This is a genomic window from Methanogenium organophilum (genome assembly GCF_026684035.1).
GTDB lineage: Archaea > Halobacteriota > Methanomicrobia > Methanomicrobiales > Methanomicrobiaceae > Methanogenium > Methanogenium organophilum.
Genome location: NZ_CP113361.1, coordinates 115,343 through 230,685 on the forward strand (window position 1 = coordinate 115,343; position 115,343 = coordinate 230,685).

Annotated in this window: 123 protein-coding genes, 2 tRNA genes and 3 pseudogenes (1 of these 128 cut by a window edge); 44 read left to right on the forward strand and 84 right to left on the reverse strand. The window is 49.3% G+C overall.

The window, feature by feature from the left end; translation table 11 throughout:
* Positions 1-724: 724 nt before the first annotated feature.
* The 4 genes from OU421_RS00570 to OU421_RS00585 all read left to right on the forward strand — a co-directional run bounded on the left by OU421_RS00570 (position 725) and on the right by OU421_RS00585 (position 5,392).
* Positions 725-1,495: a winged helix-turn-helix transcriptional regulator gene (locus OU421_RS00570; protein WP_268186629.1), complete on the forward strand. Its 771-nt coding sequence runs from the start codon at positions 725-727 to the stop codon at positions 1,493-1,495.
* 261 nt (positions 1,496-1,756) lie between these two features.
* Positions 1,757-2,545, forward strand: a complete 789-nt coding sequence (locus tag OU421_RS00575) for a winged helix-turn-helix transcriptional regulator (protein WP_268186631.1) — start codon at positions 1,757-1,759, stop codon at positions 2,543-2,545.
* A gap of 194 nt (positions 2,546-2,739) precedes the next feature.
* Positions 2,740-4,230, forward strand: coding sequence for an NEW3 domain-containing protein (locus OU421_RS00580; protein ID WP_268186632.1), 1,491 nt, complete (start codon positions 2,740-2,742; stop codon positions 4,228-4,230).
* A 229-nt stretch (positions 4,231-4,459) separates the two neighbouring features.
* Positions 4,460-5,392, forward strand: a complete 933-nt coding sequence (locus tag OU421_RS00585; RefSeq protein ID WP_268186633.1) for a hypothetical protein — start codon at positions 4,460-4,462, stop codon at positions 5,390-5,392.
* A 682-nt stretch (positions 5,393-6,074) separates the two neighbouring features.
* Here OU421_RS00585 and OU421_RS00590 read toward each other — a convergent pair.
* The 4 genes from OU421_RS00590 to carA all read right to left on the reverse strand — a co-directional run bounded on the left by OU421_RS00590 (position 6,075) and on the right by carA (position 12,602).
* Positions 6,075-7,406 (reverse strand): PEGA domain-containing protein, encoded by a 1,332-nt coding sequence (locus OU421_RS00590; protein WP_268186634.1) that lies wholly within the window; start codon positions 7,404-7,406, stop codon positions 6,075-6,077.
* A gap of 87 nt (positions 7,407-7,493) precedes the next feature.
* Entirely contained in the window at positions 7,494-8,390 is an 897-nt protein-coding gene (locus OU421_RS00595) for an HhH-GPD family protein (RefSeq protein ID WP_268186635.1), read from the reverse strand.
* Positions 8,383-11,547 carry a carbamoyl-phosphate synthase large subunit gene (gene carB, locus OU421_RS00600; RefSeq protein WP_268186636.1) on the reverse strand — a complete coding sequence of 1,055 codons (3,165 nt, stop codon included), beginning with the start codon at positions 11,545-11,547 and terminating at the stop codon, positions 8,383-8,385. The genes OU421_RS00595 and carB overlap by 8 nt, the downstream gene beginning before the upstream one ends.
* Positions 11,547-12,602, reverse strand: coding sequence for a glutamine-hydrolyzing carbamoyl-phosphate synthase small subunit (gene carA, locus OU421_RS00605; protein WP_268186637.1), 1,056 nt, complete (start codon positions 12,600-12,602; stop codon positions 11,547-11,549). Before carA ends, carB begins: the two co-directional genes overlap by 1 nt.
* 112 nt (positions 12,603-12,714) lie before the next feature.
* Here carA and OU421_RS00610 point away from each other — a divergent pair, with 112 nt between their 5' ends.
* Positions 12,715-13,128, forward strand: coding sequence for a hypothetical protein (locus OU421_RS00610; RefSeq protein WP_326493510.1), 414 nt, complete (start codon positions 12,715-12,717; stop codon positions 13,126-13,128).
* A gap of 187 nt (positions 13,129-13,315) precedes the next feature.
* On the forward strand, positions 13,316-13,627 hold the full coding sequence (locus OU421_RS00615) for a hypothetical protein (protein ID WP_268186638.1): 312 nt from the start codon (positions 13,316-13,318) through the stop codon (positions 13,625-13,627).
* 35 nt (positions 13,628-13,662) lie between these two features.
* On the opposite strand, the gene ilvD is transcribed toward OU421_RS00615, so the two are convergent.
* Complete coding sequence (ilvD, locus tag OU421_RS00620; RefSeq protein WP_268187846.1) at positions 13,663-15,312, reverse strand: dihydroxy-acid dehydratase; 1,650 nt, start codon at positions 15,310-15,312, stop codon at positions 13,663-13,665.
* Positions 15,313-15,434: 122 nt separating this feature from the next.
* Between ilvD and OU421_RS00625 the strand changes: the two genes are divergently transcribed.
* Positions 15,435-16,433, forward strand: coding sequence for an ROK family protein (locus OU421_RS00625; protein ID WP_268186639.1), 999 nt, complete (start codon positions 15,435-15,437; stop codon positions 16,431-16,433).
* A 637-nt stretch (positions 16,434-17,070) separates the two neighbouring features.
* Here the strand turns inward: OU421_RS00625 and OU421_RS00630 are convergent.
* The 3 genes from OU421_RS00630 to OU421_RS00640 form a co-directional block, all read right to left on the reverse strand.
* Positions 17,071-17,283, reverse strand: a complete 213-nt coding sequence (locus OU421_RS00630; protein ID WP_268186641.1) for a helix-turn-helix transcriptional regulator — start codon at positions 17,281-17,283, stop codon at positions 17,071-17,073.
* Positions 17,284-17,288: 5 nt separating this feature from the next.
* Positions 17,289-17,858, reverse strand: coding sequence for a DUF2178 domain-containing protein (locus OU421_RS00635; RefSeq protein ID WP_268186642.1), 570 nt, complete (start codon positions 17,856-17,858; stop codon positions 17,289-17,291).
* 195 nt (positions 17,859-18,053) lie between these two features.
* Entirely contained in the window at positions 18,054-18,248 is a 195-nt protein-coding gene (locus OU421_RS00640) for a hypothetical protein (RefSeq protein ID WP_268186643.1), read from the reverse strand.
* Positions 18,249-18,577: 329 nt separating this feature from the next.
* Here OU421_RS00640 and OU421_RS00645 point away from each other — a divergent pair, with 329 nt between their 5' ends.
* Positions 18,578-19,189 (forward strand): HD domain-containing protein, encoded by a 612-nt coding sequence (locus OU421_RS00645; RefSeq protein WP_268186644.1) that lies wholly within the window; start codon positions 18,578-18,580, stop codon positions 19,187-19,189.
* A 205-nt stretch (positions 19,190-19,394) separates the two neighbouring features.
* Here the strand turns inward: OU421_RS00645 and OU421_RS00650 are convergent, their stop codons facing one another.
* The 4 genes from OU421_RS00650 to OU421_RS00665 are packed head-to-tail and all read right to left on the reverse strand — an operon-like array spanning position 19,395 to position 21,881.
* A complete protein-coding gene (locus OU421_RS00650; protein ID WP_268186646.1) occupies positions 19,395-20,000 on the reverse strand; it encodes an iron-sulfur cluster assembly scaffold protein in 606 nt (201 codons plus the stop codon).
* Positions 20,001-20,004: 4 nt separating this feature from the next.
* Positions 20,005-21,234, reverse strand: a complete 1,230-nt coding sequence (locus OU421_RS00655; RefSeq protein WP_268186647.1) for a cysteine desulfurase family protein — start codon at positions 21,232-21,234, stop codon at positions 20,005-20,007.
* Positions 21,231-21,461, reverse strand: a complete 231-nt coding sequence (locus OU421_RS00660; RefSeq protein ID WP_268186648.1) for a sulfurtransferase TusA family protein — start codon at positions 21,459-21,461, stop codon at positions 21,231-21,233. Before OU421_RS00660 ends, OU421_RS00655 begins: the two co-directional genes overlap by 4 nt.
* Positions 21,462-21,470: 9 nt before the next feature.
* On the reverse strand, positions 21,471-21,881 hold the full coding sequence (locus OU421_RS00665) for a DsrE/DsrF/DrsH-like family protein (RefSeq protein WP_268186649.1): 411 nt from the start codon (positions 21,879-21,881) through the stop codon (positions 21,471-21,473).
* Positions 21,882-22,062: 181 nt separating this feature from the next.
* Between OU421_RS00665 and OU421_RS00670 the strand changes: the two genes are divergently transcribed.
* The gene (locus OU421_RS00670) at positions 22,063-22,422 is read left to right on the forward strand and encodes an HD domain-containing protein (RefSeq protein WP_268186650.1); all 360 of its coding nucleotides are present in this window, start codon (positions 22,063-22,065) and stop codon (positions 22,420-22,422) included.
* Between the two features lie 3 nt (positions 22,423-22,425).
* On the opposite strand, the gene OU421_RS00675 is transcribed toward OU421_RS00670, so the two are convergent.
* Positions 22,426-22,551: a hypothetical protein gene (locus tag OU421_RS00675; protein ID WP_268186651.1), complete on the reverse strand. Its 126-nt coding sequence runs from the start codon at positions 22,549-22,551 to the stop codon at positions 22,426-22,428.
* Positions 22,552-22,724: 173 nt separating this feature from the next.
* Between OU421_RS00675 and OU421_RS00680 the strand changes: the two genes are divergently transcribed.
* Positions 22,725-22,997: a hypothetical protein gene (locus OU421_RS00680; RefSeq protein WP_268186652.1), complete on the forward strand. Its 273-nt coding sequence runs from the start codon at positions 22,725-22,727 to the stop codon at positions 22,995-22,997.
* 62 nt (positions 22,998-23,059) lie between these two features.
* Positions 23,060-23,233, forward strand: coding sequence for a hypothetical protein (locus OU421_RS00685; RefSeq protein WP_268186653.1), 174 nt, complete (start codon positions 23,060-23,062; stop codon positions 23,231-23,233).
* 96 nt (positions 23,234-23,329) lie between these two features.
* On the opposite strand, the gene OU421_RS00690 is transcribed toward OU421_RS00685, so the two are convergent.
* Positions 23,330-24,106, reverse strand: coding sequence for a TrmB family transcriptional regulator (locus OU421_RS00690; RefSeq protein WP_268186654.1), 777 nt, complete (start codon positions 24,104-24,106; stop codon positions 23,330-23,332).
* A gap of 211 nt (positions 24,107-24,317) precedes the next feature.
* On the opposite strand from OU421_RS00690, the gene OU421_RS12990 reads away from it, so the two are divergent.
* The 5 genes from OU421_RS12990 to OU421_RS00710 all read left to right on the forward strand — a co-directional run bounded on the left by OU421_RS12990 (position 24,318) and on the right by OU421_RS00710 (position 28,248).
* On the forward strand, positions 24,318-24,392 hold the full coding sequence (locus OU421_RS12990) for a hypothetical protein (RefSeq protein WP_326493530.1): 75 nt from the start codon (positions 24,318-24,320) through the stop codon (positions 24,390-24,392).
* A 628-nt stretch (positions 24,393-25,020) separates the two neighbouring features.
* On the forward strand, positions 25,021-26,091 hold the full coding sequence (locus OU421_RS00695) for an NAD(P)-dependent alcohol dehydrogenase (protein WP_326493511.1): 1,071 nt from the start codon (positions 25,021-25,023) through the stop codon (positions 26,089-26,091).
* 68 nt (positions 26,092-26,159) lie between these two features.
* The gene (gene npdG / locus OU421_RS00700; protein WP_268186655.1) at positions 26,160-26,831 is read left to right on the forward strand and encodes an NADPH-dependent F420 reductase; all 672 of its coding nucleotides are present in this window, start codon (positions 26,160-26,162) and stop codon (positions 26,829-26,831) included.
* Positions 26,832-26,971: 140 nt separating this feature from the next.
* A complete protein-coding gene (gene nadX, locus OU421_RS00705) occupies positions 26,972-27,742 on the forward strand; it encodes an aspartate dehydrogenase (protein ID WP_268186656.1) in 771 nt (256 codons plus the stop codon).
* Positions 27,739-28,248, forward strand: coding sequence for a nicotinamide-nucleotide adenylyltransferase (locus OU421_RS00710; protein ID WP_268186657.1), 510 nt, complete (start codon positions 27,739-27,741; stop codon positions 28,246-28,248). The genes nadX and OU421_RS00710 overlap by 4 nt, the downstream gene beginning before the upstream one ends.
* Positions 28,249-28,826: 578 nt before the next feature.
* On the opposite strand, the pseudogene rhuM reads toward OU421_RS00710, so the two are convergent.
* Positions 28,827-28,985: pseudogene (gene rhuM, locus OU421_RS00715) on the reverse strand (RhuM family protein); the annotation flags it as partial.
* 88 nt (positions 28,986-29,073) lie between these two features.
* On the opposite strand from rhuM, the gene cynS reads away from it, so the two are divergent.
* Positions 29,074-29,517, forward strand: coding sequence for a cyanase (gene cynS / locus OU421_RS00720; RefSeq protein WP_268186658.1), 444 nt, complete (start codon positions 29,074-29,076; stop codon positions 29,515-29,517).
* Between the two features lie 253 nt (positions 29,518-29,770).
* Here cynS and OU421_RS00725 read toward each other — a convergent pair whose 3' ends face one another.
* The 7 genes from OU421_RS00725 to OU421_RS00755 form a co-directional block, all read right to left on the reverse strand.
* The gene (locus OU421_RS00725; protein ID WP_268186659.1) at positions 29,771-30,253 is read right to left on the reverse strand and encodes a hypothetical protein; all 483 of its coding nucleotides are present in this window, start codon (positions 30,251-30,253) and stop codon (positions 29,771-29,773) included.
* Positions 30,254-30,493: 240 nt separating this feature from the next.
* The gene (gene cobA, locus OU421_RS00730; RefSeq protein WP_268186660.1) at positions 30,494-31,255 is read right to left on the reverse strand and encodes a uroporphyrinogen-III C-methyltransferase; all 762 of its coding nucleotides are present in this window, start codon (positions 31,253-31,255) and stop codon (positions 30,494-30,496) included.
* Positions 31,252-32,133 (reverse strand): hydroxymethylbilane synthase, encoded by an 882-nt coding sequence (gene hemC / locus OU421_RS00735; RefSeq protein WP_268186661.1) that lies wholly within the window; start codon positions 32,131-32,133, stop codon positions 31,252-31,254. The genes cobA and hemC overlap by 4 nt, the downstream gene beginning before the upstream one ends.
* Positions 32,124-33,365: a glutamate-1-semialdehyde 2,1-aminomutase gene (hemL, locus tag OU421_RS00740; protein ID WP_268186662.1), complete on the reverse strand. Its 1,242-nt coding sequence runs from the start codon at positions 33,363-33,365 to the stop codon at positions 32,124-32,126. Before hemL ends, hemC begins: the two co-directional genes overlap by 10 nt.
* A complete protein-coding gene (hemB, locus tag OU421_RS00745; protein WP_268186663.1) occupies positions 33,362-34,336 on the reverse strand; it encodes a porphobilinogen synthase in 975 nt (324 codons plus the stop codon). The genes hemL and hemB overlap by 4 nt, the downstream gene beginning before the upstream one ends.
* Positions 34,306-35,589, reverse strand: a complete 1,284-nt coding sequence (gene hemA, locus OU421_RS00750; protein WP_268186664.1) for a glutamyl-tRNA reductase — start codon at positions 35,587-35,589, stop codon at positions 34,306-34,308. Before hemA ends, hemB begins: the two co-directional genes overlap by 31 nt.
* Positions 35,586-36,248: a precorrin-2 dehydrogenase/sirohydrochlorin ferrochelatase family protein gene (locus OU421_RS00755; RefSeq protein WP_268186666.1), complete on the reverse strand. Its 663-nt coding sequence runs from the start codon at positions 36,246-36,248 to the stop codon at positions 35,586-35,588. Before OU421_RS00755 ends, hemA begins: the two co-directional genes overlap by 4 nt.
* Before the next feature lie 202 nt (positions 36,249-36,450).
* Between OU421_RS00755 and OU421_RS00760 the strand changes: the two genes are divergently transcribed.
* Positions 36,451-36,522 (forward strand) — tRNA-Gly (locus OU421_RS00760).
* A gap of 410 nt (positions 36,523-36,932) precedes the next feature.
* Here the strand turns inward: OU421_RS00760 and OU421_RS00765 are convergent.
* The gene (locus OU421_RS00765; protein ID WP_268186667.1) at positions 36,933-37,523 is read right to left on the reverse strand and encodes a hypothetical protein; all 591 of its coding nucleotides are present in this window, start codon (positions 37,521-37,523) and stop codon (positions 36,933-36,935) included.
* A 238-nt stretch (positions 37,524-37,761) separates the two neighbouring features.
* On the opposite strand from OU421_RS00765, the pseudogene OU421_RS00770 reads away from it, so the two are divergent.
* Positions 37,762-37,923 (forward strand): annotated as a pseudogene (locus tag OU421_RS00770) (IS5/IS1182 family transposase); the annotation flags it as partial.
* Positions 37,924-37,978: 55 nt separating this feature from the next.
* Here OU421_RS00770 and OU421_RS00775 read toward each other — a convergent pair.
* The 9 genes from OU421_RS00775 to OU421_RS00815 all read right to left on the reverse strand — a co-directional run bounded on the left by OU421_RS00775 (position 37,979) and on the right by OU421_RS00815 (position 46,546).
* On the reverse strand, positions 37,979-38,416 hold the full coding sequence (locus OU421_RS00775; RefSeq protein ID WP_268186668.1) for a hypothetical protein: 438 nt from the start codon (positions 38,414-38,416) through the stop codon (positions 37,979-37,981).
* Between the two features lie 484 nt (positions 38,417-38,900).
* Entirely contained in the window at positions 38,901-39,038 is a 138-nt protein-coding gene (locus tag OU421_RS00780) for a transcriptional regulator FilR1 domain-containing protein (RefSeq protein WP_268186669.1), read from the reverse strand.
* The gene (locus OU421_RS00785) at positions 39,039-39,542 is read right to left on the reverse strand and encodes a hypothetical protein (RefSeq protein WP_268186670.1); all 504 of its coding nucleotides are present in this window, start codon (positions 39,540-39,542) and stop codon (positions 39,039-39,041) included.
* Positions 39,543-39,582: 40 nt separating this feature from the next.
* Positions 39,583-40,653 carry a hypothetical protein gene (locus tag OU421_RS00790; RefSeq protein ID WP_268186671.1) on the reverse strand — a complete coding sequence of 357 codons (1,071 nt, stop codon included), beginning with the start codon at positions 40,651-40,653 and terminating at the stop codon, positions 39,583-39,585.
* 630 nt (positions 40,654-41,283) lie between these two features.
* A complete protein-coding gene (locus OU421_RS00795; RefSeq protein ID WP_268186672.1) occupies positions 41,284-41,526 on the reverse strand; it encodes a hypothetical protein in 243 nt (80 codons plus the stop codon).
* Positions 41,527-41,921: 395 nt separating this feature from the next.
* Positions 41,922-43,592 carry a hypothetical protein gene (locus OU421_RS00800; protein ID WP_268186673.1) on the reverse strand — a complete coding sequence of 557 codons (1,671 nt, stop codon included), beginning with the start codon at positions 43,590-43,592 and terminating at the stop codon, positions 41,922-41,924.
* Between the two features lie 27 nt (positions 43,593-43,619).
* Complete coding sequence (locus OU421_RS00805) at positions 43,620-44,579, reverse strand: hypothetical protein (protein ID WP_268186674.1); 960 nt, start codon at positions 44,577-44,579, stop codon at positions 43,620-43,622.
* 626 nt (positions 44,580-45,205) lie between these two features.
* The gene (locus OU421_RS00810; RefSeq protein ID WP_268186675.1) at positions 45,206-45,796 is read right to left on the reverse strand and encodes a hypothetical protein; all 591 of its coding nucleotides are present in this window, start codon (positions 45,794-45,796) and stop codon (positions 45,206-45,208) included.
* A gap of 240 nt (positions 45,797-46,036) precedes the next feature.
* Positions 46,037-46,546 carry a hypothetical protein gene (locus tag OU421_RS00815; RefSeq protein WP_268186676.1) on the reverse strand — a complete coding sequence of 170 codons (510 nt, stop codon included), beginning with the start codon at positions 46,544-46,546 and terminating at the stop codon, positions 46,037-46,039.
* A 471-nt stretch (positions 46,547-47,017) separates the two neighbouring features.
* On the opposite strand from OU421_RS00815, the gene OU421_RS00820 reads away from it, so the two are divergent.
* Positions 47,018-47,218 (forward strand): hypothetical protein, encoded by a 201-nt coding sequence (locus OU421_RS00820; protein WP_268186677.1) that lies wholly within the window; start codon positions 47,018-47,020, stop codon positions 47,216-47,218.
* A gap of 44 nt (positions 47,219-47,262) precedes the next feature.
* On the forward strand, positions 47,263-48,111 hold the full coding sequence (locus OU421_RS00825) for a winged helix-turn-helix transcriptional regulator (RefSeq protein WP_268186678.1): 849 nt from the start codon (positions 47,263-47,265) through the stop codon (positions 48,109-48,111).
* 412 nt (positions 48,112-48,523) lie between these two features.
* On the opposite strand, the gene OU421_RS00830 is transcribed toward OU421_RS00825, so the two are convergent.
* The 6 genes from OU421_RS00830 to OU421_RS00855 all read right to left on the reverse strand — a co-directional run bounded on the left by OU421_RS00830 (position 48,524) and on the right by OU421_RS00855 (position 53,247).
* Positions 48,524-49,114 carry a hypothetical protein gene (locus OU421_RS00830; protein WP_268186679.1) on the reverse strand — a complete coding sequence of 197 codons (591 nt, stop codon included), beginning with the start codon at positions 49,112-49,114 and terminating at the stop codon, positions 48,524-48,526.
* A gap of 335 nt (positions 49,115-49,449) precedes the next feature.
* The gene (locus OU421_RS00835; protein WP_268186680.1) at positions 49,450-49,836 is read right to left on the reverse strand and encodes a hypothetical protein; all 387 of its coding nucleotides are present in this window, start codon (positions 49,834-49,836) and stop codon (positions 49,450-49,452) included.
* A 12-nt stretch (positions 49,837-49,848) separates the two neighbouring features.
* Positions 49,849-51,222, reverse strand: coding sequence for a zinc metalloprotease (locus tag OU421_RS00840; protein ID WP_268186682.1), 1,374 nt, complete (start codon positions 51,220-51,222; stop codon positions 49,849-49,851).
* Positions 51,223-51,798: 576 nt separating this feature from the next.
* The gene (locus OU421_RS00845; protein ID WP_268186683.1) at positions 51,799-52,248 is read right to left on the reverse strand and encodes a hypothetical protein; all 450 of its coding nucleotides are present in this window, start codon (positions 52,246-52,248) and stop codon (positions 51,799-51,801) included.
* Positions 52,248-52,730 carry a hypothetical protein gene (locus OU421_RS00850; RefSeq protein ID WP_268186684.1) on the reverse strand — a complete coding sequence of 161 codons (483 nt, stop codon included), beginning with the start codon at positions 52,728-52,730 and terminating at the stop codon, positions 52,248-52,250. The genes OU421_RS00845 and OU421_RS00850 overlap by 1 nt, the downstream gene beginning before the upstream one ends.
* A gap of 40 nt (positions 52,731-52,770) precedes the next feature.
* Positions 52,771-53,247, reverse strand: coding sequence for a protease inhibitor I42 family protein (locus tag OU421_RS00855; RefSeq protein WP_268186686.1), 477 nt, complete (start codon positions 53,245-53,247; stop codon positions 52,771-52,773).
* Between the two features lie 328 nt (positions 53,248-53,575).
* Here OU421_RS00855 and OU421_RS00860 point away from each other — a divergent pair.
* Positions 53,576-53,737 (forward strand): annotated as a pseudogene (locus tag OU421_RS00860) (IS5/IS1182 family transposase); the annotation flags it as partial.
* 55 nt (positions 53,738-53,792) lie between these two features.
* Here OU421_RS00860 and OU421_RS00865 read toward each other — a convergent pair.
* From OU421_RS00865 to OU421_RS00875, 3 genes are all read right to left on the reverse strand, one after another.
* Positions 53,793-54,230, reverse strand: coding sequence for a hypothetical protein (locus tag OU421_RS00865; protein ID WP_268186687.1), 438 nt, complete (start codon positions 54,228-54,230; stop codon positions 53,793-53,795).
* A gap of 862 nt (positions 54,231-55,092) precedes the next feature.
* Positions 55,093-55,962: a hypothetical protein gene (locus OU421_RS00870; RefSeq protein WP_268186688.1), complete on the reverse strand. Its 870-nt coding sequence runs from the start codon at positions 55,960-55,962 to the stop codon at positions 55,093-55,095.
* Between the two features lie 428 nt (positions 55,963-56,390).
* Positions 56,391-57,707 (reverse strand): M12 family metallo-peptidase, encoded by a 1,317-nt coding sequence (locus tag OU421_RS00875; RefSeq protein ID WP_268186689.1) that lies wholly within the window; start codon positions 57,705-57,707, stop codon positions 56,391-56,393.
* A gap of 273 nt (positions 57,708-57,980) precedes the next feature.
* Between OU421_RS00875 and OU421_RS00880 the strand changes: the two genes are divergently transcribed.
* Positions 57,981-58,427 carry a peptidase domain-containing protein gene (locus OU421_RS00880; protein ID WP_268186690.1) on the forward strand — a complete coding sequence of 149 codons (447 nt, stop codon included), beginning with the start codon at positions 57,981-57,983 and terminating at the stop codon, positions 58,425-58,427.
* A gap of 41 nt (positions 58,428-58,468) precedes the next feature.
* On the forward strand, positions 58,469-59,320 hold the full coding sequence (locus OU421_RS00885; RefSeq protein WP_268186691.1) for a winged helix-turn-helix transcriptional regulator: 852 nt from the start codon (positions 58,469-58,471) through the stop codon (positions 59,318-59,320).
* 772 nt (positions 59,321-60,092) lie between these two features.
* Here the strand turns inward: OU421_RS00885 and OU421_RS00890 are convergent.
* From OU421_RS00890 to OU421_RS00900, 3 genes are all read right to left on the reverse strand, one after another.
* Positions 60,093-60,476 (reverse strand): hypothetical protein, encoded by a 384-nt coding sequence (locus tag OU421_RS00890; protein WP_268186692.1) that lies wholly within the window; start codon positions 60,474-60,476, stop codon positions 60,093-60,095.
* Entirely contained in the window at positions 60,473-61,483 is a 1,011-nt protein-coding gene (locus OU421_RS00895) for a hypothetical protein (RefSeq protein WP_268186693.1), read from the reverse strand. Before OU421_RS00895 ends, OU421_RS00890 begins: the two co-directional genes overlap by 4 nt.
* Positions 61,484-62,014: 531 nt before the next feature.
* Positions 62,015-62,683, reverse strand: a complete 669-nt coding sequence (locus OU421_RS00900) for a tetratricopeptide repeat protein (protein WP_268186694.1) — start codon at positions 62,681-62,683, stop codon at positions 62,015-62,017.
* A 104-nt stretch (positions 62,684-62,787) separates the two neighbouring features.
* Here OU421_RS00900 and OU421_RS00905 point away from each other — a divergent pair, with 104 nt between their 5' ends.
* Together OU421_RS00905 and OU421_RS00910 are read left to right on the forward strand one after the other, a co-directional pair.
* On the forward strand, positions 62,788-63,255 hold the full coding sequence (locus tag OU421_RS00905; protein ID WP_268186695.1) for a hydrogenase 3 maturation endopeptidase HyCI: 468 nt from the start codon (positions 62,788-62,790) through the stop codon (positions 63,253-63,255).
* 23 nt (positions 63,256-63,278) lie between these two features.
* Positions 63,279-63,545 carry a hypothetical protein gene (locus OU421_RS00910; protein WP_268186696.1) on the forward strand — a complete coding sequence of 89 codons (267 nt, stop codon included), beginning with the start codon at positions 63,279-63,281 and terminating at the stop codon, positions 63,543-63,545.
* Between the two features lie 8 nt (positions 63,546-63,553).
* On the opposite strand, the gene OU421_RS00915 is transcribed toward OU421_RS00910, so the two are convergent.
* The 15 genes from OU421_RS00915 to OU421_RS00985 all read right to left on the reverse strand — a co-directional run bounded on the left by OU421_RS00915 (position 63,554) and on the right by OU421_RS00985 (position 72,629).
* The gene (locus OU421_RS00915) at positions 63,554-64,366 is read right to left on the reverse strand and encodes a sulfite exporter TauE/SafE family protein (RefSeq protein WP_268186697.1); all 813 of its coding nucleotides are present in this window, start codon (positions 64,364-64,366) and stop codon (positions 63,554-63,556) included.
* A 97-nt stretch (positions 64,367-64,463) separates the two neighbouring features.
* Positions 64,464-64,865 (reverse strand): 4Fe-4S dicluster domain-containing protein, encoded by a 402-nt coding sequence (locus OU421_RS00920; protein WP_268186698.1) that lies wholly within the window; start codon positions 64,863-64,865, stop codon positions 64,464-64,466.
* On the reverse strand, positions 64,862-65,875 hold the full coding sequence (locus OU421_RS00925) for a respiratory chain complex I subunit 1 family protein (RefSeq protein WP_268186699.1): 1,014 nt from the start codon (positions 65,873-65,875) through the stop codon (positions 64,862-64,864). Before OU421_RS00925 ends, OU421_RS00920 begins: the two co-directional genes overlap by 4 nt.
* On the reverse strand, positions 65,872-67,092 hold the full coding sequence (locus OU421_RS00930; RefSeq protein ID WP_268186701.1) for a hydrogenase large subunit: 1,221 nt from the start codon (positions 67,090-67,092) through the stop codon (positions 65,872-65,874). Before OU421_RS00930 ends, OU421_RS00925 begins: the two co-directional genes overlap by 4 nt.
* Positions 67,082-67,816, reverse strand: a complete 735-nt coding sequence (locus OU421_RS00935) for an NADH-quinone oxidoreductase subunit C (RefSeq protein WP_268186702.1) — start codon at positions 67,814-67,816, stop codon at positions 67,082-67,084. Before OU421_RS00935 ends, OU421_RS00930 begins: the two co-directional genes overlap by 11 nt.
* Positions 67,813-68,244: an NADH-quinone oxidoreductase subunit B family protein gene (locus OU421_RS00940; RefSeq protein WP_268186703.1), complete on the reverse strand. Its 432-nt coding sequence runs from the start codon at positions 68,242-68,244 to the stop codon at positions 67,813-67,815. Before OU421_RS00940 ends, OU421_RS00935 begins: the two co-directional genes overlap by 4 nt.
* 1 nt (position 68,245) lies before the next feature.
* On the reverse strand, positions 68,246-68,587 hold the full coding sequence (locus OU421_RS00945; RefSeq protein ID WP_268186704.1) for a hydrogenase: 342 nt from the start codon (positions 68,585-68,587) through the stop codon (positions 68,246-68,248).
* Positions 68,587-70,158 carry a proton-conducting transporter transmembrane domain-containing protein gene (locus OU421_RS00950; RefSeq protein ID WP_326493512.1) on the reverse strand — a complete coding sequence of 524 codons (1,572 nt, stop codon included), beginning with the start codon at positions 70,156-70,158 and terminating at the stop codon, positions 68,587-68,589. Before OU421_RS00950 ends, OU421_RS00945 begins: the two co-directional genes overlap by 1 nt.
* A complete protein-coding gene (locus OU421_RS00955; protein WP_268186705.1) occupies positions 70,155-70,499 on the reverse strand; it encodes a sodium:proton antiporter in 345 nt (114 codons plus the stop codon). The genes OU421_RS00950 and OU421_RS00955 overlap by 4 nt, the downstream gene beginning before the upstream one ends.
* A complete protein-coding gene (locus OU421_RS00960) occupies positions 70,496-70,963 on the reverse strand; it encodes an MnhB domain-containing protein (protein ID WP_268186706.1) in 468 nt (155 codons plus the stop codon). The genes OU421_RS00955 and OU421_RS00960 overlap by 4 nt, the downstream gene beginning before the upstream one ends.
* The gene (gene mbhE, locus OU421_RS00965) at positions 70,950-71,237 is read right to left on the reverse strand and encodes a hydrogen gas-evolving membrane-bound hydrogenase subunit E (RefSeq protein ID WP_268186707.1); all 288 of its coding nucleotides are present in this window, start codon (positions 71,235-71,237) and stop codon (positions 70,950-70,952) included. Before mbhE ends, OU421_RS00960 begins: the two co-directional genes overlap by 14 nt.
* Positions 71,234-71,491, reverse strand: coding sequence for a hydrogenase subunit MbhD domain-containing protein (locus OU421_RS00970; protein ID WP_268186708.1), 258 nt, complete (start codon positions 71,489-71,491; stop codon positions 71,234-71,236). Before OU421_RS00970 ends, mbhE begins: the two co-directional genes overlap by 4 nt.
* The gene (gene mnhG, locus OU421_RS00975) at positions 71,484-71,846 is read right to left on the reverse strand and encodes a monovalent cation/H(+) antiporter subunit G (RefSeq protein ID WP_268186710.1); all 363 of its coding nucleotides are present in this window, start codon (positions 71,844-71,846) and stop codon (positions 71,484-71,486) included. Before mnhG ends, OU421_RS00970 begins: the two co-directional genes overlap by 8 nt.
* 1 nt (position 71,847) lies before the next feature.
* On the reverse strand, positions 71,848-72,105 hold the full coding sequence (locus OU421_RS00980) for a cation:proton antiporter (protein ID WP_268186711.1): 258 nt from the start codon (positions 72,103-72,105) through the stop codon (positions 71,848-71,850).
* On the reverse strand, positions 72,102-72,629 hold the full coding sequence (locus OU421_RS00985) for a Na+/H+ antiporter subunit E (protein ID WP_268186712.1): 528 nt from the start codon (positions 72,627-72,629) through the stop codon (positions 72,102-72,104). The genes OU421_RS00980 and OU421_RS00985 overlap by 4 nt, the downstream gene beginning before the upstream one ends.
* A gap of 216 nt (positions 72,630-72,845) precedes the next feature.
* On the opposite strand from OU421_RS00985, the gene OU421_RS00990 reads away from it, so the two are divergent.
* Positions 72,846-74,258, forward strand: a complete 1,413-nt coding sequence (locus OU421_RS00990; protein ID WP_268186713.1) for a phosphoadenosine phosphosulfate reductase domain-containing protein — start codon at positions 72,846-72,848, stop codon at positions 74,256-74,258.
* Positions 74,233-74,838, forward strand: coding sequence for an imidazole glycerol phosphate synthase subunit HisH (gene hisH, locus OU421_RS00995; protein ID WP_268186714.1), 606 nt, complete (start codon positions 74,233-74,235; stop codon positions 74,836-74,838). The genes OU421_RS00990 and hisH overlap by 26 nt, the downstream gene beginning before the upstream one ends.
* Positions 74,839-75,175: 337 nt before the next feature.
* On the opposite strand, the gene OU421_RS01000 is transcribed toward hisH, so the two are convergent.
* From OU421_RS01000 to OU421_RS01015, 4 genes are all read right to left on the reverse strand, one after another.
* Positions 75,176-75,853 carry an ArsR/SmtB family transcription factor gene (locus tag OU421_RS01000; protein WP_268186715.1) on the reverse strand — a complete coding sequence of 226 codons (678 nt, stop codon included), beginning with the start codon at positions 75,851-75,853 and terminating at the stop codon, positions 75,176-75,178.
* Between the two features lie 21 nt (positions 75,854-75,874).
* Positions 75,875-78,625, reverse strand: a complete 2,751-nt coding sequence (gene alaS, locus OU421_RS01005) for an alanine--tRNA ligase (protein WP_268186716.1) — start codon at positions 78,623-78,625, stop codon at positions 75,875-75,877.
* Positions 78,626-78,695: 70 nt separating this feature from the next.
* On the reverse strand, positions 78,696-78,980 hold the full coding sequence (locus tag OU421_RS01010) for an SWIM zinc finger family protein (RefSeq protein ID WP_268186717.1): 285 nt from the start codon (positions 78,978-78,980) through the stop codon (positions 78,696-78,698).
* Entirely contained in the window at positions 78,980-79,684 is a 705-nt protein-coding gene (locus OU421_RS01015) for a Nif3-like dinuclear metal center hexameric protein (RefSeq protein WP_268186718.1), read from the reverse strand. Before OU421_RS01015 ends, OU421_RS01010 begins: the two co-directional genes overlap by 1 nt.
* A 143-nt stretch (positions 79,685-79,827) precedes the next feature.
* On the opposite strand from OU421_RS01015, the gene OU421_RS01020 reads away from it, so the two are divergent.
* The 3 genes from OU421_RS01020 to OU421_RS01030 are packed head-to-tail and all read left to right on the forward strand — an operon-like array spanning position 79,828 to position 82,423.
* On the forward strand, positions 79,828-81,336 hold the full coding sequence (locus OU421_RS01020) for a homocysteine biosynthesis protein (RefSeq protein WP_268186719.1): 1,509 nt from the start codon (positions 79,828-79,830) through the stop codon (positions 81,334-81,336).
* Entirely contained in the window at positions 81,333-81,719 is a 387-nt protein-coding gene (locus OU421_RS01025) for a 4Fe-4S binding protein (RefSeq protein ID WP_268186720.1), read from the forward strand. Before OU421_RS01020 ends, OU421_RS01025 begins: the two co-directional genes overlap by 4 nt.
* A complete protein-coding gene (locus OU421_RS01030; RefSeq protein WP_326493513.1) occupies positions 81,674-82,423 on the forward strand; it encodes a UPF0280 family protein in 750 nt (249 codons plus the stop codon). Before OU421_RS01025 ends, OU421_RS01030 begins: the two co-directional genes overlap by 46 nt.
* 5 nt (positions 82,424-82,428) lie before the next feature.
* Here the strand turns inward: OU421_RS01030 and OU421_RS01035 are convergent, their stop codons facing one another.
* Entirely contained in the window at positions 82,429-82,818 is a 390-nt protein-coding gene (locus OU421_RS01035; RefSeq protein ID WP_268186721.1) for a hypothetical protein, read from the reverse strand.
* Between the two features lie 95 nt (positions 82,819-82,913).
* On the opposite strand from OU421_RS01035, the gene OU421_RS01040 reads away from it, so the two are divergent.
* The 5 genes from OU421_RS01040 to OU421_RS01060 are packed head-to-tail and all read left to right on the forward strand — an operon-like array spanning position 82,914 to position 85,807.
* The gene (locus OU421_RS01040; RefSeq protein ID WP_268186722.1) at positions 82,914-83,201 is read left to right on the forward strand and encodes a hypothetical protein; all 288 of its coding nucleotides are present in this window, start codon (positions 82,914-82,916) and stop codon (positions 83,199-83,201) included.
* Positions 83,201-83,725: a tRNA (cytidine(56)-2'-O)-methyltransferase gene (locus tag OU421_RS01045; RefSeq protein ID WP_268186723.1), complete on the forward strand. Its 525-nt coding sequence runs from the start codon at positions 83,201-83,203 to the stop codon at positions 83,723-83,725. The genes OU421_RS01040 and OU421_RS01045 overlap by 1 nt, the downstream gene beginning before the upstream one ends.
* Positions 83,722-84,807 carry an ATP-grasp domain-containing protein gene (locus tag OU421_RS01050; protein WP_268186724.1) on the forward strand — a complete coding sequence of 362 codons (1,086 nt, stop codon included), beginning with the start codon at positions 83,722-83,724 and terminating at the stop codon, positions 84,805-84,807. The genes OU421_RS01045 and OU421_RS01050 overlap by 4 nt, the downstream gene beginning before the upstream one ends.
* Entirely contained in the window at positions 84,801-85,319 is a 519-nt protein-coding gene (locus OU421_RS01055; protein ID WP_268186725.1) for a transcription factor, read from the forward strand. The genes OU421_RS01050 and OU421_RS01055 overlap by 7 nt, the downstream gene beginning before the upstream one ends.
* On the forward strand, positions 85,319-85,807 hold the full coding sequence (locus OU421_RS01060) for an HDIG domain-containing metalloprotein (protein WP_268186726.1): 489 nt from the start codon (positions 85,319-85,321) through the stop codon (positions 85,805-85,807). The genes OU421_RS01055 and OU421_RS01060 overlap by 1 nt, the downstream gene beginning before the upstream one ends.
* A 1,127-nt stretch (positions 85,808-86,934) precedes the next feature.
* On the opposite strand, the gene OU421_RS01065 is transcribed toward OU421_RS01060, so the two are convergent.
* Positions 86,935-87,438 carry a regulator of amino acid metabolism, contains ACT domain protein gene (locus OU421_RS01065; protein ID WP_268186727.1) on the reverse strand — a complete coding sequence of 168 codons (504 nt, stop codon included), beginning with the start codon at positions 87,436-87,438 and terminating at the stop codon, positions 86,935-86,937.
* A 227-nt stretch (positions 87,439-87,665) separates the two neighbouring features.
* Between OU421_RS01065 and OU421_RS01070 the strand changes: the two genes are divergently transcribed.
* Positions 87,666-87,750, forward strand: a tRNA-Leu gene (locus OU421_RS01070).
* A gap of 694 nt (positions 87,751-88,444) precedes the next feature.
* Here the strand turns inward: OU421_RS01070 and OU421_RS01075 are convergent.
* Positions 88,445-90,313: a sensor histidine kinase gene (locus tag OU421_RS01075; protein WP_268186728.1), complete on the reverse strand. Its 1,869-nt coding sequence runs from the start codon at positions 90,311-90,313 to the stop codon at positions 88,445-88,447.
* Between the two features lie 195 nt (positions 90,314-90,508).
* On the opposite strand from OU421_RS01075, the gene OU421_RS01080 reads away from it, so the two are divergent.
* On the forward strand, positions 90,509-91,669 hold the full coding sequence (locus OU421_RS01080) for a TIGR04083 family peptide-modifying radical SAM enzyme (RefSeq protein ID WP_268186729.1): 1,161 nt from the start codon (positions 90,509-90,511) through the stop codon (positions 91,667-91,669).
* A 94-nt stretch (positions 91,670-91,763) separates the two neighbouring features.
* On the opposite strand, the gene OU421_RS01085 is transcribed toward OU421_RS01080, so the two are convergent.
* From OU421_RS01085 to OU421_RS01095, 3 genes are all read right to left on the reverse strand, one after another.
* Positions 91,764-92,345, reverse strand: coding sequence for a class I SAM-dependent methyltransferase (locus OU421_RS01085; RefSeq protein ID WP_268186730.1), 582 nt, complete (start codon positions 92,343-92,345; stop codon positions 91,764-91,766).
* Between the two features lie 195 nt (positions 92,346-92,540).
* On the reverse strand, positions 92,541-94,562 hold the full coding sequence (locus OU421_RS01090) for a GAF domain-containing sensor histidine kinase (protein ID WP_268186731.1): 2,022 nt from the start codon (positions 94,560-94,562) through the stop codon (positions 92,541-92,543).
* An 84-nt stretch (positions 94,563-94,646) separates the two neighbouring features.
* Positions 94,647-95,153, reverse strand: coding sequence for a TspO/MBR family protein (locus OU421_RS01095; RefSeq protein WP_268186732.1), 507 nt, complete (start codon positions 95,151-95,153; stop codon positions 94,647-94,649).
* A 116-nt stretch (positions 95,154-95,269) separates the two neighbouring features.
* Here OU421_RS01095 and OU421_RS01100 point away from each other — a divergent pair, with 116 nt between their 5' ends.
* Positions 95,270-95,956: an HAD family hydrolase gene (locus tag OU421_RS01100; RefSeq protein ID WP_268186733.1), complete on the forward strand. Its 687-nt coding sequence runs from the start codon at positions 95,270-95,272 to the stop codon at positions 95,954-95,956.
* A gap of 230 nt (positions 95,957-96,186) precedes the next feature.
* Here the strand turns inward: OU421_RS01100 and OU421_RS01105 are convergent, their stop codons facing one another.
* A complete protein-coding gene (locus tag OU421_RS01105; RefSeq protein ID WP_268186734.1) occupies positions 96,187-96,390 on the reverse strand; it encodes a hypothetical protein in 204 nt (67 codons plus the stop codon).
* 338 nt (positions 96,391-96,728) lie between these two features.
* The gene (locus OU421_RS01110; RefSeq protein ID WP_268186735.1) at positions 96,729-97,586 is read right to left on the reverse strand and encodes a methanogenesis marker 8 protein; all 858 of its coding nucleotides are present in this window, start codon (positions 97,584-97,586) and stop codon (positions 96,729-96,731) included.
* 42 nt (positions 97,587-97,628) lie between these two features.
* On the opposite strand from OU421_RS01110, the gene OU421_RS01115 reads away from it, so the two are divergent.
* Positions 97,629-98,411, forward strand: coding sequence for a DUF1624 domain-containing protein (locus OU421_RS01115; RefSeq protein ID WP_268186736.1), 783 nt, complete (start codon positions 97,629-97,631; stop codon positions 98,409-98,411).
* A gap of 265 nt (positions 98,412-98,676) precedes the next feature.
* Here OU421_RS01115 and ade read toward each other — a convergent pair whose 3' ends face one another.
* From ade to OU421_RS01130, 3 genes are all read right to left on the reverse strand, one after another.
* Complete coding sequence (gene ade, locus OU421_RS01120) at positions 98,677-100,344, reverse strand: adenine deaminase (RefSeq protein ID WP_268186737.1); 1,668 nt, start codon at positions 100,342-100,344, stop codon at positions 98,677-98,679.
* Positions 100,345-100,346: 2 nt separating this feature from the next.
* Positions 100,347-100,700, reverse strand: a complete 354-nt coding sequence (locus OU421_RS01125; protein ID WP_268186738.1) for a hypothetical protein — start codon at positions 100,698-100,700, stop codon at positions 100,347-100,349.
* Positions 100,701-100,770: 70 nt separating this feature from the next.
* Positions 100,771-101,250 carry a GTP-binding protein gene (locus tag OU421_RS01130; protein WP_268186739.1) on the reverse strand — a complete coding sequence of 160 codons (480 nt, stop codon included), beginning with the start codon at positions 101,248-101,250 and terminating at the stop codon, positions 100,771-100,773.
* 137 nt (positions 101,251-101,387) lie between these two features.
* Here OU421_RS01130 and OU421_RS01135 point away from each other — a divergent pair, with 137 nt between their 5' ends.
* The 3 genes from OU421_RS01135 to OU421_RS01145 are packed head-to-tail and all read left to right on the forward strand — an operon-like array spanning position 101,388 to position 106,212.
* Positions 101,388-102,236: a ParA family protein gene (locus OU421_RS01135; protein WP_268186740.1), complete on the forward strand. Its 849-nt coding sequence runs from the start codon at positions 101,388-101,390 to the stop codon at positions 102,234-102,236.
* Positions 102,237-102,256: 20 nt separating this feature from the next.
* Entirely contained in the window at positions 102,257-105,382 is a 3,126-nt protein-coding gene (locus OU421_RS01140) for a methyl-accepting chemotaxis protein (protein WP_268186742.1), read from the forward strand.
* A gap of 23 nt (positions 105,383-105,405) precedes the next feature.
* On the forward strand, positions 105,406-106,212 hold the full coding sequence (locus OU421_RS01145) for a CheR family methyltransferase (protein WP_268186743.1): 807 nt from the start codon (positions 105,406-105,408) through the stop codon (positions 106,210-106,212).
* 6 nt (positions 106,213-106,218) lie between these two features.
* Here the strand turns inward: OU421_RS01145 and OU421_RS01150 are convergent, their stop codons facing one another.
* Complete coding sequence (locus OU421_RS01150) at positions 106,219-106,584, reverse strand: hypothetical protein (protein WP_268186744.1); 366 nt, start codon at positions 106,582-106,584, stop codon at positions 106,219-106,221.
* Positions 106,585-106,593: 9 nt separating this feature from the next.
* On the opposite strand from OU421_RS01150, the gene OU421_RS01155 reads away from it, so the two are divergent.
* On the forward strand, positions 106,594-107,286 hold the full coding sequence (locus OU421_RS01155; protein ID WP_268186745.1) for a hypothetical protein: 693 nt from the start codon (positions 106,594-106,596) through the stop codon (positions 107,284-107,286).
* Between the two features lie 7 nt (positions 107,287-107,293).
* Here the strand turns inward: OU421_RS01155 and OU421_RS01160 are convergent, their stop codons facing one another.
* From OU421_RS01160 to OU421_RS01200, 9 genes are all read right to left on the reverse strand, one after another.
* On the reverse strand, positions 107,294-107,896 hold the full coding sequence (locus OU421_RS01160; protein WP_268186746.1) for a hypothetical protein: 603 nt from the start codon (positions 107,894-107,896) through the stop codon (positions 107,294-107,296).
* Positions 107,897-107,976: 80 nt separating this feature from the next.
* Complete coding sequence (locus OU421_RS01165) at positions 107,977-108,189, reverse strand: hypothetical protein (protein WP_268186747.1); 213 nt, start codon at positions 108,187-108,189, stop codon at positions 107,977-107,979.
* Between the two features lie 119 nt (positions 108,190-108,308).
* Positions 108,309-108,560, reverse strand: coding sequence for a DUF7123 family protein (locus OU421_RS01170; RefSeq protein ID WP_268186748.1), 252 nt, complete (start codon positions 108,558-108,560; stop codon positions 108,309-108,311).
* A 204-nt stretch (positions 108,561-108,764) separates the two neighbouring features.
* The gene (locus OU421_RS01175) at positions 108,765-110,600 is read right to left on the reverse strand and encodes a DHH family phosphoesterase (RefSeq protein ID WP_268186749.1); all 1,836 of its coding nucleotides are present in this window, start codon (positions 110,598-110,600) and stop codon (positions 108,765-108,767) included.
* 49 nt (positions 110,601-110,649) lie between these two features.
* Entirely contained in the window at positions 110,650-111,828 is a 1,179-nt protein-coding gene (locus OU421_RS01180; protein ID WP_268186750.1) for a potassium channel family protein, read from the reverse strand.
* A 55-nt stretch (positions 111,829-111,883) separates the two neighbouring features.
* A complete protein-coding gene (locus OU421_RS01185) occupies positions 111,884-113,086 on the reverse strand; it encodes a magnesium transporter (protein WP_268186751.1) in 1,203 nt (400 codons plus the stop codon).
* Positions 113,087-113,103: 17 nt separating this feature from the next.
* Positions 113,104-114,045 carry a ribonuclease Z gene (locus OU421_RS01190; protein WP_268186753.1) on the reverse strand — a complete coding sequence of 314 codons (942 nt, stop codon included), beginning with the start codon at positions 114,043-114,045 and terminating at the stop codon, positions 113,104-113,106.
* Positions 114,045-114,815, reverse strand: coding sequence for a sugar phosphate isomerase/epimerase family protein (locus OU421_RS01195; protein ID WP_268186754.1), 771 nt, complete (start codon positions 114,813-114,815; stop codon positions 114,045-114,047). The genes OU421_RS01190 and OU421_RS01195 overlap by 1 nt, the downstream gene beginning before the upstream one ends.
* Positions 114,812-115,343: the 3' portion of an AAA family ATPase gene (locus tag OU421_RS01200; RefSeq protein WP_268186755.1), read on the reverse strand. 20 nt of this gene lie beyond the right edge of the window; only the last 532 of its 552 coding nucleotides appear in the window; the start codon falls outside the window, past its right edge — the gene reads right to left on this strand; its stop codon occupies positions 114,812-114,814. The genes OU421_RS01195 and OU421_RS01200 overlap by 4 nt, the downstream gene beginning before the upstream one ends.

Sequence of the window (115,343 nt, forward strand, 5' to 3'; positions counted from 1 at the left end):
AAAACGGAAATCGTACATCACAGCGTATAGGATGAACAAACAGCATGTCCTATTCCCATCGTCCGGATAATGATACCTGATACCAATGTTGAGAAAATAAGATGAGTACAATCAATGAGGCAGTAAATATGAAGCAAAATTACCATTCTGCCGGGTAAAGAAGTTATCTTCAGGTATAGCTTGTCTTCTTCTCTTTTATGGTCTGGTTTATCTCTGAGGATTTCCACAGGGCCAAAAACAATTATTTCCCGTCCTGATTATTTGGGAAACACCATCAATAAAATTCATAAAATGGGTTGCGCTTCTGTTAACATACATAATTGTGATATGATAAATCGATACGGAAATCGGCAAGTATTCATGAAAGCAGGTGATTCTACCAAAGATTGCGACTATAATTTGGAATAAGCTAATAAGGAAATATATACACTATTCACAGAAATTTATGTGTTTATTAGACCAAATCCGGATCAGTTCGGCGTTTGTCCCAAAAATATTATATCAAATTAAATTATAAAATGAACAAATGATAATATCCGGGATCAGATTATGCGCAATCCCAGCAATCTTGCTGATTTCAGTTATTCTGGTTCAAACTGTTTCGGCAAAAAAGGATGCCGCCAATTCCATCAGCCCATTAGTCTACGGAGAACAGGTTGCCTCATCCAGGACATACCAATTTACTGTTTAAGAATATTAGAGGGACCTGATCTTGAAATTACCCGTGATTATCATCATCTTTTTGCTTTTTTTTGTCACAATAGCAGATGCGACTGAATATACCATAACACCTTCAAGAAATGTGGGCAAACCCCCGGGGACTTCATTTGATGGTGAAATAGTCCGTGAACTGCAACCGATTCCTGTATGGTTTGCAGTACTTCTGACAATATTTCCACAGCTGGCTGTTATAAATCTTGAATCATTTATCGTTTTCAAATCATCAGTATACATTTGTTATGTAAAAATAAAACAAGCAAGATCCCGTTCCAGAGAAAAAAAAGAGGCAATATACGACCTGATAAAAATGAATCCCGGGATGCACTTCAGGGAACTTCAGCGAAAAACCGGTCTGAAAAAAGGGACATTTGAATACCACATAAAAAATATGGAGCATGAAGGACAGGTAAAAGCAGTACAAAATAATAGAAAGGTCCATTATTTCATAAATAATTCAACGTATTCTCCGGAGGAAATGAAGATCATTTCTGTCATGAATAATGAATCCCTGAAAAATATTCTTTTAGAAGCCTCTACGAAACCCCTCATCACCAATAAAGAGATTGCTGAGAATTTAGAACTATCAAAGTCATCAGTAAGTGAAAAACTGAATTATTTAAACGATATTGGGATTCTGAATGCAAAAAAAGAAGGCTGGTACACGTTTTATGAAATATCAAAGGAATACGATGATGCAATTCCGAATTATATCGCCAACGATATGTATACTGAGCAAAACAGAATTGTACAGAAAGAAAGAATATCCTCATTGTAACAGATACTGGCCAAAACAGGGGCAATGAAGAACCTGTTAGGATAAACTGTTTCCATTTTGCAATGTTATTTTATTCCAAATTTTATTTGAATCTCAACATACATTCGCCATCAGTTCGGTGTTTGTCCCATAAAATATATGTTGTATCAAAATATAATTCAAATGAATGATATTGTCCGGAAATCTATCTTTGATGTTTCCGGAGAGCAGGTTGTTTAATTCAGGTGATACCAGTTTCCTGTTGAAAATCCCCAGAGAGTCATGAATTTGAAATTGCCGGTAATCATCATCATCTTTTTGCTTTTTTTTGTCACAATAGCGGATGCGACTGAATATACCATAACACCTTCAAGAAATGTGGGCAAACCTCCCGGTTCAGCAATTGATGGTAAAATAGGCCATGAAGCACAACCAATCCCTGTATGGTTTGCAGTACTTCTGACAATATTTCCACAACTGGCTGTTATAAATCTTGAATCATTTATCGTTTTCAAATCATCAATATACATTTGTTATGTAAAAATAAAACAAGCAAGATCCCGTTCCAGAGAAAAAAAAGAGGCAATATACGACCTGATAAAAATGAATCCCGGGATGCACTTCAGGGAACTTCAGCGAAAAACCGGTCTGAAAAAAGGGACATTTGAATACCACATAAAAAATATGGAGCATGAAGGACAGGTAAAAGCAGTGCAAAATAATGGAAAGGTCCATTATTTCATAAATAATTCAACGTATTCTCCGGAGGAAATGAAGATCATTTCTGTCATGAATAATGAATCCCTGAAAAATATTCTTTTAGAAGCCTCTACGAAACCCCTCATCACCAATAAAGAGATTGCTGAGAATTTAGAACTATCAAAGTCATCAGTAAGTGAAAAACTGAATTATTTAAACGATATTGGGATTCTGAATGCAAAAAAAGAAGGCTGGTACACGTTTTATGAAATATCAAAGGAATACGATGATGCAATTCCGAATTATATCGCCAACGATATGTATACTGAGCAAAACAGAATTGTACAGAAAGAAAGAATATCCTCATTGTAACAGATACTGACCAAAACAGGGGCAATGAAGAACCTGTTGGGATAAACTGTTTTCATTTTCGAACGTTTTTCGATTTTTAAATATTTATTATTATTTGAACTATTGCATGTACTTGTAATCAGTTCGGTGTTTGTCCCAGAAACATCATCAATCAAAAAACCAATACAATATTTGTGGCATTATAATCCGCGGGAGTGGATTATAAAAATAAATATGAATGGATGGATTATATGAATAAAATCAACAAAATTATGAAAATTCTCCTTGTAACCACAGTTATAATGATGTTTTTTGGGGGGATTGTAAATCCCGTCATGGGGGAGACACAGGATGCATCAAACATAAAGGTCTCATGTAAATACCCTGGAAAAGTTATAGAGGCTGGTGAAACCGTCATTTTTGATCTTGTCATTAAAAATTCGGCAACCACCAATTATCCAAAAATGCTGCGTGTTGATACATTCAAAGGTGAGGAAGACTGGAAATTCAGGTTTTTAACAGAGGGTGGGGAAATTGACCGCATTGCCTATTCAGGAGGAGAAACAGACACCATTCAGCTTGAAGTAAAAACCACAGGAGATACTCCTAAAGATACCTACCCATTTCGATTCAGCGTTGACAGTGGAAAACTCTGGCTATATATAACAATAAAAGAGTCACACGCTGGCGAAAATGGTATCTTAAAACTCGAAGTTGTTAACGAGCAGGGTGAAAAGATAGATGGTGCTACGGTATCCGTATTCCGGGGAAAAAGCACATCTGCAGATATGGTTGTTTACTCTATGGCAGACGGAAAAATCCGAACGGATCTTGATCAGGGAGAATACCGGATTTTAATTGAGAAAAACGGCTATTTAAGTAGGGAGATTGAGGATCTAAATATTCAGAGCGGATACACAGAAGACATTGATACGGTAATGCTTGAAAGAAAAAATTTTGGCCTTGATGTCGATGTAAAAACTCCGGTAACAACCTCATTGATTGGACAAAAACCCGTTTATGAGATAGATCTCATGAATGTAGGGAAAAGTGATGATCTTTTCTGTCTCTCCTCAAACAATATGCCTGAAGGATGGTATGGACGATACAAAGAGACGATTGATTCTAAAAGTGAATTGTCAGAAATTTTCATAAAAACGGGTGAAGAAAAAACCGTATTTTTTGAAATAATTCCACCGTATTCAGTAATGAAAGGAGATTATAGTTTTAATTCAGTTATCAACTCAACGGACGGTATGGAGTACATTACAGAACTTAAGGCAATAATAAAGGGGAGTTCTGATCTGCAGGTATTCTCTGAAAAATATCTCTATGAGATTACAAAAGGCAAAACTGCAGAGGTACCGGTTACAATTTTAAATGACGGAAATGGTGTGGCCCTCACAAATATAATAGTCGAAGTCTCTGCGCCTGAGGGGTGGAAAATTACCACATCTCCAGAAACAATACCAAGTATTGAACCGGGAGAGAGAAAAACGGTATTCCTTACGGTTGTACCCCCTTCAGATATCGCAGCTTCCGAGTACAAGATTACCACAAATGTGATCTCCGATCAGGAAGAAGTAACAGATAGTCTCAGGATTGTCGTAAATGAAAGCTCAATGATTGGTGTATTTGGAATTATTCTTATGATTACTGCCGCAGGGAGTGTGATTTATATGTACAGAAAATATGAACGGCGATGACTTGTTTTTACAGAAATATTCCATTCATTTTTTGAAATTCTGTCTGAATTATGACTTTAACAAAATTGTCTGCGCAGCCCTGCCCTAAAAACTGTATACCCGACAATAAACCTGGCAGGATCATATGGCATAACCACACATACACATACATATATATACACACACAAGATAAAATGTGGATCATATGACGGGGGAAAACAGCATTTTAAAACTCATCTTATTTTCAATATTGCTAATTACAGCCGCATTCATCTGTGGCTGCACTGCACCCGGTGGTTCTGATGAACAAGAGGAATGGATCATTCTTCCGGAATGGGATTATCCTGAAGGATCAACATCTGTTTTACGAAGTTCTGATTTTGCCGAAGGGGATTACAACGGACTGGCGGTTTATGCTGTTTCCCAATCTTCCGGGATGGTGCAGGGAGACAATGGTACAATAACGGTAATATTTGCAAACATTGGAAATTCACCGGTAAGTATTGAAAATTACCCTCCGAAATTTCTCATAAAAAATCCGGCGGATCTTTCTCAACCATCTATGACCGTTCAAAGATACCCACGTGGGGATGATGACATCACAATTCTTCCGGGTGAAAATATCAGTTACGATATCAAATGGGATTCGTCATTAAATGGCAACGGTGTGGGAGTCCCACCTGGTTTGTATATTCTTGAAATTACGGATGTAATGACATGGGACGGCAAAACAGAAATGGTCTATAGGGGTGAGTCCGGCAAAAAGATAGCAGAAATCGGGATACGACCTGAGGGTGAGATTCTTAGGAAAACAATTCCTGTCAATATGTCTGAAAAACGTGAAGGAGTAACAATAACGATTGACAGGATTGAAGCAACAGAAAACAGCACTGAACTCTTTTTCTCGGTTTACGTGCCCGAACCTGTTTATAATACAGAAATGGATGATGGAACCATCTGGTCATATACCCTCTCATCGGAAGACAGGCCCGGAGGCTATTACCGTATAGACAACGGAGAACAGAAATATCTCTGGGATATGAATCTTATCGGCAGCAGTAACTATACCTATACATACCGGTCCCGGATTGAACCCCTTTCATCCGGAATAGGAGAAATTTCTGTTGAAATCAATAATTTTGGACCTCTTGCAGGACAATGGGAGTTTGATGTTTCACTGTGATACCAAACCCTTTTTTTAATTTCCCCCACTACGGATCAAATCTACAGATCCGGGTAATTCCCGTATTTGACATATTTTATCTTTCTTGATACCTGGTGCTCTGTAATCTCAGCTTCCAATTGTCCTCATCTGATGGCGATTTATTGCAGAACGCACTACTCATCTGAAATATTCCATATATTTTCATTCAGTTTTCTGCCATGTGGATCAATGAGGACATACATTATCGAAAATTTCGATAAACCTCCAAATAAGGCACTACCTGATGTAAACCATATATATGGTGATGAGATTTTTATGGAGCGTATTGAGATCCAATATATGTACCTCAGCAGATCATCCATTAATAGACACAGATTTCAATGTTTTTTTAAACAGGTGTGAAATATAGGAATCAGGGCACGGGGGAGACTTGCATGGAAGGGAGCACACCATCTCCTGATCTTTGTTAAACACAAAAGACGATACCATTCCGAAGAGAGAGGGTGACTGACCTGAAAATCTCTGAAAAATAGATTCACTTGGGGGAAAACCCCATAAGAACGATGGACCTTCTGTATCCCGTGAGAACTCTCTTCTTATTCACCGGTTCTGATACACAGAGGAATTTGACCAATAACAATAGCAGGTTCCAAGAAGGGGGGGGAGAAAAACTCCCGGTTCGGGAACACCGGAACGATGTTCATTCATCCGTACGCCGCAGCAGAAAAACAGCAGCGATGAAAAGCCCTCCCAAAACCGGCAGGAATCCCACAGGAACAGGTGTGGATACAGGTGTCGCGGCAGTCATCTGTGCGACGACATTGACCGTGTCCTCCGGAAGGAGGTTAATGGTCGTTGTCCAGTCGTTATAGCCGTCAAGGCGCATGAGAACCTCATACTGTCCCGGCGGCAGCGGCAGGGTCACCGGTGTTATGCCCTTCACTTCATTATCAAGATAGACGGTCGCACCCGATGGTGCTGATGAAAACGAGAGAATACCCTCTCCATCAGGAGCGATCACCGGGGTGTCTGACGGGCAGGGTGTGGCGGTTTCAACCGGCACTTCTTCCACCGGGAGGGAATAGAGGTACAGTCTGCCGTCAGAAGAGGCCACCGCACAGAAACCGCCTGATGGCGAAAGGGAAACGTCATTTACCCCGGCAGCAGCAGACATCTGCGTGATTGGCATTCCATCCACATCATAGATCATTGTTTCACGGTCCCCGCGGCCCAGTGCAAAATATTCTCCGTTCAGCGCAGCCGAAACACCGTTGACCTGAGTTACCGTGCGCAGCTGGGTTGCAATCTTACCCGCATCATCGAAGATATAGACATACGCATCGTTGCCTCCTGCAATCAGGTAAGCCCCGTCAGGGGAGAGGTCCAGGCCAAATACCTGCCCGTTGATCTGGTAACTCCAGACCTTCTGTCCCTCACTGTCCAGAACCCGTATCAGAAATCCCTTGGTCCCTGCCCCGATGAGACTCCCGTCCGCAGTAACGGAAACAGACAGCACCGCTGAGCTCATACTCTGCCCCCAGACCTCTGAACCCAGGTTTGTGTACCGGTACACTTTTCCGTCTGCACAGGCGACAGCGATCACCGACCCGTCTGCAGAGATATCCACATCATGTATGATGCCCTTAAACCGTTTGGACCAGAGCAGATCACCTTCCTTGTCATATACCAGAAGGTCTCCGATATCGGTTCCGGCGACCACATATCCTCCCCCACGGGATACGGCCACGCCCCACACCGGAGAATACGTCTCAGCAGTCCAGAGGAGTTCTCCTTCGATGGTCAGGAGGAACACTTTCCCGTTATAGGTCCCGCCCGCCACATATGCGACATCAGGGGATATGTCACAGCCGTACATGTTTGTCGCCTGATAATAGTTCCACATCTCCGTTGCTTTCGGCGTTGCCGCCACCGCACTCCCAACCGTCATTGCACATCCAATGATGACGATAAAAAGAATCATCAATACCGGTGAATACCGGAGAGAAGGTTTCCACGCACAAGATTGTTTCATTCATACACCACCTGATACATCACTCGTATCATATACCTGAGGCTTCGTGATACGACTATTTAAGATGTATGTGGCACCCGGTGAGCTCTATGCAATCCTCAGGCGCCCCGATTCATCCGTCAGAAGAGATTCATCCATCATTTTTCGAATGATCTTTTCCGTCCGGTCGATATCATCACCACAGGCGGCAGCCACAATATCCCGCCGGGTTGGCCCCTCCTCTAAGAGATAGCGCAGGACACGCCCCCGGATTTCCCGATCAGAACCGGCAAAGGAGGGCTGCACGGTATATCCATGGCTTCTCCGGTTCGGATTTACCACAATATTCTTCAGCATCGCACCGTAGTCCATCAGGGCATAGTACCATTCCCGGGGATTTTCCCGGTACAGCGTCTGCCGGACCAGAGGACGGATACGGTCGTCATGCACCTTCTCCTCATGGGGAAAGAAGAAATGAATGAAGACCCGCCGGATATTGGTCTCAATGAAGACAACCGGTGTGTTGTATGCAAACGCAACGATGGATGCAGCTGTTGCAGGGCCGATGCCGGGGAGAGTGACAAGCTCTTCGGGAGTTTCAGGAAGTCTGCCGCCGAATGTTTCCATGACGATACGGGCGGCATCCCTAAGCATCTTTGCCCGCCTGTTATACCCCATCCCCTGCCAGACACGCAGCACCTCTTCAAGCGGTGCTTCGGCGAGAGTGGCGAAATCAGGGAAGGCGGCCAAAAATTCCGGGTATTTTGTATGCACCCGTGCCACCTGCGTCTGCTGGAGCATCACCTCTGCGACGAAGATGGCATAGGGATCTCTCGTCTCCCGCCATGCCATCTCCCGCCGGTTCGCATGGTAATACTGCCGGATAATGTCACGAAACTCTGTGACAGCCTCGGAAGAGAGAAGATTTCCGTCAGATTCTGCAGTAAACGGTGTTTTATTGTGAGCAAAAAAAGGGGATGTCAGTTTGGTTTCGGGATCAGCCATGATAATGGGATAACGGCTCAATCGTGATAACATCCGTCTTCAGGCTGCGGATGGCCTGTGCTGCGGCGTTCGCTGCCTGAATGGTGGTGATATAGGGAATATTGTAGTCCAGCGCCGCCCGCATGATACGGACATGGTCCTGCCGGGAGTATTTTCCGGAGGGTGCATTGATGATAAGCCGCAGGTCGCCCCGGCGCATCACATCGATGACATTGGGGGAACCCTCCTGCACTTTCCGGACAAGGCTCGCGGAGATGCCATTTGATTCGAGGAATTCCACGGTACCTTTTGTCCCGAAGATCTTCAGGCCCAGTTCATGCAGATTCTGGGCAGCGGGAAGGACGCCTTCCTTGTTCTCAGTCCCGACCGATATGAATACATTCCCATCAAGCGGCAGTTCATTGTCTGCAGAGAGACAGGCCTTGTAATAAGCACGGCCAAAGTCGTAATCAATACCCATCACTTCACCGGTGGACTTCATCTCCGGACCGAGGACAGTATCAACACCGGGGAGTTTGTTGAAGGGCAGGAGAACTTCCTTTACGGCGACATGTGACATCTCTGGTTCTGAAACCCCCAGATCTGCAAGTTTCTGCCCGAACATTACCTTTGCGGCAATCTTTGCAAGCGGCAGACCGGTGGCCTTTGATACAAAGGGCACCGTCCGGCTGGCACGCGGATTGGCCTCAAGGATATACACAATCTCATCTTTGACGGCAAACTGGATGTTGATGAGCCCGACCACGCCGATGCCGACGGCAAGGCTTTTGGTATACTTCCGCACCGTCTCAATCACGTCAGCCGTAAGAGACTGGGGCGGAATGACACAGGCCGAGTCACCGGAGTGTACACCGGCTTCCTCGATGTGCTCCATGATACCGCCTATCAGGACATCCGTTCCGTCACATACTGCATCAACATCGATCTCGATTGCATTCTGCAGGAATGAATCGAGGAGCACCGGGTGCTGACGGCTGACCCGCACCGCCTCGCGGATATAGGTCTGGAGTTCAATCTCGTCATGCACGAGCTCCATCGCACGCCCGCCAAGGACATACGAAGGCCGCACGAGAAGCGGGAACCCAATCTTCTCTGCGATGGCAAATGCCTCCTCTTCCGAGTAGGCAGAACCATTGGCAGGGGACGGGATCTCAAGCTCTTCTAAGAGCTGGCTGAAGCGGTCCCGGTCCTCTGCCATGTCCATTGCGTCAGGAGCAGTGCCGAAGATTTTGGTATTCAGGTTTCCGGACGCGACCGCACGCTCCAGCGGGAGGGCGAGATTGACCGAATTCTGTCCACCGAACTGCACCATCACACCGGCGTAGGTATCGGACTTCAGGATATTGGTCACGTCCTCAAGGGTCATCGGCTCAAAGAAGAGCCTGTCTGACGTATCGTAGTCCGTTGAGACAGTCTCCGGGTTGTTGTTGACAATATGCACCTCAACCCCCTCTTCCCGGAGAGCCATCACGGCATGAACCGTACAGTAATCAAACTCAATGCCCTGACCGATACGGATGGGGCCGGACCCGAGGATGAGGACCTTCTCCTTTTCGTCATGGACAATCTCGTTCTCATCCTCCCAGGTGGAGTAGAAGTACGGGGTGGTCGCCGGAAACTCAGCGGCACAGGTGTCGACCATCTTGTAGGTGGGCATGCCGCCCACGTCTCCCACCATCTGTTCCGAGATGCCGGAGAGGGTGGCAATCTCCTCAGAGGAGAAACCGGCCCGGCGCGCTTCCTTAATGGTCTCAGGTGTAGGGTTTCCTGCCGCAAGGGTTTCTTCCATCTGCACGATATTACGTATCTTTTCGAGGAAGAACGGTGCGATTAAAGTGAGCTCTGCTACTTCCTCAACAGAGAAACCGGCCCGGAACGCATCAAAGATACACCCGAAGCGTTCATCGGTCGGGTTTGCGAGGAGCATACGAATCTCCGACTCAGAGGTGTGGGAATAAATATCCGTGTCAAGAGAGCGCATCGCCTTCTTGAACGCCTCCTCGAGCGTGCGCCCGATGGACATCACTTCACCGGTGGACTTCATCGCTGTCGTCAGTGTACGGTCCGCATTCGGGAATTTATCAAACGGCCACCGCGGCACCTTCACGACCACATAGTCTATTGCCGGTTCAAACGATGCCGGGGTACATCCGGTGACGGTGTTCGTGATCTCATCAAGGTTCAGGCCAATGGCAATCTTCGACGCCACACGGGCAATCGGGTATCCGGTTGCCTTGGATGCGAGCGCTGAAGAACGTGACACACGCGGGTTCACCTCGATGACACGGTAGTCTCCGTCCTGGTATGCGAGCTGTACATTACAGCCGCCCTGGACGTCCAGTGCCCGGATGATCTTGATGGACGCCGTCCGCAGTTTCTGGAACTCATCGTCCCTGAGAGTGAGAATGGGTGCGACGACCACACTTTCACCGGTATGGATACCCATCGCATCGACGTTCTCCATCCCACAGATGATAATGCAGGTGTCAGCAGAGTCACGCATCACCTCAAACTCTATTTCTTTCCAGCCGATGACACTCTCTTCGATGAGCACCTGGTGGATACGGGAGCGCTGCAGACCCAGTTCAACGATCCGCCTGAGGTCATCTGCGGTGTATGCGACACCACCGCCCGCACCACCAAGAGTGTAGGCAGGCCGGATGATTGCCGGAAGACCAACCATCTCCAGCGCCTCGTCGAGCTGCCCCATATCGTTGAGGATCATGCTCCGGGGCACCGGTTCCCCGATTTCTTCCATCAGGTCACGGAACTGTTCACGGTCCTCACCACGATAGATGGCTTCGAGGGGCGTGCCGAGGATTTCAACTCCCTCAAGAGCGCCCATCTCAGCCAGCTCAGCGGTCATATTGAGGCCGGTCTGACCGCCCATGCCGGAGAGAATACCGTCCGGCTTCTCTTTTTTAATGATTTCTGCGATGATTTCAGCCCGGATTGGCTCCACATAGATGACATCCGCCATCCCCGGATCGGTCTGAATGGTTGCCGGATTGGAATTCACCAAAACGACCTCAATCCCTTCTTCACGGAGGGCACGGCATGCCTGTGACCCGGAGAAGTCAAACTCTGCGGCCTGTCCGATCTGAATCGGGCCGGAGCCTATCAGAAGCACTTTTTTAATTTCAGGTTTCAGCGGCATCAGGGTATCCTCCGGTACATCATATCAAAGATCAACGCTTCCGTGTCGTAGGGACCGGCATGGGCCTCCGGGTGGAACTGGACCGTGAACACATTAAGATCCTCAGAATAGAATCCCTCCACGGTCCCGTCATTGACATTGGTGAAGAGCATCTCACAGCCTTCCGGAAGGGAATCGCCGTCCACCGCAAATCCGTGATTCTGGGTGGTGATGAAAATTCTCCCATCATAGTAGCGCACCGGCTGATTTGCCCCCCGGTGTCCGAACTTCATCTTATAGGTCTTCGCCCCCAGAGCAAGAGCGGTCACCTGATTACCCATGCATATGCCAAAGACCGGGATTTTCCCAATAAAGTACTGAATTGTTTTGATTGGCTCTGTGGCCCGCATCGGGTCACCGGGGCCGTTTGTAATGAAGAGAGCCTCGGGTTTTATTGCCTCAATCACATCAGGGCGGGTATTGTGGGGGAATATATAGAGGTCAGCACCGCGCCGGTGCAGACTTGTGAGGATATTTGTCTTCACCCCAAGGTCCAGAACGGCGATACGCTTTCCTGTGCCTTCGATGCGGTATGCCTCTTTACAGGATACCTGCGGGATGAGGTCAACCTCTGTGATCGAACGCTGGTTTCTGGCACATTCGACGGCGTATTCACCATTATCGTCCCCGACGATTAGTGCCGCACCCAGTGTACCGTTCAACCGTGTCTGAATAGTCAGTTTCCGGGTATCAATACCGGAAATACCCAATAAACCATTATCTGCAAAATAATCACCCAGGGATGGCTGCGCTGCAGGCGTTTTACATAACTCGCGCACCACACACCCGAGGGCATGAACATTACTGCTCTGGAAATTATCGGGGTGCACCCCGTAATTCCCTATGAGCGGATAGGTGAACATCAGAATCTGACCCTTATAACTCGGATCAGACAGTGCCTCCATATAACCGCCCATCTGAGTGGAAAATACTAATTCGCCGGAGGAGGTGCCTTCAACGCCAAAGCCCTCACCGATATAATATTCACCATTTTCAAGACCCAGAACCGCCTTCATTGAATAACCATATGTATTGTGGAGGAATCCCTATTAAAAACTCGTAAGAATCCATGTGATTTCTGCCCCCGGGCATCATGTGCATAACGGGGATGAACCGAATGTCTGAGTCATGATAAATGAACCGTCACCGGGGCATTCCATTTCCGCAGAGAATAAAAAGGGCAATGAATATACGTTTACGGCAATGGCAGATATGACTGAAATTGAGATTATCGGGTTTTCAGACGGTGCATGTGGGCCGTTCCCCTGTGACGAAACACGCACCTGCGAACTGAGTGCATGCGCACCCTCGGAAAATCTGGTGAAGGCATTTGCAGCCCTGAAAGATGAGCTTGAGGCACGCTACCCGGATGTGACACTGAAACTGACACTTCTGGATGATGAAGTTCCGGCATATGTGGTAAAGATTGTCGAGGATCATCAGCCCCCCCTTCCGATTGTTCTGATCAACGGCACCCTCACCCCGGTCGGACGGATATCACTGCCCCTCATCACCGAACAGCTCGAACGCCTCACCCGTTAGAATTGGTGGGGACGTTTCATCTTTTTTTTGCCAAAAATATCCGAACGACTGAGGGGCAACGCACCGGAGGATAACTCGGTCTAAAAAGCAGCATATATACCTCAATCCCATGTGTCCCCTATTCTGCATGGCATCACATCCACAACCTGCCGAATTGTTTATTACGGGGGAGCCGGAGTAATAGTCCATGTCACCCAGAACGAAATTCCGGAAACCGGATGCACCACCGCTCTCTGAAAGGTCGGTCCACACCATCAGCCAGGACATGCTCAGGAAACGCGAACAAAACCGCCATCACCCATATAACCACCGGCATCCCCACCCTGCCCACCATCCGTGGAAACATCCTGATCTGCCGCCGATTCATACGCCCCATAGCCATCCCCACGAAGAGGAACTGGGCCCACACACCAACCAGCCAGGCCCGATCCGTTTCTCCAAACGGAGAACACAGACCGGCCGAAAAACGCTGATCTCAGATGAATCACGACAAAGTTAAAGCCGGAAGAAACGACAGCGAAAAAAGGAGGATAATTATTCTTTCTTCAGGACAGCACCGCGGTCTGCCTGGCAGACCGCCTCAGCATACCGGCTGAGCACACCTGACAGGGGTTTTTTGGGGATCTTCAGGTGCTTTCTGCGTTCGTCGAGCACATCCTGAGGAACGTCCAGGTCGATTTGGTTTCGGGAGAGGTTAATGGTGATGAGGTCACCTTCCTCCACGAGGGCAATCGGGCCGCCTGCCGCAGCCTCCGGTGCGACGTGGCCGAAGCACGGCCCGCGTGTCCCGCCGGAGAACCGTCCGTCGGTGATGAGAACCACACGGGTGAGCCCGCGGCCCATGATGGCCGAGGTGGGGGAGAGCATCTCCGGCATTCCCGGCGCACCGGCCGGGCCCTCATACCGGATGACGACCACATCATCTTCCACAATGGTACCGGAGAGGATGGCCTCCATCGCCGCATCTTCGGAATCAAAGACACGGGCAGGGCCGGTGTGCTGCCACATCTCTTCACTGACACCTGCCGCCTTTATGACCGCACCGTTGGGTGCGAGAGAGCCTTTTACGATCTTGAGGCCACCGCAGGCATGCACGGGGTCTGAGAGCGGGCGGATGATTGCGCTGTCGCCTGCCGGAGTGTTTTCTGCGAGTTCCTTCACCCGGTCGCCGGTGACGGTGAGGGCGTCCTCAAGGAGGGGTGCAATTTCGTGCAGGACCGCAGGAATGCCACCTGCATAGTAGAGAGTCTCCATCGAATGGGGCCCGGAGGGCTGCATATAGCAGATATGCGGGACGGCGTCACTGATCTCGTTGAAGTCGTCCAGCGTGAGGGGGACACCCGCCTCTTCTGCCACTGCCATCAGGTGCAGGACGGTGTTCGTTGAGCCGCCCAGTGCCATGTCCACCCGGATAGCATTGCGCATGCTCTCACGGGTGATGATATCACGGGGAGTTGTGCCTTCCCGGACGAGTTCGACAGCACGTTCACCGCTCATCCGGGCAATCGCGAGTTTCTCGGCATGCACGGCAGGGGTTGCGGCACAGCGGGGAAGAGACATCCCAAGGGCTTCGGTCATACATGCCATCGTATTTGCGGTATAGAGGCCCTGGCAACTGCCGCAGCCGGGCATCGCACATTTTTCGAGGGCGATGAGTTCGTCCTCATCCATGGTGCCTGCCGCCACCCTGCCAACGCCTTCAAAGACATCGATGAGCGAGAGTTCCTTCCCGCCGCATTTGCCGCCAAGCATCGGCCCGCCGGTCACAACAATCGCGGGGATATTGCACCGGGCGGCCGCCATCAGCATACCGGGAACGATTTTGTCGCAGGTGCAGATACAGACGAGGCCATCAAACCGGTGGGCCTGAATGACGAGTTCAAGAGAGTCTGCGATGGTCTCACGCGAGGGGAGGGAGTAGCGCATCCCCTCATGGCCCATCGCAATCCCGTCACAGATGCCGATAGTGTTGAATTCAAAGGGCACACCGCCGCCTGCAGCAACGCCTTCACGGACCCGCTCTGCCACCTGCCGGAGGTTGAGATGGCCCGGAACAATAGTATTCCACGAATTGGCAATGCCGATGAACGGCTTTGTCATCTCATCATCTGTTATCCCGAGAGCCCGCAGAAGAGATCTGTTCGGCGCACGGACATACCCTTGTTTCACTTCATCGCTGCGCATGAATACTCGTATTATTGATGAACCTGAAGCAATAAAAAAGGAGTTGGGCAGGTCGGTCGGATTCATATATATGGTGCACCGATCTCGTGAACAATCCGGCCCACGCATCAAGGAATGAGACAATGAAAGATAAAACGGGAATGTACCTCGCAGCAGCGGACATCGGCGCCACCCATGTGAGAAGTGGTGTATTTACCGGAAATACTGGCGGGGAATATGGCGATGACGTTGATGAGATACAATGCGTGGTCCTCCGGAAGGAGGCACTATGCCGGGACGGGCCGGACGGCCGTGCTGTGACCGAACAGGTTGTCCGGATGATACAGACTGTCTGCGATGAAGCGGGCTGCCAGCCGGATGCGGTCGGCATCAGCACCGCCGGGCCCCTTTCGGTGGGTAAGGAGAGCATCCGGATGAGTCCGAATATGCCCTATCCTGAGATTCCGCTTAAAGGACCTCTCGAAGCAACCTTCCCCTGCCCTGTTTCCATCCTCAACGATGCATCGGCAGGTGCATACTATGAATGCCACAGAGGGGAAGGACAGGGATGCAACAATCTGGTGTACCTGACAATCTCAACCGGCATCGGTTGCGGGGTCATCTCCGGCGGACACCTCGTCGAGGGAGCGAATGGCAATGCGGGAGAAGCAGGCCATTTCTGTGTGGACACGATATACAACCTGCCCTGCGGGTGCGGGGGGCGGGGCCACTGGGAGGCCTATGCCTCCGGCAGCGGCATGCCGCAGTTCTTCCGGGCCTGGTGCGGGCGGTATGGCCATGGCATTTCCGTCGGGGAGGTTGGCACCGCCGAAACGCTCTGCGCCGCGGCCCGTGCGGGAGACCCGAATCTCACCGCATTCTTCCGTGAGCTGGCCGTGATCAACGGACGGGGGCTTTCTACTGTTATTGCTGCCTATGCCCCGGAGAAGATCATTGTGGGTGGCCCGGTGGCAACGGAGAATCCCGAACTCATTTTGGCGCAGGCACGGGAATATGCTGATGCATATCTTCCGACCCCAGATATTGTGCTTAGTGCTGCTGACGGGATGGCCCCACTTATCGGGGCGGCGGTTTTTGCGGGCGAATCGGTTGAAAATTCGGTCGGGTCTCCGAGTGTGTGAATTTCCTCCTCCATTGCAGGTTCGAATCAAAATATTTCCATGAGGGAAAATTATCACCCAGGAATTAAAGAACAAATAAACAGACCACCTAAATCGCCTCAATCCCGAAAATATACATCAACACAGATGACCGGAGCAGGTCGTACTCACCCGGAGAAATACTGTGTACATCTCCCATAATAACCCTCAATAACACCTGCTCGATTTTTGACAATATTCGCTTTTTTCACAAATAATGTCCAAACCCAACTACATTACCCAATGAAAACGGAATTCAAAAACCCTCATTCTACCCCCAGTTTACCAAAAATCTGGGGAGGTGACACCCCGTTTCTGGTATTCATCATGTCATTCCGGATGGTTCTGCCGGACAAAGTTCAAATCAACTCAGTTCAACTCAGTTCACCCAGGCTCAGGCTTCCCGTCGGCCCATGCCCCAACGATGTCCCGGATAGTATCCTGCAATGTGGTATCAGCGATGCGTCAGGAGAACAAACGTCCGGCAGATCAATACAGACCCCCCCAAGGGAACTCATCGGTAGAGGATATTGCTCAATTCACCCGGAATTTTTTGAGTGGTGATACTTTCATACCATAATATCTGTGGGGTTACCGATCCCGGGATTTACGGTTCTGTTTATGACTGATCACCGGAGTCTTCATCGAAACAGAAAACCTCCTCGATGGTAACGTTGAATGTCCGGGCAATCCTGTACGCAACTTCGATGGAGGGATTATATTTACCCCGCTCGATGGAATTAATCGTCCGCCGGGTAACACTGATTTTTTCGGCAAGTTCCTCCTGCGTCATGTCTCGCATTGCACGAAAGACTTTGATCTTGTTTTTCATCGGCCCTACACTCCGTATTTTCTATTGTAATAGCTTAAAAACGCCCCATAGAGGATGGCAAGTAAGACCGCGATGATCCCGAGGGCTGCGCCGAATGCAAGGGTTGAGTCGCGAATACGGTGTCCCTTCGCAAACATCTCGTCGAGGGCGTTGATGTCGTCACCAGTCATGTTCGTCGGATCGGCGATGAAATAGGAGCTGTCATATATGAACTCCGGGTCCGGTGGCGTAGAGAACACTCCATAGTGGATCCGGATTGAACCGTTGTCGTAGGTGTGCAGACCCGAGCCGAATCCGCCGTTGAAGGAGAAGACCATCAGCACGGCGAATGCTACTGCCGCTACGATGATGGTAATTTCCAGTGCACAAATGGCTGCCTTCCCGCTTATTCGTTCAGACAACTCATCTTCTGTGACTTCCGTCAACCGGTGGTGGCACAAAGCGATGATGCCGATTCCGCCGATAACTGCGATGACCGGGACAATCATGTTTGCCGATGTTAAACCAACCCCGAGAGTAATTATCAGGCCTGCTGATATCAGGGCGATGCATAAAAGGTACGTTCGTTTCTTCATAGTTCCACAATGTAACAAGTACTTCTCATTATGTATATACTTTTTCCCAAAATGTGTAACATACTTCCATTCAGCATGGCCCCATTCATCTCTGATGCATGCAGGTTATGAAGAAATCGATGCTAAAAAGAGAAATTCTGCACACAGCATTAAAAACAGGGAAATATTTCCTGTATCAGACATTCAACGGAATGTTCAGCTAAGCTCAGGCTTTCCGTCAGCCCATTCCCAAACTGTCGCCCGGATGGCGTCATCCGCATAGGATGAGATGCGGACCTTCGAGCAGGAGAGCGCTGCAAAGCAGACTTCGCCGTTCGGGTCGTGGCACTTCAGCTGCAGGAGAAGGTGTCCTTTGCGGTATTGCGGGACTGCGTTCCACCGATTGCGCAAGGTCGTCGTCCGCCATCACATAGCCTGCAGAGCGGCGGCGAAGGTGGCAACGGACTCCACCTGCACAGAGGCGTCGCCGACCGTACCGGCCTCGAGGTTTTCGTAGATGATCTTTGCGTCATAGCGCTCCCGGGAACGGATGCGTCCGGGAGAATAGCAGAAATATGAACCTTCATGAGAGATTCTCTTTGCAGATTAATTAAATTGGCCCGTTTTTTAAATAGCTCAGATTTTTGCACATTTCATGCTCAGATGACTCATCTTCCTGTGAAGGGTGCTCTGCATATATTCCGACCCCTTATCACCCCCCGGCGCAAACCTCTCTCACCATGAAGAGCACAGAGACGGAGACGATGCTCGCCTATATCGAGACGTTCTTCAGGCAGGCGGGAGCCCACGATCTTGACCATATCCTCCGCGTCACCCGCATCTGCGAGGAGATCGGCAGGGTCGAGGGAGCAGATATGCGGGTTCTCATCCCTGCCGCCCTCTTCCACGATATTGCCCGCCCCATTGAGGATGAGACGGGGATACCCCACCAGGAAGAGGGGGCACGAATAGCAGAAGATTATCTCAGGAAGGCGGGTTACGACGCGGAACGCATCGCAAAAATCGTCCATGCGATACACACCCACCGCTTCAGCACCGGCCCGGAACCGGAGACCCTGGAGGCACAAATACTCTCCGACGCCGACAAACTCGATGCGATGGGTGCGGTCGGGATTGCACGGACGTTTCTGCAGGCAGGCGAACACGGGGATGGCATTGAGGGGGCCGTGGAGCATATCCATGAAAAACTGCTGAAGTTAAAGGGGCTGATGTACACGGGGACTGCTGCGGAGATTGCGGAGAAGAGGCATGCTCTTTTGCAGGAGTTTGTCGAGAGGCTGGAGGAGGAAACCGGGTCAGGTAAGAACACCCCGCCATGGAATACTCCATGAAATATGATGGATAAAACAGATCTGGCATCTCCCTTTTTTGCAGTGGTTGTAGCCATTTGCAGACTTTTGCAGCTCTTTGCGGAAGGTGCTGCAAACCTCCTGTAAAGCCGCAAACGACGATGGTGTTTTCCCTGCCGGAAATATCTCTCCAGGTGAGGTATTGCTATAGAAAAGAGGATAAGTATCCCATTCCCGGAGAACCATTTCACATTGGTATCGCTTTCTCCTCACGGGATTCAGGTTTTTCTTCCTTTTCTTCCTCTTCCTCTTCCTCTTCCTCTTCCTCTTCCTCTTCCTCTTCTTTTGCTATCCTCGCTTCCATCCGCTCGACTTTCTTCGTTAACACCTCCATGAGCTTCTCCTCTTCAAGGGCATGCCTCTCATCCGGCGTCAGTTTCTCCGGCAGCCATGACGGCAGCTCTTTTCCTTCAAAATAATTTCGGATAGCACGCCTGAGCGCTCCTACGGCGAGAACACCGCAGTGAAATTTCACGGCAGGAAGTCCGCCCAGCTCATCAGAGATACCCCGCCAATCAATCTTCCACGCGGTTTCAAGTGATTCTCCTTTTATCATCTCAGTGATGATGCTCGAGGCGGCAATATTTGCCGCACAGCCATAACTCTCAAATTTTGCATCAGAAATCGTCTGCGTACTGTCATCTATCTTCAGGTAGATGGCGATCATATCGCCGCAGGCCCTGCTCCCCACAAGGGCCTCGACATCCGCATCCTCCATCTTACCCAGATTTTTCGGGTTTTTAAAGAGTTCCAGAACTTTTGGATTATATGCCAGTGGTATTCTGCTCGACATTTTTTTACACTCCTGTAAAAGGACTTAGTGACCTGATTCTCCTGGCGGCTTCAGGAAAACAGGTCAACACATACTCAATATCATCGTCCGTGAGAAACGGCGTCGTCTTCATGAGAATGCTCCCATGGGCTTCCTCGTATTTCCTCCGGATGGCAAGAAGTACATGACTCGGCTCAAGCACACGGCTCGTGCAGGCACTCCCGCTAGACACATACACACCCTTCAGGCTCATCTCGACCGTCATCGCCTCACCCTCACAGTTCAGAAAACTGATGTTCACGTTGTCCGGCGCACGCCTCTCTCCCATGGGGCCGTTCAGAAGCGTCCCCTCAATCTCACCGAGGATACCGTCTGTAAGCCGGTCGCGCAGCGCAGTCATGTGGGACAGGTATTCATCGCCATTTTTCTGCATCATCTCAACTGCCTTTGCAAATCCCACAATGCCGGGGATATTCTCCACCCCGGCCCAGAGTTTCTGGGTGCTCAGCTGGCCGCGGATGATGGGCTCGAGTTCTGTCCCGTCCCGGACATACAACACGCCCACCCCTTTCGGCCCGAATATCTTGTGGGAACTGAATGACGCCATATCAATTCCGGAATTCTCCAGCTCCAGTCTGGTCCTGCAGAATGCATCACAGGCATCGAAGTGTACCATCACCCCCTCGTCTTTGTCTTTCACGGTATCGACGATTGCGTGTATGTCCTGCATCACCCCAATCTCATGGTTCAGGGGGGCAATACTGACGAGCAGGGTATCTTCATCCGTCTCACGGGAGAGGGTGTCTGTGTCCACAAAACCCTCATCGTCGACGGGTATCTTTACGACGCGATACCCCTGCTCTTCGAGGCGTTCCGCTGGAAACATCACACTCAGGTGCTCGATTGCGGAAACGATGATCTTTTTCCGCTCCTTTGAAGCCTGTGCAAGGCCGGTGATGGCAAGGTTGTTTGCCTCCGTCCCGCTGTGAGTATAGACGAGTTCTTCCGGAACGCAGTGCATTGCGTCTGCAACCGTCTGTGACGATGTGAAGAGGGTCTCATAGGTCTCCCACCCAATCCGGTGGGTGATGGAGGGATGGCCCCTCCCCCCGCCCAGATAGGCCATGCGCATCACCTCCAGTGCCTCGGGGAATACCGGGCCGGAATTTTCCGCGTCAAGGTAGACTTCCCGTTTCGGTACTCCATGGAATTTCAGGAGGTCTTCCACATCCCGGTTGACATCGCTGGGGCTCACTCCGCTACCTCCACATAAATTTCATAGACATCACCTAATTTCTGTACATCAAGAAGCGTGTGGCCAACACTCGCGCTCCACTCCTTCACATCAGACGGTGCGGCAGGGTCTGTTGCAAGTAGTTTGACAACCTGCGCAGGACGGGCCTTTGATACCGCGTCGCTGAGTGAGATCAGAGGACCCGGACAGGACTTAAACCTCGCATCCACCGTAATATCAGCATCCATGCGACCACCCTATGATATGAAAAGCGACACATCGGCGTCACGGGCCAGCCCGAGGTAAGTTGCCGCCCCTGCGACACCGTCCACAAAGGTCTCAAGTTCATCCTCTGTCATCCCGAAGAGGGCCATCGTTGCCGAACAGGCGTATACCTTAACCCTGCCGGTCGCCTTTCCCTTCTCCAGTAACTCCCTCCATCCCGGCATCGCACCGGATGCGATTGCTCCACTCAGTTTGTCTCCATACTCCTGATAATCAAGGCTCACCTGAGACGGTTCATACCCTTTTTTGAGGGCCAATAATCCCCAGAACGTGAAGAAGATGTCAGCCTCCCATCCGGATATCGCTGCGGTGGTCGCAAGAGTGGTTGCAGGAAAGAGTTTGTCAATTTTCTCAGATGTTACGATTAATGATAATTTGGTCACGTTTGTCACCACCCCCCCAGATGGAATGAAGGGGATAATTTGCAGGAACATATAAAAATGTGTTGGTTGGGAGTGGGTTGGGTTTCTGGTTTGGATGGAGAATTACATACATGTATTAGAGGGGCTATGTTCGGGGAGGTACACCCGGCGCAAACCTCTCCTCACCATGAAGAGCACAGAGATGGAGACAATAAGGGCATTTGCCGAGACGTTCTTCAGGCAGGCGGGAGCCCACGGCCCCGACCACATCCTCCGCGTCACCCGCCTCTGCAAGGAGATCGGACGGGCCGGGTGTGCGGTCGGGATCGCATGGACGTTTATGCAGGCAGGCGAACACGGGGACGACATCGGGAACGCTGTGAGTCACTTGCATGAAAAACTACTGAACCTCCGGAGGCTGATGTATACAGCAGCCGCTGCGGACATTGCTGAGCGGAGGCATGCCCTCCTGCAGCGGTTTGTAGACAGCCTGGAGGACGAAACCGGGACCAGCCTCACCTCTCCGGCAGACAGACGTACACCGTTCATTTGTTTGCGGTAACGGTTATTCGACTGTATTAAGGAGGCATTCCTCTTTGAACCGTACCTCCTCAGGGACGGGGATGAATGGAAGACCGGTATCCCCGATGACCAATGTGCTCATGCATCTCAGGTATGTTCCCGTCTCCATTCCCCGGTTTCCTGTACGACACCCCTGTGGTACAATGATGATACAAAGAATGTGAAGCAATTGCGATTATCGGGATGATAATCCGAAAAATCATGGAAATAAAAGGTATTATCATCTAAATAGTCGAAAAACTGACAAAACAGATCTATCAAATCTGAAGGCATATATGGAAAATGACATTCTACGCGATATTTCAGTATGGATCCGGGATCCTTGGTGTCGGGACAACAACCAACGAAGCAATCAGCGATGCCAGAGAGCGGATAAGACAGCAAAACATCCCTGACGAAACACTCTCATTAATTTTAGGGAGAGTTTGCATGGCAACACCGGGCGACGTGCTTCTTCTGCAGTGCTCCGAAGCGGTGTACGAACAGATCCGGACAACAGGTTCAGCAATCTACGACATCGTTGATGGTATGGTTGTACTGGCGGAAGAGGTTTGATTTTCTTTTTTCCCTCATACCAGACGGTCAGATATTTATTGTCTTCTGCCGAACGTTCAGATATGACAAATGTCGGCGAAAAATATACCTGTGAGAATTGCGGCGGGGTTGTTTTAGTTATTGAACCGGGTTTACCCCTCTACTGCTGCGGACATCTAATGAAAAGAATAAACGAAGACGGCACGGTAGAAGCTTCAAAGGAGATTCCCGTTATCTCTGAAGTTGATTTGTATTAGCACCTGAATGGGATACCTGCAACGCTCACGGACAGGATAACCCCTCAGGAGATAATACCATTTATTCCCTTCTCTCAACAGGAAAAGAGGGCAATTTTACAGATATTTTATTCTTGTAATGTTCTGATGGAGCGTCTTTATAATATATTCTTCATGCAGAGGATTCTGCATATAAAAACCATTCATCCGCCCGTCTTTGTTGCAAATAATGAACATATTGCGCATGTCGGTATAAATCTGCAAAAGCATGGAATCTGGATAATCTGTCCCCATTGGATTAAACAGACTCTTATCCACCGCATCCTTCACCATGTAGCAGGGCAAAGAAAGTTCTGTTGCCATCTCCGGCTCCGGCACAATCACCTCCACGTCCACTTTCTTTCGAATCTTGTGCAAATCAGCCGAAAACCGCTTCAGCAGTTCAGCATCATTACAGAGAATCACAATTTCCGACTTTGCCCGCCTGCACATCAGACGAAATTGATTTTCAATTCCTCCCTCAGTCAGAATAGGCACCGAATCCTGAGGGAATTTCATCGGGTGGTGTAGGTCCTCCAGTTTAAGCAGGGACAAATAGAGCATTCTGGTTTTAGTGTTCAGGTCATTCTGGAACGCAGAATATGTCAGGCGAATATCCTCCACCCGATACATAATCGGACTAGTCCCTTCTGAATTTATGAACTGTTTCTCCTGGAGATACGAAAGAGTCTCATACACGCGTCCCCGGGGAATTCCGGTGGATTCATGCAGTTCAGTTGCACTTGCCACCCCCATACCAAACAATGCAACATAGATCTTTGCGTCATATTCACGAAGCCCACATGCAATAAGTTGGTTGTAAAGATATTCATCTGCCTGGAAGCGGAATTCCATATAGAATATTTTGGCATATATAATACATATTTTGCTCCTCTTTTTGCGGACATGACTGCTAAGTCTGTTTGGGTGTGTAAACAACTGATTTCTGAAAGAAATTTCAGAAATTGCTCAATGGTACAAGGGGAAAAACAGATGATTACGATAAATAGCCAAATGCCGGGGAAAACCGGAAACAGTAGATGACCTCCTCGAACTCGCACTTGATCTGGTCATGGCAAGCAGAAAAGAAGAAGGAAACATCTCCTATGATATCTATGCAGAAATCTCTGATTCAGGCTGATTCACCTTATTGAGGCATGGAAAGGGCAGGCAGCGATTGATCTCTACAATGAGACATCACATTTCCAGGATTTCGTTGCGAAAGCGGAGCCGCTGATTGCGGGACCACTTGATATCGCCCTGTATAGAAAACTCTCGTAAGACCGGATAGATCACGATTCTTTCGCCATTTTTCGGATTAATGCGGTCTCTTTAATACCTGTTCTTCGTTTGGATTTGACAGGGCTCTGTCACTGCAGCCCCTCATATCAGGAGAGGGGAGGTTGGCACCTTTTTTTCGGTTCACCATTCTTCCTTCAATCCAGGGGGTTATTTTTTGTGCGCGAGTCCGTTGAACCATCGCCAGGACATTCAGAAAACGCAGTATATCCACGTTTTCACCAAAAATATGGATATTTTCGGCGGAAATAAATCAGGAATTATGATGTCAGGGATTATGCCTTCAGAAGAGGTTTTGTTCATGCATATATTATTATAATAAATCAAAACACCTTAAATTTTTAACATATTCTATTTGATTTCAAAGGAGGTCCGTTATTTGAGGAGCAGAATATATTTGTTTGCTTATATCATTTGATCAATTGTCGACTGTTATTCTGCGGTCGGTAAAACGAAAGGACTGGTAAAATATGGCAAAGATGATTAAAGGCCTTGCAATGAAGCGGATCGGAGAGATCGGCTGGATTGAGAAAGAGGCACCGAAGTGCGGCCCGCTTGATGCACTCGTAAAGCCACTGGCACTTGCACCGTGTACCTCAGATATTCACACGGTCTGGGAAGGCGCAATCGGTGAGCGTACGGACATGATTCTCGGGCACGAAGGTACCGGAGAAGTCGTTGAAGTGGGTTCCCACGTAAAGAACTTCAAGCCCGGGGACCGTGTTCTCGTTCCCGCCATCACTCCTGACTGGGGGAGCTATGAAGCACAGTCAGGGTTCGCCCAGCACTCCGGCGGCATGCTCGCAGGCTGGAAGTTCTCCAACTTCAAGGACGGCATGTTCGGGGAATTGTTCCACGTCAATGAGGCGGACGCCAACCTGGCACATCTTCCGGACTCTATTGATGTGGCCCAGGCAGCCATGATCTCCGACATGGTTCCCACCGGCTTCCACGGTGCCGAACTTGCTGACATCAGGCTGGGTGACACCGTCTGTTGTATCGGTATCGGCCCGGTCGGACTGATGGGTGTCGCCGGTGCAAACCTCATGGGTGCTTCGCACATTCTCGCTGTCGGAAGCAGACCGGACTGCGCCAAAGCAGCCCGGGGATATGGCGCGACTGATATCATCAACTACAAGAATGGTGACATCGTCGAGCAGGTTCTGGAAAAGACCGACGGAAAGGGTGTTGACAAGGTCATTATTGCAGGTGGTAATGTCAAGACCATGGACGAGGCCATCCGCATGATCAAGCCCGGCGGAAAGATCGGAAACGTCAACTATCTTGGCTCAGGCGACTACGTCATCATCCCGCGTGTTGAGTGGGGATGTGGTATGAGCCACAAGTTCATCCACGCAGGCCTGATGCCCGGCGGTGGGCTGAGAATGGAGAAACTTGCAAGCCTCGTCGAAGTAGGCAAGCTTGATCTCAACCCGCTGATGACCCACAGATTCACCGGATTCGAGAAGGTAGAGGAAGCACTGCTCCTGATGAAGGAGAAGCCCCCTGACCTGATCAAACCGGTCGTTGTGTGCGAGTAATCCCACACAACCAATTTTATGAAAAACACACACGTTCCCCATTCGGAATCAACTAAGAGGAGACATATATGAAAGTAGGTATTATGGGCGGTACAGGAAATATCGGTGAAGGCCTTGCCCGCCGTATCTGTATCGGAGGAAAATATGATGTGATGATTGGTTCGCGTGACCCTGCAAAGGCAGAGATTGCCGCACAGGGAGTCGTGGATGCACTTGCTGAGCGTGGCGTCAAGGGTACGACATGTACCGGAGGAGCCAACGCGGACTGTTGCGACTCCGATCTCATCATTCTCTCCCTTCCGTTTGATAAGATAGAATCCACCATTGAAAGCATCGGTAAGGATAAGTTCGAGAACAAGACCATCATTTCGCTGATTAACCCGATGCTCCGTTATCCAAAGGATAAATATTTCCTCCATGATCGTCCACCAGAAGAATCTGCGGCTCTTGCAATTCAGAAGTTGCTTCCCGAATCTGCAAAACTCACTACCGGTTTCAACAATGTCGCCGCCGGAAAGTGGATGCTGCTTGATGAAGAGCTCGACTATAGTGTTGTAGTTTGCGGAGACGACAAGGAGTCCAAGAACGCGGTAAAAGACCTCGTGTCCACCGTCTCGAAACTGCAGCCGCTTGACGGCGGGCCATTGAAGACTTCCGGAATCGTTGAGAGTATAACTCCTCTCGTGATTACGCTTGCAATGAACAACGGTCTCAAGGATGTAGGAGTCTATTTCAGGTAACCTTTCCACGGAAAGGAAATTAGAAAAGACTTTCATGGACATATACTATCCATTCTAATGAGAAAATCTTGAACAATTTAAGAGGCTCCTTTTATTCCTCTTATCTCCTTTATTATTAAAACCATTTTGGTGTTCCTGAAATGTATCCGACCACACTTACTGTTGGTATTATTGGCTGCGGGAATGTCGGGAATATTCTTGCACAACGGCAGAACGCATTTCGCATAACTGCGGCATATGACTGCATTCCTGAGCGTGCTCAGGAGTATTCAGAAAAGTATGGCGCTAAACCGCTATCGGATTTTAGCGAATTTTTGGCCGAACCGGTCGACATTGTGGTAGAAGCTGCGTCAGTATCAGCTGTGCGGGAACATGCGATAGATGTTCTTCTCTCCGGAAAAGATATGATTATTCTTAGTGTCGGGGCACTCGCAGAAGAAACCTTCCGCACACAACTACTTGCAAAGGCCCGTCATTTGGATAGGAAAATACACATTCCTTCCGGAGCGATCATGGGGCTCGATAACATCCGTATCGGACAGATTTCCCGTGTTGATACGCTCTTTCTCAAAACAACAAAAAACCCGAAATCCCTGGGAATTGCAGAACAGGAAACAAAATGTGTCTTTTCGGGAACGGCGAGTGACTGTGTCAGGCAGTATCCGAAAAACACGAATGTTGCCATATCGTTGTCCCTCGCCTGTGGGTGCGATGCTAATGTGGAACTATGGAGCAATCCCGGTGAAACAAAAAATATGCATGAGATCACCTTTGCCGGTGAATTTGGCGATGCATATATCCGAATCAGGAATAACCCGGCACCGGATAATGCAGCAACGAGCTCTCTTGCAGCCCTCTCGATATTGAGTATTCTGGAGAATCTGAAGAACCCGCTGGTGATAGGAGCATGAAACGTGGCCTCTATTTCGGGCAATTTCAGCCGTACACAAACGGACATAAGGCGTTTATCGGCCAGATGCTCAAAGATGTTGATGAATTGATCATCGTGATTGCAGGTGCGCAGATCAGCCATGATCCCCTTCATCCGTTTACTGCAGGACAGCGATTGCTGATGATTTCCCGCGATTTAAAAAATTCAGTAATTCCGGTTTCTGTCATCCCGATTGAAGATATGACGATGAATTCCCTGTGGGTTTCGCATATCAAATCAATGGTACCTCCTTTCCATGTTGTATATGCATCAAACCCACTGATTTTGAAGCTTTTTTCTGAAGCGGGGATTGAAACCATATCCCCCGGCACCTGTCCGCATGAGGTGCTTCATGGGGGAGAACTGTGTTCTTTGATGGCAGCTGGTGATGAATGGAAAGCGTATATGCCGGAAAAAACGGTGCAGCTTATTCTTGAAACAGATATAATTGAACGCATACGAGCGATTTTTGAAACCGATGCATAGTTATGAGGGCTGTATCCGCTCCTTATGAACACGGCAAATTTACCCTTCTGAACCCTCTCATCGGCAGAAACATGAAAATGGACGCCTGTGCCACATCTCTCCCTCATTTCATCGGAAAATCCGTGGCGGCTCAGGCCCGGTGAATTCCGCCGGGCGGTGCTGTATTCAACGCTCTCCCCATGCGACATATGCAGGGATGTCTTTCACGATAATGACTTCATCACTCACGGGGCAATGCATTCACTTTTCCCTTTCTCCAGATTGCCTCTGCAATAACTGCATCTTCCAGGGGATCATATGCTGTTTTCACCTCCTCCCGCCCCATACATATAAGCGTGCCCGGCATCCCGGATCATCCGGTCAAAGTCACTTTCATACAGTCTGTCCTGGACAATACGGAACTTCTCAAATTCATTTGCAACACATTCCTTTGCCTCATCTGTTGAAATCGTGCCGCTGTTTTCGAGTAGTTTTCTGTCATCAAACCAGAAGGAACCGGTCCAGACGCTTTGCCCGGTCCTCCATAGTCATCGGGAAATTCCGTTTTGCACGCTCCTCTGTCAGGTCAGGCCATACGTTTACGATTCGCCCGAGTGAATCAGGCTCATCAGGGTGAGGTAATTTTTCGCGACCACCACATCAGTCCTGAGAATTTTCCCGTCAGGTCTTTTTTCCCAGGTTGTGAGGCCCATATGATCTATTTCAATGTCGGCACGTTCCCGGATGAGTTCTGCGGCAGTGTGGCGGTGATGTCACCAACATTGCACTAAAAAACAACTATTTATATCGATAGAAGGAAACTACCTTCTTACAAGGAGATGAAAAATGAAAAAAGAAGAATGTACTGAAATGATACTGAGCGCAATGAGTGAAAAGGGCCTTACGTTCGGAGAAATGGCTGAAAAAGTCGGAAGACACGAAGTATGGGTCGCAACCGCCCTCTTTGGTCAGGCAAGCATGAGTAAAGAAGAAGCGGAAACAGTTGGTTCGGTCCTCGGTCTGGACGCTGACTGTGTCAAACTCCTTCAGGAGTGCCCCTACAAAGGCTCGCTTTCAACTGTTGTTCCAACAGACCCCCTTATCTACCGGCTGTATGAGATTATGGCCATCTATGGAATGCCCTTAAAAGCAATTGTCCATGAAAAGTTTGGCGATGGCATTATGAGTGCAATTGACTTTGAGGTAGATGTCAGGAAAATGGAAGACCCCAAGGGAGACAGGGTGATCATTGAACTGAACGGAAAATTCCTCCCATACAAAAAGTGGTGAACAATTTTCTGTCCGTATGCCAGATAGTTCCGAATCAATATGTAATTGATTACACCTGAAGGCCAGCACCAGATGGCCCAGACCAACCAGCCATCCAAAGAATGCGGCCTCATTCTTTTTTTTCATATTTCACCGGATAAATCGCACAACCGGTGATGGTGGGTCAGGAGAGAGGACAAATTCGCTATTCAGCGTAATTACCGTAAACACATCCATAGTAAGTGGCATATCACCTGAAAATCGCTCCTGAAATTCAGGGGGGGCAAAGCGGAGCATGTTCTGAGACGTTTGCAAAGAAGTCACCGGTGGTTAGTGCCCGGGGATTATTTTCAGGATGCGTGTTTTCGAGCACATTGCCTTTGATGGCAAATTCCCGCAGGACCTGTATCGCCCACTGGCAGAATTGCATGGCCCGTTTGAATTCACGCGGTAGCCAACCGAGATGATGGCATCCAGGCTGTAAAATTTTGTATTGTATTGGTTTCCCGTCACGTGCAGTATTCCGGAATTTCCGGATACCTGAATTCTGATCTAACTCTTCTGTTTCGAAGATGTTTTTGAGATGTTCACTGATTATCCGCACATCGACACCGAAGAGTACGACCATCATTTTCTGACTTGCCCAAATGGTCTCATCCCCATACCTGACCTCAATAGACTCTTCACCGCCTGTTGCGGTAAATATCAGAAATTCAGCGGTGCTGTTTCGAATTAACGTTCTTTCATCTCTGTTCATAGCTGGTTTCCGTTTACAGACGGAAATCAATTATCACAACGGGAAAATAACCATCACGGGAGATGGACGCATATTTTCCTGACACGTATTGCACCGCCCTGTTTTGCAGAAAGGAGCGAAATATCATCTATTTACCGGCACAGCCTACCGTTGCATGGTATTATTGCACCTGTGTGCATGCGATAGAAAAAAAGGAAACAGTCTTGAAAATCCCAGAAAACGGAAAATGAGAGAAACCTCTCAAACCCCGGTAATATGCATCCGCCCTTCAGACCCGTCCCGGTACAGCGTTGCGACTTCACCAATCACAACAACCGCAGGAGGCTTCACTCCCGCCGCCCGTGCAACCTCGGCAATCTCATCCAGAGCCCCGCAGGTCACCCGCTGGTCGGGCCGGAGTCCCCGCTCAATAATCGCCACCGGTTTCTCCGGTTTCATGCCGCCTGCAATGAGTGCCTCAGCGATCTTCGGGAGATTCTTCACGCCCATCAGGATGACAATCGTTCCCGTGGTCTGCGCAAGCCACTTCCAGTTGAGGGCGGACTCAGCTTTGGTGGGGTCCTCGTGCCCGGTCAGGATCGTGACCTGACTCGCCCACTTTCGGTGGGTAACAGGAATGCCCACACACTCGGGAACGGCGATGGCACTTGTCACACCGGGCACCACCTCTACCGGGATGCCGTGCTCCCGCATCGTCTCCATCTCCTCACCGCCGCGGCCGAAGAGGAAGGGGTCTCCTCCCTTCAGGCGAACGACGTTCCGGCCCGTTTTGGCATACTCCACCATCAGGGCCTCGATCTCATCCTGTTCAAGGGTATGGGACGAGCCGTATTTCCCGACATCCACACACTCAGCCGTATCCGGCAGGGAGGCAATCACCTCAGCGCCGGGGAGCTGATCATAGAGAATGACATCCGCTGCGTCGAGCACCTCACGTGCCCGGACCGTCATCATGCCCAGCCCGCCGGGGCCGGATCCGATAAGATATACTGTTCCGTTCATGATAATCCCAGAGTCTGCCGGGCCTCTTCGATCAGGTCCCAGCTAATATTTTTGAGTTTTCTGCCGATGAGACGGCCTTCTTCCACCGAATCGCCGTTGTCCTCCACCCGTTCATAGCGGTTGCCGTCAAGGGAGAGCACTTCTGCGAGAAGGAACCCATCCTGACAGAAGACCCCCTGCGGGGTGAAACACCCGCCGCCGATCTCCTCCATCACGGCCCGTTCGACTTCCGTATCCTTTCGCGTCTGCGGATGGTCAATTGCTGCAAGTGTCTCGTTCAGCTCCGGGTCATCGCGGCAGACCACTGCGATCGTCCCCTGATTCGGAGACGGGACAAACCACTGCGGCAGAAGCTGTGTGCCGGAGAGATCCATGTCGAGCCGCTGCATCCCCGCCTCCGCAAGGACGATGGCGTCATACTCACCATCGCGAAGTTTGCGCAGACGGGTATCCACATTGCCGCGGAGTTCACGCACCTCTACATCCAGACTGCTCCGGAGGAGCTGTGCCCGCCTGCGGGTGGATGACGTCCCCACCACCCGGACATCCTCTATGTCACCCTCGTGGACGAGGAAGTCCGCCGGGGAGTCACGTTTGAGAATCGCCGCTGTTGATAGTCCTTCCGGCCGGAATGCAGGGATATCCTTCATGCTGTGAACGGCGAAGTCGATCTCACCCGCGAGGATGGCGTCGTCCAGTGCCCGGACGAAGATGCCCTGCCCGCCCACCTGATGCATCGGCACCTGCAGCCGGGCGTCGCCCACCGTCTTGACTTCAACGACGTCGGTTGCAATTCCAAGGTCAGCAAGCTGTCCACAAACACGGTCGGTCTGCGCCATCGCGAGGCGTGAACCTCTGGTGCCTACGGTCAGAGGCATTCGGAATAGGCCCCGGCAATCTTCGCCACGTCTTCATCGGTGTGCGCCACCGAGAGGAAATTGGTCTCAAACTGTGACGGCGGCAGGAAGATGCCTTTCTTCATCATCTTATTCCAGAAGACGGAGAATGCCTCCGTGTCGCTCTCCTTTGCCTCGCGGTAATCACGTGGTGGAGCTCTCCGGAAGAAGAGTTTGAACATCGAACCGAGGTTCACAAACCCGTCTGCCTTATTGGAAGGAATGGACTCGCCAATGGCCCGTGCGTTCTCCGCGAGCATCTGATAGAGACCCCGGTTGTCCCGTAGATACTGCAGACAGGCAATACCTGCGGAAAGCGAGAGCGGATTTCCGGAGAATGTCCCTGCCTGATAGACCGGGCCTGCCGGTGCCGTCAGCTCCATGATGTCGCGCCTGCCGGAGAAGCACCCGATGGGGAGACCACCGCCGATGATCTTGCCGAAGGTCGTCAGGTCAGGGGTGATGCCATATTTGAACTGTGCACCGCCGATGCCCAGCCGGTAGCCGGTGATGACCTCGTCAAAAATAAGGAGCACATCATGCTCCTCAGTGATTTTGCGCACTTCTGCGAGGTAGCCGTCATCCGGAAGCACCGGGCCGACATTGCCGAGCACCGGTTCGAGGATGAATGCTGCCACATTGTCGTTATTCTCCAGAAGCTCAGTAAGGGCTTCGGTGTTATTGTAGGGCACCTGTGCGGTGTGGCGCACCACATCCGGGATGACACCTGCAGAGTCGGGAACACCCATCGTGGTCGCACCGGAGCCCGCCTTGATGAGCACACCATCGTGGGCGCCGTGGAACCCGCCCTCTATTTTGATGATGTCCTCGCGGCCGGTAAACCCGCGTGCGAGCCGAATTGCAGCCATCGTCGCCTCCGAACCGCTGGAAACAAACCGGACCATATCAACCGACGGGTGATCGGCAATGATCATCCGGGCGAGGAACAGCTCCTTCTCCGCAGGCGTGCCGTAGAGCCAGCCGTCTTCAGCACACGAGCATATGGCCTCCCGTACCGTTGGGTGGGCATGCCCGAGGATCAGGGGGCCGTAGCCGAGACAGCAGTCGATTAAGTCCTCACCGTCCTCAGTTGTAAGGTGCGAACCGGTGCCCTTCCGGGTATAGAACGGATACGGTTTTATCGCACGCACCGGACTGGAAACACCGCCGGGCATCAGGGTCTGTGCCTCAGAGAAGAGTTCCTCGCTTCTCATTTCAGCCACCCCGCTGCATCCATCGCATAGTAGGTAATGATGAGGTCAGCACCCGCCCGTTTGATCGCAAGGAGACTCTCGAGTGCAACCGCTTTCTCATCAATCCAGCCGTTTGCCGCGGCGGCCTTGATCATAGCATACTCTCCGCTCACCTGATAGGCGGCGACCGGCAGGCCAAGAGAGGCAACCGACTGCAGGATATCAAGATACAGGGACGCCGGTTTGACCATCAGGATATCGGCACCCTCCTTCGCGTCCATTTCTGACTCAAGGAGCGCCTCACGCGGATTTGCCGGGCTCATCTGGTAGGTTGTCCTATCGCCAAACGAGAATCCGGAGTCCGCTGCGTCACGGAATGGCCCGTAGAGAGCACTTGCAAATTTGCTGGAATACGACATGATTGCCGTCTCCTCATAGCCCTCGCAGTCCAGTTCTTCACGGATGGCCATGACCATGCCGTCGAGCATACAGGACGGGGCGACGATATCCGCACCGGCTTCGGCATGGGATACCGCAATCTGCGACATTAGTTCAAGAGAAGGGTCGTTTAGGAGGTCCGGTCCACAGGGAGTCTCCCCAACGATACCGCAGTGCCCATGGTCGGTATATTCACAGGCACAGACGTCGGTAATCACAACAAGCTCAGGGACAGCTGATTTAATGGCCCGGACTGACTGCTGGATAACACCCTCCGGGTTGTATGCCTCTGTTCCCCCGGCATCCTTTCGTGCAGGGATGCCAAAGAGAATGACCGCACGGATGCCTGCTGCGGCAATATCTTGTGCGATCTCTGCCGCCATTCCCACCGGGTAGCGGTACTGCCCCGGCATGGAGGCAATCGGGACGGGTTCTGTCGCCACCTCATCAAAAAAGAGCGGGACCACAAGATCATCGGTACAGAGCGCAGTCTCCTGAAACAGGGGCTGCATCGTTCGTTTTCTCAGTCTTCGCAATCGTCTTTCCGGAAACATTCGTCATCTCCTGTGGTTACTGCATGCACCAGTGCCTGTGCAGATTCAATCTCACCACTCTCTGCGCACCGCCTCACCGAGAAAGTTACGTCATTGAGCAATTTTTTGACAAGCACCCGTGACAGGTCATCGAGTATCTCTTCGGCAGGCGCACCCGATGACCGGAGGCGTGCAGCTGCTTTGTCGCGTTCACGGCACCGGATCATCTCTGCCCATGAATGGAGATGGGCAAGAAGATCACTTGCACCGGCCCGGTTGAGGAGGGTCACAAACTGCGTCAGTTCATCATCCAGAAACGCATATGCCTCGAGGGCCTCCTCTTTCCGGTTGTTCATATTCCGTTCGCTGACCGTGCGGAGGTCATCAATGGTAAAGAGATATACCCCGTCAATGTCGCCGACCGCGTCCTCCACATCACGGGGCTGGGCGATGTCAATGATGACAAGTGGCTTTTTACCCTCATCGAGCGGCCAGACGCGTCCCCGCATCGCATCACATACCGCATCATACCGGATGATAGGGTGCGGTGCTGCGGTGCATGATATAATGACATCCGCAAGAGCGGCATAGCGTAAGAGCTCATCAAGGTGCACCGCCTTGCCCCCGACCAGATCCGCCAGCTCCTCCGCACGTGCAAAGGTCCGGTTGGTGACGTAGATTGCGGTCAGGTCTTTTTCCGCAAGTGCCTGCGTGACAAGGGTCCCCATCTCACCACCGCCCACGATGAGAATATGCTTGCCGTCAAGGCTCCCCAAGAGATCCTCTGCCAGTTCAACCGCAGCAGACCCGATGGAGACGGCCCCCTTATTGATATTCGTGCGCTGGCGCACCTCGACACCTACATGCACCGCCTTTGTGATGCAGCGCTCGACAAGCGGGCTACAAACGCCGTGCTCACGCGAGAGGGCGAGTGCCGACTTCAGTTGTCCCAGGATCTGGTCTTCGCCGACCACCATGGAATCCATGCCTGCGGAGAGGCGGAGCAGATGGCGCAGGGCGCCCTCCCCCTCCAGCACCCGGAATCCTTCGCGCCCCTGTTCGCGGAGAAACGTCTCTGCCATCGCGGCGTTCCCTTCCACCAGAAATTCAATCCGGTTGCATGTCTGGAGCAGAACCGCTCCTTTAAACCGAACCTTTGCGTCTGCGAGAAGGGACGCTTCATCGGAGAACCGGAACTGCTCCAGTTCTGTGATATCGCTCCCGTGGTGGCTGATGCCTGCGATGGCAACCGATGGGATAAGAGTATTTTTCATAGATATTTCCTGAGGGCCTCCTCTTTTGCCTGCGCAGTGCCTCGGGCAAGGGCATCCCACATCGCAGGGTCATCCAATACTTCATTAAGAATCTGCGAGCGGACAAGCTGGTCGGGGACTATCTGTTTCAGGTTTTCCCGCAGTGTCTCCTGCAAACGGACCATGCCGTCGATATCCCCGCAGTGCTCTTCAATACAGAGACGGAGATGGCGCGCCATCCCGGGGCTGCGCCCGAAGGTGGAGATGCCAATGGAGTAGGTTTCGCCGCGCACCACCGAGGGGAGGGTGACGTCACCCAGAACACCGTGAGCATCGTTCACGTGCGCACCGCACCGGCGTGCCAAAGCCGCAATTCTCCGGTTCAGCTCCACATCTTCAAGAGCAGTGATTACGAGAAAACTCTCACGAAGATGGGATACGATCTCATCATCATCCATCCCGGAGAGATCACACTTCACCGTCTCCACGGCAGTCTCTGCAAAATCCGGGTGAAATGAACGACTGAGGACCACGACACGGGCTTCCGAAGCAAAAAAGCGTGCCTTCCGGGCGCCGACGGCACCGCCACCTGCGATCACAACCTTCGCGTCCCTGAGGTCCATCATCAGCGGGATCATACCTGAATAGAGATTGATGCTGCACGCATTTAACCGTATCACCTTTCGATTCATTCGTATGTTGGGACAGGCACCATGCCGGGGATTTTGAGAGGAACGGCAATATAATGTCAGCATATATAAATCGCACAAAACAGGCACGATTCTTAAAACAACGGATGTAAAAACGCAATTCGATACCATTATATTCTCTGGACGTGTATATTGTAGAGCACTGAGATGCGCCAGCATCGCAGGGTGAATCGCGCCGATAGTGTAGTGGTTATCACTAGGCGTTGCCAACGCCTAAACCCGGGTTCGAGTCCCGGTCGGCGCACTCGTTTTTACAACATTCATTCAGCAGAGTGAATCGTTTGTTTTTTCGGAAAGTTTTCACGCGGGAGAGAGGCGTCTCTCATTCCCATCCATGAGAGCACCGCCCCGATTCTGCCGAAAAGAAGAATTTCAAAAATGATTCACCAATTTTTTCCAGACACACGAAGCAATGGTTGCCAAAAAAGAGATATTTTGCCGATTTCCCTGTGGCCCGCTCATCCGCGCCGGGACGCGAGGACCAGTAAACCCGCACCAGGAACGACGCCTGCCACCGGGAACGGTACCTGTGTCGGTTCTGATGGGGTTCCAATATTCATCCGACCAGTGTGCACCTCTATTGACGTCCTCTTTCGCGCCACGGCATTTTTACTGCCCCAACAGATCCAAAAACAGAATGATTTGATTGCGGAATCATTCGGATTTTGAGAAGACTGAAAAGATCGCCCAGAATACCGTAGATACAATCGCCAACTCGATGTAAAAGCCAAGAGTCACACCGATGGTGAAGATCAGATCATACCCTGCCTGCCCTACGAAACCAAGTGCTGTTGCAACTGCGTCGAAGATATGTCCCAGTCCGGGAAGATATTCCGCGAAAAGGGGCGGCAGAGCAGCATCTACCGTACGTTCTGGATTTATGAGCAGTGCAGCCAGGAACGGGATCTGGAACAGCGACCCGGTTAAGATAGAAAGAGATTTCATTCTCCCGGAAAGTGCCGGTGTGAAGAATAACCGGGTGAAGCAGATGTAGGGCATGACTACGGCCATGGCCGATATGGTCACCAGTACGGCAAGGAAGGTGTATGTCAACAACGGATCCGGTGGCGGAGCATGGGAAAGCTCCGTCCCCCCAATTCTCAGAAGAATTGCAAGAGATGTGATAAGCACGTAAACGGGAATGCGGCTCTTTTCTCTGAGCAATGTGAACAGTTTATCGAGAATAAACGGGTATGCCAGTACGAATATGATTGCAGCAATCAATCCAAAAACAATATTTGACATTTTTTTCCTCTCAGAAGAAATTCGGAATAGTCCCAGGGATGAAATACATCCTTTCGGTCGGCATATCAGACATTTGAATTCGCTTTATTAACCGTTTATGGTCCAATCGTTTACACGTTAACAGATGTCTGGAAAACTGGGCTCTGTTGAAACCCTTTTCTAAAGGCTCATTTGTTAAAGAGGAAAAATCCATATAATCGCTGCTCCTTGTGAAATAACCAAACCAAGCGCAAGGAACAGAGGTAATACTGGAACAGCATTCTCAGTCATAAAAATAAGATTTGGAGAAGATCAGAAGGCACGAAAATATCGATTTCAGGTCAGAGAGATCAAGATCAAAATGACTCTCCATAACATTACGAAAGCGATTCAATCAATTGCTTTGGTGGTTATATTTTGAGGAATTCAACATAGCCAAAAAAGAAAAAAACGACTGATTAAACCATCCAAATCAGTCAATCACCCTCATATTTCGAACAACGTAAAAAAACAACCGGTATGTCTTCTATACCGACCAATTTTCCGTTTTTGTTCCAGATAGAATAAATCCGATCCATGGTAGACTCATTCACTTCAGTATCTTTATTCCACCAGATCTCAATGTGTCCTTTATATGATAGCCCATAACCAACAAGAGGGCCACCTTGCAGGCCCATATATTCTAAATGTTCAGGATTTGACATGTTAATGACGTCCAACATAACTCTGGTATCATACCCTTCCTGCGAAAAATTTCCATAACTTTTGAGAAAAACGGCTGAATCAGGGACATCACCGTCTTCACTTTCTAAACCGAAGGGGTCTGTCATCCCGCATATAATCGCATATGAGAATACGCCAAAAATGATGATTGTCAGGATTATTAATCCATATTTTTCAAATATCTCATTCATATCTTAACTCTTTTTCAAGAAATGATAATGCCAATACAGCCCTGCCTCCGGGCACGCGTGGGGTTCAACCGTTCCTGATCGGTTCAGGTGAGCCCCGTGCAACACCTTTTTGATGCTACGTGCATGACTTTTGACGTCGGTTTATTAACTTTTTTATGGTCCAATCGTTTACACGTTAACAGATATCTAGATGACTGAACAATAAATCGGCCATACTCCACGTCCATTTTTTCCAGCGACAGCAGGAAGTTGTTGAGAATTGACGCCTGACACTGGTTATATCGACAAACGGGAAAAATTTGGATGATGTCGCGGATAGTCTTCCTGGGCGATTGAAATCAAAGTGGCAAACATAGGCTACAATTTACCCTTGTCTCTTCTGGTATACATTAGTACGTTCGCCGAATTATTCAGTAATCTGCTGAATATATTGGAGAGACCCTCGGAAGGTGTAGGAATAGTCTGTCCTGAGCATGGGATGGGATCAGATGATCGTAAACTCTTCTGATAGATCCCGAAAATACGAAAAGAGGCGCTCGCCCCAGGCAGGGGCCGGACTGTCAGTGCTGAAGAGGTCGTTTGAGACTATATACGGTGTTTGAAGAAATTCTCCAGATATCATCTATGAAACCACCACCGTAAGCGATCCGCCTCCTTCCATCACACCCTCAAAGAGGTGATGATAGCGGAATACATACTCACCCTGCAATAGATCAGGAGCTGTTTTTATCGTGATGGTGGAATTGTAGGTCTCATTCGGATACGCCATAAAGTCAGAGGGCTCGATACTGATATTCAGGCCCTTGGGCCAGGCGAGTTCCTCATCAGAGTAAACACTCTCAATACGAGAGGGAATGGCATAATGAACCATCCCCGGTCCGTTCCTTTTCGTTTCTAGGGTAATGTATCCCTCCCATGTTTCACCTGCTCTCATATCAGCTGTTTCGGGATCAAGCAGTTTTGGCATGTTCATAAGTGCCACCCCGGGAGTAATATCCGGCGGCACCCAGGAATATTTTTCAGGACTTTCAGGAGGCTGTCCTTCAAAGTAGAATATCATCGCCACCACTGCTGCCAGTACTACCGCTAATCCAATCAGCAGACCGATTACATGATTTTTCTTCATGAGTGTAACACTCCCTGGAAATTAGAAATTGTGTTTCTTATTAGTTAGCCGTATGCAGCTTCACCCAATTATCGGATGGTCTCTCCACATTTAGTCCGGTTAATGGTGCATCATCATCAATGTAAGGCTCCCACGTGATATCAACCGTTTGCAGGTTCAAATCTTTGAAACGCATATCATAGAACGTCGTATCACCAGGCACTTCCGAATCTGCATCGACGTTATATCCTTCCAGTGCGGTGAATACTGCAACATCCTGACAACCAACACAATCTGAGAAACTCATTGTTGATGTTCCGGCGTCTAAGTCGTTAAATATGATATTCCATTTGCTAATGCCAGAATTCCAGCCCAGTGTCCCTTTGATTGTATCGCCCACGTCTACATCGATGGGCTCACTGAAATATCCCTGCTGTTGGTACGGAACATACCAGGCAGCACCAGTCCAGTCACGATAGGCATGTCTGTTCCATTCCAAGACCGGTTGCACAATTCCATGCGCATTGGATGGTTCTACGGCATTAAAAAGGAAAATTACAGAATCGGATTGTGATGACGGTGATGAAGGTGTTTCCCAATACGCAATGAACTGTGCAATTTCATTGACACTCCAATCATAGGAAGATTCTATCCACCCGCCATAAGATGGTACTGGTAGTTTCTTCTCCGCATCTCTCTGATTATCGACGACCGTCAATATGCATGCTTCATCATTGTAGACTTTTGTAATATTTTCATTTGTATAAATATCAGATCCATTTGGAACCTGATGTACATGGGTTGCCGGAAGTAATCCAGCAGATGGCACTGGAACCTTTTCAGCATCTGCATCAATGGCAGAAATGATCTGCTTACCATCCTGTGTAAATACCCGTGTAATTCCATCAGATGAATGATGAATTATTGAGCCAACAGGTATTTGATGAAGGGACTCGCCTTTCATCGGACTTATTTCATTCTGGATCACTATTGGATCTAATGAATTATTTACCTCCAATTCCGGAAATTCCCAATTTACTTCCCTTGCACTCACCGCCGGCACCATCACTACACTCACCAGCAACACTGCCAGGAGCACGGAAAGAGCCCGCATTCGAATTTTTGTTTTCATATTTTTCCTCCAAGTTTTTTCCAGACCCCGGAGGCAAAAAAAGCGGAACTTCCAAGTAATGGTAAAGCAAACGCAGTTTTGCCTCCGGGCACGCGTGGAATTCAACCATTCCTGATCTGTTCGGTGAGCCCCGTGCAACACCTTTTTGATGCTACGTGCATGACTTTTGATGTCGATTTATTAACTTTTTATGGCCCAATCCTTTACACGTTAACAGATATCTTGAAGATTGAACAATAAATCGGCCATATTCCACTTCCAAATATTCCAGTAACAGCAGGAAGACGTTGAGAATTTCGCCATGACACTGGTTATTTTGGCGAGGGTTATTTCATAAGCAACTGCGCAGGATCGGAATAGAATAATAGGTACATTGTAACCCCTGCAGGGGAAACGGATAGATAAGGAGGGATTTTGCCTCTCAGTACATATTACACGATTACCAAGGCCGATACTGACCTGAATTCTAAGTGCCTTTCAGCCAGGACAGATGACCTGACAAAATGAAATACATAATTCCATTTCCGTCATTCATCCGGCCGGTGTGCAATTCCATGCACATCGTCTTTCACTTCAAAGCATTTTTACTGCTCCGACAGATCCAAAAACCAGATTAATTTGATTCCGGAATCATTCATATTTTGAGAAGACTGAAAAGATCGCCCAGAATACCGTAGAAACAATCACCACCTCGAGGTAAAAGCCGAGAGTCACACCGATAGTGAAGATCAGATCATATCCTGCCTGCCCTACGATGCCGAGTGCTGTTGCAACTGCATCGAAGATATGTCCCAGTCCGGGAAGATATTCCGTGAAACGGGGTGGCAGAGCAGCATCTACCGTACGCTCCGGATTTATGAGCAGTGCAGCCATGAGCGGAATCTGGAAGAACGACCCGGTTAAGATGGAACCTACATTCCCAAAAATTCATAACGAGCCAAATTCAAAATGACTTAATTTTGACCAAAATTAGAAATGGGGCGAATTTTATGGATTAATAAATTGCGCCCGTTATGAGTGTTTGCAACACATGACGGGCTCACATATTTTTAGAATACTAATAATTTGTCAACTAAACTGGAATCAAACGGACATGGTGGCCCTTTTTACTACTCATAGTTATGTGTCACCGGGAATGCAGGATGCGTATGACTTTAAACGCCGTTTCATTATTTGTTTATCACCCAATCGGTTACATACCATAGGCGGGAAAAATTTTCAATCCAGTTCCATCGAAATGAAAAAGGGGGAGAGATGTTCGTTACAACTTACTGTTCCACAGAACTAGTTACTAGGTATCCACCGTCTGATGTCGGGTTCACGAAATAAATTCGGGATAAATTCTCCAGGTTCGTCGGGTATTCAATAATAAACACACTCTCTGATCCATCTATCTCACTGACCTTCACCTGTGTCCTGTTTCCGGCAAGAGATTCTGTTTCATATGTCAAATAAAGAGCGATTTCGTGGCTGAATGAATCTGGTCTGGGGGGTAGCAACTCCTCTTTGAGGATATTCCCCTCATGATCGAGTGTATATTTTTGCTCGCCTTCTCCGCGTAAATACACCTCAATGGTTCCATTATCAAGAGGTTTCATCGAATAGACCACTCCGCTGTCCTTCTCGACGAATTTCTGTTTCCAGAGATAATTTCCCTGAAGATCAAGAGCCACGATCAGATCACCGCTCTCGTCGGGATCAGAGCATGCTACATCGGGATCATAGCATCCCGCATAACAATTCACCAGCAGATTTCCCTCCGGTGATAGTGCTGCTCTCCTGCAATACGTGAACTCCTTCTCTTTTTTCTCCCACACAGTATTCCCCTCCCGGTCTGCATTGAGTATCCATCCATCAAATTTCTTCCAGCCTTCAGGACCTCTTTCGTTTGCTTCTCCGACTAACAAATATCCGCCGTCTGGTAAGGATATGCTGTTAACAACACGAGTATCATGAGGATAATAGCGATGCCATAACTCATTTCCCTCATCATCCAGCCGGATAACAAATCCATCACCCAATATCACTGTATATTCTCCTGCCGTCGGAAGGAGCATCTTGATAGTGACAGGATACGTTTCAGAATATGGAGAAGTTCCCCGGTGAATATCCCAGATCAGAGTACCGTTATGGTCGAATTTCATCACCCGCAGACTGCGATATTGTTCCCCGGAAAGCCAGAACATGCCGGCCATTATAAAGCCCCCGTCATGTGACGGACATACATCGAGATAAGATCCACCATACCCATTCACAGGGGTCTGCCATTCTGTGGTTCCGTTTGCATCGACTTTTGATATAAGGGAATCCCCGACTGGAACCTGAACCGCAACCGATGGAGATACAATGGATTGCAGACTGGAAAAAAACATAAAAGACAGGGATACTACCAGCGGTCCAAATAAAATCACGATGGCAAATGCCACCACCGCCAGAACCAATATTTGTCCAATTGTATGATCTTCTGATTTTTTTGTCCCGGCTGTCGTAAAAGCCGAACCGGTTCCAGGGGCACTCCTTACCGTATCATCATCCATTTTATAGAGTCTGACAACAATGAGATGACCAATCAGAATACCCGCAGGGACCAGTACCAACATTGCTAAAAAGGTGCTGAATAATTCTTGCCCACCACTCAGTTTCTGGATCGTGACTGCAGAATCTATAAACATAAACCCAAAAAAGAATATTGACATCCCGGCAATAACCGCAATTTTCTGGGGATATCTGAACAGAAAATATGCGAGGGAGGATGCAATCAGACAATAGGTGAATAATAAAACACCGGCATAAAGACCATCCATCTTCATACCGAAAAACCAAGCTTCCCAGTTAATGACAAACACAAAAAAATAGATGACCGAGGTGAAAAGAAGAATTCCCAGAAGGCAATAGTGAAATAACTGATCAAGACTCTTTGCAACCCGCTTTACATTCATTACCCGTTTTCTCCTTTTACACTAAAATTAGTAATAATAGTAGGTTTTTTTAGCCATGTTTGAATTCCGGTCATCCAGGCCCATGGCATGGTTCCATACGTTACTGATATAGATCGGTATACCCGTCGTATATACCCCTTCATACGTTCTCGCGCCATGTTGCCCAAGAACCGTGCCGTAGGAACATCCATTATCATAGTCATTGCCAAACTCAATATCCCGGTATCCAAGGGGATCTGGATCATAGATGAAGAATCCTTGGATATCCACTAATGTCCCGTATACCAGCATCCGGAACTCATCATAGGCAGCATCATTAATAGGATGATCAGGGACATCTTCATCTCTGAAATGACATTGATAGAGAGTCTTTCCATCATATCCGTCGTTGAAAGATACAAAGAAGAGGTCGTTTTCGCCATTAACCCAATAAGGTATTCCAGCTCCATCAATGCCCGCACCTCCGTATACATCATCTGCAACCTGAACCAGGACAAGGGAGAGCGGTAAAGATAATATTTGGCTTTTCTCGCTCTGAGTTAATGTATCTCCCTGACTGGAGAGCATGGGTTTAAAATCTTCATCTTTAACGCCCAATTTTTTCTTGAATTCTACCCAGGATACTCTTTCCATATGTTCCTGAACAATGATCTGTTTGAGATCTTCCCGTTCACTTACCGATAGTTTTTGTTCAATTTCTTTTTCAAGAGAATCAAGGATCTGATCCAGGTTTTTCTGATACTTCGTTACCAGTTTTTCTGAAAAATCCTTGGAATTGAAGTCTGTCTTGGCAAATCCATCGCTTGTAACAATAGTTGCCATCGTACTTTCAATTTCAGCATTTATAGGTTCAAATAACCCGACAATGTCTTGATTATTACCGATTACTTGCGTATTTTCTGCTGCACTTACCGGCACTATTATCATACTCACCAGCAGCATTGCCAGGAGTACGGAAAGTGCCCACGTTCCTTTTTTCATTTTCATGTTTTTCCTCCGTTTTTCATCTCCCGGGAGGCAAAAAGGCGAAGCTTTCAAGTAATGGTAAGGCCAACACAGTCTTGCCTCCGGGCACGCGTGGGGCTCAACCATTCCTGATCTGTTCGGTGAGCCCCGTGCAACATCTTCTTGATGCTACGTGCATGACTTTTGATGTCGATTTATTAACTTTTTATGGCCCAATCGTTTACACATTGACAGATGTCTGGAAAATGAACAAAAATTCGGCCAGACTCCACGTCCATTTTTTCCAGTGACAGCATGAAGACGTTGAGAATTGACGCCTTGACACTGGTTGTTGCGGCGTTTGTTATTTCATAATCCACTGCACAGGAGACAGAGCAGAATAATGGATACATAGTAACCCCTGCGGGAGATACGGATAGACCCGGAGGAATTCTACCTCTCAGTACATATTACACGATTACCCAGGCCGATACTGACCGGTATTCTAAGTGCCTTTCAGCCAGGACAGATGACCTGACAAAATGAAATCCATAATTCCATTTCCGGCATTCATCCGGCCGGTGTGCAATTCCATGCACATCGTCTTCCACTTCAAAGCATTTTTACTGCCCCAACAGATCCAAAAACAGAATGATTTGATTGCGGAATCATTCAGATTTTGAGAAGACTGAAAATACTGCCCAGAATACCGTAGATACAATCGCCAACTCGATGTAAAAGCCAAGAGTCACACCGATGGTGAAGATCAGATCATACCCTGCCTGCCCTACGAAACCAAGTGCTGTTGCAACTGCGTCGAAGATATGTCCCAGTCCGGGAAGATATTCCGCAAAAAGGGGCGGCAGAGCAGCATCTACCGTACGCTCTGGATTTATGAGCAGTGCAGCCAGGAACGGGATCTGGAACAGCGACCCGGTTAAGATAGAAAGAGTTTTCATTCTCCCGGAAAGTGCCGGTGTGAAGAATAGCCGGGTGAAGCAGATGTAGGGCATGACAACGGCCAAGGCCGATATGGTCACCAGTACGGCAAGGAAGGTGTATGTTAACAACGGATCCGGTGGCGGAGCATGGGAAAGCTCCGTCCCCCCAATATACAGAAGTATTGCAAGAGATGTGATGAGTACGTAAACAGGAATGCGGCTCTTTTCTTTAAGCAATGTGAACAGTTTATCGAGAATAAACGGGTATGCCAGTACGAATATGATTGCGGCAATCAATCCAAAAACAATATTTGACATTTTTTCCTCTCAGAAGAAATTCGGAATAGACTCTAGTATCTGATAATTACCGGACACAATAAAGCCTAATACGTGAATTAGATTTGGTGCACTTAATATAATCATCATAAATCCACCAAATAGACAGATTGGTGCCAGTACTGGATCTTTCTTTTTGAAATAACTCCCACAACCAATTATTCCTAATGCAATACCGACAGTTATCGATGGGATGAAGAAAACAGGGGACTGATGATATCATCATCCATCCAATGGAACCCAGTTCCCATCCAGATATTGTGTGATGTGAGCATTTACCGGAATATCTCCGCGGATTTCAGGCGGAATACGCTCAAGAATGGTTACTCGAAATATATCCCCCAGAATGGAATGGTTGAGTCCCTCTGATACCGTTAATTTAAGGTCAACGACAATATCCGTTGCATTTGCATTCAGTGGTACGAGATCTTCCGGGAGGAAGATTATCGATACATATTCTGATCTGTTCTCTGTTCCGGATTTCCACTCCTTTGACTCATCTGAGTTCTCACGAATGAGCGGATTAAGAGATTCATCACGGATATCGGTCACCGTTAGTTTCCCAGGATCAAATTTTTTAAAGAAATCTGCGTCAATATCGGTAAGATCCCCCCCAATTGACTGGAATGCCAGCATTTTGCCATATGGGGTGACTACAATAACCGATTTCCAGTTGCCAAACTGTTGGTTTTGAAGTTCTTCTTCTGAAAATACCAGACTTCCATCTCTCATAGGCATTGGCACAATAATATCTGTTATTAATCCGCCCTGATACTGGGATAGGCCCTCCGTTGAGATTTTATACTCATAAAATCCCGGGTTTGAGTTTATCCAGGAAGCTCCGAACAGGGGTAACAGTACCATAAATGCCGCGATAATCACAATCACCACAAAAATGATTTTGGTTATATTTTTTGATTCCATCGTGTCTCCAATCCTCTGTACGATTACTATCGGAGAATTTGGAATTGGGATATATTCTTTTTATGGTCCAATCATTTACACGTTGTATGATGTGTAAACAATCGGCCCACAAGATGTTAATAAATCGAGGTCGTAACCCCTGCAGGTGATACAAATAGACCTGGAGGAATTGTTCCTCTCAGTACATATTACACAATAATCCAGGGCGAGACTGACTGGTATTCAACATATGTATCATCCGGGACAGATGATCCTGATGTTGATTTAAACTGGGGGTCTTTGCAGAACTCACTTACGATTACAATCATTGCACCGGATGCGACACTCGGCCCGTATTATGATGCCGATGACGGCGCAACAGATGGAAGAATCCACCTTCTCATTACCAAACCAGGAGGACTGGCTTCGGGAACATGGAACTCCAGAGTATACGGATATAATGTGCAGGGTACGGAAGATTATACCTATTCCTGGAATTAAGGCAAACCACAACCGTAATTGTCTATGAAGGTGAGAGGAAAGTGATGGCAGAAATACGGCCACTCACTCTCACATTCATCCTTATCCTCTTGGTTGTATACCTCATCGGTCCGGCAACCGCAACACCCGGAGGGTATATTGTCAAACCGGCTCCCGAGAATGACCCGGATGAAGAGAGACACGAATTCACCCCCATCTCCTTTTGGGAGTTAACTCCCCGTGCAATGCTCATCGACATTGCACTCTGTATTTCTCCCGTTCTGATATTCCCGGTCGAATTTCTGTTTGCAGTGAAATTATGGATTTATCTGGGATATCGAAAGGTTGCGAAATACAACGTGCTCAATAGCACTGTTCGTTCAGAAATGTTTGAATGCATCTGCAATAACCCGGGAATTACATTTTCTGCCCTTGCACGTGAATGCAACATCGGGAAGGGAACGCAACAATATCACCTCAAATTGTTAATGAGGGAACATAAAATAATCTCAGTTAAGAAAAAGGGACAAACCGGATTTTTTGAGAATAATAGTAAATATGGGGAATTACAGCAGACCATGCTGCTGCAGCTCAGGAGTGATACGGTGCGGCAGATCTATGAAATCCTGATCCTTCATCCCAATGTCTCACGTAAAGAGGTCGCCCGTTACCTTGGCATATCCGGATCTTCCGTGACATGGCAAATGGAACGGCTCTGTGCTGAAGGCACTGTTTCCGCCACGAAATCCGGGAAATACACCTGTTACCTCCTCAATCCAAAAGCAAAAGAAATTCTTCGGGATTACCTGCCCGACCATCCGGTTGCGGGCGCGACGGGTCAGGCACAAAAGGAATCATCTGAGCTGCGGTCTGCGGTTCCGGTTACATCGGGTGAAATTCCCTCATCAGATTAAGCAATACTTAAATAACCCATAAACTGGCCAGCGTACTTGAAATTCGAATCCACACAGAAGCCCGGAGCGGGGCGATCTCAGCCTGAGAAAACCCTTACATACTCCCAAAAATACCCAATAATTATGGACCCATATTAGTCTGTAATAATCCGTTATTTCAACAGATAAACGGTAATATACACATATTTTTTAAGACAAAAAAATGAACGGAAAATACGTCCGTTTTACCCTCCGATTTGCCGATACAGGGGGTCAGAAAGGGTGGAAAACCGATGAAAAAACAGGGATAATGCAGGAGTTCCTGTTTCCAATATGCATCCAACCAGTGTGCACCTTTATTGACGTCCCTTTCACTTCAAAGCATTTTTACTTCCCCGACAGATCCAAAAACCAGAATGATTTGATTGCGGAATTATTCAGATTTTGAGAAGAGCGAAAAGATCGCCCAGAATATCGTAGACACAATCGCCACCTCGATGTAGAAGCCGAGAGTCACACCGACAGTGAAGATCAGATCATACCCTGCCTGCCCTACGAAACCAAGTGCTGTTGCAACTGCATCGAAGATATGTCCCAGTCCGGGAAGATATTCCGCGAAAAGGGGCGGCAGAGCAGCATCTACCGTACGCTCTGGATTTATGAGCAGTGCAGCCAGGAACGGGATCTGGAACAGCGACCCGGTTAAGATAGAAAGAGTTTTCATTCTCCCGGAAAGTGCCGGTGTGAAGAATAGCCGGGTGAAGCAGATGTAGGGCATGACAACGGCCAAGGCCGATATGGTCACCAGTACGGCAAGGAAGGTGTATGTTAACAACGGATCCGGTGGCGGAGCATGGGAAAGCTCCGTCCCCCCAATATACAGAAGTATTGCAAGAGATGTGATGAGTACGTAAACAGGAATGCGGCTCTTTTCTTTAAGCAATGTGAACAGTTTATCGAGAATAAACGGGTATGCCAGTACGAATATGATTGCAGCAATCAATCCAAAAACAATATATGACATTTTTTCCACCTCAGAAGAAATTCGGAATAGTCCCAGGGATGAAATACATCCTATCGGTCGGCATATCAGACATTTGAATTCGCTTCATTAATCGTTTACACATCCATCAGGCACATCCAAAGGAGACCATGCCGATCGCGATCCATTCAAGCAGCAATATTCATCACTGATATCCTGACCAATATGAAAGATCAAATACTGATATGCTGTTCCACCTGATGACACTTCCATATTTCCGGGGTGATTGTTTCCGTTAACTCCGTTATAGTGATAATTAGGGTTTCAATAAAGCCAAATTAATATACCATTTCCGGTAACTAGTTGAAATACCGAAATTATGGTTGTTGTATCAATATTCCATAATATCCTCCTTTCCAGTAGAATGTCTTACTTGAATGCTCTTTCCGCATTTCGGAAGCTTTTCTTTCACTTACTGAGAGAGAATTAACAATTTTTGTATCACGTTCGCCAAAATTTCCATCTCCGATAGGCGTTATATTATGAAACAGTTCTCCTAACTCAGGATATTTCTTAAAATCGTCTTCTGAAATGCTGGTAATTGTTCGATTTTCAAAATCAATCGACGAAGATCTTATTTCAACTAAATTAATAGTAGTTGTCTGAGGAAGGATGGGGCATAATAAGACAGGATAGTAAAAAATACATATAAATACCATCACAAACGCAACTAAAATTAAAAAAAATTTATTTCTATTTCCCATAAGCACTCCTTGTCAGACCAATGAACTGATATCTCCTTTCACCAATTCAATAGCTCTTGCATTGTCGTGAGTCGAATCACCATGGTAATCCAGAGAAGAGTATTCCCACGTATGAAAATTGCTACCATAATAACAACTGTTCATAACAGTATATTTAGGAACTACTCCCTCAAACCAACAACATGCCTGATTGTATCCTCCGGTATTTTCATGGTCCGCATTGAAAATATGTCCAATTTCATGAATGATACAAAATACCCTTGCATGGTAAGATCCGTCGTATAAATCGATAGTATCAACATCGGCTACCATCTGTGACCAGGCATACCGGCAGTAGTCATGCCATCCGGGATGATCAGGATCGTCATAACAGGAATACCCCCATGATCCACCTTGTTCTGATCCACTTTTGTCATTTCCACCCAAATATATCGCTATATCTGCGTTTTTTCCATCTAAATATGAAGGCTCAAATGTATCAAAAAATAATCCCAATGGATCAGATATCAACCTGTTATCTCCGGATAGAATACCACTTTTAGATGCATCATACCCTGCAACATTCAGGAATACCTGTATATCAGGTCTCTGATACTGGTACGCTGCCTGAGCCATATATTGCTGTGCGGTTGAAACCCAGTTTGATTCAAGGGCAATGAACTCATCATCCGTTGCTACAAGAACATATACAGTTGCCCACCCTCTTGTTAATTCCACTGATTCTGAACCAAAGGATGAAATATCTGTTTCAGATAAAGCAATTTCAGGGGGTAATAGTCTATCAGAATCAATTTTAAATGGTTTCTCCGGCTGCTTCATATCTTGTGAAGAATAGACAACATGCAAAGGCATATCGGTTTTCAGGGAATTTTCTCTGTTCTGAACGGGTGATATGAATAAGAACTCATCCTGAAGCTGAAGAGACCCGTGAACAAGATTTTTGTCAAAGGTAAATATTGCTATAGAATCATCGATTCCATCAATACTTCCTGAATAGGAATCAATCCCATCATCAATATCTTCGAAATCCATCCTTTCAAGATTCATATTATATTCTATACCATATATTGTCACCTTCAACAAATTTTTTTGATCGGTTTTCAGGTTTATTTCTCTGAATTGAACAATATCATATCTCTCAACAGTTGATGCTATGTTTAATGGTCCATATTCATTTGACAATGATTCCATAGTTTTATCTGAAGAAGACACGTTGGTTTGCAAATCATGAGTATAATCAGGTATTTCAAAAATTGCTCCAGAATTAATTTGATTATCCATACTCAGAATATTCCCATCAGCACTCACCGCTGGCACGACAATAACACTTACCAGCAACAATACAAGGATCACAGAAAGCGCTCGCATTCCTTTTTTCATTTCCATGTTTTTTCTCCGTTTTTCATATCCACGGAGGCAAACGGCGAAGCTTTCAAGTAATGGTAAGGTCAACTCAGTCATGCCTCCGGGCACGCGTGGGGCTCAACCATTCCTGATCGGTTCGGTGAGCCCCGTGCAACATCTTCTTGATTCTACGTTCATGACTTTTTATTTCGATTTATTAACCGTTTATGGTCCAATCGTTTACACGTTAACAGATGTCTGGAAAATGAACAAAAATTCGGCCATACTCCACTTCCAATATTTCCAGCGACAGCAGGAAGTTGTTGAGAATTGACGCTGTGACACTGGTTGTATCAGCAGCCGCTGCGCAGGAAAATGAGAACAGTGGGGTACATTGTAACCCCTGCAGGAGAAACAAATTGATCTTCCGGCAATGCTTATATTTTGTGGCAGCTCATGATGCAACCACCTACTGGACGAACATCCTTTTTCGGGAGCATTTTCTTTGCCGCAACGGGACAGTCCCTGCCACTCATGTTTTCGATGATGCCAATGACGGGGAGGTTAAATGGTCTGGACGAACGTAACCGCCTTGGAGATATCAAGGATGGGCACATATTACGTGATGGTGACAGTAATATTTTCATTGAGATATTTAACCCAATCTGGAAATTGTTCTACTTTTTCAATAGACATTACCGTTTCATTGGGAAAATCGATAATTACCCGATAGGCCTCCCAGCCGGCAGTGTTGTTCCCTGTTGCAGGAGTGAAATGCGACACTGTCTGTGGAAAGGGTACCTTGATGAATATTGTCGATTCTCCTGTTTCATTGAATATGCCGCCCTCAAAAATGAATACATTTCCAGTCAAATTCTGAACTTCGCCATCCTTTCTAATTAATTCGGTTAGCTTATCCGTTGCAGACAACCTATCGACCATACCCAACTCACGTATGGTATCGCTATCATCAGTGCATTTCATTTTTTCCATGGGAAAAAAGAGGAGGGTTGCAGTGGACAGGATAATAATTATCAACAGTATCCATATTCTCTTTGGGGATCGCATTATTCCTCCTTAAGATTATGATACGTACATATCGACCGATTCGTAAGATTCATCCTCATATCGACCGGGACACCGGGCGGATATCGGGGCGGGTATTCCCATGAGCGCTGAACAATTTGTTTCGAATCATTGATGAAGACGGAATACATCCCGTCATATGTGCCATACGGACGAGAAGTGCCTTTAAATAACCAAAATCGCACTTTAAGGAGTTCTTCAGGCTCATTTAATCCTGACTGCAGATGTGAAACGTAAATCTCAGTCTCGAACGAGTGGTTACCAATCGCATTGGCGACTTCTTCATCGCGGAGGGCAATCCGGACCAGTTCAATCTCTGATTCGTTACCCTGACAGTCAAGATCATTCATCCAACTATTGTCATCATCATGTCCCGTACCGGTTTCCTGCACGCATCCACACGACAAAACCAAAGAAATGAGGAGGATGGTCAGGAGACCTCCCAAAACTCTGATGCCTCTCATTACAGAATTCATAAAGCATTTTTACCATATTCAGGAACATCTATTCCACAACGATTGTCAAATTAAAGGTCGCTTCCTCACCTGAAATAAATTCAGGACGTCGATGAATTGCTGATATTGTCTGTACCCCCGTATTAACTGTGGTGACATTCCACTCACGCACACCTCTTATTCCAATGAATGTGGGTGAAGGATTTCCATCTTCATCATACCAGATAACACCCCCATCTGATATACGGAGGCCAGGACTTGCAGTCATGTACCATTGATATCCGGTTCTTCGGTTTTCATTCAGACGGATTGTGAAAGACTCATGCAATTTTACGCATATCGTAGAATTATTCTGCATTTCATCAACAGTCATATTCCCTCCGAAACCTGAACTCTCCAAACATTCAATTGATGTAACGTTTTCTTCCGGATACTGCTGGTCCAAACCAAGGCACCCAACTGCCAGAGTAACCATCATCACTGTCAGGAGCACAGAAAGTTCACGCATTCCTTTCTTCAGTTTCATGTTTTTCCTCCGGGGTTTTCCGGTCCCGGAGGAAAAACGGAGAAGTTTTCAGGTAATGGTAAGGCCAACGAAATCATGCCTCCGGGCACGCGTGGGGCTCAACCATTCCTGATCGGTTCGGTGAACCCCGTGCAACACATTTTTGATACTACGTGCATGACTTTTGACTTCGCTTTATTAACTGTTTATGGTCCAATCGTTTACACGTTAACAGATGTCTGGAAAACTGGGCTCTGTTGAAACCCTTTTCTAAAGGCTCATTTGTTAAAGAGGAAAAATCCATATAATCGCTGCTCCTTGTGAAATAACCAAACCAAGCGCAAGGAACAGAGGTAATACTGGAACAGCATTCTCAGTCATAAAAATAAGATTTGGAGAAGATCAGAAGGCACGAAAATATCGATTTCAGGTCAGAGAGATCAAGATCAAAATGACTCTCCATAACATTACGAAAGCGATTCAATCAATTGCTTTGGTGGTTATATTTTGAGGAATTCAACATAGCCAAAAAAGAAAAAAACGACTGATTAAACCATCCAAATCAGTCAATCACCCTCATATTTCGAACAACGTAAAAAAACAACCGGTATGTCTTCTATACCGACCAATTTTCCGTTTTTGTTCCAGATAGAATAAATCCGATCCATGGTAGACTCATTCACTTCAGTATCTTTATTCCACCAGATCTCAATGTGTCCTTTATATGATAGCCCATAACCAACAAGAGGGCCACCTTGCAGGCCCATATATTCTACATGTTCAGGATTTGACATGTTAATGACGTCCAACATAACTCTGGTATCATACCCTTCCTGCGAAAAATTTCCATAACTTTTGAGAAAAACGGCTGAATCAGGGACATCACCGTCTTCACTTTCTAAACCGGAGGGGTCTGTCATCCCGCATATAATCGCATATGAGAATACGCCAAAAATGATGATTGTCAGGATTATTAATCCATATTTTTCAAATATCTCATTCATATCTTAACTCTTTTTCAAGAAATGATAATGCCAATACAGCCCTGCCTCCGGGCACGCGTGGGGCTTAACCATTCCTGATCTGTTCGTTGAGCCCCGTGCAACACCTTTTTGATGCTACGTGCATGACTTTTGACGTCGGTTTATTAACTTTTTTATGGTCCAATCGTTTACATGTCATACAACTGTTTCCATAAGAGATAATTTGTGGAATGACAGTATTCTCAATTCAGACCTGCATACCAAAATAGTTACGATTTGTGTATATATTCTCCAAAAACCCCCGCTCAGGTGGACAATGTGGAGATAAAAAACAAAAACCGGCAGGATGCCCCTTCTGAATATTAGAGAACTGAATCAGGAATCAGGAATCACAAATCAGGACCTTGCAGAGAATTTCAATCCGGACAGGAGAGCCATTACACTACCACCCAGATACATTCCAAAATACAGATGCCATACAGTGTATTACAGAAGGAAAATACAGGAAGTATTTCGTGAATCCAGATATGAACCATGTTCTGCTGAAGCTCATGCATGTGTAATCGCTGATCACCTGAATTTCGCAAACGAACGTGACAATCCAATGGAAATTCAAAAGCACCTTTCATCGGCCAATAAGTTGAACCCTTTCCCGAAATTTGGTAGAACATCCTTTTTGTGGTGGCAGTCATCCCTTTGGAGATTCTAGTCCTTAAGGAAAAATAAAGAGAAATCTTCCGGGAACCATATCAGAAAAAGAATGTGGGCAAAACCCATATCAAACTCCACACCTGTCTCTTCCTCAAATCAATCCCCCATCCCACGCACCATATAGTGAATACCTCTTTTCAGAGAAGCAATGTGGTATCCGCTCCGGCACAGCCTAACTTTTGCAGAAATCAATCAGGTAGTAACTCCCATGATACTCCGCGATTTTCCCCCGGTAATTCTTCTCAACAATACGCTCCACTTCATCCACAGGTATCGACAACTCCTGAATGTCGGTCTGGATCGTTTCATTCACAGTAGGGAAGTCTTTGAGATCAGCATCGGTGAGCCTGACGACCTCGTATCCGACGTTCATGAACTCGACTTCGGTGCCATTTGCAGGAATCCCGTATTCTTCGCCATCCCCCCTACTGATGTTTAAGATTGTGGTGTAGTAGCCGCTTAACATCGCGGGCGGGCCCTCCGCTACAACATCAGCAGAAGAATAGGCGTAATGGAGGACCTTCTCCGGATATATGGTATCATTTAATCTTGTACTCTCCACCGAGTACTCGGTGGCACCGGTGACGAACCGGCCGACAAGGACATCATCGTTGAGGGTCAGAACCACATCACCACCCCCGGCAAGGGTGCCGGTGAAGGAGCAGATTCCCGCACTGCGGACTTCGGCGTCAAGCAGCGATTCCTGCAGATCCGCCACGTAGGGCTGTCCTGCAAGATACACGGTCAGCAACTCCCCCCGAAGCAGCTGGTCCCGGATTGCCGGGGTGTCAAAGACCATGAGATCATATTTCCGGACTGACGACGGGATTCCGAGGTCATCTAAACCTTCATCCGGGACATCCCTCTTCTCCGTCAGCAGATCGATGTGAACCATTGCTCTCTCATCCGGTGCGATCCCGGTATCACCGACCCCTGTGTCGGGTTCAAAAACCACGAGACCAGCCACAAACGCGGTAATCACACTTACCAAGAGCAACGCTAGGAGCACAAAAAGCACGCTCATTTCTTTTTTCAGTTTCATACTTTTCCTTCGTTTTTCATTTTTTCTGGAGGCAAAAGAGGGAAGTGTTCAGGTAAGCCCTGTGTAGCATCACTTTGATGTCGCATACCAGACTGTTGACTTCGCATAATTAATGATTTTGCCCACATTATCAAACCGTTTCCATTCTGTTAGAGAAAAATCAGATGTGTTGGTGGTTTCTATGCAGTGGCTCCCCACTAAGCAGGTGATCACGGATTGCCTGAGTGTCAAAGACCACAAGACCTGCTACCAGTGCCGTAACTACGTTTAACAGAAGTAATGACAGGAACACACGGAGCCTGTCTGAACCACCTCAACACCTCATGGATAATATGTTTTGGGCAGTAGATGTACAAAGCTTACCCCACCTTCCCAAGAGAAATTACCAACATTTACACCCATCATAAGGAAGAATTAATTCACCTCCCTCAACAATAAGAGGCAACAACACCCTTCGTTTCAGAAATTCTTCGCTCATTGTCATGATTGGCATCACCATAATATCCATCATCTGCCGAAAATTCTAACCAATTACTTTTCATGAAATAACCCCACATAACAGTCTGCCAATAGCTATAATGCTCATAAAACCTATATGGTCGGTTGTATGTCTCTGTCTGTCCAGTTGCTGGATCATGATCCGCATCAAAAACATGCCCAATTTCGTGTAGAGTTACAACCGCCCTGTCCTTGTGCACAGCGTCGTATGTAGAGGGATCATCTGCCATTTGTGTCCATGCATGCCTGTAGAGAGTATTGTGATCATACCCCCCTGAAGATCCAACTCCATTCGATGTAGAGTCAAAACCGCCTAAATACAACCCAAAATCTGCAGATTTCGAATTTAGATACGATTTTGGATAATATGCAGCAAATGTTGAGAGCGGAGAACCTTGAATCTGTGGATCGTCGGAGAGCAGTTGTGCCTTCGAAGTATCATAAATTGGTACAAGGTTCACTCCGATAGTATTCATTTCATAGTTACAGTCTGTGATGATATTTGCCGCTTTTACCTGCCAGTCAGGCTCATCTGTCATCCACTTACTATCAGTAGCAACAAGAACTCTGACGGTGACAGTTGCATCTGAATAAGCCTGTTCTTCCAGTATCTTTTTCAATGCGTATTCTGTTTCGTTGATTACGTGAGTTGAAGGGAGATAGGAATCAATGAGGATCGTGTCGCCTTCAGGGACAACGTCCTTTGATGAGTACACATATTGCAAGAACGCATTTGTGGATTTCGGATCTTTCATCGATGTGCTTTCAATGTAATATTCAGTTTTGTTAATAGCGATTCTGCTCAGCAGAACTCTGTCATCAAACGTAAGGATCACCTCGCTATCCTCAACACCGATGAGGCTTCCAGTGAAGGAATGGATCCCAATAGCAAGAGCTTCTGTATCGGTCAATATTTCTTGTATATCCATCACATAGGGCTGCCCTTCAACATATACTGTCAATGTATCACCACTAAGTAGAATTTCTCGAATTCTTTGTATGTCAAAGACTACTAAATCATAGTTCTTTATCGAAGAAGGGATTTTGGCAATCGTCCTCTCATCGGTGATTCTTATCTCTGTCATGTCTCCAAAGTGGACAAGAGCCTTCTTGCCAACGGATTCACTGTGCATCTGTTCATTTCCAATTTCAGAGTCTAAAGCACTCACCGCCGGCACCACAATAACACTCACAAACAGCAACGCCAACAGCACAGAAAGTGCTCGCATTTCAATTTTTGGTTTCATACTTTTTTCTCCATTTTTCATATCTCAGGAGGCAAAACAGCGAAACTTCCAAGTAATGGTAAGGCCAACACGGCCCTGCCTCCGGGCACGCGGGGGGCTCAACCATTCCTGATCTGTTCGGCGAGCCCCGTGCAACACCTTTTTGATGCTGTGTGCATGACTTTTGACGTTTATATATTAGCTTTTTATGGCCCAATCATTTACGCATCGTACAACGTGTAAATGATTGTACCCTAAAAAGGATATTCAACTTCCAAATTTTCCTGTGAGACCATGAAAACTATGAGAATTGCCGCTGTGACACTGATTGTTGCGGCGCTTGTTATATCGGCAGCCGCTGCGCAGGAAATAGAACAGAATAATGGATACATAGTAACCCCTGCAGGTGATACAGATAAATTCGGAGGAATTTTGCCCCTCAGTACATATTACACGATTACCCAGGGCGAGACCGACCGGTATTCAACATATGTATCATTCGGGACAAATGACCTTGGCGTTGATTTAAACTGGGGGTCTGTGCAGAACTCACTTGCGCTTACAATCATTGCACCGGATGCGACACTCGGCCCGTATTATGATGCCGATGACGGCATAACAGATGGAAGAGTTCACCTTCTCATTGCCAAATCAGGAGGGCTGGCTGCGGGAACATGGAACTCCAATATATATGGCCAGAATGTGCAGGGGACGGAATATTATACATTTTCCTGGAATTAAGGTAAAACACAACCATAATCATCCATGAAGATGAGAGGAAAATGATGGCAGTAAAACGGCCACTCACTCTCACATTTATCCTTATCCTCTTCATTGTATACCTCATCGGTCCGGCAACCGCAGCACCGGGGGGGTATATTGTCAAACCGGCCCCCGAGACGGACCCGGATGAAGAGGTACACGAATTTACACCCATCTCCTTTTGGGAACTATCTCCCCGTGCAATGCTCATCGACATTGCAATCTGTATTTCCCCCGCTCTGATATTCCCGGTTGAACTTCTGTTTGCGGTTAAATTATGGATATATCTGGGATATCGAAAGGTTGCGAAATACAACGTGCTCGATAACAATATCCGTTCAGAAATGTTTGAACACATCTGCAATAATCCGGGCATTACATTTTCTGCTCTTGCCCGTGAATGCAATATCGGGAAGGGAACGCAACAATATCACCTCAAAGTGCTAAAAAGGGAACATAAAATAGTCTCAGTTAAGAAAAAGGGTCAAACCGGATTTTTTGAGAATAATGAAAAATATGAGGAATTGCAGCAGACCATACTGATGCAGCTCAGGAGTGATACGGTGCGCCATATCTATGAAATCCTTATTCGTCATCCCAACATATCACGCAAAGAGCTCTCCCGGTGCCTTGGCCGATCCGGATCTGCCGTGACATGGCAAATGGATCGGCTCTGTGCTGAAGGCACCGTTTCCGCCACGAAATCCGGGAAATACACCCGTTACCTGCTCAATCCCAAAGCAAAAGAAATTCTCCGGGATTACCTGCCTGACTATCCGGCTGCGGATGCGACGGGTCAGGCACAAAAGGAATCATCTGAGCTGCGGTCTGCGGTTCTGGTTACATCGGGTGAAATCCCCTCATCAGATTAAGCAATGCTTAAATAACCCATAAACTGGCCAGCAAACTTGAAATTCGCATCCACACAGAAGCCCGGAGTGGGCCGATCTCAGCCTGAGACAACATATACATCCTCCCAAAAACACCCAATAATTATAGCCCTATATTAGTCTGTAATAATCCGTTATTTCAACAGATAAACGGCAATATACGCATATTTTTCAGACTAAAAAAGAAAACGGAAAAATACATCCGTTTTGCCCTCCAATTTGCCGATTCATGGAGTCAAAACAAGTGGATAAGGGGCAAAATAGGTGACTCAGCATGGTCCTCATTTACGGCATTCATCCAACCTGTTTGCACCTCTATTGACGTCGTCTTTCGTGTCACGGCATTTTTACAGGGCCCGGTTTAACTCATTGAATTTTCGTTTGATATACAGGAAACCGCCATCTACATGGATAACCTGCACTCAAAACAACCATTCGCCACAGAATCTATGTGCCATTACAAAGAACTGAAAGAAAACAATGGATCAGCCTCATGGAAGATATCGAAGAAAAACACTGTAGCATCAGAGATTGTACCATCGGGGATATCGATAGATAACGGCTCACATTTTCCGAATTCAGCGCCAGACAATGCATGAACTACGGCCTGTTAACGAATAAATGAAAGGATTCATAATAGAATGTTGGATTGGTATATTTTCACGAAATGTGAATAAGAAGGGGGCGCAGGAGCAATCATGCGTCCAAATTTAACAATGCAGAAATAATTCATTTCTACAGAATTTTCATCGCACTAACCCGGAATATATGACGGATATGTTTCATAAGCGGAATACACCATACACGAATCGTTAATCAGAACAATGATCTTCGAACCAGTCATACGATCATCCGGATTTGGATCCTGTGGCTGGAAAACAATCTGAGTATAATTCATATCCCGGTAATTATCATACAATTTTGATACTGTTACAGTTCGGATGCTTTTATTGCTAATTAATTCAACAACTTCGGGATTATGCAGGGCGACCTCATATGCTATCTGGAATGTAATCTCTTCCGGGCATTCAGTTGGCCAATCTGTTTTGGGTAAATCATTATACGGTACCATGAAATATCCGACCAACATCCCACAAAAAAAAGTGATAATCAGAAAACCAGCAACAATCTTTTTCATGCTATCCATGATTTCACCTGATATGCATGTGACCACCATGGTACATTATTCAATAATTCGGGAGCTCCTGCTGAGCAACTCGTCAAATGGGGAACCGTACTATCCGGAAGATTTTCGTTCCACCATAAAGAATTGCAATTATAGCTGCTGTATACATATGAATCACAAAAATATGACTCTGAGACAGGAGTGAATAAATTACCATTTAATGCAAAATATTCATGGTTTTCATCTAAATCACCATAACAAAACGGCAGGTGACCTGTTCGAATAACGGTACCTTGCCATGAAATCATATATGGATACCCTTCAGATGTTTGTGAAGTACTGATATATATCTCAAAATTATAATTCCTCATGTCACTTGTGAAGTTTTGATGAGCAATATATTTTTCATCTTCCGGCATAGTGCTATCATAGGTGAAAACTACGAATTCTGAAGGATTTCCTCCAACCGCAGGAGATTGCTTTGTCACCCCCACCTCTATCCAGGTCGCTATTCCACTGATATCCTGACCAATATGAGATGTCAAATACTGATATGCTGTTCCACCTGATGACACTTCCATATTTCCGAGGTGATTGTTTCCGTTAACTCCGTTATAGTGATAATTATTTATTCTGATTCCCGAATCTGCCTGTTCATGTTGAATCATTGAAAAAACATCTACACATTCTTTTTTCCCCAGAGAACGATATTTATGTAACTGACTAAGTATCTCAGCAATTTTTTCGCTCTTTTTTAATTCCATTCCATCCAAGTACGTTACCGTCGGCATTTTTTCTATCATTTGGGAAATTTTTTCATCACTCATTCTTTTTCCTTCTTCATCATAAATGAATGAACTCCTCTCTAATGTTACATTAATATCTATGATATCGCCCGCGGATGAGGGGTTTTCGATAAAATTGTCCACATCAGCACTTACCATCGGAACAAAGATCGCTCCGAAAAGCACTACTACCATCAACAGGCTCAAGGCCCGCATTTCGGCTTTTGTTTTCATTTTTTCCTCCATTATCACATTCCAGAAGGCAAAACGGCGAAGCTTTCACGTAATGATAATGCCAACACAATCCTGCCTCCGGGCACGCGTGGGGTTCAACCATTTCTGATCTGTTCGGTGAGCCCCGTGCAATATCTTCCTGATGCTACGTGCATGACTTTTGACGTCGCTTAATTAACGTCTTATGGCCCAATCGTTTACACGTTAGCATATGTCTGGAAAACTGAACAATTAACCGCCCATACTCCACGTCCATTATTTCCAGCGACAGCAGGAAGTTGTTGAGCCCAAACCCCTGTTGAAAATTAGGGCCCACATTACAGATTACATAAGTACCGCGGGCAATACTGACCAGTATTCAACATATTTTTCATCCGCAACATTTGACCCGACAAAAAAAGGATAAGCCAGACTCCCGTTTCTGATAACCATCCGACCATTGTGAATATCTAAGCACGCTCGATTTCCTTCGAATCAATATATAGAGCCGAATAATAGAAAATTCAAAAAAAGAGAAGGAATTCCAAGGGATTACCGATACCAGCGCCGGGACATGAGGAACAGCACGCCTGCACCAAGAACGGCGCCTGCCGCCGGGAACGGTGCCTCTGTCGGTTCTGAAGGAGTTACCGCATCCCCAACATTCGCCTGTGCAAAGTGAAGGTTTCCCTGTGCACGGACATCGTCCGGGTTGATCTCAAGCGCCTTTTGTGAAACCGCGATCTCCTTTTCGTACTCGCCCATCTGCCCGTAGGCGGTTCCCTGGATAATATAGGCTTCAATCATGTCCGGGTTCAGTGCGATTGCCTTATCTGCTGCGACAACCGCCTCATCATAGCGCCCGAGGTTCACAAGGGCATCAGCGCTGACCACCCATGCCTCCGTCTGGTTCTGGTTCAGTGCGATTGCTGCCTTACCTGCTGTGAGTGCACCTGCATAATCGCCCTGTGCCGAACTGATGCCCGCCTTCGTCACCCAGGCAAGGGTGAAGTTCCCGTCAATTGCCAGTGCAGCGTCGATATGCTCCATCGCTGTAGAATAATTTCCGGCTCCTGCTTCATCCACGGCCAGGTTGTAGAGATCGATCTTCTCAACGGCAACCGTATCCACAGAAACATCTTCAGCGGACACAGCGGGAATACCAGCTGCGATGAAAAATGCTACTGCTATAAGGATGCCTGTAATGCCTCTTCGTGTCATCCATTCAGAGGTTTCTTTCCGAATCTATAATCAGTTGCGGTCAATCCCATTTGACTACCCTTTGAATTGATCCCATTATGCCATATCGCCTCCCACATACTGGTGTGAAATTGCTCCTTGGAGTCGGAAATACGATGCTGGGCGATGACGGTATCGGCCCGTGGATGGCAGAGCGCATAAAAAACTGCCCCGGCTGGCACGCGGAAGACTGCGGGACTGCGCCGGAGAACTTTACCGGAGTGGTCAGAAAGATGCAGCCACGCCTGCTTGTCATTGTCGATGCTGCAGACATGCGCCTTACTCCCGGAGAATTCCGGAAAATCCTTCCCGATTCAGTCGGACAGGCTGGATTTGACACACACTCCCTCCCTCTCACGCATATCATCGGATACCTGCGGGAGAACATGCCGGAGATGCCGGAGATACTTCTCATCGGTATCCAGCCAGGGCCGGTTACCTTCACAGATGTTGTATCAGCCCCCGTCATCCGCGGGGGAGAAGAGGTGGCAGAGATGCTCTGCAATGGAAAAGAAGCACAGATTCCAGAATACATCCCAAAACAGGAAGAATAAACAGGACATAGGTGAACAACTGCATGATACGATGCCCGCGATGCAACAGCAAAGAGATCTACGCTGTTGCCGGAGGATATGGCGGCAACTACTACCGCTGCAAAAAATGCGGCTATTCGGGGGCGTTTGTTGTAGAATATGACAATGACAAGGCACCCGAAGAGGAGCGCAAACTGCAGGCGGAGTACCGCGAGGAAGTGCAGGAGTATGAAAAGAAACGCCAGCCCCTCGCATGGATACTCCTCGCCCTCCTTATCATTGCCATCATTTATTTCGTTGGGTTCCGCTGACAGCTTCCCTAGAACACCCCGAACATCTTCAGGCTGCTCAAAAGAAGCAGCCCGACAAAGAGCCACTCGAGATTGCGTGCGGATATGCTGTGCGAGAGGCTGACGCCGACAAAGGACGCGGGGATGGAGGTCACCACAAGGATTACCCACTGGTGGAGGTCTACATACCCGAGCGAAGGGGCGGGAATGCCGGTCACCCCCCACCCGAATATGATATACGCAAGCACCCCGCCTGCAGAGGCAAAGATCAGGAACGCTGTGGATGTCCCAACCGCCCGGTGTATCTCATATCCGGATACGAGGGTCAGAAAGAGCACGATCAGGTAACCGCCGCCGATCCCCAAAAGCCCGGAGAGAAACCCGAAGAGGGCTCCTGCAATGATGAACAGACGGACCGCAGTGTCACGCTCATCATCCACAGCATACGCCGGTTTCAGTGCCATCTTGACAGCCGCACCGAGGAGCAGGGCACCGAAGAGATATCGCAGCCAGTCGCCGTGCACTGATGTGGCCACGTATGCCCCGGCGATGGCCGCAAAAAAGCCGGGAACACACATCAGCTTCACCGCGTCCCACGCCACCGCCCCCTTTTTTGAATGCCCGGACGAGGTGGCGATCGCCGTTGGCAGGACAACCGCAAGGCTCGTTGCAAAGGCTACGCGGGTGGCAAGTGTAGGGTCGGTCCCAAGCAAATCGGCTAAAACCCAGTACTGCACCGGGACCATCACAAACCCGCCGCCGACGCCAAGAATACCTGCTCCAAGTCCGGCAATAGTTCCGGTCAGCCCAAGAATCAGCACCGTCTGAATAAAAATATCCATTCTCTCTCCCGATACCGGCGGCATGCGTCACCGGCACTGAGTACTCTCCAGAAATGAGCTGAACACATAAAAAAGAACTGATGAGAGTAATGTATGATTACTCAATAATCAGGTTTTCTGCGTAGCGGTCCGTATCCGCCACCATGAACTCGTCACTCATGTGCATGCATGACACCGGGCAGGCGTCATTGCACTGGGAACAGAAGATGCACTGGGTGACGAAGATACGCACCGTCTTTGTCTCCGGGATAAATTCGATCGCGTTTGCCGGGCAGACACGGATACAGAGTTTGCACCCGATGCATGCATCACGGTCATAGGTAATCTTCCCCCGGAAGTTCTCCGGCACGGGGACAGGCGGTGTGATCTCTGCCTCTCCTGCAGCGACCTTCTCCAGATAACCGGTGATGCTCTTCGGGAGATAGCGGGCCGGGAAGAGGTTTGTTGCCGGTTTCTTCAGGAACTGACGGAGCACTTCAGGGAATGCAGGAAGGTTCATGCGACGACCCCCATGCCAAGCATAGCATCAAGAACGAGGAGAATCATGCCGGCAAACCCGATGAGGGTGATGTATCCCCAGTAAAAGGTCACCAGATGATTGATGCGGAAGCGGGCCATGCCCACCCGTATCAGGGAGACTGAGAAGAACACCACCAGAAGCACCTTCACCGCAAAGAACACCAGATCCGCGATGATACCGGCTGCACCTGCGAGGGGAACAAACCAGGTGATGTTCCACGGCAGAAAGAGCACCACCGCAAGCGTTGCCATCGCAACAGTCTTTACAGCGCCTGAGAGCGTAAAGAGGGCGAGATTTTTCCCGGAATACTCTACAAGAATTCCGCCGCAGAGTTCTGTCTCTGCTTCCGGGGTATCGCAGGGCACCCGCGAGAGTTCAGCGGGCGTAACCCAGGCCATCGCAACCATCAGAAGCAGCATGCCAATGATACCGGGGATGCCCACGATACTCCATACCGGTGTCTGGGCGATGGTCACCAGCGAGAAGGGGTCAGTGACGCCTGCCGCGTAGAGCCGCCATGCAATCGCGATGACTGCAATTGCAAGCGGCATCTCATAGGCAATCATCGTGACCATCTCACGCTGGGAACCGACTGTTGCATACGGGGAGCCGGATGCAAGACCGCCTGCGACCATCGCAAGACCGGGCACAGTCAGGAGATAGAGGACAAGGATAATATCGCCCCATCCGCCGAGGACCGGCGCAATGCTGCCGATGGGCAGGTAGAGGAGAATCGTCACCGATGCCGCAAGCGCAATGACGGGAGCCGCGTTGAAGACCGACGTCACCGCATTCTTCGGGATGATATTGTCCTTGCAGAACAGTTTTGCGATATCAATAAACGGCTGGTGCAGGGGCGGGCCGTAACGTGCCTGCATCCGTGCCGCACACTTTCGGTCAACGCCCTGCAGAACCAGCCCGAAGAGGATGCCATAGACGGCGATACCAATACACCCGATAACCGCCGTTATCGGAACCATTCCGATCATTCCTGCAGCCTCCGTGTCTTCTCCACCGAGAGGCGGTGCAGCGCTTCTCCCGTCATCACATCCTGCCGGCCGTCACGGATGACCGAGACACGGTCGGTGCAGGACATGCACGGGTCAATGGATGCGACGATGATGGGAATATCTGCAATCTGTTCGCCCTGCAGGATATTGAGCCACGACATCTGGTTGGAATAGGTGGATGCCTTTACTTTCCATGCTTCAGGCGCTTCAGACCGATTCATCCGGACGTAGTGGAAGCACTCACCACGGGGCGCCTCCACCCGGCCGATAGCCTCACCCTCTGCTTTCTTGCAGGTGGCAAGGATCTTCGCGTACTTCGTCTCCCAGAGAACCGGCCCCACAGGCATCTGGTCCATGAGTTCCCGGACGATGCGGATGGACTCCACCACTTCAAAGAGGCGGACCACGATCCGGTCATACACATCGCCGTGAATCCCGTCGCTGTAGACATCCGGTAGGACGGGTTTCACTTCGATGTCGCCGTACGCCGCATAGGGAGCGTCTGAACGGACATCCAGCGCGAGGCCGGATGCACGGGCAGTCGGCCCCACCGTGCAGAGTTCAAGGGCGTCACGTTCGGAAAGCACTCCGCAGTTCATGCTGCGCAGTTTGATCGTGGTGTCCTCCAAAAAGAGGGTCACCAGTTTGTTCACCAGCCCTTCATAGGTCTGCAGGGCCTGTTCGATGCGGGGGAACTGGTCCTCCGTGAAGTCACGGCGCACACCGCCCACCTGGACGATGCCATAGTTCACCCGGTTGCCGGTGAGGTACTCGATGACGTCCATCGCCTCTTCGCGGACCCGCCATGCGAGGTGGAAGAGGGTGTCAAATCCCAGTTCGTGGGCGGCAACACCCGCCCAGAGCAGGTGCGACTGGATACGCTCGAATTCAGCAATGATGCTTCTCACGTAGTGCGCCCGTTCCGGCACTTCAATCTCTGCGATCTGCTCAATTGCACGCGAGAAGGCAAGCGTATGGGACACGCCACAGATACCGCAGATGCGGTCGCAGAGATGGGCAATCTGTACAGGGTTTCTGCGCATGCCCATCCATTCGATCGCACGGTGCGTCTTTCCGGGGGCAAAATCAACGCCTTTGATCTGCTCACCCTGAATATCAAAGGTGAAGAGAATCGGCTCTTTAAAGGCAGGATGGATTGGCCCGATGGGGATATTGTACACAGGTTTATTCGCCATTCGTGTTCACCTCCGGTTCAGGAACATCGGCTATATCAGGTGCATCCGGTGCAGGTGCAGGGGCGGGTTCAGATGCCGGGGACTCTGCAGGAATCGTCTCCTTTGAGGCAGCATTCTCAGTCGCCGGTTCCTTCGGTTTCCGGACCTTCTTCTCCTTCGGTTTCACCGGCGGAGCGGGACGGTCTCCTGGTCTACCGGATGCCCAGAGGTGGTTCACCATATCTTCCGTGATGCCAGTCTCATCCTTCCGCCACGGGTAGACCCCTTCGGGGAAATCGGCAGGGAGGAAGAGACCACGCGGGTCAGGAATACCTGCGACGGTTACGCCCAGCATCTCCTGTTTTTCGCGTTCGGTGTAAACCGCACCCGGAATCAGGTGGGAGATGGTCGGCACAACGAGGTTCTTCTTCGGGACAGGAACCGCGATCGTGATGTTCACCTCTGCACCACGAATGCCGTAAAATACCTGCATATGGTAGAGCAGTTCAACGGCGTCACCAGTGTCCACGCCTGAGACCACCGCAAGATGCGGGTAGTCGATGTCAATGACGGTCTCCAGTGTTGCAACGAGGTCCGCTGGTGTTGTCCGCAGCCAGATACTCGCCACTGTGGTCTTTTTCAGACCTTCAGCCCAAACTTCCGTCCGGACATCATGAATGCTCTTCGGACCGTTTTTCTGTAGGATAACAGCTATCTGTTCCGCTGAGAGTGCCTGTCGTGTCATTGTTTTGCCTCCAGGCTTTCAAGTTTGGCGATTGCTTTCACAACCCCATCGATTATTGCCTCCGGGCGTGGCGCACAGCCCGGCACATAGATATCCACCGGAATGACATCGCCCACCGGGCCGTCCAGATTATAGGAGTCAAAGAAGACCCCGCCGGACTGGCCGCATGAACCGATGCACATAACAACCTTCGGGTTCGGCATCTGGGCATACACCCTGCGCAGGCGATCAGCCATATCATGGACAACCGGGCCTGTCACCAGGAGCACATCCGCGTGCCGGGGAGAACCGACGAGTTTTATCCCGAAGCGCTCGGGATCATACCGTGGCGTTAACGCCGCCACAATCTCGATATCACATCCGTTACATGACCCTGAGTTGAAATGGAATACCCAGAGCGACCGGTTGAATGATGGTGACAGACGCATCTCAGATCACCCCGATAAAGATGAAGAGGAGGGCAAATGTGCCCAAAAACCAGAGCACATAGTCCGTGAGGCACCCGGTATGCAGGGGAATAACCCGTGCATAATAACCTTTCATTGCCTCGGTGAAACCCCAGTAGAGGTTTGAACCGCCGATATGGCCATCTTCCGGTGACGGTTCGTCGTTTCCGGAGATATATGACTTGCCGGATTCGCCATCTCCCGGAATATCCGGTTCACCGAGCCGCTGGATGGCCCATGCAAGAAGCAGCGCCACCACAAATGCGACGAGCCATATAACAGGGTTCCATGCCCCGAATCCGGTGTATAATGTCTCTGCTATCATCAGATCCCTCCGAATACGGTGGCCACATACGCACTCTGATCAATGAGGGCATCTGCGGCAGGAGCAATCACTGTCGTTACAATCTGTTCCGGGAAGACACCCATGAGAATCGTCAGGAGCGCAAGCACCGCCATTGCAGCAAGCATCGGTTTGGGCACTTCCCCGGCGTCTGCATGCCGCGGCTGCTCCGGCCCCATGAATATCGCATGGAAGACCTTCACAAACGAGGCAAGGGTCAGAATGGAGACGACCATCGCGATGACCGCAATCACCGGGCTGAACGCAAAGACCGATTCATAGATCATCAGTTTGGAGGCAAACCCGTTGAACGGCGGAATGCCTGCAATCGCAAGGGCACCGATGATAAAGAAGAGCATCGTCCACTTCATCGAGTGGCCAAGTCCGCCCATCTTGTTGAGGTTCCTCGTGCCCGTCTGCAGGAATATTGCTCCTGCCGTCAGGAAGAGGAGGCCCTTATACATCGCATGGTTCACGATGTGAAAGATGCCGCCCTCCATTGCCGTCCGGCCAAAAGCGTCCATTGCAGCGGCGTCACCGAGGACGACCAGGCCCACACCCACACCGAGGAGCATGTAGCCGGACTGGGATACCGCGTGATATGCCATCAGCCGTTTCACATCCTTCTGCGGGATGGCCATCGTGACACCGACGAACATCGAGAGCACACCGAGGATGATGACTGCCCATCCTACAGTGACATAGCTGAGCGTCAGCCCGTAGACACTGAAGAGGATACGGAAGAGCCCGTAAAGGCCCGCCTGACTGGCAACCACCAGAAATGCAGTCACCGCACCGGGGGCCATCGAGTAGGCGTCCGGTGTCCAGAAGTGCAGAGGTACTGCGCCCGCCTTGAGGGCAAGACCTGCCACAAAGAGGGCGAGGGCCACCTTGTCGAGCATCGTGTAGCTCATCCGTGAGGCGATGACGGCCATATTGAGCGAGTCATACTGCCCGTAGAGAAGGGCAATCGCGTAGAGGACCATCAGGCCCGCGAGGGTTGAGAGGAACCCATACTTCAGGCCCGCCTCGACCGAGACGCCCTTGTCAATCCGGTATGCGACAAGCGCCGCACCCGCAAGGGAGTTGATCTCAAGGAATACAAAGAAGTTGAAGAGATCACCCGTGCAGACCATGCCAAGGATACCCACCAAGAGGAGGAGCATCAGGGCATAGTAGCCGTCCTTCCCTGAGGAACGGCGTTCGCTTGCAACCGAATACAGGCAGGTGATAAAGCCCACAAACGAGGCGAAGACCGCCATGAAGGCACTCATCGCATCCACGGTGAAGACGATGCGGATGGGGATGCCGCCGGAATCAGCCGGAAGAGCATCCGCAGGAGACGCCGCACCGAAGGTATAGAGCACCGGCCCGCCGGAGAGGACCGTCCATGCAAGGAGTGCGGCAATCACAAAGGTGATGAGCCCCACACCAAGGACCCACCCGGTGCGGGCGGAATCGCCCAGTCTGCCCACGAGTGGCAGGGCGAAGGCGCCTAACATCGGGAGTGCGATGAGGAGTGCCGGGGCGTTTGCGATGATGAAGTCCATCATTCTTTGAGCCTCCGCATTTCGGTGACATCGCGTGTCCCGTATTTTTTGTAGATTACCAGAACAAACGAGAGCAGAAGTGCCGTTGTCGCAATGCCGATGACGATGTTTGTCAGGGTCATTGCCTGCACGGTCGGCATCACCATATCAGTCGAGGGTGCGTTCGTAAAGATCGGCGCCACTCCGCCGGATATGTAGCCGGTTGCGACGAGAAGCAGATTCACTCCTGCCTCAACCAGTGCAAGGCCCATCACCATCTTGATAAGATCTTTTTTGGTGACAATGACCACGAGGCCGATGATGACCAGAAGGCCCGCACAGAAGAACGGAACATTCTCAATCATTCTGCATCACCCTTCAGACCCCCGAGCATTGCAAGGAGGAGGAGCCCCATCGCACCGAGGACCTCAATGCCCACCGCGATATTCAGGACCGGAATGATTCCGCCCGTATTGATGTCGCCGGGATTGATCCCAAAGGCGACCGGGGTCGCAAAGATCGTGCCTGCGTCAAGCAGCCAGTTGCCGAAGAACGCCAGGCCTGCAGTGAGCGCAAGAAGCGCCGTCCCGATAAAGAGGAGCAGACCCGCCGTTTCACTGTTTTTGAGAACATGTTTTGAGACGGATGCCCGCACATTCTCATACGAGTAAGCGACCATCAGGAGGACGACTGCGGTTGCAATGACCGCACCGCCCTGGAATCCACCGCCGGGTGTCAGGTGCCCGTGCACAACGATATAAAAGCCGTATACCAAAATGAACGGCATCAGGATATTCGCCCCTGACCGGACGAGATTACTCATATTCATATTCATCCTCCTTTTTGCCCAGACGGCGGAAGACAAGCCCCGCGCCTAAGACAACGGTGAAGAGCACTGTTGCCTCACCGAGCGTATCGAACCCACGGTAGTCGAAGACCACACCGGTCACAATATTGTTGCTGCCGGTCTCCTCCTGCCCGTGGGCAAGCATGTAGTCATCCATGTCCGTGTAGGCAGGTGTTCCAAAGGAGAGGCCAAGGCCTGCCATGAGGAAGGCCACTGCACAGACGATGAGAACACCATACTGCAGAGCGTTCTTCATTCAGACGCACCCCCGTCTTTTTTGTCCGTGCCGCGGATGGCAATAACAAAGATTGCTGTCGTGAGGCCCGCACCGATACCGGCTTCTGCGATGGCAACATCAGGCGCCTGCAGCATCAGGAACTCCAGAGAAAGGAGGAAACTGAAGGCACCGAAGGCGATCGCTGCAGAGATCAGGTCGTCCAGATACCAGATCATGCATGCCGATATGACCAGCCCTGCAAGGAGCAGGATGTGAACCGCGAGTTCAATCATCCATATCAACTCCTTTCAGCCGGTCCACCACGGCAGGATCAGGTCGGACACCGGACCGGTATGCTGCACGCCCGATGGCATGGGCACCGATTGCATTCGTAAAGATGAGCGCCGCAAGCGCAAGCACGGTGTGCAGCCCGAGGACTGCATACTGCACGTCACCGGTTGTGAGATACACACCGGCTTCGGTGATGATGACGGCGATACAGATGAATATTGCACCGCAGGTCGTCATCTTCGTCTCCGCATGCAGGCGGGTATACACGTCAGGGAACCGCAGGATGCCCACCACACCGAGGCCTGCTGCAAGAAGCCCGAGACCTAAGAAGATAGTCACCAGAAGATCTGCTGCCATATCAGAGGTCACCTCCGATATACTTCGCAAGCCAGAGTGTGCCTACAAAGGAGAGGAGTGCATAAACGATGGCCACATCGACATAGACCGTCTCGTTGAACGCGACACCAAAGACGATGATCCCGCAGACCGTAATCGTGTTCACCGCATCAAGCGCCACCACACGGTCCGGTGCGGTCGGGCCCAACCAGAGACGCACCATTGCGAGAATGACAAAAAGGAGAAGAAGACCTAATGTCACAACCCAGATATCGGTCATTCCGCGATCCTCCGGACCCATTCATGAATCTTAAAGAATGAGAAGAGACCTGCAGCATCGGCAGTTTTCTGCTTCACCATTTCGCTGGGGACAGCGAGCATGTGAATATAGAAGTCACCGGTCTTCTCATTCGATTCAAGGGTCAGCGTACCCGGTGTCAGGGTAATGGAATTTGCAAAAAGAAGCTGACCGAACCCGCTCTTGATGCCGGGATTGACCTTTACGATGCCGGGAGAAATTTTCCCGGTAATTATCCGTATTGCCACATCGATGTTTGCCCGGATGAGTTCCAGGAAGAAGGGAATACAGAGATACAGACCAAGGAGCACCCACCGGAGTGGATGCGCCATACGATAGTCGTCACCGGAACAGAACCATTTTGCCGATGCCGCAGAGACGACGAGCGCAATGATACCGCCCGCGACTATCTCAAATGCTGACCAGAGCCAGATGTCACCGGACCCGGCTGTCAGCACCAGATACGTGCAGAACGCACAGATAAATGTCAAAATATACCGAATCATAGAGAACCAACACTCCAAGGCACTGTCACCCAGTATGCAGGGGGGGATTTTTCGATCTAAAATTCCCGGAAAGAGAGATATTCATAAAATTACCAGTTAACCACACAGATTCGCAGTACATTTTGCTATCCGCTAAGATTAACACTTTTGAATTATGTCAGGCATGGGATGCAGAAACACGCCCTTTTTTTATCACACAGAAGAAATGTTTGAGGAATGCGCCGATCATATCTCGGAAAAAACCACCTGCACTGGTGTGATACCTGTGGGACACCAGTGCTCGGAAAAAAGTGCAGCTGCGGTACGCAGACACGGGAAGTGGCACTCACCCCTCCCGGCGACATCCGGCCGGCTTTTGACGACGACATTGCCCATATAAACGCCGTATACCGCGAACATTTTGGTGCAGAACTGATACCAAAAGGGCATGTCGCCATCCTTAACAAGGTGCCTGACATCGACCGGATGGAAGAGATCATCATGGGCGGCGCTGTTGTCGGTGCCGTCCGGTTCTACCCGGACGAGGAACGCTGGGAAGCGATGCCCAGGGCCGCTGCCGCCAACTATATGACACCCTCGATGCGGTATGTCGTGGTGGACCCCGGTGCAGAACCCTCCATACGGACCAAAGGGGCATCAGTCCTCGCACCCGGACTCATCTCCATTGAAGAGCATGTTGAAACGGGTGACGAAGTGTTCATCCTGATCCCTGACGGACGCTGTATCGGCGTCGGGCGGGCAAAAGTCTCCGCAGAGGAGGCACAGACCATGGAACGCGGCACCATCGCGCGCACGCGGAAGAACAAACCGGTCACCTGTGTGCCGTCAGAAAAGACGTGGGATGATGTGCTCACAGCGAATGAACGGATTCTTGACGGTGTCGAGGATGAGGCGATCACCTTTGTCAAGCGCACGATGGAGAGAAATCCAATGCCCGCAAATGTCTCCTACTCCGGCGGAAAAGACAGTCTTGCAACACTCCTCGTGGTACTAAAAGCGGCAGGCCCCCTCCCCCTCCTCTTTGCCGATACCGGCCTTGAATTTAAAGAGACCTACGAAAATGTAGAGCAGGTGGCAGACCATTACGGCCTTGAGGTGCTTCGGACGGATATGGCATCAGAGTTCTGGGACGAGATGGAGCGGCAGGGCCCGCCCGCAGTCGATGCACGCTGGTGCTGTAAGGTGTGCAAGCTCCAGCCGATAAAGAAACTGATTGAAGAGACATGGGGTGAATGCCTCTCATTCATCGGCCAGCGGAAATACGAATCATATAAGCGGATGAAGAGTCCGCGTGTCTGGCAAAGCCACAATATTCCTTCCCAGCTGTCGGCATCACCCATTCAGCACTGGACGGCACTCCATGTATGGCTCTACATCTTCCGCGAGAATGCCCCGTATAATGTCCTGTATTCAAAGCGTATCGACCGGATCGGATGTTTCATGTGCCCGTCGTCCGACTGGGCAACGTTCCGGCTGATCATGAAGGACTACCCGGAGGAGTGGCAGCGCTGGGAAGACGCACTGAATCAATACAAAGAAGAGCATGCGCTTCCAGACATCTGGGTGGAGAAAGCGCTCTGGCGCAAACGGGGAGACACTGAGGATGACGACGAAAGTAGCTATACTTGATTACGGAATAGGAAACCTCCGGAGCGTCAGCCGCGGGATGGAGAAGGCAGGGGTCACACCGGTCATCACAAAGGATACCACAGTGATGATGGGATGTGACGGGGTTGTCCTCCCCGGCGTCGGCGCTTTTTCAGAAGGAATGGACAAACTGGGAATTCTGCGTGAGGCGCTCTGCCGCTATGCGGAAGACCGGCCGGTTCTGGGCATCTGCCTTGGGATGCAGATGCTTCTCGAAAAGAGCACAGAATTCGGCCTGCACGAAGGGTTGGGACTCGTCCCCGGAGAAGTCCTCCCATTTGTTAAGACCCCCGGCATGAAGATCCCGCATATGGGATGGAATACGATCCACACCGAACAGCCCTCCCCTCTCTTTGATGGCATTCCGCAGGAGAGTTATGTTTACTTTGTCCACTCCTTCTATGCAAAAACCGGTGCGGAGCACACCCTCACGACAACCGACTATATCTGCCGATTTGCATCCTCAATATGGAACGGAAATGTATACGGCGTGCAGTTTCACCCGGAAAAGAGCGGAGATACCGGACTCGCCATCCTGAAGAACTTTATTTCCCTGCTGTGAAGAGCAGGATATATTTCTTTCAATTTCTTTCAATTTCTTTCAATTTCTTTCAATTTTTCCATAATTTTTTCCGGATTTCTGCTATCCTGCATAACACCACAGGGTTACACATTTGAGACGATTTCCAATTCCACACCCAATTCCGTACAGGGCGCTTCCCTAAGGGGGCTCTCGGGGGGAACCCCCTGACTGTGGGGAACCTGAACACCCCATCACCAGGAACAGGAAACCCCCCCTCTCTTTGACAACATACGCGGGAAGAGACCATACGTACACCTGCAGATACCTGCAAAAAACTGACCACAAACTGACAAAAAACAGAAAAAAGCAGAGAATATTATTGTCTGCGATACATCGCAACCAGTTCCAGGAGAAGCATGAGGAAGATCACCACAAACCCACCCATGAAGAATGCTATCGCAAGGACATTCGGAGCCGGACCGGGAGGCAGATAGCCTTCACCAGGCGCCATTGGCGCGGGAACCGGGGCTGCAACACGTAATACACTGGCTTTCTCTGCGTTTGCGCCGGTGGCGTCCACCTCTTCAGCTGAATAAACCACCATCTGCACATCGTCAGAAGAAGGCACTGCCCCGCTCAACAAACCCCCGTCAGCCTGGAAACCAAAGGTGGGCGCCATCGCAAGAAGCACAAGCGTTGCACAGATGATCAGTGCGAAGAGGGACGCGTATTTCAGAAGCACCGAGCGGAGGTCCGCTTTTCCGGGAGACATGATGACAACCTGCTGGCGCACCCCGTAGACCTTCACTACCCGCCCTTTCTCACTGTACCGGGTGCGCACAATCTCAACAAGACCTGCATCCAGTAGATTTTCAATCTGGTATTTCAGGGTCGTGATCGGCTGACCAAGCCGTTCGGATAACTCCGATAGCGTGAGCTCATCGTCTGAGAGAGCGGAAAGGACGTCATTTGCCGTATTGCTGGCCATCGCCTTTCCAATCTTCTTTGCCCGTTCGTCACCGGGCTCAAGGACAAGCACACCATCGTCTGTCATTTCAGCTGCTCACTTATTCAGTTATTCATTTTTGTTCAATTGGTCAACAATCATCTGACGCCCGGCAGCCAGTGCCTCGTCAAGAGACTCCGCAGAGGCCCCGCTGCCCTGTGCAAGAGACGGTTTCCCGCCTCCTTTTCCGCCGAGGATGCCACATACATGACGCACAATCTCACCCGCGTTCACCTGTGCGACACCGGATGCGACGGCAACATGCACACGCTCCCCGGTACCCACAAGAAGAGCAACGCCCCCTTCATTTGCGTACGCTGTCGCCATTGAGACAACCTCCTTTGGGGAGGCGGTAACGGCATGCACAGTGACACTAACACCTGCAATGTCCTCCACCGGAATACTTGCGATCTCCAGTTCAGCGATCTTCTTCTGCAGGCGTTCAATCTCCTTTCTCTGCTCCTTCCATTCCGTGAAGAACCGGTCAACCGATGTGGGGAGGTTCTCGCGCTGGACACTAAGGGTCGCAACTGAAGAGTCAACGAGCCCCTCCACCCACTGGTTGTATGCAACCGCAGCCATACCAGCGGAGAACTCCAGACGTTCAATACCGTCCTGCACATGCTCAAGACGCATGATCCGTACAGACCCAATCTGACCAGTACTACGGCAGTGCGTACCGGCGCATGCCTGCACATCACCTGCCACCCGCACCACACGGATGCGTGCACCGGGAGGTACACCCCCCTGATAGAGGTCAAAGCCGTATTTCTGCTCCGCTGTGGTACGGTCTTCCCAGTCGACATGCACCGGGATATCATTAAGCACCAGACGATTTGCAGCATCCTCAATCTGTTTCAGTTCAATTCCTGAAATGTGACGGAAATGACGGATGTCAAGACGTGAACTCTCAACCCCTTTCTGGGCACCGGCCTGGTGAATATGCGGGCCAAGCACCTCTTTTGCGGCATGCAGCAGAACATGGGTTGCGGTGTGGTGCCGCATCATCGTCTTCCTGCGCTCTTCATTAACCGCTCCTTTTACATGTTCGCCACGTTTAAAGGAGTCGCCGGTTACATGGTGCAAAATGATGTCACCAATCTTTACCACATGGTCAACCTTGCCGATCCCCTCTTCCGAAACAATTTTGCCGACATCTGCGGGCTGACCGCCGCCCTCCGGGTAGAAGAGCGTCTGGTCAAGCACCAGATACTCGTCAATCTGGTCCAGAACAATCGCATCGAAATCATACGCCTGCGGAAGGTCATAGTAGAGCATCTTTGTTGCAGGCAGCGTCTCAAGTCTCTCACGGATTGCATCATAGGGATCTTCGGCATTCCCGGAGTCTTCAGATTCTGAATGAACGTCTGCAATCAGGGAGTAGAAGTTATCCGGCAGGTCCACACCCGCACCCTCTTCCTGTGCAATGTCCCTCACAATCTCAGGAGGGATGCCATGCGAGTCATAGAGAGTGATCAGTTCATCCAGAGGAATGGGCAGGTCCTTATCTTTATAGAATTTTGCTGCTTTCTGGACAATTCTGCCGCCACGTTCCATCGTGATCGCATATTTTTCCTCCTCATTTCTGATGATCTCCCGTACGACACTGATGTCCTGTTCAAAGGAGTCAAGGCCGATCTTCTCCATCTGATACAAAATGAGGTCGGCAAGGCTCTCCTCCATGCCAATCTCATTCATCATCCGCAGCGTACGCCTGAGCACAAGACGGGCCAGATAGCCCTCCTGTGCATTGGACGGCACGATACAGTCACCAAGCATATAGGCAAGGCAGCGGGTGTGGTCAGCAATCGCATAGACACGCTCGATAGGAGCGATCATGTCCTGCAGTTTCTGGTATGGCACACCAATATTCTCTGCTACCGTCTTGCGCATCTCATAGAGGTTGGAACCGGTGATGTCCATCAGACCGGCATACTTCGCGTTGAGAGAGAGAATGCGCGTAAATTCAGAATTGTCGAGGAGGTAAGCCAGGTCAGAAGACTCCATCAGGCGACTGACCAGTTCGGGGAAAACCGCGTCATAGACCGTAGGACTACCCTGTGATGCCCATACCAGCCGTTCCAGACCATATCCGGTATCAACGATCCGCAGGTCCATCGGGTAATAAGGGACGCCTTCCATATCGACCGGTTCGCGGCCATTGTCGCGCTTCGTCAGGCTCATAAAGACAAGGGTTGCCACTTCAAGCCCGCCGATTAGGACCTCCACACTGGGTCCGGCATTGCCGCCGCCAATCCACGGGTGTTCCTTGTAGGTCACCCGCTTCAGGTCTGCGCCGATTGATTCGAGGAAACCGTCACAGAGACGAATGGTATCATCTTTCCAGTATTTCTCGTCCTCGTCTGTATTGAACGCATGATGCGCCATCATCTCAAAGGTAGTCAGATGACGGCCCGATCTCCCCACGGAGTCAAGATCATTGAGCCGGATACAGGGCTGGGATATCGTCAGTGGATTTGCAGGCGGCGGCACCTCTCCATTGGTCACAAATGGCTGAAAATCTGCAATGGATGCGATTGTCAGATAGATGTCGTCACGCCAGCGGGCAGCCACCGGATAACGCTCGATCCGGGTATGACCGTTCTGTTCAAAAAAGCTGAGATATGCTTCACGCATCTCATCAATCGTGTGGGGAGAGAATATGGGATTGCCAATAAATGAATAGGGTTCACAGGGTGCATCACCACAGTATTCACGCTCAGGGTCCCGTGTCCAGAACGCTGAACCGCAGGCCTTACATATTTTTCTGACCAGACCGTTCTCTCTGAAATATTCAAGCTGATATTCTTCCTCGAGCATGGGTAATCACAATATCCTGATTATAATAATCGCCATGTGATTTCATATAGTGTTTGTTTCTCCCGGTTTTTCAGAGCAGATCCATATACCATTCGTCACGCTGTACAATCATTCCAAGCGCTTTGGCCGTACGGAATGCAAGAATATGCCAACACTGGGATTCCCGGTACATAAAGTCGCCGCAGGTGCAGAACCCTTCATCAACGACATAGGTGTCTGTCGTGCCAATCACCACGCAGAAGTCATGATACTGAATAACGTGCCCGTTTCGTGCGGCACGAACCGCCTTCTCGCCTTTTTCGCCATAGAGACGGCACACCTCCGCGATCACCTCTTCTGCGTCCCTTTCCCCCATCAATACTGCACCAGTGCAGGAATATCCTCAATAAAGGTCCATCCCATCCGTTCTGCAAACATACGCATCCCCGGTGCTTCGGTAGCATAATGTGTGGATTCAATAAGGGAGATACCCGAAGAACGCATAACGCTGTGCTTCAGTTCAGCTGAGAGAAATGCTTCTGCACCCTCTCCCTCTGCCTCACGGATCAGATCTGCAGAAAAACAGGAACCCCCGCCAACAGCAAGGCGGCAGGGCACATGCACATCCCCGTATACACGGAGGGGCGCACCCAGAATCTCTGCCACTTCATCGAGGGAATGGGTGAGGGTGCCGATAACACCAAGAGAGAGGGGTTTCACTCCGGTGAGATGCAGTGTTTCTGCCAGTGCATCATTGATGCCTCCCGGCGCGTGGTCAAAATTGGTGTGCATCACATAGACATTCAGTCCTCCGGCGAGGGCGGTCCCAATTATTCGCCCGGATTCTCCCCCGATGCGAGTCAGGGGATCCCAAATGGGAGTGTGATGCACGACAAGCATATCAGCCCCTTCTGCAACCGCAGCCCGAACCACACGGAGTGTCGCATCAAGTGCACAGCACACGGTAGTCACGTCCTCATGCCCTTCGATAATATGGCCGATTCTGCCACCATCAAACTCCTCTGCAAGCTCCGGCGGTGCAATCTCTTCAAGCATTGCAATAAAATCAGCAATCTGCATAGCAAATACGTAGAGGAACAACCGGGAATAAATGTATGGATTGCCGGTCGGGTGTTGAGGGAAGAATACCGTTGAGAAGACACCATAATTACCAACAGTAATTAATGCAAGCATTAATTATGCACGATATCATATAATTGTGCATGCAAAAGACCATTGATCTCATCAACACCCGCATCCGTGATGGTAATGCCCGTGCAGTCAGGGCAGACCAGATGCCGGACATAGTTGATGAGCTGGGTGTGGAGGGCGCACTCAGGGAAGTTGATGTGGTGACAACCGGCACGTTCGGTGCCATGTGCTCCTCCGGTGCCTTCTTTAATTTCGGCCATGCAGACCCCCCTATCAGGATGGAGAAGGTGTGGATGAATGAAGTGGAGGCGTACGCAGGCATTGCTGCGGTGGACGCCTACCTTGGTGCCACCCAAAAATCAGAAACACAGGGAATATCATACGGCGGCGCCCATGTGCTCGAAGACCTTGTAGCCGGAAATGCCGTCCAGCTGCGTGCACAGTCAAATGGAACCGACTGCTATCCACGCAAGAGACTGGAAATTGATCTGACCCTTGAGGATATGAACCAGGCAACTATGGTCAATCCACGCAACTCCTATCAGTCCTATGTGGCAGCAGCAAACACCACTGACCGGATCCTTTACACCTATATGGGCACCCTGCTCCCAAATACGGGAAATATTTCATACTCCGGTGCGGGATGCCTCTCCCCCATACCCAATGATCCCGGTCTGCGCATCATCGGCAGCGGCGTCCCGATATTTCTCTGCGGTGCAGAAGGCATGATCATCGGCGAAGGCACTCAGGCATCGCCAGGCAATGGATTCGGCACCCTGATGACAACCGGAGACATGACCAGAATGTCCACCGATTTCCTCCGGGCGGCCACATTCAAGGGCTACAACAGCACCCTCTACGTCGGCCTTGGCGTCCCGATACCTGTCCTTGATGAAGAGATCGTCCGCCGGACGGCAGTGCGGGACGAAGACCTTAAGACCACCATAGCAGACTATGGCGTCCCGAACCGCAACCGGCCCGATCTGTGTGAGGTCACCTACGCCGAACTGAAAAGCGGCAGCATCGAGTTCAATGGCGAAGAGGTAAAGACCTCATCACTCTCATCATACAAAAAAGCGCTTGAAGTCGCGGATGAACTCAGGGCATGGATTGAGGGAGGAAAAATGCAGCTCGCTCTTCCCACCCGCAGAATAGATACGCAAAAAACCTCACGTCCGATGCGCGACCGGGCACGTGCACCCCAGGTTCGCGACATCATGAACACAAGCCTTGTCACCATCAGCGAAGATGAGAAGATCCAGACAGCGGCAAAACGGCTGCTCAGAGGAGAGACCAACCATCTCCCGGTTCTTGACAAAACGAACAGGCTGGTCGGTATTGTCACCACCTTTGACATCTCAAAGGCGGTTGCATCCAACGGGAAGGGAGAGACGGTGAGTGACATAATGACAAAACATGTGGTATACACATCGCCGACAGAAGCAGTGGATGTAGCCACCTACAAACTGGAGAAAAACAATATCAGTGCCCTCCCGGTTGTGGATGAAAACGGCAAACTGGTAGGAATTCTCTCGGCAATCGATCTGGGCAAACTCTTTGAACGGGGGTGGAAAAAATGAAACTACTGGTTACATTCTCCCGGAAAGGGGGCAAACAGCCCCTCATTGCACAGACCGTAAAAGATACCGGTGTGCTGATCAATGTTGAACGGGCCTTTATCGAATCAAACGAAGGCGAGGTTTTAATCGACATCCCTGACGAGGATGCGAAGGTCATCTCGGATGCGATGGAGAAGGCAGGCGCACGGGTGAAGGAAATGGAGGATTCTGTTATCCGTGATGAATCAGAGTGCGTAAACTGCGGTGCATGTATCAGTGTCTGCCCGCAGGATGTTCTCTCCTTTGATGAGACGTGGACGCTTTGTATTGACGGTTCAAAGTGTGTCCTCTGTGGTAAATGTGTGGATGCCTGCCCACATCAGGCACTCTCACTGCTCCCATGATCCGGGAACATTTCCAGTACCGGACAACCATAACCACCATCCTCGCTGATGAAGAGAAATATATCGCCACAGCCAAAGAGGCCATGGTGGACGTTCGGAGTGATCTGGAACGTGAAATACTCCGGGACCCCTTTTTTAAATCAACCTATGATCCATACCCGTTCCCGGTATCCTCCCCGATAGCCGCGCGGATGGTTGCTGCATCGGAACCAGCAGGAGTAGGCCCGATGGCGGCAGTCGCAGGCACAATCGCCTGGTATGGCGTGGAAGCCATGCGGGATGCGGGTGCCACATTTGCCGTGATTGACAATGGTGGCGACATTGCCCTTATTGCAGACCGGAATGTAACGATCGGCATTCATGCAGGCCACTCGCCCTTCTCCGGAAATTATGCCTTCCGCATTCCGCCACAGGACACCATTCTGGGTATATGCACCTCGTCAGCCACCGTTGGCCCGTCCGTCTCATTCGGAACTGCCGATGCGGTAACCGTCTTTTCCCGGAATGTATCACTCGCCGACGCCTGGGCGACATCGCTCTGCAATGACTTTACCGAATGCTCGGATAGTTTTTTTCAGGCGCGTGACCTCAGGGAAGTCTGCGGTATCTGTGTGATTGCAGGTGACACCCTCTGCCAATGGGGCACCCTCCCCGACATAACCAGAGCAGAGGTTGATAGCAGCCTGATTACTGCAGGCAGATAACGGGATCAGTTGCTATCCGCCCATTCGGCTGCATCCCGGTACGCGCTCCTGCCCCTGAAGACCATCAGCACATCCTCCCCGTCTGAGACCAGCATCTCAGGAACAGAATCTGTGATACGGAACAGAATCTGGAAGAGATCGCGTTCCTCAATGAGCACACCACGGGAGAGCGACGATGCAGACGAGAGCATGAGGCGTTCTGCAGCAAGAATCTCAGGTTCGTACCGGTAGAAATACCAGAATACCTGATAGGCATTCAGAAAATCTGATACCAACAGTTCGTTTCTCACATCTTCGTCGACATCATCAAGGATGGCTGCCAGTTCTGCCGCATCATCGTCACTAATTGCAAGTATCCTGTCTGCAAGTTTCGCCAGTTCAAAATAATCGGTCATATTCCACCTGCCCGGCACATAATAATCACTCTTCTGTTGTTGTGCACCACGAAATGGTAAAAAACTATATGCCCGCATCCGGGTAACCTTTCAATGTGCGAGCAGAAGAGAGAGATTGGCAGATATACCATATTATCGCAGAAAAATCCGAAATAACCGTGGATGAAGTATGCACGATGGCATGCACCGCGAAAGAGGTTGCAGAAGATTCACTGGAACGACTGCAGAAATACAAACTGATTTCACGAACGGGAGACACCTGCGCGGTTAAATCCATTCAGGAAATACTCATCGCCGCAGAACTGGAACGGGTAATGAACGACTCGCCCATATACATGGAAAACGGTGTAATTAAGGTCCATAAGGAGAGTGAAGACGAATAATGGTATCTGATGTACGAGTCCTGCGACTGGGGCACCGGCCGGAGCGGGATCAGCGGGTAACAACCCATGTGGCCCTCACCGCACGGGCGCTGGGAGCAAAAGGCATGTACCTTGCAGCAAACGACGAAGGCGTGCGCCGGTCGGTAACGGATGTAGCCAACCGCTGGGGCGGAGACTTCTTTGTCGAGAATAATGCCTCATGGAAGAAGGTTATCCGTGAATGGAAAGACGAAGGCGGGATTGTCGTTCACCTGACAATGTACGGTCTGCGGATGACCGATGCGGTCGACGAAATAAAAGAGCATGAAAAGGTGCTTGTGGTCGTCGGTGCAGAAAAGGTTCCCTCAGACATCTATGATCTTGCAGACTACAACATCTCGGTTACCACCCAGCCCCACTCGGAGATCTCAAGCCTCGCGCTCATTATGGACCGACTCTTTGACGGAGGCGAGCTGAACCGTGAATATCCGGATGCAGAGATGAAGATCATCCCTACAGAACGCGGCAAGAGGTTCGAGAATTGAGGGGCCGGGTCCTCGTTGCGGGATTTGCCACCCGCCATGTGGTCCGGTCAGCATATGCTGCAGGGTATGAAGTCTGCGCCATTGACCATTTCTGTGATCAGGATCTCACCTGGTATACAAAAGAGCAGCAGACCTTTGAGGAACTTGCTGAATTCCCCGACCTCATTGAAGACTTCTGTTCCCGGCATACCTTTGACTGTATTGTCACGACTTCCGGGGCCGAGGATATGGACCTCGGAAAAACGTTCTGCGGCACACCTTCAGAGATTGCGGCACGGTTCTGCACAAAGACCGGCATCCAACAGTTCTTTGAAGAACATGAGTTCCCGGTGCCGTCTTTTCTTCCTGAAGAAGTGTACCCTGCGTTTATCAAACCGGACACCGGTGCGGGTGGCTGGCGCAATACCCTTGCCATGACACCGAACGACGAGGCGGCATGGAGAGAATGCTGGCCGGATACCCCCTACATCCGCCAGATGCCGGTGGAAGGCATCCCATGCAGTGTCTCCTGCATCGCCGACGGCACGTCTGCACGGGCACTCAGCCTCAACCGCCAGTTTAACCGTGGCGGAGTGGGAGAGCGCAGGTTCGGGTTTGCAGGAGCGCTGACTCCCTTCCTGCCGGAAGAGCGTGATCAGATCCTTAGCCTTGCAGAGGATATTGCCGCGAAAAGCGGGTGTATCGGATCGCTCGGGATTGACTTCATGCTGACGGACGACGGCATCCGCACCATTGAAATCAACCCGCGTTTCCAGGCAACGCTTGATATCGTCGAGATGAGCACCGGCGTAAATATCTTTGAACTGCACCGGAATGCGGCCCGCGGCATCCTTCCTGCCGAACGGCCGGAACCCGCCATGACTGCCCTGCGCTCCATCATCTTTGCGGATCATGACTGTGTGGTCGCTGACGACCTGAAATCACTCCATCCGGATATTGCAGACATACCATGGGTTGGAACAGAGATTGAAGAAGGGAACGCAGTTCTCAGCGTCTACGGGCGTGGAGCAGATGAGGACGAAGCACTCGCTTCCTTGGATAAGACTATTACCAAAGTACACAGATATATGAGCAGATGGTAGAGGAGACAGACATTCTGGAAAATCCAGCGGTTCGTGCATATCTTATCCGTATGGTGGGAGAAGAAGGGCTGACCCTTCTGGAAAACTTTGACCGTACTATTGAAAAAACGGACGAGGAACTGGCTGAGGAGACAGAAATTAACCTCAACTCGGTCAGAAATACATTATATACACTTTACGGAAAACGTCTCGCCCAATACCGGCGGGAGAAAAATCAGGAGACCGGGTGGCTCACCTACAAGTGGAAACTCAGGCTGGATAACCTGAACGATGCCCTCACCGACGATATGGAGGATGCACTAGAGAAACTATCCTCACGGGAACGGTACGAAGACGAAAATGACTTCTACATCTGTAACAATTGCGGTATTGTATATACGTTCAATGACGCCCTTGCACTCGAGTTCAACTGCCGGTGCGGGACCCACATGGAACATTATGACAATGAACTCCTTCTCAATGTACTCAAAAAGCGCGTTGCTGCGATGAAGACTACACTGGGCAAAGTCTGATGCTTCCGGCAGAAGACCCATTTTTATTTCTCCGCAGGGCTGGTTGTCCCGATAATGTGATCGCCCATTGCCATGTGGTACATGACCTTGCCTGCCGGTATGCAGAATCACGCCCGGTGGATAGGGAGCTTGTCTCCTGGGGTGCAGCTCTCCATGACATCGGCAGATCAGAGACCCATTCCCTTGCCCATGGACAGGTGGGTGCAGATATCTGCCGGAGGTATGGCCTTCCTGAGGAGGTGGCACGCATTGTAGAGTGCCACATTGGCGCAGGACTCACCGCAGAGGAGTGCAGGGCAGAGGGGCTGAAACCGATTGACTGTGTCCCAAAGACACCGGAAGAGAAGATTGTTGCACATGCGGACAACCGGGTCAGAGGCACAACAGTGATTACGATTGAGGAACGTATTGCATCTGCTTCCGGGAAACTACCGGACAATATTCTCAGGCGTATTAAAGCCCTTGCAGACGATGTTGAACAGCTCTGAAGGCTCTTCCCATGATGTTTTATTCGAAAATGACCCTCTCCTGTGTCACATTTAACGGCAACCGGGGCAAAGGGCGGAGGGCATTCCATCCCCCTGCACTTCATCACACTCAGAACGCTGTGACCAATATTTTCTGTATGTCTGTTTTGGCGGTATTAGTTTGATATTTAATTAAGCAGTTACATCTCAGGAACTGCCTCCCCCGGAGGGGGGAGGAGGAGCACGGCCGCGGCCGTGCGGGTGTGAGGGTTTCCTTTTTTGCTAATGGGTTGCACGTGTTTCTCACAGTTAGGGGTTTCATCCCCGACAACCCCCTTAAGGGATGCGCCCTGTACGGAAAGGGGCGTGGAAGTGGACATCAGGATTCGCATAATGAGAATGGCTTCGTTTTTGTTCTCATAGGAAATTGTGTACTACCCGTACACCGCATATCCCTTGAACTGCCTCCCCCCGAAGGGGGAAGGATGAGCACGGTCCCGACCGTGCGGGAGAGAGGGGTTTCCTGTTCTTAGGGATGGGTTGTATGGGTTTCCCACATTCAGGAGGTTCCCTCCGACAGCCCCTTAAGAGATGCGCCCTTTACGGGAAGGTCGCTGAATTTGATATCAGGTTTCGTATAATGAGAATGGCTCCGTTTTTGTTCTCATTGGAAAACGTGTGCAAGTCGTACACCACTTTTCCCTTGAACTGCCCCCCACGGAGGGGGGAGAAGGAGCACGGCCACAGCCGTGCGGGAGAGGGGGGGTTTCCTGTTATGTATGCTGAGCTGTATTGGTTCCCTACAGTCAGGGGGTTTCACCCCCGACAGCCCCCTTAAGGGATGCGTCTAATCCGGAATAGGACATGGAATTGGAAATCATCTCAAATGTGTAACCTTATGGTGTAATGCAGGAGAGCGGAAATCCGGAAAAAATTATGGAAAAATATGAAAAAAAGGTATAATAATTGAAAAAAATGAAAAACGGTGTCATACTCTTCAAAGTAGGGAAATACCATTATTCAGGATGCCAGGCCCGGTATCGCCGTTCTTCTCCGGGTGAAACTGCACCCGTATACAGTGCCGATTCCAATCGAGGATGACGTCAAAGAGGGGGGAGGGCCACAGAAAAGAGTGAAAAACCATCTTATTATTCAATAATCAGTTTTTTTACCTGGGGAAGAGCACGCAGGGCTTCATAGACAAATGGCGGAAGGGTTTCATCCACCACGATAACGAGCTTCGGGTCTTCTGAGAGGTGTGAGTCGGTCACAAAGATCTGGCGAATGGAAATGCCATTATCCGCGATGACCCTGACAGCATCACCCACAACTCCTTTTTGTTCTGCGTCATCCGGCATTACGGTGATTACCGTGAGACCGAGAGACTCTGCGATACGGCTGACGTCAGGCGTAGCCCTGAGGTTGAGGAAAATCTCGGATATGGTAGGATTCGAGAGAATTCGTTTCACCGTCGCATCGACGACCCGCCGATCGGTTCCAATCTTCTTTGAGAGATGGGTCGCGGGGATTTCTATACCATTTACCGTGACACGGCCCCGCTCATTAATCCCAAGACCGTTTTCCAGAAGAAATCGAACAACCTGCGCCTGGGAAGGCGAATCACTGAATATATCCAGTATCTCTGCCCACATTACGATAGAATTTAACCTGCTCCATAAAAATACCACTTATCTACACCTGCAGTACAGGGATGAAAAATCCCGGAACAAAGCAGGAAAACAAAATCAAATCAAAACATATATTTTCCAATACAGCATTCTATGTAGAGTAACATGGCGCAGTCGCCTGAGACCCCAGTGGTTTCTTTAGACAGCAGAAAGTCATGGAACCGGTCCTGGCTATTATCGCACACTTCTGTGCGGGGGTTGCCGAGCCAGGTCAAAGGCGCTAGGTTGAGGGCCTAGTCTCGTAGGAGTCCGAGCGTTCGAATCGCTCCCCCCGCATTTTACCATTATTACACCAAAGAGCTGAAAGCAACTTTCATTCAAACAGTTTTCTGCAAGCAATTCGACAGGATCTTCACAAATCTGTGTAGCAAATATCTCAGATGGTTTTCTTTGTCCAGGAACAGAACACAACTGCAGTACACACAGAATCTCAAGAGACATGGTTAAACAGGTGAGCAAAATCCCTTTCAGAGAGTCACATACCATTCGGAACAATTCATATTGCTCCTGAAACGGCAACATCCTCCTATAAATGTCACGCCTGCAATACAACCGGAACAGGGGATCATCAGCCCACCCTGCCACCAATCGCTGAGGTAGCTGGTCTTGCAGAGGGGAGTAATCTTCCATCCGTCCTTCGATTTGGCCAAAGCAGTACCCCATAGGAACTAGCGGAGCGCCAAATGACGGCCAGCTGTGAATATGTGATATATTTTTTCATCCAGACATTCAACAGGAATATATCATCAAAATTGCCTAACGCCACATTTCCCTGATGTATCGAAAACCTACAGACATCCGGACAGGGGTACTTTCAAAGATGCGCATGGAACAGAAAAGTTCAGACACAGGTAATAAAAATGGATGCCCATTTCCTGTAGAATTATGAAGCCGTGAAAAACGGTATCTCTCCACGCAGGATACGAACCGGAATGCAGCAGCATGCCGGATAAAAAATATGATTTATCGCTTAATTCTTAAACAGATAAAACTCATGGGGCACACGTATCTCAAAGCGCGCCCCGATTCCTTTCTTCCCGCTCTCACGGATGCTCATACCGGTAATGGAGAGAATTTCCCGCACCAGAAAGAGCCCATACCCGGTGTTTTTACCGATCTTTTTCCAGAATATCTTATCTTTCATATGGTCCGGCACACCGCTTCCATCGTCCTCAAAGACAAGCAGACCGCCATCCTCCTCTTCACGGAAAGAAACGGTCATCCGGGTCACCCCTCCCCCATGGCGCACGGCATTGTCAAACAGATTATAGATGACACGTTTCAGCAGCGGGTCCGCAAACACCTCAAGACTGCCGGTGGTGATCTCAGTTGAAATATGATGGAAATCCGGGACTTCTGCAACTTCTGCCACCAATGACCCGACATTCATCCATTCAGCAGTCTTTGATCCCAGCGCATGATACTCGCGTGTGAAGGTGATCTGGTTCTCCATTGTCGTGATCACATCGTCCATAATTCTCAGGGGTTGCTCCGCTTTTTTCTCGCACCCAATCTCTTCTTTGAGCAGTGCTGAGATCATCGAAAGCGCACGGATCTGATTCAGAAGGTCATGCCGGGTAATACCTGAGAGCAGCCCCAGTTTCCGGTTTGCATTCATCAGTGCTTTCTCCACCTCCTGTGTCCGTTTCAGTTCAGAATCGAGTTCACTGGATGTTTTCTTCAACCTCTGAATTTCACACTTCAGGCGTTCGACAAGAATATTTACACTTCGCCTGAGGTTCTCCGTCTCCGCGGACCGTGCCTCCTGTATCGGGTGATCCAGATGCCCTTCTGCGATATAGTCAACATCAGCGATAATCGCCTTTACCGGCCGGGTCATGTAATACGAGACATAATATGCAAAAAATACCCCAATTCCCACACCAAGGAGACAAAGAATGACCACATAAAAGAGCAGGGAATTTATTGATTCATGAAGGGGCAATGTCGAAAAGACAATCTCACCGACGAGATCCATCTGGGAAGATGACGGATATTCATCGTTTTCCAGATCAATATAGATATACCGCGTAATGGTTTCGTTCTCCCTATCGACAACATCAAACCCCACCTTGTCGGCATATACCTGTTTTACATGAGTAAGAGTATCCCCCTGTGCAGAGGTACCATGCCCTGCCAGTTGGCGGTAGGTGATGTCAAAGACTGAAACCTCACGAATGGCCGATTCATCCCCCATCAGCATTTTTGTGATGGCAGTATAGGGAAAGTCCTTGCGTCCTTCCATAAATTTCTCAGAGGTGAAACTTAATTCAAGCAGATACTTGTGGTCAGGTGTAGGCATATAGGCATATTTTTTTCCGGTTTCAGGAACAGCGAGACTGGAGCAGACCCGGTCTGCGACAAAAGTGTCTCCCTCTCTGATTCTGGTGATTGATGAACAAAACGTAGGGAATGTGCTGAAATCGAACCCTTTGTCCGGCTCAAATGTAGTGTATTCAATCACGCCCGCTTCATTGATAATGTATAGGTCTATCTCCCAGTCAGAACGCTCCATCTCAGCTTTAAGGGCATCGAGATCTATTGCAGCAGGGTTTCCGCCTGACTGATTGTATGCCGCAAGAAACGGAACAAAGGCATCCTCAAGCTGCTGGTCATAGGCTTTTTCATAGAGGATGAGCCCTTTATCTGCAAGAATCGCAGAATGGGTTACGGTGATCGTCGTACTGTCCATCTTCTCGTCAAACTGGGAAAATATACTATTCTCGACAGAGGTGAAGAGAATTGCAGAAACAGCGACGGTCAGAACAATAAATACGAGGAAGATGACGAGACCAAAACTGGACTGAAGGGAACGGTAATGTCTCTCATCTTTTTCCATTAAATAATTTTTTTGGGAATGGAATGGCTTTAATCTATCTTTTATTGAAACACATAATTTTTGACGATTTTAGCAGGAATATGCATAGTTTCCATTCACATGCAATCATTCACGACCATAATTTCCCTTTGGCGCGTATACCATTGTTCTGCAAAATCCGAACATTCATTGATAAAGAGACCAAAAAATCTGTATATGAAAAGTCCCTTCCATGTGATGCTGATACCAACCCTTGGCTGTCCGGGCAACTGCGCCTACTGCTGGAGTTCAGAAGAGGACTCACCGGTGATGAGCATGGAGATCATCAAAGAAGTGGCCGCCTGGATCAGGGATTTTGACGACCGGCAGGTAACTGTCACATTCCATGGAGGAGAACCACTGCTTGCAGGGGCTGAGTTCTACCGTGAGGCATTTCCGCTTCTCTCAGAGGAACTTGCACACCTGAAACCGGCATTTGCCATTCAGACCAATCTCTGGCGGATGACACCCGAAATTGCACAGATATTTGCTGAATATCAGGTCCCAATCGGGTCCTCCATTGATGGCCCAAAAGAGATCAACGATGTACAGCGGGGTGACGGCTATTTTGATAAGACCATGCACGGCTACCAGATTGCACGCGAAAACGGTCTCAATGTGCGGTTTATCTGCACCTTCACCTCATATTCTGTTGAATTCCGTGAGGAGATATTCAACTACTTCATGCAGAACGGACTTACGCTCAAACTCCACCCGGCACTCCCGTCCCTGCGGGGAGACGACCCGGAAAAATGGGCTCTCGCACCGGAAAAATACGGAGACCTCCTCATCTACCTCCTCGACAAATATCTGGAGAACCTGAACACTGCAGAAATAATGAATATTAACGATCTCTTCAAATCTGTCTTTACACGAACAGGGACAGTCTGCACCTTCAACGACTGTATGGGAAACACTTTCGCCGTCGGCCCGGACGGCAGCATTTACCCCTGCTACCGGTTTGTAGGTATGCCCGAGTGGGTAATGGGAAATGTACGTGACCATCCGACAAAAGCGGATCTCGCAGAATCACGCGCATGGAAACTGATGCATGCATTCAAGGACTTCGTTGATGAAAACTGCAAAGACTGTAAGCATATTCACTACTGCCGCGGCGGCTGCCCCTACAATGCCATCACCCCGACGGGAGGGGAAGTAAAAGCGGTTGATCCTCACTGCCCGGCATATAACCAGATATTTGACGAACTTAATGACCGACTGAATAAAGAACTCTTTGGAACCGACGCAATGGCAATGGGCATGGGCGGATCACGACGCAGACAGCGAAATCGTAAAGCGGGGATTATGGACCTTATGCAGAAGATCGTGTCGGAATAATCAACGTGGCTTAGATCCTGATTTCTGAGTACGGGAAAGGGTGACAGATCTCCGTTCAAATAAAAAAACGCATAACAAAAATAAAATGTCGTGTTCAGCTCATTTTTTCCAGCACAACAGAACGCGAAAACAGGATATGGGGTTTCTCCACCAAAACGAATCCTGCAACATCTGCCAGACGGCAGGTCTCATCAAACTCACGCTCGGATACATGCATAGTGGGTTCTGCGATAAGCATCCGGGCGCCGGGAAGAAGAGCCTCATAGATCTCATGCAGTGCTGTTTCAATATCCGGTAGTTCGTGCATCACATAGAATGCCAGAGCAAAGTCCGCCTCTACTCTGCACCCGATATTGAGCGTGTCCAACTCTGCCTTACGGGGTTCAATTATCGATGAGAGCCCTTCTTTATCTGCCTTTTCCCTGAGGATGGAAAGCATCTCTTCCTGCAGGTCAATGGCAATCACGTTACCACAATGACCGACCATGCGGACCATCGGACAGGAGAAAAAGCCGGGCCCGCACCCGATGTCAATCACCGTATCACCCTCCCCGATGAAACGGTCGGTAATACGTTTCGGAGATTGAATCAGTCGCCGGATAAGCGAATCAAGATGACCGGCATGCGATGCCGGGCAGACCCTGTCATGCTCCATATCTGATGATCTCTCGTTCATGCCAAAAAAAGTGTCTGAAATTTATGCGATTATCCTGTCCCGGACATTTGAAACCATATCATCATCAGTCATCAGGGCCCGAACCGATGAGAGAGATACGGTGAAATGAAATTAAAAGAGCCCCAAAATCACGTAATACAATAAAGAGATACGGCACGATCTGAATGTAAGACCTGCTTTTCAAAAAATGAACAGTTACGGCAAAATCTCAGCATCATCTTCCGTCTCTTCTACCAGACGAAGCGTGAACCGTATGGAAAGCCCCTTGTCAGGACGCCCCGGTATCCGGTCGTCAGAGCGAATCTTCCCCCCGTACCTTCTTATCAAAAGGCGGGTGATATGCAGACCAAGACCACGTCCTCCACGGTTGGTGTTTGATTCCTGAAACAGTGAAAACAACTGCATCTTCTTCTCATCTGAAAGTCCCGGACCGTCATCCTCGACAGAGATGGTCACCTCATGGTCGGTCTCTTCACCGCTAATCCAGATGCGCACACCGGGACCGCCATATTTGATGCTGTTTCTGATGAGATTGGTAAATACTACTGAGAGGAGACTATCCGCCCATACAGTACACCCCGTTCGCATAAAGGAGATATCAGTATCCGGGTACTGGGTGATCTCTGCTGTGATGAGCGCATCAAGGTTGATGGAAGTCATCTCCTGTGACTCATCGGTAATTCTTCGGATTGTCGTCACATTGTTGAGAATATCAGTGATATGATGGGTATGCCACTGAACCTTCCCCGCATACCTGATGCCTTCTTTCCGGGTATGGTCCTTCAGACGCTGGGAATATCCCAGGATGGCAGCATTCGCATTCTTGATGTCATGGAGCATAATATCCAGATAGAGACTGGCATCGCTATATGCATCCTCAAGACGGTCCTGCAGAATACCACGAAGAATGGTGCTTCCGATTTCATTACCGATCATCTCCAGTGTCTTCTTCTCAAAGGTGGAGAAGGAATATCGTGCTCTTCTGCCAATATAGAGTGCACCCACTACGACGGAGTCGGATATCAGCGGTATACCCGCATAGGAGAGTGCATCAATCTCCTCAAGGACCTTTGAATCAATGGGGCCGGGCGGATGATTCGGAAGATTGTCCACATAATGCTGCTGCATCGCAAAAAATACCAGATTGAAAGGATAATCCAGCACATTCTGCTGCATTCGCGTCTCGACAAATCGTTCCGGGACACCGGAGGATGCAACGATGGTCGCCCATTTTGCATCCGTATCCCGCAGATAGATCCACCCAAGATCAAACTTCATTTCACGGAGAACGGTCTCAAGAATTTCTTCAAGCATCTCATCCAGGGTATCAACAGAGTTTGCCACCTTCATGACCTCATTGATCATCAGAAGCTGACTGTTGCGTTTCAGGAGTTCAGATTCTGCCTGTTTCTTCCGCGTAATATCACGGATTACCACCATAATATTCCCGGAATTATCGCGGGAGGGGACAAGCAAAATCTCCACATCAATACTTCGTGTTTTGCTGATACGGAGCTGATCTTCAATCATCCGGGGCTCAGGAGATGACGACTCCCCCTGCAGGGACAACCCTTCAATCAGCTCAGAGAAATCGTTATGTACCAGACGGATTTTCGGAATTTTATTGGTCCGGAATGCATTTTTCCCGAGCAGTTTGTGGGCAATCGCATTTGAATACCGGCATGCTGCATCGGAAAGGATAATGACAGCGTGCGGATAGGTCTCTAATAATGCAAAAGGAATACTTTCGGTGTTCCCCGATGGATGAACAGTGCCCTCCTTATGCAGACCTGCCGGGGTCGGACGGACAGGGGAACCGGGATAAATTGTTGCGGCAGCAAGGGATGAACCGGGAATATCCATAATAGAGACAAGAGACGGGAAATCGCTTCCTTCTGAGTCCAATACAGAGACACGAATTAATGTGCCGGGTCTGAACAGGTCACAAACACCCTGTGCCCGACCAGAACCCCCTTGTTGGTCGTCACAGGGTAAGATAATCTCACCAATATCCAGTGACGCCTGCATGAAGTCCTCCGGATACCGGAAAATTGTATGAAATGCCTTGTTGGCAAAGAATATATTCCCGGTTTCCCCAAAAAGAAGAACAGGAATATCAGAAAAGCTAAACACTTCAGAGTACTCCTGAAAATCCATATCATTTTGTTGCGACTGGAATGACAGGGGGATTTCATTCTCTGCTGAATTATGTGGCATGGATAGCAGCACCCGGGATAGACCAACAGGATGTTGTACTTAATAAGGACTTGAAAGTATGGCTATTTATATGCATCCATCCGACTAATTCAGCAGATATATGGTACCATTCAATATGGCAGCAAATGACACCCAGGCAAGATACGGGATAAAAAGATATCCTGCGATTGTATTGATTCGATAGAAACTCACGGTCACTGCAAGAATGAATAGCCAGAGTATGAGAATCTCTATGAAACCGAAAAAGGGACTTTGCAGGGTGAAAAACGCATATGACCACAGAATATTGAGAAGGAGCTGGCAGAGAAAGAGACCCGCTGCAACCTGTACATCCGGCCTTTCGGTACCTTCCATCAGGATAAGATAGAGCGCAATACCCATCAGAATGAAAATGGCTGTCCATGCGATGGGGAACACCACATCCGGCGGAACAAACCACGGTTTTACCAGCACATCGGCATACCATGACCCTGCACCCGTATCGGTAAAAAACGACCCGATAAATCCTGCGAGGTTTGTCAGAACAACACACCCGATAAGGAGCAACGGATTGCGAACAGGAAATACCCCCTGTTTCATATCATTTTCCATGGCATAACGGAATATGCAAATAATGCATAAACCTTTTTCCCCATTCATTATCACAATACCAAACCAGTTATCTGCCGACCGCAAACCTATTGATATAGGAAAAGGTGTATTCTGAAATGGTTGAAACAATAACAGAAAATATCCCGGAATATGTCCTCTTTGATATGGATAATACTCTCTATGACTTTCATTTCGCCAAAATGCAATCCTGTGAGGCAGTCATCCGTCTCGCGGGCGCGGGAGAGGGATTAGAACTCTTCCGGTACTTTATGCGGGGCACACACGGATTTGAGCACCATGACAATATCCGTGATTTTATGGAAGACAAAGGCATCTTTGAGCAACACCTCTTTGAGGAATCATGCGCGGTCTACGAAGAGGTTAAGATACAGTCATTAGCCCTCTACCCCGGTGTGGAAGAAACGCTCCGCCTTCTTGCAGATACCGGAGTGTCTATGGCAATTGTAACAGATGCTGAGAGCAATCAGGCTGAAAAACGTCTGGCTGCAACCGGCGTACGGGACTTTTTTGAAGGAGTGATGACACCTGACAGGTCAGGAGTCAGAAAACCAAAACCTGAGATATTTCATGCGGCAGCCTCCATACTGAAGTGTGATGTCCACGAAGCATGGATTGTGGGCGACAGCCCGAAGAGGGAGATAGAACCCGGAAATATGCTGGGGATGACTACCGCCTATGCGAAATACGGTGACTGGATAGGCATTCCCTACCCACGGATAAAACCCGATTTTACCCTGCAGTCCTTCGGCGATCTGCAGGAGATTATGCACCTGAAAAAATAAGAGTCGTTGCTGCATCGTGTAGGCAGACATCTCAATAATTCTCTTTTTCAAAACCAGGACAACACTGTTTCAGTATACAAAAAATATCTCAATATCAGGACGGGAAAACGGGCTGTACTATCTGAACTGAATATCTGCACCTGTGATTCTCGTTCTCAGTGCGGCATATTCCTTTATTTCTGTTCACCGCCTTCTGGGTGAGCACGGATTACAATCTCATGCCAGTCTCTCTATGCAATGAGATGCTGGCATTGCCTGTCTGGTTCATGGACCACGGTGGTTTCGGCATCAGAAAAGAGCCTGTTGCTCTGTGAATGCCTGTAAGGCAGACTATGTGTCCCACCGGATACGGTGTAGGGATATGTGCCGTTAGCCACTGCCTTGACCTGCGGCACATGCGCCTTTGCGGATATCCACCATACGAAATATCCCATACGTATCCATTTTTGAAGTACTTCGATACCGTTTCCGGGGCGAGGGTCTTCAGAATAGTGTACCTCAAAGTATGGCATGACACGCCCGGTACAATCAGCTGCCCGGACAGCCAATGTTGTTTAATCCGTTTGCCGAACAGGCCCCTCCCCATTGGTTCATCTTTGCGGGCATGTGGAAACCGGGATTTTTCGCTCATATCCACTCTCCGTCAGAGGGTTTTATTCCTAACAGGGGGTACCAGGGGAAATTCCATACATCATCCCAGTATTTGGATTCATGTGAAAGATAAATTCGGATCGGTTTTGGAATCCACATGGAATCACGCTGAGCCAAAAAATCAAAGGAGAGGAGAGGGAGTCGTTCCTTCCAGATGGGGGAGTGTGTACCCTGCAATCACCACTGGTGTCTGTGATGATGCAATCTTTGCAAGCATTACCTCTTTTCCTTTCGCAGTCATGGCAAACACCGGGACAGATTTTCCCCCCTGCACGAGGGCCCGCATCCCCGCGATCTCATAGAGGGAACGGGACGCACAGGGAAAGATCAGATCACATGACGCAGCGAAGGTTTCTGCCTCCTCTCGGTTTGTGCCGGTGGTGTGCACCGCCACAATGAATGCATCCGGGTATGCCCTGCGCAGGGAGGCAGCCTCATCAGCTGATGCAGTCGTCACTGCAGGCGCACGAAAGCCCATTTCCAAAGCCAGATTTACACCGGATTCCGGACTCATTTCTGCATTTTCAGGAGACACCACAGTCCCTCCGTTTACACAAATACGGTCAATTACCGCAGGAATCGGTGTCGTTGATACCAGACCGGACATTTTCCCCCCAATACCCTGAATGAGCCGGGGCGATGTCGCAATAACCGTCCCGGCACCGTCACAGGCGATCACTGCCGCATCGATGATTCCTGACCTGATGGCGGATGAGAGCAGTTCAGATGCCCCGAAGAGCACATAATCATCATCAGACACGACAACACGATCCGGTGTGCACATGCCGAATTCAGCAATACGCCCCTCAATATTGCGCCGGATCTCCTCTTCAGTGAAATGTTTAACCGGTTTTGCGAACCGTGCCGCAAGCGGGCACGACTGAATCCGGGCCGGGCCAACGGATACCACCTGACCGTCCCTGACAATGACGCGGGCACGTCCTGCGGCCTCGATAATATGTTCATCTTTCAGAGTCATCACACTAATGCGTATTGCGCCCCCGTATAATAATGAAGACCAATGGAGCAGGAGAACACGGTGCAGAACATGCCCACGGCAAGGTTCTGGGAAATTGATGCGGCACGGGGCATTGCCATCCTGATGATGATCACCTACCACCTGCTCTATGATCTGGTGTACTTCGGTGTCGCAGACATTGCCGTTACCAGTGGATTCTGGCGTGCATTTGCGCTGACCTGCGCCTGCACCTTCGTATTTCTGGTTGGACTCTCCCTTCACATCAGCAGGGAACGTGCACTGCAGAAAGGGATGACCGGCTCATCACTCACATGGAAATACCTGATGAGAGGTGCGTTCATTCTCGCGCTGGGCTGTGGGATCACCGTTGTCACCTGGTACGTGATTGGCGGGGGATACATTCTCTTCGGCATCCTGCACCTCATCGGCCTTTCCATCTGCCTGTCACCGTTCTTTTTCTCACTACAGAAAAAAAACCTCATTGCAGGGGTAATTGTCATCGCGCTGTCACTTGTGGTGACGGGAACAGAAGGCCCGCTCTGGCTGGCATGGTTGGGCATTCATCCTGCGGGATTCTATTCTGTTGACTATGAACCACTCATCCCGTGGTTTGGCATTGTTCTTCTGGGACTGGGGACTGGCGCATACCTCTACCCTGAAGGACGCTCTCTGCTGCAGATCAAAGAGCCCTGCCCCCCTGTCACCGGACTCCTTGCAGCGGCGGGCAGGCACTCTCTTTTCATATATATTATCCACCAGCCGGTGATCATACTGGTAATGCTTGTGGCGGGAGTAATCCCTCCTGGCACCCTTGGAATATTTTAAGGCATCTTCTGAATTGTGTAGAGAGATGCTGCCATTTTTCCCATTAAAATGAAAAATTGGGGGAACGCATAAAAACCCATAACTGATTGGAACAGGAGGATTGCCAGCCCACTCCCCCTTCGACCTATCGCTTGAGGGGGGGTCTGGCGGGGAGGAGGGCACCCACCTCCCTTGCTCTTCACCAGAGCCGGAATAATTATTTATCAAATAATGGGTCAGTCCATATCACTGCCCACCTGAAACAGCGACGACCCCTTTAAAAAAATCATTCAACGCGGGAAGAGAAGAGTGGAACATCGGCAAAGGCGCCAACATCAAAGACTCCACGCTCTGTCACCCGGATTTCAGGGATCACAGTGAGTGCACAGAATGAGAGATACATAAACGGATTTGCAATACACCCGGCAGAATGGATGCATGCCTCAAGGGAACGGAGAGATTCCGCCACCTCATCATAGGGCAGGGACGACATCAGCCCGCCGCATTCCAGCGGCAGGAACGCAGACGTGTTTCCGGAGACTGCCGCCATGCCGCCGTCTGATGCAATGACCATCTCTGCTGCACGGATGATTGAATCATCGTCACTCCCGACTGCGATGAGGTTATGGGAATCATGGGCCACACTTGCTGCAATCGCACCGTCCCGGATACCAAACCCTTTCACGATGCCAACCCCGCAGCCGGCACTGCGATAACGGTCGCAGACAACCAGTTTCAGGAGGTCACGCGAGGGGTCGGGAACGGATGCGCCGTCAACATATTCTGCTCGTGTACGGGTAAGGATCTGGCCGGGCACCAGACCCACAACACGGGCCGTCCCTGACCCGCGGATGGCAATGGCCTCTTTCGTGAGAGGAGCACACGAGAATGGCACATGCAGGACATCCGGGCGCCGGTATCCGGGATCTATCCACCGGACACCCTGAATATAGGTATCAGTTACCGTGCAGGGACCGTTATCATCCAGCACACAGAAATCGGCCCTTCGCCCCGGCGAGAGAGCACCGCGATCGTTCAGGCCAAACCGTTCTGCAGCAGAGAGGGTGGCCATTCGGTAGGCAGTCTCCGGTTCAATGCCTGTCGCAACCGCACGGCGGATACAGTCGTCGATATGCCCGTCTTCCGCGAGCATATCCGCGTGCCGGTCATCGGTTGCAAAGGAACAGCGGGGAGCTGTCGCAGGAGTCACCACTGCGGCCAGTGCACTGAGGTTCTTTTCCGTCGAACCTTCACGCAGCATCAGATACATCCCGCGTCGTAGTTTTTCCGCAGCCTCCTGTGCACCGGTGCATTCGTGCTCGCTCTGGATGCCCGCTGCAATATAGGCACAGAGCGCTTCCCCGGAAAGCAGGGGGGCATGCCCGTCGACAACGGTGGACAGGCCGATTTTGCAGAGCAGGTCATCATCTTCTGCGAGCACGCCCGGCACATTCATCACTTCACCGATGCCAAGGACCCCCTCCTCATCCGTAAATGCCGCAAGGTCACGGCAGGAGAGAACAGCGCCGCCCCGGTCAAGCGGTGTTGCCGGCACACAGGACGGAAGCATCAGCCGGATATCAAGCGGAAGTGCAGCACGCTGCCGCAGCATATAACGGAGCCCCTCAATACCGGCGACATTCGCAATCTCATGCGGATCAGCAAAAACCGTTGTTGTCCCATGAGGGATCACGGCGCGGGCATACTCTGCAGGAGTCAGAAGAGAACTTTCTATATGCACATGAGCATCAACGAGGCCGGGTATAACACGCTTTCCCCGCAGATCAATGGTCTCTCCTGCAGAATAGTTCCCAAATCCTGCAATACATCCGTCCTTCACACCAAAACGAGCATCTTCTTCCCATTCCCCCGTAAAAGGACAGAATACTCTGGCATTGATAAAAACCGTGTCGCAGGATACTGTCCCCACAGCAGCCTGAATTAACGAACCCATCTTCAGACCTCAAGGTCCTCAATCACACAACCAAGCCGTTCTCCGTCCTGCATCATATAGATAAACAGACGATAGGAACCTGGCTCAAGTGCCACATCAAAGGTAACATCATTTGTTCCCGGACTGAGATGGACGGAATGCACAATTTTATCGACTTCTACCTGTTTGAATCCGGAGAGATCAAAGACTGTGATCTGCATCGCAGCATCCCTTGCCTCTCCTTTATTATCCACATTTACATGCACTGCATCGCCATCATATAATACCGTACCAATGGAATATGACAAGCAGCCGGCAGAGACAATAATCACTGCCAGAATAATTAAAAGACCAGTTACAACACCAATCCTGGACATAACTGATGTAACTAAAACCCGGAACAAATTATACTATTTGCTTTGGTCCGGGGATAAACAGTATCTGCTTCTAGAAATGCAGCGCAACAAATTCCCGCAGTGCTTCTGAAGTATTGGTACCGGTAACAGCCGAAATCTCCGGTGAATAAACAGATTCCGCAATAGCACCGTATCGTCCCGGACATGATTCAGGATGGTCACATTTGTTCAGAAAAACCGCATATGGACAGCCCGATGAACTGAGCATCCGGCAGATCTGTCGGGTTAGATCATCCAGCTCACGAGTGGTGTCAGCGACGACTATCGCCCCGTCCATTCCGCGGGAAAGAATGTCCCGGACAAATTCAAACCGATCCTGGCCCGGTGTCCCGAAAAGGTAGATCTTCTGGTTATCTATAACCGTCCGGCCGAAATCAAGACCAACGGTTGTCGAAATCTCACAGTTATTTGCTTCAATATGATGGGATTCCGGATCAATTGCCCGGATAAATGTTGATTTCCCGGCATTATAGGCACCAAAAATCACAATCTTGAGTCTGGAGCGGTCCATCGGTAGTATTTGTTGGTTTGCGCCTCATATAACATTTTCAGTCAGAAATACACAGATTTCAGCCGTGAAACAAACAAAGTGTTTTTCACCTGACACTGCGAAATTCCAGTTAACTAATTCCAGACGGAAGATACCTAATGCCGGTAATAACATTTACACACCATAAAGGAGGTACCGGAAAAACTACATCCTGCCTAAATTGTGGCGGTTTTCTTAATACAAAAAGAAAACGCGTCCTAATAATTGACTGCGACCCACAGGCAAATGCAACCACCGGACTTGGATGTGATCCACAGGATGCCGAGAAAAATATGTATGATATCTTTATGTCAGGCACGGAGGGATTTGAGTCTGTTCAGCTCAAAGATATCATCGTCTCAACAGATTCAGGCATTGATCTCTGTCCCTCGTCACTCGATCTTGCCGGGTCCGAACCCTATCTCTACGAGCGCGAAGACAGACTTTTTGTTTTGAAAGAGGCAATTAAACCGATTCTCAGACGATATAGCTATATTCTGGTGGACACTCCGCCCAGCATGGGCCAGTTTGTCATCAACGGGATTGTCGCAGCGGATCATGTGATTGTCACACTGGACAACGGGATGTTTGCACGTACGGGAGTTGACGCCCTGCAGACCATATTTTCGGATATCGCAGAAATAACAGGAACGCCGGTATCAGCTGATATCGCCGTTATCACCCGCGGGCGGATGCTGCAGGAAGAGATGACACCGGGAGAAGAAATATCAGACGGATTCCGGCGTCTTTTGGGCATGAAAAAAGAGGAACACCGATCACGTGAGCAATTTGAAGAGATTGTCGCATTCTGTGAAAAATCCTTCCCGCATGTTTTTACTGTCCCTTATGACATCCATGTTCATGAGGCCCAGAAACAGGGATTGCCCCTCTCACAGTACGCTCCCGATAGCGAGGCAGCCCATGTGTATGAAAAAATATCCGCTGTGATAAAAAATTGGAACAAGTGAAACCGAGGAACTGAATTCATATGGCAGATGAACGGAAGAGACCGGGACGAAAGGCACTCTTCACCGGAGTGCAGAAAGCAGAAACCAGGCACGAAGACAAAACAGAAAAACTCACAGCTGAGGATATCAGAGAATCGCTCTCAGTTGCACTTGAAAGTATCATCGTAAATCCAAAATCAGGAAGTATCTCTCCGGAAACACTTGACAATTCACTGGAGGGAGTTGTCTCCTCAATCAATTCTGCACTCGATGCGGTGCGAAAGGCTGCAGATACAGAACTGCTGGCAGCAGAGACAAAATCCAGAGACCTTTCAGAAATATCGGCAGAACAGGAACAAAAAATTGCGGCCCTGATGGCAGACCTTGAAAGTCAGCAGAGAATTACCCGCTCTCTGACCGAAGAGCTCAAAGAAATAACGCTCACAGAGACAAACCAGTGGGAAGCAGAGAAAGAACGTCTTTTGGCAGAAAACAAAACAAAAGACGATGAAATCCGCCGTCAAGGCGAACTCATTTCCAAACTTGGGGAAGAGACAGCAACACTCAGGAAGGAGGCAGCAGAAGCAGCCGTCCCGGATGCCGATGAAGACCTCCTGATGCGGTTTAAAGATCTCGAAACCGCCTATACGAACCTCAGCAGGCAGTATGAGGAAGAGATTGAGCAGAATGCTCTCGACCTGAAGGTAAAAGAAGATGAGATCATCGGGCAGAGACAGAGGATATCTGCAGTCACTGAGGAGGCCGAAGCACTGAATAGGGCATTAGCAGAGGCACGCAGGACACAAAATGATGCTGCACGGGAAAAGCAGCTCGAAGAGCTCACAGCACAGTATGCAGACCTGAAATCAGAGTATGTGGCTGTAACAGAACGTCTTGAAGCAGACACCAGAGCAAAAGAGGACGAAATCATCCATCTCAGGGATGAGAACAAAGCGCATGCTGAAGAGATACGGGTTCTCAGGGAACGGGCATCAGAGGTGCCTGAGGCGCTGGTGGCAGAGAACGATGCAGACCTTCCCCAGCGGTTTGAAGAGCTTACCAAACAGCATGCAGACATAACGGCACAATACAACACACACAAAGAGCTAACAGAGGCTGAAAGAGTACGCCTGAAAGAGAAACTGGTTGCAGCACAACATGCCAGAGATACGGCAAAATCTGATGCTTCCCGTCTTAATATGAAGATATATACCCTTGATGCCGGGAAAAAGGAACTCGAGAAAAAAATGGTGGCACAGGCACAGGCTGCAGCCTCGCAATATGATGAAACCGTTCGCGCCCTCAGGCAGAAAGAACAGGAGATGCAGGCACTCATTATGAATAATCCAATCCCTGTCCTTATTACTGACAGTTCCTTTGCTATAACCGGTGCCAACCCCGCGTACGAAGAACTCTCCGGGATTCGACTCCCGAAACTGCGGAAAATGAATCTCCGTGACTTCACCCTCATTGATCAGAAAGGAGAAGGAATTGGGAAAACAGTACAGGAAAATATTCGCAGTTCGTCAGAAATTGAGATTCGCCTTCCTGCTGGCGTATACACTCTGGAGCAACATGGCATCCCGGTCATGGGAGAAAACGGATCGGTTTCATCCGTATATATTTATTATAATGATATTACCCAGAAGCGCAGGGAAGCAGAAGAGATTCGGGAACGGATGGCGGAAAATGAAGAACTGCGAAAACGTTCCGAACTCATGATCGAAGAAAATCCAATGCCCATCCTCTATATGGACAGTAATTTCACCATTCAGGTTACGAATGAAGCATATGTCACGATGAGCGGCATTCCACGCAAAAAGCTCATCGGAATGAATGCACGCGATTTCACCATTCAAAATCAGGAAGGGGATGGACTTGGACAGATCATCCGACAAAAGAAAACATGCTACGGCGTTGTGGATGTTGCCCTCCCTACAGGCACCCAGACTCTGGAACAGTATGGCATCCCGGTATTCGGGCCTGCGGGTGAGTTATCAAATATTTTTGTCGTATACAACAACATCTCTGATGTCAGGAAAAAAGAAGCAGAGATCGCCCAGATCATGGCGCAGGTGCGCGAAGAGGCAGAAACCCTTGAAGAAAGCGCAGGCCAGCTAACCGCACGGATGGAGGAGCTGGCATCCGGAAACCTGATGGCAGAAACACCAATCTCTGACAGCGATCCCCTCAAAATCCTCAAAGAGCACTACAATACCTCCGTTCGTGCCATACGCTCAATCACGGAGAATGTTGCAGAAACGATTGAAACCATACGCCATACCGCAAAAGAGCTCACGGAAAGCAGTGATGAAATCAGTAATGCCAATGTGAAGATGGCGACAGACACACAGACCATTACCGATGATATGAGCGTCCTGCAAAGAGAGATAGAGGCGGTAAGCTATGAAGTAGCAAATCTCTCGGCATCAATCCAGGAGATCGCAAGCACTTCCCAGGAAGTGATGCGGCAGGCAGAACTCTCCTCAGAAGAAGGGGCAAAAGGGGCAGAGATCGGCAAAGATGCTTCAGAAAAGATGGCACTCGTGGGGGAGATCTCGCAGGAGAGTGTGCAGCACATCACTGAACTCAACGACCAGATGCAGAAGATTGGAAAGATTGTCCGCATTATTGCGGGTATCGCCGATCAGACCAATCTTCTCGCCATCAATGCAGCAATTGAAGCAGCCCGTGCCGGGGAGCACGGTAGAGGGTTCTCGGTCGTTGCAGGAGAGATACGCAATTTGGCGGTAGAGTCAAAGGAAGCCTCGGCAAGCATCGAAGAACTGATTCTTTCGATACAAAATGAGAGTGAACAAACCGCTGAGTCGATGCGAACAGCAGATGTTGAGATTCAAAACGGTATCACCAGTGTGAATGCATCCATTGATGCCATTAACACTATTGTTGAGGTAATTAATCTCTCAGCACAGGGAGTTGTAGAAATTACCCATGCCACTGAAGATCAGGCCAATGCCACCAACCGCCTGATGGAAAAGGTCGAGCTTGCGTCCCAGATGGCCAGGAAAACCATGCATAACAATGAGGATATGGCAGCGCTGGCAGAGGAACTGAGTGCATCCGCTGAAGAGGTGGGCAGTGTCGTCCATGAACTTGACACAATGGCAAAACAGCTGCATTCTCAGATCGAACGTTTCAGTATATAATAAACGGAGCAGTTGATACAACAATGAATACCAGAGGATTTCGGTCGGTTTTGCGCACAATTGAGTCGAAAATCGGCATCCAGTGTGCAAACTACAAAGAGGACTACCTGCAGCGAAGAATTCAGTCCAGAATGCGGATGAATAAAATGACTTCCTATAGTGAATATAATTCCTTTCTTACCACACAGGAAGAAGAACAGGAAGCACTGCGCAATGCCCTTACGATTAATGTAACAAAATTCTGGCGTGATCCAGAGGTGTTTAACATAATCAAACGTGACGTTCTCCCGGATATCCGCCGCAGGAAACAAAAAATCAGGATATGGAGTGCAGGATGCGCCACTGGTGAAGAGCCATACACCATCGCACTGATGTGCCATGAAGCAAAGGTGTTGTACCCGGATGTGGAGGTGACCATCTTTGCCTCAGACATCGACAGGGAAGCCCTGAAAAAAGCAGAAAAAGGCATATATCACCAAAAAGCATTGGAGAATCTCTCAGAATCACAGATTCGCAGACATTTTAATGAACAGCAGGATGGAACATTCCAGGTCAAACAGCATCTCAAAGATCTCGTGAAATTTTCCCGGCATGATCTGATGAGCGGGCGGGGAGTGACGCAGTATCTGGACATCATTCTCTGCAGGAATGTAACCATTTACTTCACTGAAAAACAAAAGGATGAACTCGCACGTATATTTGCACCGGCACTTTCCGAAGGCGGATATTATGTCATGGGCAAGACGGAGTATATGGGCAGGGATGTTGAACACCTGTATGAACCATATAATCCGATTCAGAAAATATACCGTAAGAAGAGCAATGGATAAGCACCTTTAGAACGGCAGGTCCTCATCATTCACTTGCTCCTTTTTATCATTCCGCTCAATATGGGAAACCTTCTCCATCATTTCTCTCTTTTTCGAGGATTCCTTCACCTGACCTAGCATAAAAATCAGATTAACCCCTATCACCACAATGACCATCGTGAGGCCAACTCCCAGGAGGACTCCATTAGCAGTCAGAAAGACAGCGACCAGCAGTAACACAAATGATATCAGATAAAAAATAATCCAAGTTCGTGATTCCCGCAAATCCATTGATGAAAGAATGTGCAGCCCGATAATATTTAACACTGTATATTGAAACCGCACCTGTTCACCGTGAACTACAGAAGAAACGTTATCAGAAAGGCTGTTCAAGATTATGATGTGAAACGTGCAGACATCCTCACCTTTGCAGGAGCACTCATCATTGTGACCATTATCGCGATAGCGTCCCAGGGTTTCGTAAGCATACCCGGTATTGGCAGTATTCACGGATCTGTCCACCCTGCCTCGTCGTCATATGAATACGCTGCGGGGGAAATTCCGACATATACTCTGCAGGCAGAACCACAGATTTGGAATATTCCAAAAAATACCGACCTTACCTCCATCTATATGAGCGGTGAAGGGGGATACCCGGTCACTGATTTCCCGGCTGACATGACACCATTCGGTGCATCAGATCCTGATTATCCTGAGATCTGGGCGCCAGGTGAGATCGTTTTGTTTGCGGCATATACCGGTCCGGGAAATGGATTTTCAGATATGTTCCAAATCCCGTTTTCTTTCTGGCGAATAAATACCACGATTACTACTACGAGTAAACCGGAAAGTGCCCGGCTGACATGGGTGCTGGTGGACGGCGAAACGGGTCTAATTGTCACGGGAAACCAGATGCGATATGGAGAGCACATCCAAAAAACCGTTCAGGCATCGGGTGAAAAATTCTACTTCATTGTGAGCGAACAGGATGTAAACAAATATTCCTTCAGCCTGGAAACAACAAAAGCGCAGTACGGTAACGCATTAATACAACCGGCAGTCCGGAGAATCACGGGATTCCTGAATGCAGCATAAAATTATCTCATCCTTGAAGAGCTATTTCAACGGACTGTTCCAGCGAAGTGATGAGACGTGCAAAATTGGCATTCAGGGCTTGTGTCTCAACAACATCCGAACGCATCTCCACCGGAACAAGAGTCATGTTAATCCCGTCCATACGGCTGTCTGAGAGAGAGAGCTCTGTGCGGGCAAGATCCAGATTTTCCAAGGCTGCATGCAACTCAAGATACCAGTCAGAATACTGATATAATTCTGCTGCATCCTCCGCGTTCATAATGTGAATTTGGGCTGTTGCCACTTCACGGGCAGCAGACACATATGATATTTTTGCAAGAACCAGTTCATGCAGTGCATATGCAGTGCTTGGCTTCGCAGACCCGGAATCCGGCTGAATAGCACCCACAATAATGCGAGCCTCATTCAGGTCTACCTCTGCTCCCTGGAGTTTAGCGTCAGCAAGTTCAGGCGGATCGGCATCCCAGTTTATGTCACTGATTCTCATCTCTGCATGTTCATACAACGAGGATGCTCTTTCGCATGCATCATCATCCGTAACACATCCACAGATACTGACAGCTGCAAAAAGGAGTATGAGAGCACCATATGAAAGCCAGGACGTATGCATAGGTCGTGTATACCACTATGAAATCTTATTCAGAACCGAAAGAAATCAGGGGAGAACTCTCCCATTCAAACCAAACAGGACTATACCTTCTCAATAATTATCCGGATTTTATCACCGGCACTCATTCCGTGTCCCTTCGGCACGTCGATATTATACCAAAGACCAAGCGGGTTTCCCTCAGTTACCGCTGCTTCGTCAGACTGGGTGCCCTGATTCATAAGACAATCCTTCTTCTCATCAATATTTGCAACAAATTCAATATCAGATACAAATTCTATGATTTTATCAGCCATATAAAGAGGTTTCCCGTAATCATGTTAATGGTTTGGTTTAATGACCAGAACAAGACGAAACAGAGAAGAGAATAAGTGGTTTGGATATTCAGGCAAAGAGCCTGAGCATTACTGATAATTTACGCAGAACGTGGGAGAACACGCCATGTAGTGCTATTTGAGTAACTCCAGCGGGATATATCCAGTTCGTCACAGATATCAGAGAGAATTGCCAGATTTGTCCCGACTTCTTTCGGAGACAAACCGAGATCTTTCGCGATGTACTTGGATTTAAAGTAATGTTTTCCCGCTTTGAGGCCCTGTAGCAGATATGACAGGATCTTTCCCTGTGTTGCCGAATACTGCTCAGAAATTCGGTTTTTACGGTTCATTCTTACACTCCGGAAGCAATTTCCATTTAGAAATTACTATAATATAAATGTTTCTGGCAAATGTGCCTCTTTTTTCCACATTCAGAGACGATGAATGATTTATTCAGGTTAATCCTTTGCAAAGCGATTGGAATGAACGACTATATCATCTACACAAACATATCAGAAATCGAAGGGTAATTATCTAAAATAACCCTCAAAATATTATTCTACAGGAAACTCCTCAATCTTTGCTATGAGGCTTTCAATTACAGTTTCGCGCATTCCCTCAACGAATTTTATACTTCCAACGACAAGGTGGCCGCCGCCGTTCACTCCACCGCCGATAACCTCTTCTCTGAGTTCACGTACCATCTTTGGAATGTTCATCAGAACACCACGTGAACGGATGACCACAAAATCAGGTCCGATACCGAGTGTCACAACCGGTGCGCCCTCATTACGCCTGCAGAGGATGTCATGCACCTCTCCGGAGGTCTTTCCGGGTGGCGGGAAGGTAAAGCGGTGAGCATATATTTCTACATCCAGCATGAAGAGCTTCGCGGTGTTTCCAAGTTCTTGTTCAACAACATGCGGCATTGATGCACTCAGCTGTTCTTCAATTGCGAGATTTGCTTCACGTACAAGCAGCGTTACAAGGCGTTCATGACGATCACGGTCCCCGTTGACCCCAAGGATATCCTTTACAATCTCACGCCCGTCATTGAACCGAAGCCAGAACTGTTCATAATCAAGGGCAAGGGCAATATCTTTGCAGTGGTCTTCACTCCACTCATCACTGACAAGATCCAGATACTGCTGGCGTTCCGGTGCTTCACTCCGGTCACCCACCGCGGCAACTGCCGGGAAATAGCGGATCTCATCTTCCACACCGGGGAAGATCATGCGGGCAAGTTCTGCACCAAGCATACCTGCCGTCACACCAAAGTCTCCGCCGACGTGGTATGGGTTCACATGTGCATCGAGATAGGCATCGGTACTCTCATCAGGGTGGTGGTGGTCAACAACCACAATCGGAATATCATAGATCTTTGCCATCCGGTAGGACGGCTCATCCTCTTCTGTTGAGCCGTTATCCATCATGACAATGAGCGGCAGTTTCTGTCCGAACCGGACAAAATCCTTCAGCGCAAAGTCAAGATCACGGGTTACATCCTCAATTTCATAGAATGGCGCTTTTGACGGGGCCCGCTTAAACATGTGGCTTTCGGTGTCAAGATCTCCACCATTCTCACGAATAAGGTGCGTAACAGCGCGTTCGACAGCGACTGCAGCAGATATGCCATCCGCATCAGCATGGTGGCGCAGCACAATCGGCTGGGCAGTAAAAATTGCCTTCCGGATGATCTTTGCCACCTTCTGCATTTCCGGCTTGAGGCGATTTAAGACGTCACTTTCAATCATAAACGGAAGGTCTTCCGGTTCCGCACGCAGTTCAAGCGCCTCTGCAATGCGTTTGTCCACATTCTCGCGTTCTTCACCGGAGAGAACACGCATATTTGAGACCTCAATCTGAAGACGGTTGTTCCTGAGCATCACCTCACCGGAGACTGAGACCATATCTCCCAGTTCAACCTCAGGATACGCACGCACTCCTGCCTCGATGAAAGCTGCTGCATCCTCGGCACCAGTTTCATCAACAATAGTGAATATCGTAGGGCCTGAGGTCTGCTTAATCTGCGCAACCTCAGCTTCGATGGTGGCGTGTCTGCCGACTTTGTCCGGAAGGTCAGCGAGCCGGAGTGTCGAGAGTTTCTTTGCAACGGTCTCCGTATTGTATCTGGTGGGAACAATCTCCTCAAGATCAATATTGCCGTTTTTCCGGACCTGCCGTACACGAACGAACAATGTCTCCCCTTCCTGATGATGGGTCTTCACATTTGATTTGTGTATCAGGCCCTTGATCCGGTCGTTCAGATACACAAAGGTACCAAAATCTGCAAATCCCTGCACCCGTACAACGTATACTTTCCCCTCTTCCACATCACCCACATCACATGCCGGGGAGAGGCGATAAACAGTCATTTCTCCATTATTCATTTTGTTTCACACTCGTCTGGTTTATTGTTCTATTATAGTTGAGTCACATTCACCGGGAGAGATCATAGAGGCGGCATTCGCCGTCCCGCCGTCCTTTGGCTATAATAATATCCCCGGACTGTAATTTTTCATCCTTTCTCGGACGGTATTTCCATTTATTCTCATGCCGGATTGCAAGAACCACCATACCGGTCACCGTGCTTAGTGAGGCTTCTTTCAGACTTTTCCCGGCAAGTTCGGAACCTGCCTCTACACGAATCCGTGAAATGATTTCATCAGACTCGCGTACAATCTTCCTGAACAACGGTGGAATCTCGATATCCCGCAAAATAACATCGACAATAGAACCTGCCGCATTTGTGATATTATCCGCAAATGATGACATATAAAGCAGTCCACGCAGATACTCCACATTTGAGATGCGTTTTGCCGCTTCAAGAATCCAGAGATCCAGTTCATACCGCATGTCATCCATCCTGGTGCCAAGAGAAACCACCTCATCCGCCACTTCACGATTGTTAAAAAGCAGAGATGTATACGCAAGGCCGACTGCGAGTTCAGAGGTATCCTTCATCTTGACAATCAGGCGGACAGCCCGGTCAAGATCGGTTACAACACTTCCTTCAGGAGACTCATCTGTTACGGGAACGTCTCTTCCACAGAGTTCGTACAACGGCATAATCCCGCTCTCGGGCCCCTTTGCAATGACGATATCACCATCAAGAATCCGTGTTTCGCGTTCGGGATCATAGATCCACGACACACCCCGCCTGATTGCAATGACACGCATTCCGGTGCTGCTCTGGAGACTCTGTTCACCCAGTGTCATACCATCAATAACGCTCTCTTTTCCGACCACCACACGTTTGGTCACCTCTTCAGCATCCGGCATTGCAAGCCGGAGTTTGGCAGGAAACTTCACATCTTTCAAAATGATGGTCGCAATCTCAGACGCAGAATTTGAAATTTTTTCTGCCGCTTCACTGACCTGCAGCATACCGCTCATTGCCTCGGCTTCCTCAACCCTCCGGGACCCAAGGATACTCTGTATCCGTGCCTGGTAGACCAGCTGATTCATCCGTTCTTCAAGGGTAATAACTTCCTGGGCAATTTCACGACTCTCAAATAGTATCGCAGAATAAGCAAGATCAACCATCAGTTCTGAGATGTCCTTCATCTCAATCAGTACATCTTTAAAACTGACCGGTTGGTACTCTAAATCACTCATGGGCGTATAGTCCTTTCATGATACACTTTGTCGTATCTACTATTATGGTATCTCATTATACGAGTATATTAATAACGGCGACAAGGATGGCCGCGCCAACCAGATCTATTGTACTGGTTATCACCGGAATGCCAAAATTATCAGGATCAAGCCCGTACCGGAATGAGAGACCTGCAGTTGCATAGGCAATGATATTCACAATCGTGATGACGATCATCCCGGATACGGTACATATTGTGATCAGTTCAAAAAGGCCGGGGGATGCAATACCCATCAGCCCTGACGCTTCCTGGGCTATCAGGCCGATTAGCGGGAAAACAAACAGTGCATAGAGATACGACCCACCAAACTGTTCCAGTACCGGCCGTTCGGGACGGACTTTTGCATCAATTTCACCCATATGCATCCCGGTTGCAAGGCGGGAACAGAGAATCCCTGCAATCGAACCACAAAGCCCGGTAAACGGCGGAATAATGATCAGGAATACCGCGAATTCAATGAGTTGTTCCAGATCAAGCGTATAGGTCAGTCCGGCAAGTGTTCCGACAAAGGAAAGGAAAAGGAGCAGGGGCAGGATTTCCCGGTTTATCTCAAAGACAGGCTCATCAAGGTACACCGAATAGACCAGAGAGGCAGCGGTCAGAAGAATCACAATACCAAAGAGGATATTGAGAACAACAGGAGCCAGTGTGACAAAGAAAAGAGTGGTGACGACGAGGACGGGCAGAGTCACAATATCTCCCGCTGTTGTAACCGTTGGCGCTGCGATCATATCAAGATCCAGACCAAAGCGGTAACTGATAAGGACCACAATAAGCGTGATCCCCATAACAATGAGCCCGGAAACAATCCCGGATACAACGGAAATTACCACGTAGTCGATGACACTAAGACCCTCAATACCAAAGACAGCACAGATACCTGCGACAATCAGACCCAGCCAGAATCCAATGATCACCGTTGTCAGAAATGATGCCCGCAGATTTGAGCCCAGCACAGACTCGCGGGAAAATTCAACATCAAATGCCCCCAGATGCATCGATGAAGAGAGACGGGACGCGAGCACACCCGAGATACTCCCCCGCATGTTAATAGACGGAGGCACCATGACCATCAGTCCCGGCAAAAGGGCAATCACGTCACGTGCTGAACCAAGATAAATGCCTGCTGCACTAGCAGCAAACGCACAGATTAAAAGAGCAGCGAATCCGGTTAAAAAGAGACGGATCTGGCTGGATATCTGCAGCTGCAACATCATCACCATCCCCTGTCATTTTATTCACTCCGGTACGGAATCTCAAATACTTCAAGATCATCAGGTGCAAACACCTGTCCTGAATAGTGTTTCCCTGCATCTTCTATATGAGTTGCTGTATTGACGTATCGTGAACTGATATGAACAAGGGCAAGACGGGCAGCGTCAATCTGGGCTGCAACCATCCCTGCCTCCGCTGCAGTTGAGTGAAACACTTCGGGCGCACGTTCCGCCTCACTTTCATCAAAGGTGGCATCATGAATCAAAAGGTCCGCATCCATGCCCCATCCCAGCCACGAACGCACATTCGGACGCGTGTCACCCGTGTAGACAACTTTTCGGCCGGAACGCGAAGGGCCGACCACCTGGTCTGCTTTCACAACGGTCTCCTGTCCGTCGATATCCACGGTAACATCCTCTCCGCGCTGGAGTTTCCCAAAGAGGCGCCCCTCAGGCACACCCAGACGAATGGCCTCTTCACGGTTAAACCGGCCGGGACGCGCATCTTCTTCAAGGATATAACCCAGTCCCGGAATCCCGTGTTGTGCAGAGAACGCACGAACATGGTATCCATCAAAGGGCACCACATCGCCGGGATTCAGTACCCGTGGTTCCAAATGGAATCCGGGGGGTTTCTTTGCAAGTGCAAGGATGCCATCGACAAATCCATCCACCCATCTGGGCCCGTATATGGGGAGAGGTTCTGTGCGCCCCATAAATGAGAGAGTATGAATCAGACCGGGAACACCCAGATAATGATCCGCATGCCAGTGAGTGATAAATATGGCATCAACGGTAAAGCCGGTTCGTGCCCGCATCATCTGCTGCTGTGCTCCTTCACCGCAGTCAAAGAGCAGGGTATCCGCACCGCGTCGCATCATGATGCATGCCGGATTGCGGTTCGGCGTGGGGAGGGCACCAGCCGTTCCAAGGAAATAAACATGGAGCGTCTCTCCTGCCATCAGAAACACCTCCGGAATACATCCCTGCTTATCGCGGCTTCGTCCAGATTCCGCCCTTCAACGACACAGATACCATGGTAGGCGGCGCTGATACGGCGGCCGGCATCATCCCAGTCAATGGTGCCTGCCCCAAGAGCAAGATGCTCGTCAGAACTGCCATGGTTGTCATGAATATGCATATGCGTCGCTGTTCCAATGCGGCCAAGGTACGTCTTAACCTGACCGGTAGTGTTCGCGTGGCCAAGATCCACGGTTGCATATATTCCCTCTACCCCCTCAATCATCCCAAAGTGTTCCTCTGCTTCCATACAGAGGAAATCTGGGATTTTGGGCATATTTTCGAGACATACCTGCACGCCGGTATCAATACCCGTTGCTCCGATTTCCCGGAGCGCCTCCTTGTGAAGATTCCAGACCTTCTGCGGCACAAGACGTCCGTGGGGAGATACATAGCCGGGATGAATCGTCACAACATCTGTGATATCTGCAGCCTTTGTCACACAGAGCTGCATCTGGCGGATGGATTCCCGGTAGATGGGATCATTCAGCGACCCGATATTGAGATCAGTAAATGGTGCATGCACGCTGATGCCAAGGCTCGTGGTTTCAATAATCTCAGTTATTTTCGCAAACGCTTCAGGATTATCCAGCCGGTAATTGCCGTCAGCGGAAATTTCCCAGCCATCATACCCGCACTCTTCGATACCGTATACCCATTCAGGAGAGGACCACACCTTGGATGATGAGGCAAAATAGAGCGGAAGTGTCATGCACCTTCCTCCAGACACTTGCGAAGCAGTGCCCGGACCGCATTCTCGTACTCCACCATACTTCCATCATTTGTGACCGTCACATCCGCCATCGCAAGCGCTGCATCCAGTCCCCAGCCGCGTTCACGCTCGTCACGGGCGTTTAATTCATCGGCAGAGGAAACATCATCCTCACGCCCACGCCCGAATATCCGTTCCAGCCGTATTGCAGACGGGCATGCAACACCCACGAGGAAAAAATCCGAGAAATGATTTCTGAAAAGGACAACCTCTGCCTCACTGCGGATTCCGTCAATAACGGCAACCTCTGCCTCACACGCCTCAACTCGTGGAATAGTAAGCTGTGCAATTGCATCGCGACCCATCTTTGCTCTCAGCTGCGCAGACGCCTCACCCATCGAAAGGTCTGACAGGGTTTTCCCTGACGTACGTACATACTCACGTATTGAATCACCCATCACAAAAACCGGGATATCCATTTCTTCTGCGATGCGTGAAAATTCGCCTTTCCCACTTCCGGGAAGGCCG

Coding starts and splice junctions, on each gene's coding strand:
- OU421_RS01110 (WP_268186735.1), bottom strand. CDS start 97,586: ATGACTCTGAAAGATGAACATATTATCGAGGCCGCAGGACGTGCCCGC.
- OU421_RS01175 (WP_268186749.1), bottom strand. CDS start 110,600: ATGAATAATGGAGAAATGACTGTTTATCGCCTCTCCCCGGCATGTGAT.
- OU421_RS00615 (WP_268186638.1), top strand. CDS start 13,316: ATGTCACCCAGAACGAAATTCCGGAAACCGGATGCACCACCGCTCTCT.
- OU421_RS00870 (WP_268186688.1), bottom strand. CDS start 55,962: ATGAAACTGAAAAAAGAAATGAGCGTGCTTTTTGTGCTCCTAGCGTTG.
- OU421_RS00765 (WP_268186667.1), bottom strand. CDS start 37,523: ATGTCAAATATTGTTTTTGGATTGATTGCTGCAATCATATTCGTACTG.
- OU421_RS01115 (WP_268186736.1), top strand. CDS start 97,629: ATGGAGCAGGAGAACACGGTGCAGAACATGCCCACGGCAAGGTTCTGG.
- OU421_RS01075 (WP_268186728.1), bottom strand. CDS start 90,313: ATGGAAAAAGATGAGAGACATTACCGTTCCCTTCAGTCCAGTTTTGGT.
- OU421_RS00875 (WP_268186689.1), bottom strand. CDS start 57,707: ATGAAACCAAAAATTGAAATGCGAGCACTTTCTGTGCTGTTGGCGTTG.
- OU421_RS00865 (WP_268186687.1), bottom strand. CDS start 54,230: ATGAATGAGATATTTGAAAAATATGGATTAATAATCCTGACAATCATC.
- mnhG (WP_268186710.1), bottom strand. CDS start 71,846: ATGGCAGCAGATCTTCTGGTGACTATCTTCTTAGGTCTCGGGCTTCTT.
- OU421_RS00940 (WP_268186703.1), bottom strand. CDS start 68,244: ATGCGTCTGTCACCATCATTCAACCGGTCGCTCTGGGTATTCCATTTC.
- OU421_RS01095 (WP_268186732.1), bottom strand. CDS start 95,153: ATGGAAAATGATATGAAACAGGGGGTATTTCCTGTTCGCAATCCGTTG.
- OU421_RS00935 (WP_268186702.1), bottom strand. CDS start 67,816: ATGACACGACAGGCACTCTCAGCGGAACAGATAGCTGTTATCCTACAG.
- OU421_RS00630 (WP_268186641.1), bottom strand. CDS start 17,283: ATGAAAAACAAGATCAAAGTCTTTCGTGCAATGCGAGACATGACGCAG.
- OU421_RS00805 (WP_268186674.1), bottom strand. CDS start 44,579: ATGAAAATGAAAAAAGGAACGTGGGCACTTTCCGTACTCCTGGCAATG.
- OU421_RS00685 (WP_268186653.1), top strand. CDS start 23,060: ATGACAAATGTCGGCGAAAAATATACCTGTGAGAATTGCGGCGGGGTT.
- OU421_RS00610 (WP_326493510.1), top strand. CDS start 12,715: ATGATAAATGAACCGTCACCGGGGCATTCCATTTCCGCAGAGAATAAA.
- OU421_RS01060 (WP_268186726.1), top strand. CDS start 85,319: ATGCTTCCGGCAGAAGACCCATTTTTATTTCTCCGCAGGGCTGGTTGT.
- OU421_RS00980 (WP_268186711.1), bottom strand. CDS start 72,105: ATGACCGATATCTGGGTTGTGACATTAGGTCTTCTTCTCCTTTTTGTC.
- OU421_RS00960 (WP_268186706.1), bottom strand. CDS start 70,963: ATGAATATGAGTAATCTCGTCCGGTCAGGGGCGAATATCCTGATGCCG.
- hemC (WP_268186661.1), bottom strand. CDS start 32,133: ATGCCTCTGACCGTAGGCACCAGAGGTTCACGCCTCGCGATGGCGCAG.
- OU421_RS00970 (WP_268186708.1), bottom strand. CDS start 71,491: ATGATTGAACTCGCGGTTCACATCCTGCTCCTTGCAGGGCTGGTCATA.
- OU421_RS01140 (WP_268186742.1), top strand. CDS start 102,257: ATGGCAGATGAACGGAAGAGACCGGGACGAAAGGCACTCTTCACCGGA.
- OU421_RS00810 (WP_268186675.1), bottom strand. CDS start 45,796: ATGTCAAATATTGTTTTTGGATTGATTGCCGCAATCATATTCGTACTG.
- OU421_RS00780 (WP_268186669.1), bottom strand. CDS start 39,038: ATGATATCTGGAGAATTTCTTCAAACACCGTATATAGTCTCAAACGAC.
- OU421_RS01090 (WP_268186731.1), bottom strand. CDS start 94,562: ATGCCACATAATTCAGCAGAGAATGAAATCCCCCTGTCATTCCAGTCG.
- OU421_RS00985 (WP_268186712.1), bottom strand. CDS start 72,629: ATGATTCGGTATATTTTGACATTTATCTGTGCGTTCTGCACGTATCTG.
- npdG (WP_268186655.1), top strand. CDS start 26,160: ATGAAAGTAGGTATTATGGGCGGTACAGGAAATATCGGTGAAGGCCTT.
- OU421_RS01035 (WP_268186721.1), bottom strand. CDS start 82,818: ATGACCGATTATTTTGAACTGGCGAAACTTGCAGACAGGATACTTGCA.
- OU421_RS00575 (WP_268186631.1), top strand. CDS start 1,757: ATGAATTTGAAATTGCCGGTAATCATCATCATCTTTTTGCTTTTTTTT.
- OU421_RS00895 (WP_268186693.1), bottom strand. CDS start 61,483: ATGAAAACAAAAGCCGAAATGCGGGCCTTGAGCCTGTTGATGGTAGTA.
- OU421_RS01160 (WP_268186746.1), bottom strand. CDS start 107,896: ATGCATACGTCCTGGCTTTCATATGGTGCTCTCATACTCCTTTTTGCA.
- OU421_RS00790 (WP_268186671.1), bottom strand. CDS start 40,653: ATGAAAACAAAAATTCGAATGCGGGCTCTTTCCGTGCTCCTGGCAGTG.
- OU421_RS01105 (WP_268186734.1), bottom strand. CDS start 96,390: ATGGGATATTTCGTATGGTGGATATCCGCAAAGGCGCATGTGCCGCAG.
- hemB (WP_268186663.1), bottom strand. CDS start 34,336: ATGTTTCCGGAAAGACGATTGCGAAGACTGAGAAAACGAACGATGCAG.
- OU421_RS00680 (WP_268186652.1), top strand. CDS start 22,725: ATGACATTCTACGCGATATTTCAGTATGGATCCGGGATCCTTGGTGTC.
- OU421_RS00945 (WP_268186704.1), bottom strand. CDS start 68,587: ATGATAGCAGAGACATTATACACCGGATTCGGGGCATGGAACCCTGTT.
- OU421_RS00955 (WP_268186705.1), bottom strand. CDS start 70,499: ATGATTGAGAATGTTCCGTTCTTCTGTGCGGGCCTTCTGGTCATCATC.
- OU421_RS00845 (WP_268186683.1), bottom strand. CDS start 52,248: ATGCGATCCCCAAAGAGAATATGGATACTGTTGATAATTATTATCCTG.
- OU421_RS01170 (WP_268186748.1), bottom strand. CDS start 108,560: ATGAACCGTAAAAACCGAATTTCTGAGCAGTATTCGGCAACACAGGGA.
- OU421_RS00645 (WP_268186644.1), top strand. CDS start 18,578: ATGAAGAGCACAGAGACGGAGACGATGCTCGCCTATATCGAGACGTTC.
- OU421_RS01000 (WP_268186715.1), bottom strand. CDS start 75,853: ATGACAGACGATGGTGTGCTTGTCCTTGAGCCCGGTGACGAACGGGCA.
- OU421_RS00650 (WP_268186646.1), bottom strand. CDS start 20,000: ATGTCGAGCAGAATACCACTGGCATATAATCCAAAAGTTCTGGAACTC.
- OU421_RS00635 (WP_268186642.1), bottom strand. CDS start 17,858: ATGAAGAAACGAACGTACCTTTTATGCATCGCCCTGATATCAGCAGGC.
- OU421_RS00835 (WP_268186680.1), bottom strand. CDS start 49,836: ATGGGAAATAGAAATAAATTTTTTTTAATTTTAGTTGCGTTTGTGATG.
- OU421_RS00990 (WP_268186713.1), top strand. CDS start 72,846: ATGCGCCGATCATATCTCGGAAAAAACCACCTGCACTGGTGTGATACC.
- OU421_RS00915 (WP_268186697.1), bottom strand. CDS start 64,366: ATGGATATTTTTATTCAGACGGTGCTGATTCTTGGGCTGACCGGAACT.
- hemA (WP_268186664.1), bottom strand. CDS start 35,589: ATGAAAAATACTCTTATCCCATCGGTTGCCATCGCAGGCATCAGCCAC.
- OU421_RS00590 (WP_268186634.1), bottom strand. CDS start 7,406: ATGAAACAATCTTGTGCGTGGAAACCTTCTCTCCGGTATTCACCGGTA.
- ade (WP_268186737.1), bottom strand. CDS start 100,344: ATGGGTTCGTTAATTCAGGCTGCTGTGGGGACAGTATCCTGCGACACG.
- OU421_RS00795 (WP_268186672.1), bottom strand. CDS start 41,526: ATGGCTGCACTGCTCATAAATCCGGAGCGTACGGTAGATGCTGCTCTG.
- OU421_RS00660 (WP_268186648.1), bottom strand. CDS start 21,461: ATGGATGCTGATATTACGGTGGATGCGAGGTTTAAGTCCTGTCCGGGT.
- OU421_RS00855 (WP_268186686.1), bottom strand. CDS start 53,247: ATGAAACTGAAGAAAGGAATGCGTGAACTTTCTGTGCTCCTGACAGTG.
- OU421_RS01085 (WP_268186730.1), bottom strand. CDS start 92,345: ATGAACGAGAGATCATCAGATATGGAGCATGACAGGGTCTGCCCGGCA.
- OU421_RS01180 (WP_268186750.1), bottom strand. CDS start 111,828: ATGAGTGATTTAGAGTACCAACCGGTCAGTTTTAAAGATGTACTGATT.
- OU421_RS00710 (WP_268186657.1), top strand. CDS start 27,739: ATGAAACGTGGCCTCTATTTCGGGCAATTTCAGCCGTACACAAACGGA.
- OU421_RS00690 (WP_268186654.1), bottom strand. CDS start 24,106: ATGGAATTCCGCTTCCAGGCAGATGAATATCTTTACAACCAACTTATT.
- OU421_RS00950 (WP_326493512.1), bottom strand. CDS start 70,158: ATGATGGACTTCATCATCGCAAACGCCCCGGCACTCCTCATCGCACTC.
- OU421_RS01185 (WP_268186751.1), bottom strand. CDS start 113,086: ATGATGTTGCAGCTGCAGATATCCAGCCAGATCCGTCTCTTTTTAACC.
- OU421_RS01130 (WP_268186739.1), bottom strand. CDS start 101,250: ATGGACCGCTCCAGACTCAAGATTGTGATTTTTGGTGCCTATAATGCC.
- OU421_RS01010 (WP_268186717.1), bottom strand. CDS start 78,980: ATGGGGGAAAGGGACGCAGAAGAGGTGATCGCGGAGGTGTGCCGTCTC.
- OU421_RS01165 (WP_268186747.1), bottom strand. CDS start 108,189: ATGGCTGATAAAATCATAGAATTTGTATCTGATATTGAATTTGTTGCA.
- cobA (WP_268186660.1), bottom strand. CDS start 31,255: ATGAACGGAACAGTATATCTTATCGGATCCGGCCCCGGCGGGCTGGGC.
- OU421_RS01025 (WP_268186720.1), top strand. CDS start 81,333: ATGAAACTACTGGTTACATTCTCCCGGAAAGGGGGCAAACAGCCCCTC.
- mbhE (WP_268186707.1), bottom strand. CDS start 71,237: ATGAAGAACGCTCTGCAGTATGGTGTTCTCATCGTCTGTGCAGTGGCC.
- OU421_RS00885 (WP_268186691.1), top strand. CDS start 58,469: ATGATGGCAGTAAAACGGCCACTCACTCTCACATTTATCCTTATCCTC.
- OU421_RS00670 (WP_268186650.1), top strand. CDS start 22,063: ATGGAGACAATAAGGGCATTTGCCGAGACGTTCTTCAGGCAGGCGGGA.
- ilvD (WP_268187846.1), bottom strand. CDS start 15,312: ATGCGCAGCGATGAAGTGAAACAAGGGTATGTCCGTGCGCCGAACAGA.
- OU421_RS00815 (WP_268186676.1), bottom strand. CDS start 46,546: ATGAGAGATGGAAGTCTGGTATTTTCAGAAGAAGAACTTCAAAACCAA.
- OU421_RS00825 (WP_268186678.1), top strand. CDS start 47,263: ATGGCAGAAATACGGCCACTCACTCTCACATTCATCCTTATCCTCTTG.
- OU421_RS00775 (WP_268186668.1), bottom strand. CDS start 38,416: ATGAATGAGATATTTGAAAAATATGGATTAATAATCCTGACAATCATC.
- OU421_RS00925 (WP_268186699.1), bottom strand. CDS start 65,875: ATGATCGGAATGGTTCCGATAACGGCGGTTATCGGGTGTATTGGTATC.
- OU421_RS00785 (WP_268186670.1), bottom strand. CDS start 39,542: ATGAAGAAAAATCATGTAATCGGTCTGCTGATTGGATTAGCGGTAGTA.
- OU421_RS01145 (WP_268186743.1), top strand. CDS start 105,406: ATGAATACCAGAGGATTTCGGTCGGTTTTGCGCACAATTGAGTCGAAA.
- OU421_RS00625 (WP_268186639.1), top strand. CDS start 15,435: ATGAAAGATAAAACGGGAATGTACCTCGCAGCAGCGGACATCGGCGCC.
- OU421_RS00675 (WP_268186651.1), bottom strand. CDS start 22,551: ATGGAGACGGGAACATACCTGAGATGCATGAGCACATTGGTCATCGGG.
- OU421_RS01065 (WP_268186727.1), bottom strand. CDS start 87,438: ATGTGGGCAGAGATACTGGATATATTCAGTGATTCGCCTTCCCAGGCG.
- OU421_RS01015 (WP_268186718.1), bottom strand. CDS start 79,684: ATGCAGATTGCTGATTTTATTGCAATGCTTGAAGAGATTGCACCGCCG.
- OU421_RS00850 (WP_268186684.1), bottom strand. CDS start 52,730: ATGAGAGGCATCAGAGTTTTGGGAGGTCTCCTGACCATCCTCCTCATT.
- OU421_RS00880 (WP_268186690.1), top strand. CDS start 57,981: ATGAAAACTATGAGAATTGCCGCTGTGACACTGATTGTTGCGGCGCTT.
- OU421_RS01045 (WP_268186723.1), top strand. CDS start 83,201: ATGGTATCTGATGTACGAGTCCTGCGACTGGGGCACCGGCCGGAGCGG.
- cynS (WP_268186658.1), top strand. CDS start 29,074: ATGAAAAAAGAAGAATGTACTGAAATGATACTGAGCGCAATGAGTGAA.
- OU421_RS01125 (WP_268186738.1), bottom strand. CDS start 100,700: ATGTCCAGGATTGGTGTTGTAACTGGTCTTTTAATTATTCTGGCAGTG.
- OU421_RS00725 (WP_268186659.1), bottom strand. CDS start 30,253: ATGAACAGAGATGAAAGAACGTTAATTCGAAACAGCACCGCTGAATTT.
- OU421_RS01135 (WP_268186740.1), top strand. CDS start 101,388: ATGCCGGTAATAACATTTACACACCATAAAGGAGGTACCGGAAAAACT.
- carB (WP_268186636.1), bottom strand. CDS start 11,547: ATGCCGCTGAAACCTGAAATTAAAAAAGTGCTTCTGATAGGCTCCGGC.
- alaS (WP_268186716.1), bottom strand. CDS start 78,625: ATGCTCGAGGAAGAATATCAGCTTGAATATTTCAGAGAGAACGGTCTG.
- OU421_RS01100 (WP_268186733.1), top strand. CDS start 95,270: ATGGTTGAAACAATAACAGAAAATATCCCGGAATATGTCCTCTTTGAT.
- OU421_RS00900 (WP_268186694.1), bottom strand. CDS start 62,683: ATGACACGAAGAGGCATTACAGGCATCCTTATAGCAGTAGCATTTTTC.
- hisH (WP_268186714.1), top strand. CDS start 74,233: ATGACGACGAAAGTAGCTATACTTGATTACGGAATAGGAAACCTCCGG.
- OU421_RS00930 (WP_268186701.1), bottom strand. CDS start 67,092: ATGGCGAATAAACCTGTGTACAATATCCCCATCGGGCCAATCCATCCT.
- OU421_RS00920 (WP_268186698.1), bottom strand. CDS start 64,865: ATGAACCTTCCTGCATTCCCTGAAGTGCTCCGTCAGTTCCTGAAGAAA.
- OU421_RS01020 (WP_268186719.1), top strand. CDS start 79,828: ATGCAAAAGACCATTGATCTCATCAACACCCGCATCCGTGATGGTAAT.
- OU421_RS01030 (WP_326493513.1), top strand. CDS start 81,674: ATGTGTGGATGCCTGCCCACATCAGGCACTCTCACTGCTCCCATGATC.
- OU421_RS00595 (WP_268186635.1), bottom strand. CDS start 8,390: ATGGCTGATCCCGAAACCAAACTGACATCCCCTTTTTTTGCTCACAAT.
- OU421_RS01055 (WP_268186725.1), top strand. CDS start 84,801: ATGGTAGAGGAGACAGACATTCTGGAAAATCCAGCGGTTCGTGCATAT.
- OU421_RS00840 (WP_268186682.1), bottom strand. CDS start 51,222: ATGGAAATGAAAAAAGGAATGCGAGCGCTTTCTGTGATCCTTGTATTG.
- carA (WP_268186637.1), bottom strand. CDS start 12,602: ATGAAGGCGGTTCTGGGTCTTGAAAATGGTGAATATTATATCGGTGAG.
- hemL (WP_268186662.1), bottom strand. CDS start 33,365: ATGAGAAGCGAGGAACTCTTCTCTGAGGCACAGACCCTGATGCCCGGC.
- OU421_RS00890 (WP_268186692.1), bottom strand. CDS start 60,476: ATGAAAAAGATTGTTGCTGGTTTTCTGATTATCACTTTTTTTTGTGGG.
- nadX (WP_268186656.1), top strand. CDS start 26,972: ATGTATCCGACCACACTTACTGTTGGTATTATTGGCTGCGGGAATGTC.
- OU421_RS01195 (WP_268186754.1), bottom strand. CDS start 114,815: ATGACACTTCCGCTCTATTTTGCCTCATCATCCAAGGTGTGGTCCTCT.
- OU421_RS00695 (WP_326493511.1), top strand. CDS start 25,021: ATGGCAAAGATGATTAAAGGCCTTGCAATGAAGCGGATCGGAGAGATC.
- OU421_RS00830 (WP_268186679.1), bottom strand. CDS start 49,114: ATGTCATATATTGTTTTTGGATTGATTGCTGCAATCATATTCGTACTG.
- OU421_RS00800 (WP_268186673.1), bottom strand. CDS start 43,592: ATGAATGTAAAGCGGGTTGCAAAGAGTCTTGATCAGTTATTTCACTAT.
- OU421_RS01190 (WP_268186753.1), bottom strand. CDS start 114,045: ATGGCAGGAGAGACGCTCCATGTTTATTTCCTTGGAACGGCTGGTGCC.
- OU421_RS00910 (WP_268186696.1), top strand. CDS start 63,279: ATGATACGATGCCCGCGATGCAACAGCAAAGAGATCTACGCTGTTGCC.
- OU421_RS01080 (WP_268186729.1), top strand. CDS start 90,509: ATGAAAAGTCCCTTCCATGTGATGCTGATACCAACCCTTGGCTGTCCG.